Source organism: Enterococcus wangshanyuanii (assembly GCF_002197645.1).
Classification (GTDB): Bacteria; Bacillota; Bacilli; order Lactobacillales; family Enterococcaceae; genus Enterococcus_L; species Enterococcus_L wangshanyuanii.
The window spans coordinates 2,940,464-3,055,806 of record NZ_CP021874.1 but is presented as its reverse complement, the minus strand read 5'-3'; the positions used below and the strand labels follow the sequence as shown (position 1 = coordinate 3,055,806).

At 36.8% G+C, this 115,343-nt stretch carries 131 protein-coding genes, 1 tRNA gene and 3 pseudogenes (1 of these 135 cut by a window edge); 17 read left to right on the top strand and 118 right to left on the bottom strand.

Annotated elements, in window-relative coordinates:
• The 3 genes from CC204_RS15335 to CC204_RS15325 all read right to left on the bottom strand — a co-directional run.
• On the bottom strand, positions 1–91 hold the beginning of the coding sequence (locus CC204_RS15335) for an anti sigma factor C-terminal domain-containing protein (protein ID WP_088270955.1). 836 nt of this gene lie to the left of the window's left edge; 91 of the gene's 927 nt are visible here — the first part of the coding sequence; it begins with the start codon at positions 89–91; its stop codon lies off the left edge, out of view.
• On the bottom strand, positions 82–558 hold the full coding sequence (locus CC204_RS15330; protein ID WP_088270954.1) for an RNA polymerase sigma factor: 477 nt from the start codon (positions 556–558) through the stop codon (positions 82–84). The genes CC204_RS15335 and CC204_RS15330 overlap by 10 nt, the downstream gene beginning before the upstream one ends.
• A 183-nt stretch (positions 559–741) precedes the next feature.
• Positions 742–1,173, bottom strand: coding sequence for a rhodanese-like domain-containing protein (locus CC204_RS15325; protein WP_088270953.1), 432 nt, complete (start codon positions 1,171–1,173; stop codon positions 742–744).
• 107 nt (positions 1,174–1,280) lie between these two features.
• On the opposite strand from CC204_RS15325, the gene CC204_RS15320 reads away from it, so the two are divergent.
• Entirely contained in the window at positions 1,281–2,141 is an 861-nt protein-coding gene (locus CC204_RS15320; protein ID WP_088270952.1) for a LysR family transcriptional regulator, read from the top strand.
• Between the two features lie 326 nt (positions 2,142–2,467).
• Here CC204_RS15320 and CC204_RS15315 read toward each other — a convergent pair whose 3' ends face one another.
• The 4 genes from CC204_RS15315 to CC204_RS15300 are packed head-to-tail and all read right to left on the bottom strand — an operon-like array spanning position 2,468 to position 5,040.
• The gene (locus CC204_RS15315; protein ID WP_088270951.1) at positions 2,468–2,860 is read right to left on the bottom strand and encodes a ribosomal maturation YjgA family protein; all 393 of its coding nucleotides are present in this window, start codon (positions 2,858–2,860) and stop codon (positions 2,468–2,470) included.
• Positions 2,841–4,379, bottom strand: coding sequence for a DUF4153 domain-containing protein (locus CC204_RS15310; RefSeq protein ID WP_088270950.1), 1,539 nt, complete (start codon positions 4,377–4,379; stop codon positions 2,841–2,843). The genes CC204_RS15315 and CC204_RS15310 overlap by 20 nt, the downstream gene beginning before the upstream one ends.
• A 2-nt stretch (positions 4,380–4,381) precedes the next feature.
• Positions 4,382–4,591 carry a helix-turn-helix domain-containing protein gene (locus CC204_RS15305; RefSeq protein ID WP_088270949.1) on the bottom strand — a complete coding sequence of 70 codons (210 nt, stop codon included), beginning with the start codon at positions 4,589–4,591 and terminating at the stop codon, positions 4,382–4,384.
• Positions 4,591–5,040 (bottom strand): DUF2975 domain-containing protein, encoded by a 450-nt coding sequence (locus tag CC204_RS15300; RefSeq protein WP_088270948.1) that lies wholly within the window; start codon positions 5,038–5,040, stop codon positions 4,591–4,593. The genes CC204_RS15305 and CC204_RS15300 overlap by 1 nt, the downstream gene beginning before the upstream one ends.
• An 824-nt stretch (positions 5,041–5,864) precedes the next feature.
• Between CC204_RS15300 and CC204_RS21825 the strand changes: the two are divergent.
• Together CC204_RS21825 and CC204_RS21950 are read left to right on the top strand one after the other, a co-directional pair.
• Positions 5,865–5,988 (top strand): annotated as a pseudogene (locus tag CC204_RS21825) (DUF6287 domain-containing protein); the annotation flags it as partial.
• Between the two features lie 65 nt (positions 5,989–6,053).
• Positions 6,054–6,191: pseudogene (locus CC204_RS21950) on the top strand (DUF6287 domain-containing protein); the annotation flags it as partial.
• Between the two features lie 262 nt (positions 6,192–6,453).
• On the opposite strand, the gene CC204_RS15290 reads toward CC204_RS21950, so the two are convergent.
• From CC204_RS15290 to CC204_RS15265, 6 genes are all read right to left on the bottom strand, one after another.
• Positions 6,454–6,723 (bottom strand): hypothetical protein, encoded by a 270-nt coding sequence (locus CC204_RS15290; RefSeq protein ID WP_157894311.1) that lies wholly within the window; start codon positions 6,721–6,723, stop codon positions 6,454–6,456.
• A gap of 98 nt (positions 6,724–6,821) precedes the next feature.
• Positions 6,822–7,325: a hypothetical protein gene (locus CC204_RS15285; RefSeq protein WP_088270945.1), complete on the bottom strand. Its 504-nt coding sequence runs from the start codon at positions 7,323–7,325 to the stop codon at positions 6,822–6,824.
• Positions 7,326–7,964: 639 nt separating this feature from the next.
• Complete coding sequence (locus CC204_RS15280; RefSeq protein WP_088270944.1) at positions 7,965–8,273, bottom strand: hypothetical protein; 309 nt, start codon at positions 8,271–8,273, stop codon at positions 7,965–7,967.
• A gap of 19 nt (positions 8,274–8,292) precedes the next feature.
• Positions 8,293–9,894: an EndoU domain-containing protein gene (locus CC204_RS15275; protein ID WP_088270943.1), complete on the bottom strand. Its 1,602-nt coding sequence runs from the start codon at positions 9,892–9,894 to the stop codon at positions 8,293–8,295.
• Positions 9,885–10,244, bottom strand: a complete 360-nt coding sequence (locus CC204_RS15270) for a hypothetical protein (protein ID WP_088270942.1) — start codon at positions 10,242–10,244, stop codon at positions 9,885–9,887. Before CC204_RS15270 ends, CC204_RS15275 begins: the two co-directional genes overlap by 10 nt.
• Positions 10,245–10,255: 11 nt before the next feature.
• On the bottom strand, positions 10,256–10,507 hold the full coding sequence (locus CC204_RS15265; RefSeq protein WP_088270941.1) for a hypothetical protein: 252 nt from the start codon (positions 10,505–10,507) through the stop codon (positions 10,256–10,258).
• Positions 10,508–11,333: 826 nt separating this feature from the next.
• On the opposite strand from CC204_RS15265, the gene CC204_RS15260 reads away from it, so the two are divergent.
• Positions 11,334–11,915 carry a hypothetical protein gene (locus CC204_RS15260; RefSeq protein ID WP_088270940.1) on the top strand — a complete coding sequence of 194 codons (582 nt, stop codon included), beginning with the start codon at positions 11,334–11,336 and terminating at the stop codon, positions 11,913–11,915.
• Between the two features lie 42 nt (positions 11,916–11,957).
• On the opposite strand, the gene CC204_RS15255 is transcribed toward CC204_RS15260, so the two are convergent.
• The 51 genes from CC204_RS15255 to CC204_RS15000 form a co-directional block, all read right to left on the bottom strand.
• The gene (locus CC204_RS15255) at positions 11,958–13,094 is read right to left on the bottom strand and encodes an SH3 domain-containing protein (protein WP_088270939.1); all 1,137 of its coding nucleotides are present in this window, start codon (positions 13,092–13,094) and stop codon (positions 11,958–11,960) included.
• Between the two features lie 59 nt (positions 13,095–13,153).
• The gene (locus CC204_RS15250) at positions 13,154–13,534 is read right to left on the bottom strand and encodes a phage holin family protein (RefSeq protein WP_088270938.1); all 381 of its coding nucleotides are present in this window, start codon (positions 13,532–13,534) and stop codon (positions 13,154–13,156) included.
• Between the two features lie 100 nt (positions 13,535–13,634).
• Positions 13,635–14,666, bottom strand: coding sequence for a metallophosphoesterase family protein (locus CC204_RS15245; RefSeq protein ID WP_157894310.1), 1,032 nt, complete (start codon positions 14,664–14,666; stop codon positions 13,635–13,637).
• A gap of 37 nt (positions 14,667–14,703) precedes the next feature.
• Positions 14,704–16,437, bottom strand: a complete 1,734-nt coding sequence (locus tag CC204_RS15240) for a hypothetical protein (RefSeq protein ID WP_227011172.1) — start codon at positions 16,435–16,437, stop codon at positions 14,704–14,706.
• Between the two features lie 12 nt (positions 16,438–16,449).
• The gene (locus CC204_RS21410; RefSeq protein WP_188634535.1) at positions 16,450–16,623 is read right to left on the bottom strand and encodes a hypothetical protein; all 174 of its coding nucleotides are present in this window, start codon (positions 16,621–16,623) and stop codon (positions 16,450–16,452) included.
• A complete protein-coding gene (locus tag CC204_RS15235; RefSeq protein ID WP_088270936.1) occupies positions 16,607–16,822 on the bottom strand; it encodes a hypothetical protein in 216 nt (71 codons plus the stop codon). The genes CC204_RS21410 and CC204_RS15235 overlap by 17 nt, the downstream gene beginning before the upstream one ends.
• Positions 16,823–18,784, bottom strand: coding sequence for a phage tail protein (locus CC204_RS15230; protein WP_088270935.1), 1,962 nt, complete (start codon positions 18,782–18,784; stop codon positions 16,823–16,825).
• 228 nt (positions 18,785–19,012) lie between these two features.
• On the bottom strand, positions 19,013–19,198 hold the full coding sequence (locus CC204_RS15220) for a hypothetical protein (protein ID WP_088270933.1): 186 nt from the start codon (positions 19,196–19,198) through the stop codon (positions 19,013–19,015).
• A gap of 13 nt (positions 19,199–19,211) precedes the next feature.
• Entirely contained in the window at positions 19,212–20,150 is a 939-nt protein-coding gene (locus tag CC204_RS15215; protein WP_088270932.1) for a distal tail protein Dit, read from the bottom strand.
• Positions 20,147–22,417, bottom strand: coding sequence for a phage tail protein (locus CC204_RS15210; protein ID WP_088270931.1), 2,271 nt, complete (start codon positions 22,415–22,417; stop codon positions 20,147–20,149). The genes CC204_RS15215 and CC204_RS15210 overlap by 4 nt, the downstream gene beginning before the upstream one ends.
• The gene (locus CC204_RS15205) at positions 22,418–22,753 is read right to left on the bottom strand and encodes a phenylalanine racemase (RefSeq protein ID WP_227011171.1); all 336 of its coding nucleotides are present in this window, start codon (positions 22,751–22,753) and stop codon (positions 22,418–22,420) included.
• Between the two features lie 98 nt (positions 22,754–22,851).
• Positions 22,852–23,196 carry a segregation and condensation protein B gene (locus tag CC204_RS15200; protein ID WP_088270929.1) on the bottom strand — a complete coding sequence of 115 codons (345 nt, stop codon included), beginning with the start codon at positions 23,194–23,196 and terminating at the stop codon, positions 22,852–22,854.
• A complete protein-coding gene (locus CC204_RS15195) occupies positions 23,196–23,735 on the bottom strand; it encodes a phage major tail protein, TP901-1 family (RefSeq protein WP_088270928.1) in 540 nt (179 codons plus the stop codon). The genes CC204_RS15200 and CC204_RS15195 overlap by 1 nt, the downstream gene beginning before the upstream one ends.
• 12 nt (positions 23,736–23,747) lie before the next feature.
• Entirely contained in the window at positions 23,748–24,161 is a 414-nt protein-coding gene (locus CC204_RS15190; RefSeq protein WP_088270927.1) for a DUF5072 family protein, read from the bottom strand.
• A gap of 4 nt (positions 24,162–24,165) precedes the next feature.
• Positions 24,166–24,507, bottom strand: a complete 342-nt coding sequence (locus CC204_RS15185; RefSeq protein ID WP_088270926.1) for a hypothetical protein — start codon at positions 24,505–24,507, stop codon at positions 24,166–24,168.
• A 4-nt stretch (positions 24,508–24,511) separates the two neighbouring features.
• The gene (locus CC204_RS15180) at positions 24,512–24,823 is read right to left on the bottom strand and encodes a hypothetical protein (protein WP_088270925.1); all 312 of its coding nucleotides are present in this window, start codon (positions 24,821–24,823) and stop codon (positions 24,512–24,514) included.
• Positions 24,820–25,173: a phage head-tail connector protein gene (locus CC204_RS15175; RefSeq protein WP_088270924.1), complete on the bottom strand. Its 354-nt coding sequence runs from the start codon at positions 25,171–25,173 to the stop codon at positions 24,820–24,822. Before CC204_RS15175 ends, CC204_RS15180 begins: the two co-directional genes overlap by 4 nt.
• Before the next feature lie 14 nt (positions 25,174–25,187).
• The gene (locus CC204_RS15170; RefSeq protein ID WP_088270923.1) at positions 25,188–26,141 is read right to left on the bottom strand and encodes a hypothetical protein; all 954 of its coding nucleotides are present in this window, start codon (positions 26,139–26,141) and stop codon (positions 25,188–25,190) included.
• 12 nt (positions 26,142–26,153) lie between these two features.
• Positions 26,154–26,801, bottom strand: a complete 648-nt coding sequence (locus tag CC204_RS15165; RefSeq protein ID WP_088270922.1) for a DUF4355 domain-containing protein — start codon at positions 26,799–26,801, stop codon at positions 26,154–26,156.
• A gap of 94 nt (positions 26,802–26,895) precedes the next feature.
• Complete coding sequence (locus CC204_RS15160; protein WP_088270921.1) at positions 26,896–27,117, bottom strand: hypothetical protein; 222 nt, start codon at positions 27,115–27,117, stop codon at positions 26,896–26,898.
• An 8-nt stretch (positions 27,118–27,125) separates the two neighbouring features.
• A complete protein-coding gene (locus CC204_RS15155; RefSeq protein WP_227011170.1) occupies positions 27,126–28,022 on the bottom strand; it encodes a minor capsid protein in 897 nt (298 codons plus the stop codon).
• Complete coding sequence (locus CC204_RS15150; RefSeq protein ID WP_227011169.1) at positions 28,012–29,382, bottom strand: phage portal protein; 1,371 nt, start codon at positions 29,380–29,382, stop codon at positions 28,012–28,014. Before CC204_RS15150 ends, CC204_RS15155 begins: the two co-directional genes overlap by 11 nt.
• Positions 29,382–30,680, bottom strand: a complete 1,299-nt coding sequence (locus CC204_RS15145) for a DEAD/DEAH box helicase family protein (RefSeq protein WP_227011168.1) — start codon at positions 30,678–30,680, stop codon at positions 29,382–29,384. Before CC204_RS15145 ends, CC204_RS15150 begins: the two co-directional genes overlap by 1 nt.
• Before the next feature lie 100 nt (positions 30,681–30,780).
• Positions 30,781–31,257 (bottom strand): terminase small subunit, encoded by a 477-nt coding sequence (locus tag CC204_RS15140; protein WP_088270919.1) that lies wholly within the window; start codon positions 31,255–31,257, stop codon positions 30,781–30,783.
• A 61-nt stretch (positions 31,258–31,318) separates the two neighbouring features.
• A complete protein-coding gene (locus tag CC204_RS15135) occupies positions 31,319–31,609 on the bottom strand; it encodes a hypothetical protein (RefSeq protein WP_088269964.1) in 291 nt (96 codons plus the stop codon).
• A gap of 126 nt (positions 31,610–31,735) precedes the next feature.
• Positions 31,736–31,804 (bottom strand) — tRNA-Ile (locus tag CC204_RS15130).
• Between the two features lie 822 nt (positions 31,805–32,626).
• Positions 32,627–33,070: a sigma factor-like helix-turn-helix DNA-binding protein gene (locus CC204_RS15125; RefSeq protein ID WP_088269555.1), complete on the bottom strand. Its 444-nt coding sequence runs from the start codon at positions 33,068–33,070 to the stop codon at positions 32,627–32,629.
• 4 nt (positions 33,071–33,074) lie between these two features.
• Positions 33,075–33,293 carry a hypothetical protein gene (locus CC204_RS15120; protein WP_088269556.1) on the bottom strand — a complete coding sequence of 73 codons (219 nt, stop codon included), beginning with the start codon at positions 33,291–33,293 and terminating at the stop codon, positions 33,075–33,077.
• Positions 33,290–33,496 carry a hypothetical protein gene (locus CC204_RS15115; protein WP_088269557.1) on the bottom strand — a complete coding sequence of 69 codons (207 nt, stop codon included), beginning with the start codon at positions 33,494–33,496 and terminating at the stop codon, positions 33,290–33,292. The genes CC204_RS15120 and CC204_RS15115 overlap by 4 nt, the downstream gene beginning before the upstream one ends.
• A 33-nt stretch (positions 33,497–33,529) precedes the next feature.
• Entirely contained in the window at positions 33,530–33,958 is a 429-nt protein-coding gene (locus CC204_RS15110; RefSeq protein ID WP_227011260.1) for a class I SAM-dependent methyltransferase, read from the bottom strand.
• 31 nt (positions 33,959–33,989) lie between these two features.
• Positions 33,990–34,169 carry a hypothetical protein gene (locus tag CC204_RS15105; protein WP_088271677.1) on the bottom strand — a complete coding sequence of 60 codons (180 nt, stop codon included), beginning with the start codon at positions 34,167–34,169 and terminating at the stop codon, positions 33,990–33,992.
• 496 nt (positions 34,170–34,665) lie between these two features.
• Entirely contained in the window at positions 34,666–35,127 is a 462-nt protein-coding gene (locus CC204_RS15095; protein ID WP_088269560.1) for a hypothetical protein, read from the bottom strand.
• Complete coding sequence (locus CC204_RS15090) at positions 35,124–35,318, bottom strand: hypothetical protein (RefSeq protein WP_088269561.1); 195 nt, start codon at positions 35,316–35,318, stop codon at positions 35,124–35,126. Before CC204_RS15090 ends, CC204_RS15095 begins: the two co-directional genes overlap by 4 nt.
• A complete protein-coding gene (locus tag CC204_RS15085; RefSeq protein WP_088269562.1) occupies positions 35,315–35,839 on the bottom strand; it encodes a DUF1642 domain-containing protein in 525 nt (174 codons plus the stop codon). The genes CC204_RS15090 and CC204_RS15085 overlap by 4 nt, the downstream gene beginning before the upstream one ends.
• On the bottom strand, positions 35,826–36,023 hold the full coding sequence (locus CC204_RS15080) for a hypothetical protein (RefSeq protein ID WP_088270639.1): 198 nt from the start codon (positions 36,021–36,023) through the stop codon (positions 35,826–35,828). The genes CC204_RS15085 and CC204_RS15080 overlap by 14 nt, the downstream gene beginning before the upstream one ends.
• Positions 36,024–36,138: 115 nt before the next feature.
• Positions 36,139–36,339 carry a hypothetical protein gene (locus CC204_RS15075; protein WP_088269564.1) on the bottom strand — a complete coding sequence of 67 codons (201 nt, stop codon included), beginning with the start codon at positions 36,337–36,339 and terminating at the stop codon, positions 36,139–36,141.
• The gene (locus CC204_RS15070) at positions 36,340–36,732 is read right to left on the bottom strand and encodes a YopX family protein (RefSeq protein ID WP_088269565.1); all 393 of its coding nucleotides are present in this window, start codon (positions 36,730–36,732) and stop codon (positions 36,340–36,342) included.
• 3 nt (positions 36,733–36,735) lie between these two features.
• The gene (locus CC204_RS15065) at positions 36,736–37,206 is read right to left on the bottom strand and encodes a crossover junction endodeoxyribonuclease RuvC (protein WP_088269566.1); all 471 of its coding nucleotides are present in this window, start codon (positions 37,204–37,206) and stop codon (positions 36,736–36,738) included.
• Entirely contained in the window at positions 37,203–38,663 is a 1,461-nt protein-coding gene (locus CC204_RS15060; RefSeq protein ID WP_088269567.1) for an ATP-dependent DNA helicase, read from the bottom strand. The genes CC204_RS15065 and CC204_RS15060 overlap by 4 nt, the downstream gene beginning before the upstream one ends.
• Positions 38,660–40,372, bottom strand: a complete 1,713-nt coding sequence (locus CC204_RS15055) for a hypothetical protein (protein ID WP_157894253.1) — start codon at positions 40,370–40,372, stop codon at positions 38,660–38,662. Before CC204_RS15055 ends, CC204_RS15060 begins: the two co-directional genes overlap by 4 nt.
• A 502-nt stretch (positions 40,373–40,874) precedes the next feature.
• Positions 40,875–41,396 (bottom strand): hypothetical protein, encoded by a 522-nt coding sequence (locus CC204_RS15050; protein ID WP_088269569.1) that lies wholly within the window; start codon positions 41,394–41,396, stop codon positions 40,875–40,877.
• A 2-nt stretch (positions 41,397–41,398) separates the two neighbouring features.
• Positions 41,399–42,103, bottom strand: coding sequence for an AAA family ATPase (locus CC204_RS15045; RefSeq protein WP_088269570.1), 705 nt, complete (start codon positions 42,101–42,103; stop codon positions 41,399–41,401).
• Between the two features lie 11 nt (positions 42,104–42,114).
• On the bottom strand, positions 42,115–42,900 hold the full coding sequence (locus CC204_RS15040; RefSeq protein WP_088269571.1) for a PD-(D/E)XK nuclease-like domain-containing protein: 786 nt from the start codon (positions 42,898–42,900) through the stop codon (positions 42,115–42,117).
• A 14-nt stretch (positions 42,901–42,914) separates the two neighbouring features.
• Positions 42,915–43,271 (bottom strand): winged helix-turn-helix transcriptional regulator, encoded by a 357-nt coding sequence (locus CC204_RS15035; RefSeq protein ID WP_088269572.1) that lies wholly within the window; start codon positions 43,269–43,271, stop codon positions 42,915–42,917.
• Entirely contained in the window at positions 43,228–43,518 is a 291-nt protein-coding gene (locus CC204_RS15030) for a hypothetical protein (RefSeq protein WP_088269573.1), read from the bottom strand. Before CC204_RS15030 ends, CC204_RS15035 begins: the two co-directional genes overlap by 44 nt.
• Before the next feature lie 214 nt (positions 43,519–43,732).
• Positions 43,733–44,539 carry a helix-turn-helix domain-containing protein gene (locus CC204_RS15025; protein WP_088270918.1) on the bottom strand — a complete coding sequence of 269 codons (807 nt, stop codon included), beginning with the start codon at positions 44,537–44,539 and terminating at the stop codon, positions 43,733–43,735.
• 27 nt (positions 44,540–44,566) lie between these two features.
• Positions 44,567–45,016, bottom strand: a complete 450-nt coding sequence (locus tag CC204_RS15020) for a hypothetical protein (RefSeq protein WP_088270917.1) — start codon at positions 45,014–45,016, stop codon at positions 44,567–44,569.
• Positions 45,017–45,031: 15 nt separating this feature from the next.
• Positions 45,032–45,304 carry a hypothetical protein gene (locus CC204_RS15015; protein ID WP_088270916.1) on the bottom strand — a complete coding sequence of 91 codons (273 nt, stop codon included), beginning with the start codon at positions 45,302–45,304 and terminating at the stop codon, positions 45,032–45,034.
• The gene (locus CC204_RS15010; RefSeq protein ID WP_088270915.1) at positions 45,301–45,660 is read right to left on the bottom strand and encodes a hypothetical protein; all 360 of its coding nucleotides are present in this window, start codon (positions 45,658–45,660) and stop codon (positions 45,301–45,303) included. Before CC204_RS15010 ends, CC204_RS15015 begins: the two co-directional genes overlap by 4 nt.
• A 36-nt stretch (positions 45,661–45,696) precedes the next feature.
• Entirely contained in the window at positions 45,697–45,984 is a 288-nt protein-coding gene (locus tag CC204_RS15005) for a hypothetical protein (RefSeq protein WP_088270914.1), read from the bottom strand.
• A 16-nt stretch (positions 45,985–46,000) separates the two neighbouring features.
• On the bottom strand, positions 46,001–46,240 hold the full coding sequence (locus tag CC204_RS15000) for a helix-turn-helix domain-containing protein (RefSeq protein WP_088270913.1): 240 nt from the start codon (positions 46,238–46,240) through the stop codon (positions 46,001–46,003).
• Between the two features lie 167 nt (positions 46,241–46,407).
• Here CC204_RS15000 and CC204_RS14995 point away from each other — a divergent pair, with 167 nt between their 5' ends.
• Together CC204_RS14995 and CC204_RS14990 are read left to right on the top strand one after the other, a co-directional pair.
• Entirely contained in the window at positions 46,408–47,034 is a 627-nt protein-coding gene (locus CC204_RS14995) for a LexA family protein (RefSeq protein ID WP_088270912.1), read from the top strand.
• 153 nt (positions 47,035–47,187) lie between these two features.
• Positions 47,188–48,333 (top strand): tyrosine-type recombinase/integrase, encoded by a 1,146-nt coding sequence (locus CC204_RS14990; protein WP_088270911.1) that lies wholly within the window; start codon positions 47,188–47,190, stop codon positions 48,331–48,333.
• An 82-nt stretch (positions 48,334–48,415) separates the two neighbouring features.
• Here CC204_RS14990 and rlmH read toward each other — a convergent pair whose 3' ends face one another.
• Positions 48,416–48,895: a 23S rRNA (pseudouridine(1915)-N(3))-methyltransferase RlmH gene (rlmH, locus tag CC204_RS14985; RefSeq protein WP_088271737.1), complete on the bottom strand. Its 480-nt coding sequence runs from the start codon at positions 48,893–48,895 to the stop codon at positions 48,416–48,418.
• A gap of 425 nt (positions 48,896–49,320) precedes the next feature.
• Here rlmH and CC204_RS14980 point away from each other — a divergent pair, with 425 nt between their 5' ends.
• The 3 genes from CC204_RS14980 to CC204_RS14970 all read left to right on the top strand — a co-directional run bounded on the left by CC204_RS14980 (position 49,321) and on the right by CC204_RS14970 (position 53,571).
• Complete coding sequence (locus CC204_RS14980) at positions 49,321–50,613, top strand: S1C family serine protease (RefSeq protein WP_088270910.1); 1,293 nt, start codon at positions 49,321–49,323, stop codon at positions 50,611–50,613.
• 209 nt (positions 50,614–50,822) lie between these two features.
• Positions 50,823–52,160, top strand: coding sequence for a PTS sugar transporter subunit IIC (locus CC204_RS14975; protein ID WP_088270909.1), 1,338 nt, complete (start codon positions 50,823–50,825; stop codon positions 52,158–52,160).
• A complete protein-coding gene (locus tag CC204_RS14970) occupies positions 52,144–53,571 on the top strand; it encodes a 6-phospho-beta-glucosidase (RefSeq protein ID WP_088270908.1) in 1,428 nt (475 codons plus the stop codon). Before CC204_RS14975 ends, CC204_RS14970 begins: the two co-directional genes overlap by 17 nt.
• Before the next feature lie 86 nt (positions 53,572–53,657).
• On the opposite strand, the gene CC204_RS14965 is transcribed toward CC204_RS14970, so the two are convergent.
• The 11 genes from CC204_RS14965 to pepA form a co-directional block, all read right to left on the bottom strand.
• Entirely contained in the window at positions 53,658–54,458 is an 801-nt protein-coding gene (locus tag CC204_RS14965) for a MurR/RpiR family transcriptional regulator (protein ID WP_157894309.1), read from the bottom strand.
• A gap of 297 nt (positions 54,459–54,755) precedes the next feature.
• Positions 54,756–55,367 carry a YtpR family tRNA-binding protein gene (ytpR, locus tag CC204_RS14960; RefSeq protein ID WP_088270906.1) on the bottom strand — a complete coding sequence of 204 codons (612 nt, stop codon included), beginning with the start codon at positions 55,365–55,367 and terminating at the stop codon, positions 54,756–54,758.
• A gap of 91 nt (positions 55,368–55,458) precedes the next feature.
• A complete protein-coding gene (locus tag CC204_RS14955; RefSeq protein ID WP_088270905.1) occupies positions 55,459–56,283 on the bottom strand; it encodes a PTS system mannose/fructose/sorbose family transporter subunit IID in 825 nt (274 codons plus the stop codon).
• On the bottom strand, positions 56,267–57,037 hold the full coding sequence (locus CC204_RS14950) for a PTS mannose/fructose/sorbose/N-acetylgalactosamine transporter subunit IIC (RefSeq protein ID WP_088270904.1): 771 nt from the start codon (positions 57,035–57,037) through the stop codon (positions 56,267–56,269). Before CC204_RS14950 ends, CC204_RS14955 begins: the two co-directional genes overlap by 17 nt.
• A gap of 21 nt (positions 57,038–57,058) precedes the next feature.
• Positions 57,059–57,532 (bottom strand): PTS sugar transporter subunit IIB, encoded by a 474-nt coding sequence (locus tag CC204_RS14945; protein ID WP_088270903.1) that lies wholly within the window; start codon positions 57,530–57,532, stop codon positions 57,059–57,061.
• Entirely contained in the window at positions 57,529–58,278 is a 750-nt protein-coding gene (locus CC204_RS14940) for a BtpA/SgcQ family protein (protein ID WP_088270902.1), read from the bottom strand. The genes CC204_RS14945 and CC204_RS14940 overlap by 4 nt, the downstream gene beginning before the upstream one ends.
• Before the next feature lie 11 nt (positions 58,279–58,289).
• The gene (locus tag CC204_RS14935; RefSeq protein ID WP_088270901.1) at positions 58,290–58,700 is read right to left on the bottom strand and encodes a PTS sugar transporter subunit IIA; all 411 of its coding nucleotides are present in this window, start codon (positions 58,698–58,700) and stop codon (positions 58,290–58,292) included.
• A 19-nt stretch (positions 58,701–58,719) separates the two neighbouring features.
• Positions 58,720–59,451, bottom strand: coding sequence for a GntR family transcriptional regulator (locus CC204_RS14930; RefSeq protein ID WP_088270900.1), 732 nt, complete (start codon positions 59,449–59,451; stop codon positions 58,720–58,722).
• A 144-nt stretch (positions 59,452–59,595) separates the two neighbouring features.
• Positions 59,596–60,057 (bottom strand): universal stress protein, encoded by a 462-nt coding sequence (locus tag CC204_RS14925; RefSeq protein ID WP_088270899.1) that lies wholly within the window; start codon positions 60,055–60,057, stop codon positions 59,596–59,598.
• 64 nt (positions 60,058–60,121) lie between these two features.
• A complete protein-coding gene (locus tag CC204_RS14920; RefSeq protein ID WP_088270898.1) occupies positions 60,122–60,436 on the bottom strand; it encodes a thioredoxin family protein in 315 nt (104 codons plus the stop codon).
• Positions 60,437–60,445: 9 nt separating this feature from the next.
• Complete coding sequence (gene pepA, locus CC204_RS14915; protein ID WP_088270897.1) at positions 60,446–61,522, bottom strand: glutamyl aminopeptidase; 1,077 nt, start codon at positions 61,520–61,522, stop codon at positions 60,446–60,448.
• 245 nt (positions 61,523–61,767) lie between these two features.
• Between pepA and CC204_RS14910 the strand changes: the two genes are divergently transcribed.
• Positions 61,768–62,109, top strand: a complete 342-nt coding sequence (locus CC204_RS14910; protein WP_088270896.1) for a PepSY domain-containing protein — start codon at positions 61,768–61,770, stop codon at positions 62,107–62,109.
• A 26-nt stretch (positions 62,110–62,135) separates the two neighbouring features.
• Here the strand turns inward: CC204_RS14910 and CC204_RS14905 are convergent, their stop codons facing one another.
• The 14 genes from CC204_RS14905 to CC204_RS14840 form a co-directional block, all read right to left on the bottom strand.
• A complete protein-coding gene (locus CC204_RS14905; protein ID WP_088270895.1) occupies positions 62,136–62,774 on the bottom strand; it encodes a TMEM175 family protein in 639 nt (212 codons plus the stop codon).
• A 26-nt stretch (positions 62,775–62,800) separates the two neighbouring features.
• Positions 62,801–64,600 carry an ABC transporter ATP-binding protein gene (locus CC204_RS14900; protein WP_088270894.1) on the bottom strand — a complete coding sequence of 600 codons (1,800 nt, stop codon included), beginning with the start codon at positions 64,598–64,600 and terminating at the stop codon, positions 62,801–62,803.
• A complete protein-coding gene (locus CC204_RS14895; RefSeq protein WP_088270893.1) occupies positions 64,601–66,319 on the bottom strand; it encodes an ABC transporter ATP-binding protein in 1,719 nt (572 codons plus the stop codon).
• Positions 66,320–66,613: 294 nt separating this feature from the next.
• Positions 66,614–67,471 (bottom strand): GRP family sugar transporter, encoded by an 858-nt coding sequence (locus CC204_RS14890; RefSeq protein WP_088270892.1) that lies wholly within the window; start codon positions 67,469–67,471, stop codon positions 66,614–66,616.
• 255 nt (positions 67,472–67,726) lie between these two features.
• Positions 67,727–68,185, bottom strand: coding sequence for a PTS sugar transporter subunit IIA (locus tag CC204_RS14885; protein ID WP_088270891.1), 459 nt, complete (start codon positions 68,183–68,185; stop codon positions 67,727–67,729).
• A gap of 14 nt (positions 68,186–68,199) precedes the next feature.
• Complete coding sequence (locus tag CC204_RS14880) at positions 68,200–69,528, bottom strand: family 4 glycosyl hydrolase (protein WP_088270890.1); 1,329 nt, start codon at positions 69,526–69,528, stop codon at positions 68,200–68,202.
• A gap of 9 nt (positions 69,529–69,537) precedes the next feature.
• Positions 69,538–70,962, bottom strand: a complete 1,425-nt coding sequence (locus CC204_RS14875; RefSeq protein WP_088270889.1) for a PTS transporter subunit EIIC — start codon at positions 70,960–70,962, stop codon at positions 69,538–69,540.
• A gap of 210 nt (positions 70,963–71,172) precedes the next feature.
• Entirely contained in the window at positions 71,173–71,943 is a 771-nt protein-coding gene (gene chbG / locus CC204_RS14870) for a chitin disaccharide deacetylase (protein WP_088270888.1), read from the bottom strand.
• Positions 71,944–72,068: 125 nt separating this feature from the next.
• Complete coding sequence (locus CC204_RS14865; RefSeq protein WP_088271736.1) at positions 72,069–72,890, bottom strand: PRD domain-containing protein; 822 nt, start codon at positions 72,888–72,890, stop codon at positions 72,069–72,071.
• A 263-nt stretch (positions 72,891–73,153) separates the two neighbouring features.
• Positions 73,154–73,789, bottom strand: a complete 636-nt coding sequence (gene trmB, locus CC204_RS14860; RefSeq protein ID WP_088270887.1) for a tRNA (guanosine(46)-N7)-methyltransferase TrmB — start codon at positions 73,787–73,789, stop codon at positions 73,154–73,156.
• 124 nt (positions 73,790–73,913) lie between these two features.
• Positions 73,914–74,693: a phosphotransferase family protein gene (locus CC204_RS14855; protein ID WP_088270886.1), complete on the bottom strand. Its 780-nt coding sequence runs from the start codon at positions 74,691–74,693 to the stop codon at positions 73,914–73,916.
• Positions 74,694–75,233: 540 nt separating this feature from the next.
• On the bottom strand, positions 75,234–76,094 hold the full coding sequence (gene dat / locus CC204_RS14850; RefSeq protein ID WP_088270885.1) for a D-amino-acid transaminase: 861 nt from the start codon (positions 76,092–76,094) through the stop codon (positions 75,234–75,236).
• A gap of 2 nt (positions 76,095–76,096) precedes the next feature.
• A complete protein-coding gene (locus CC204_RS14845) occupies positions 76,097–77,314 on the bottom strand; it encodes an ABC transporter permease (RefSeq protein ID WP_088270884.1) in 1,218 nt (405 codons plus the stop codon).
• 1 nt (position 77,315) lies between these two features.
• The gene (locus tag CC204_RS14840; protein WP_088270883.1) at positions 77,316–78,053 is read right to left on the bottom strand and encodes an ABC transporter ATP-binding protein; all 738 of its coding nucleotides are present in this window, start codon (positions 78,051–78,053) and stop codon (positions 77,316–77,318) included.
• Between the two features lie 135 nt (positions 78,054–78,188).
• On the opposite strand from CC204_RS14840, the gene CC204_RS14835 reads away from it, so the two are divergent.
• The 3 genes from CC204_RS14835 to CC204_RS14825 all read left to right on the top strand — a co-directional run bounded on the left by CC204_RS14835 (position 78,189) and on the right by CC204_RS14825 (position 80,328).
• Positions 78,189–78,617, top strand: coding sequence for an HIT family protein (locus CC204_RS14835; RefSeq protein ID WP_088270882.1), 429 nt, complete (start codon positions 78,189–78,191; stop codon positions 78,615–78,617).
• Positions 78,618–78,953 carry a YtxH domain-containing protein gene (locus tag CC204_RS14830; protein WP_088270881.1) on the top strand — a complete coding sequence of 112 codons (336 nt, stop codon included), beginning with the start codon at positions 78,618–78,620 and terminating at the stop codon, positions 78,951–78,953.
• 337 nt (positions 78,954–79,290) lie between these two features.
• A complete protein-coding gene (locus CC204_RS14825) occupies positions 79,291–80,328 on the top strand; it encodes a peptidylprolyl isomerase (RefSeq protein WP_088270880.1) in 1,038 nt (345 codons plus the stop codon).
• 44 nt (positions 80,329–80,372) lie between these two features.
• Here CC204_RS14825 and CC204_RS14820 read toward each other — a convergent pair whose 3' ends face one another.
• The 14 genes from CC204_RS14820 to CC204_RS14755 all read right to left on the bottom strand — a co-directional run bounded on the left by CC204_RS14820 (position 80,373) and on the right by CC204_RS14755 (position 95,028).
• Positions 80,373–81,227, bottom strand: a complete 855-nt coding sequence (locus CC204_RS14820; protein ID WP_088270879.1) for a PhzF family phenazine biosynthesis protein — start codon at positions 81,225–81,227, stop codon at positions 80,373–80,375.
• 54 nt (positions 81,228–81,281) lie between these two features.
• On the bottom strand, positions 81,282–81,743 hold the full coding sequence (locus tag CC204_RS14815) for an ASCH domain-containing protein (protein WP_088270878.1): 462 nt from the start codon (positions 81,741–81,743) through the stop codon (positions 81,282–81,284).
• Positions 81,744–81,763: 20 nt separating this feature from the next.
• Positions 81,764–82,708, bottom strand: coding sequence for a 3'-5' exoribonuclease YhaM family protein (locus CC204_RS14810; RefSeq protein WP_088270877.1), 945 nt, complete (start codon positions 82,706–82,708; stop codon positions 81,764–81,766).
• A gap of 2 nt (positions 82,709–82,710) precedes the next feature.
• Complete coding sequence (locus CC204_RS14805; RefSeq protein ID WP_088270876.1) at positions 82,711–85,407, bottom strand: ATP-binding protein; 2,697 nt, start codon at positions 85,405–85,407, stop codon at positions 82,711–82,713.
• Positions 85,404–86,636, bottom strand: a complete 1,233-nt coding sequence (locus CC204_RS14800; RefSeq protein ID WP_088270875.1) for a metallophosphoesterase family protein — start codon at positions 86,634–86,636, stop codon at positions 85,404–85,406. The genes CC204_RS14805 and CC204_RS14800 overlap by 4 nt, the downstream gene beginning before the upstream one ends.
• Positions 86,637–87,126: 490 nt before the next feature.
• Positions 87,127–89,793, bottom strand: a complete 2,667-nt coding sequence (locus CC204_RS14795) for a hypothetical protein (protein ID WP_088270874.1) — start codon at positions 89,791–89,793, stop codon at positions 87,127–87,129.
• 6 nt (positions 89,794–89,799) lie between these two features.
• Positions 89,800–90,330, bottom strand: coding sequence for a hypothetical protein (locus CC204_RS14790; protein ID WP_088270873.1), 531 nt, complete (start codon positions 90,328–90,330; stop codon positions 89,800–89,802).
• Positions 90,331–90,348: 18 nt separating this feature from the next.
• On the bottom strand, positions 90,349–90,870 hold the full coding sequence (locus CC204_RS14785; protein ID WP_088270872.1) for a hypothetical protein: 522 nt from the start codon (positions 90,868–90,870) through the stop codon (positions 90,349–90,351).
• A 159-nt stretch (positions 90,871–91,029) separates the two neighbouring features.
• The gene (locus CC204_RS14780) at positions 91,030–91,812 is read right to left on the bottom strand and encodes a WxL domain-containing protein (RefSeq protein ID WP_088270871.1); all 783 of its coding nucleotides are present in this window, start codon (positions 91,810–91,812) and stop codon (positions 91,030–91,032) included.
• 91 nt (positions 91,813–91,903) lie between these two features.
• Positions 91,904–92,128: a hypothetical protein gene (locus CC204_RS14775; RefSeq protein ID WP_088270870.1), complete on the bottom strand. Its 225-nt coding sequence runs from the start codon at positions 92,126–92,128 to the stop codon at positions 91,904–91,906.
• 4 nt (positions 92,129–92,132) lie between these two features.
• Positions 92,133–92,480 (bottom strand): hypothetical protein, encoded by a 348-nt coding sequence (locus CC204_RS14770; RefSeq protein ID WP_088270869.1) that lies wholly within the window; start codon positions 92,478–92,480, stop codon positions 92,133–92,135.
• 6 nt (positions 92,481–92,486) lie between these two features.
• Entirely contained in the window at positions 92,487–93,587 is a 1,101-nt protein-coding gene (locus CC204_RS14765; protein WP_227011166.1) for a DUF3324 domain-containing protein, read from the bottom strand.
• A gap of 19 nt (positions 93,588–93,606) precedes the next feature.
• Positions 93,607–94,251 (bottom strand): hypothetical protein, encoded by a 645-nt coding sequence (locus CC204_RS14760; protein ID WP_088270868.1) that lies wholly within the window; start codon positions 94,249–94,251, stop codon positions 93,607–93,609.
• Positions 94,252–94,320: 69 nt separating this feature from the next.
• The gene (locus CC204_RS14755; protein ID WP_088270867.1) at positions 94,321–95,028 is read right to left on the bottom strand and encodes a DNA-binding response regulator; all 708 of its coding nucleotides are present in this window, start codon (positions 95,026–95,028) and stop codon (positions 94,321–94,323) included.
• A gap of 127 nt (positions 95,029–95,155) precedes the next feature.
• Between CC204_RS14755 and CC204_RS14750 the strand changes: the two genes are divergently transcribed.
• Complete coding sequence (locus CC204_RS14750) at positions 95,156–96,679, top strand: helix-turn-helix domain-containing protein (protein ID WP_088270866.1); 1,524 nt, start codon at positions 95,156–95,158, stop codon at positions 96,677–96,679.
• A 19-nt stretch (positions 96,680–96,698) separates the two neighbouring features.
• Here CC204_RS14750 and CC204_RS14745 read toward each other — a convergent pair whose 3' ends face one another.
• The 3 genes from CC204_RS14745 to CC204_RS14735 form a co-directional block, all read right to left on the bottom strand.
• A complete protein-coding gene (locus CC204_RS14745) occupies positions 96,699–98,204 on the bottom strand; it encodes a helix-turn-helix domain-containing protein (RefSeq protein WP_088270865.1) in 1,506 nt (501 codons plus the stop codon).
• A gap of 275 nt (positions 98,205–98,479) precedes the next feature.
• Positions 98,480–98,821: a YlbF/YmcA family competence regulator gene (locus tag CC204_RS14740; RefSeq protein WP_088270864.1), complete on the bottom strand. Its 342-nt coding sequence runs from the start codon at positions 98,819–98,821 to the stop codon at positions 98,480–98,482.
• Positions 98,822–98,890: 69 nt separating this feature from the next.
• A complete protein-coding gene (locus CC204_RS14735) occupies positions 98,891–101,044 on the bottom strand; it encodes a PBP1A family penicillin-binding protein (protein WP_088270863.1) in 2,154 nt (717 codons plus the stop codon).
• A gap of 516 nt (positions 101,045–101,560) precedes the next feature.
• On the opposite strand from CC204_RS14735, the gene CC204_RS14730 reads away from it, so the two are divergent.
• Together CC204_RS14730 and CC204_RS14725 are read left to right on the top strand one after the other, a co-directional pair.
• Positions 101,561–102,508: an endo-beta-N-acetylglucosaminidase family protein gene (locus tag CC204_RS14730; protein WP_088270862.1), complete on the top strand. Its 948-nt coding sequence runs from the start codon at positions 101,561–101,563 to the stop codon at positions 102,506–102,508.
• Between the two features lie 331 nt (positions 102,509–102,839).
• Positions 102,840–103,709 (top strand): RluA family pseudouridine synthase, encoded by an 870-nt coding sequence (locus CC204_RS14725; RefSeq protein ID WP_088270861.1) that lies wholly within the window; start codon positions 102,840–102,842, stop codon positions 103,707–103,709.
• A gap of 59 nt (positions 103,710–103,768) precedes the next feature.
• Here CC204_RS14725 and CC204_RS14720 read toward each other — a convergent pair whose 3' ends face one another.
• The 7 genes from CC204_RS14720 to pepV form a co-directional block, all read right to left on the bottom strand.
• Positions 103,769–105,289, bottom strand: coding sequence for a phosphohexomutase domain-containing protein (locus CC204_RS14720; protein WP_088270860.1), 1,521 nt, complete (start codon positions 105,287–105,289; stop codon positions 103,769–103,771).
• 37 nt (positions 105,290–105,326) lie between these two features.
• Positions 105,327–105,782 (bottom strand): arginine repressor, encoded by a 456-nt coding sequence (gene argR / locus CC204_RS14715; protein ID WP_088270859.1) that lies wholly within the window; start codon positions 105,780–105,782, stop codon positions 105,327–105,329.
• Between the two features lie 164 nt (positions 105,783–105,946).
• Positions 105,947–106,774: a hypothetical protein gene (locus CC204_RS14710; RefSeq protein ID WP_227011165.1), complete on the bottom strand. Its 828-nt coding sequence runs from the start codon at positions 106,772–106,774 to the stop codon at positions 105,947–105,949.
• Between the two features lie 5 nt (positions 106,775–106,779).
• Positions 106,780–107,349 (bottom strand): matrixin family metalloprotease, encoded by a 570-nt coding sequence (locus CC204_RS14705; RefSeq protein WP_088270858.1) that lies wholly within the window; start codon positions 107,347–107,349, stop codon positions 106,780–106,782.
• Positions 107,350–107,791: 442 nt separating this feature from the next.
• Positions 107,792–109,309, bottom strand: coding sequence for an ABC transporter permease/substrate-binding protein (locus CC204_RS14700; protein ID WP_088270857.1), 1,518 nt, complete (start codon positions 109,307–109,309; stop codon positions 107,792–107,794).
• Position 109,310: 1 nt separating this feature from the next.
• Positions 109,311–110,264 carry an ABC transporter ATP-binding protein gene (locus tag CC204_RS14695; RefSeq protein WP_088270856.1) on the bottom strand — a complete coding sequence of 318 codons (954 nt, stop codon included), beginning with the start codon at positions 110,262–110,264 and terminating at the stop codon, positions 109,311–109,313.
• Between the two features lie 150 nt (positions 110,265–110,414).
• Positions 110,415–111,830, bottom strand: a complete 1,416-nt coding sequence (pepV, locus tag CC204_RS14690; RefSeq protein ID WP_088270855.1) for a dipeptidase PepV — start codon at positions 111,828–111,830, stop codon at positions 110,415–110,417.
• Positions 111,831–111,980: 150 nt separating this feature from the next.
• Here pepV and CC204_RS14685 point away from each other — a divergent pair, with 150 nt between their 5' ends.
• A complete protein-coding gene (locus CC204_RS14685; RefSeq protein ID WP_088270854.1) occupies positions 111,981–112,808 on the top strand; it encodes an NAD(P)H-hydrate dehydratase in 828 nt (275 codons plus the stop codon).
• A 40-nt stretch (positions 112,809–112,848) separates the two neighbouring features.
• On the opposite strand, the pseudogene CC204_RS21765 reads toward CC204_RS14685, so the two are convergent.
• The 4 genes and pseudogenes from CC204_RS21765 to CC204_RS14665 form a co-directional block, all read right to left on the bottom strand.
• Positions 112,849–112,950: pseudogene (locus CC204_RS21765) on the bottom strand (DUF3788 family protein); the annotation flags it as partial.
• A gap of 9 nt (positions 112,951–112,959) precedes the next feature.
• Complete coding sequence (locus CC204_RS14675) at positions 112,960–113,595, bottom strand: TetR/AcrR family transcriptional regulator (RefSeq protein ID WP_088270852.1); 636 nt, start codon at positions 113,593–113,595, stop codon at positions 112,960–112,962.
• On the bottom strand, positions 113,595–114,416 hold the full coding sequence (locus tag CC204_RS14670) for an ABC transporter permease subunit (protein WP_088270851.1): 822 nt from the start codon (positions 114,414–114,416) through the stop codon (positions 113,595–113,597). The genes CC204_RS14675 and CC204_RS14670 overlap by 1 nt, the downstream gene beginning before the upstream one ends.
• Complete coding sequence (locus tag CC204_RS14665; protein WP_088270850.1) at positions 114,413–115,300, bottom strand: ABC transporter ATP-binding protein; 888 nt, start codon at positions 115,298–115,300, stop codon at positions 114,413–114,415. The genes CC204_RS14670 and CC204_RS14665 overlap by 4 nt, the downstream gene beginning before the upstream one ends.
• Positions 115,301–115,343: the final 43 nt, after the last annotated feature.

Genomic DNA, 115,343 nt, shown 5'->3' with positions numbered 1-115,343 from the left:
TCGACATAATCAAAAAAATGATCATTGAGATACAACTAAACATCACTAGCTGCTTTCGTTTTGCTTTTTTGATACTTTTATTTAAATCCATCCTTCTTCCTTCCAATCTACTTTTAATTTTTTTCGAGTTCTATATAAGCGTTTTTTTACTGTTTCTACTTTCATATCCAAGATAACAGCAATCTCCTCATAAGAGAGCTGATAGTAATATTTAAGCCATAATAGTTCTTGTTCTTCATTTTTTAAAGAATCAATAATCAACCAAAAATCTTGTGGTTCATGTATCAGATTCGATCGAAACTCACTATATTGAGCGGTATACTCCATCTCACGTTTCCTTTTTCTAAATAGATCAATATAATTATTGAACGAGACTCTAAAAAACCAGGGCCGCAAATTTTCCTGTTTGAGAGTAATAAACGTAGAAAATAGCGTATCATAGGTTTTAGAAACTGCGTCCTCTGCATCTTCTAATGTACTCCCCTTTTTTATTAGTACTTGGATCACTTCTTGTCCTAATGAAAGTAGCGCTTCTTCAACTGTCACATCCTTCTTCATTTTTAGTTTCTCCTTTCATTTATACAACGTTTGAACTCCTAAAAAAGTGGACAAGAATAATTGTATTATCTAAATTTTTATATTTTTGATTTCAAAGCAAATAGAAGCTAAAGCGAATCATTCTTCACTTTAGCTTCTATTATAAATGATAGATAGATTGTGCATCAGCATAAAAATAAACGTCTAGCCCAATGAAGCATAATCCCAAAAAAGTGCTCTAGAAGTATTTTTTCCCTCTAACGGACAGTTTTCTTTTGCCCAGTATTCGATTCCTCCCAATAATTCTTTCACCTGATACCCTCTCGCCATTAACTTCATAGCGGCTTTAGTTGCACCATTACAGGAAGGACCCCAGCAATAGACAACGATTTTAGCGCCGACTTCCAGCGTATCCTGAGGCAAATTCCCTCCTGGACAGGAAATAGCCCTTGGTATATGACACTCCTGAAAATCTTTTTGGCTGCGAACATCTAAAATCGTGTAATCAACCAACTGGTGGTAAAAATCAAATGCCAAATCGGCAATATCTGTTTCATACATCAATTTTTCAGAGAAACGATTCCCTTCGATCGATTTTACATTATCATTGAATACTTGAGAAATATACTTTTTCATTTTCTTCACCTTCCCTTTCTGTTAAGATTTAGTATAATCGATAAAAAGCTAAAATAGTTACTTAAAAAATAGATACTTTTGATCAAAATTATTGATAGGAGGAGCTTATGAATTTCATCTATCTTCAATCTTTTTACCATGTCGTATCAACGAATTCCTACTCAAAAACAGCCAATCAGCTAGGATATTCTCAAAGTAATATCAGCTATCATATCCATAAACTAGAAGAGCAATATGGACGGGAATTATTATTCAAGAGAAAAGAAAAAATTGTTCTGACGAAGGCTGGCGAATTAGTCTTCACATTTGCTCAATCATTGATGAAAGAACATCATAAACTTCTCAACCAACTAGAACAAGAAAACGAAGTTCTTAGAATCGGAACGATCGAAAGTCTTTCTTCCAGCCTGATGATCACCTATTTGTCAAAACTTCGGAAACTTTATCCTGAAATGAAATTTCGAGTGAGTGTAGAAGACGAGCAAACACTTTTTGACTTGCTAGCAAAAGATGAACTGGACTTGATTTTTATATTTGATGAGATGACAACAAATACGATGAATTACGTTCATTTATATGCTGAAGAAACCTTTGAATTGGTCACCCATAAAAAGAATATGGTCGATCATCCAGCATCTTACGAAATGATTTTGACCGATAACAAATGCAGCTATCGCAAAGCCTTTCTTGAACAATATCGTTCTGCTATGAACATTTCGATTGCGTTGGAACTAGCGAATCCTGAGGATATAAAAAAGTTACTATCCTCAGGAAACGAGACTGCCTTTCTTCCGAAATATGCCACGAAAGATCTGAGTTCACAAGATTTCATCCATTCTCCCTTACCTTTAAATAGACCTTTCTATTTACAATGGCTATTCGCAGATGAAAAGAAGAACAGCCAACTCGATAAACTCATCTCGCTCCTTCTTGAAGATCCTCATTATGAAGTAAAAATAAAAAAATAGATTTTAATGTAGATAAAAAAAGAGTGCGAAGCTAAACATCGGTTTAGTTTCACACTCTAAAAGGTAATAATCGTTGGCCAAAAATCGAACCTAATCAACTTTTGTCTCAAACTCCTTCTTATATAGAGGATAAATCGGAGTTTTTTTACTATCTTTCTGGAGTTGTTACATTTAATGGTTGACTGAACTCAGATAAAGTATTGTTATTAGCCAATGCTTTCACTTTATACGTAACGGTACCGATGATTATATACGGACAAAGCTGAAAATCAGAATTTCTTCTGATTTTCAGCTTTGTCTTTTGCATATCTCAAAGTACAGTTTAGCTATTTTAGGATGGTCAAAATACAGCGATCCACTAATGCGCCCACACCAGCGCCAATCGTATATGCTACAAGATCACTCCATAAAAAACCATAACCTAAAATCAAATGTCCAATCGTGTTTTGCCGAAGCGCCTCGATCCATGGCGCATGATACAGCTGAGAACATTCTATCCCATAACAAAACAACAATGTGAATAAAATTATTGTCTTTGTCTTCTTCTTAGTAAAGAGCATTGCCAAACCAAGAAAAATCATCAATGCCCACAAGCTATCTCCCAAATAAGTGTTCAGCCATTGAGGTAGCAGCTCTACATATTTTCGTGAAAGTAATCCGGCAATCATCACCAATATAACTCCAAAAGCATAGACTGTTCTATTTCTCTTGTACATCATCGTGCTTCTCTTCCATATACGTTTGAATCAACGCTTTAGCTTTCATTCTACTCACACTTATTTGATTATTGGAATGCTCTACGAGCTGTCCTTCCATGTAATCAAAATATTTTTCAAGCTCCAGTTTAAGCGTTTCATCCTCTGTTTCCTGATACATTTTGAGCGCAACAGGTACTACATCTGCTCCTAAACTATAGAAGACGGATAAGTCAAACTCATACAGTGTTTCCTGCTGATACTTCTTGTAATTATACGAAGCTATAAATCTTCCTGCATTTTGATAACTAATTCCTAAAAAGCTGAAAGCGATGATCACAACGACCCAACGAATATAATTGAACTGTTTCCACAACGCAGTGATAAATAAACAGACACAGATAAATAAAACCAACATGAACGCAGATGTATTAAAGCGCATCAAGGTCAATCCAAATTGTGAAATATACAACTGCATTTTAGCAAACCCAAGAAAAATCAGTCCAAGCGTTTCAACGCCGATGATTGATAGTAGAACAATGATTCCTCTGTTTTTTTCATTTCCTACTATTTTAATTAGAGTAAAGATCCCTATATTAATCAATGAGACAAAAACTAATTGGAAAAACCCTGTTCTCGCGTATTCAGAGACTGTGCTTGCAGTGATCGGTTTTTGTAAAAAAGCGGAGAAATTCATGATTGTAGAAACAAAGAAGATCAGATAAACCAAAATGAATACTGTTAAAATAGTAATAAACATCGCATCTGGACCTTTAAATCGCTTTTTTGTTTTTGATGATTTGTTTAAACAAATCATATTTCGGTAAACATATAGAAACAGGTAGTACCCCAATGGAATTGAAAATAGAAAAATCAGTATATTGCTTTTTAGATTTTCAGATAAATATGAGAGGATATTGAACATCCAATCACCAAACAAAGCATCAGCCGAACTTAATAAAGTGATCACCAACAGCAATACTGGCAACGAAAACATCAAACCGATCACAACATAGCGTACATTTTTATTTTTTTTATCGCTGCGAGCAACTGAATAAACTGAAAACGACTCGCTTAAATTCTTGAATGGTCGAACAACTATTCCAAAAAATAAATCATAGATAATATGACTATCCAATGTTTTCGTTGTTCTAGCATCTCCCAATGTCATGATCCAATAACTACAACTCAGCACTAAAAAAAATAGATTCATCCCTAAAAAAATCGTATTTTCAAAAATGGCAAAGGAAAGTCCCAACAATAAATTATAAAGTAAATAAACATAAGAAGCTTTTTTCATCGTTATCTTTTGTATTTTGGCGTATACACAAACACCTACACAGAAACATATGGTCAGAAGTGTTACCCAAATTCCCCCTGCTTCTGAAATAAACATTTTCAATGTGAAAAATGTTATAGCAATACTGAACAAATTGAAAATAAGATCTTTTGTATTAAACTGGGTTGATTTAACTGGTTTTTCGCTACTTTTTATCTCATTTTTACTGTGCAGCTCTTCAAAAAAATCCTCTGATTCATTCATACCTATTCATCCTCTCGATACTCCAATATATCCGCCGGCTGACAATCTAATTCACGACATAATGCCTCCAAGGTACTAAATCGGATCGCTTTTGCCTTGTTGTTCTTCAAAATAGATAGATTAGCCGGAGTTAAATTCATTCGTTCTGCCAATTCTCCTGCGCTGATCTTCCGTTTTGCCATCATGACATCGATATTTACTATAATAGCCATTAAATCGTATAATCGTTTTCTGTTTTTATTAAAAGTGCTTGGCAGAACACATTTTTAATTATTCTAACGATCAATCCAATAAACGCAGTTAATCCGGCTACAAAAAGCCACGGATAATAATACGTAGTTGAAATAAGTAAAATCAAAGACTCTAAAAAACAAAACCAACTAATAATGCGTAAAGTCTTAATATTTCCCTCAGCAAATGTCTCATTATTGTCAATATTACTAATCAGATGATTCAAAAAAAATAAAATCACTAACCCAATACCTAAACATAATTCCAAGGTGATAACAAATAAATAGCGGTTTTCTGGTGAAACGATATCCACAGGGACAATGGCATCAATGACTGTTGAAATAAAAACCATGGTTAAAACTACCATTCCACTGAAAAGATACAAACACCATTTTGATAATTTGATTGATTTCTTATCTGTCCAATTCATTTTATTCTCCTCCTACTTGTGTTATTAGAGTACGAGAATTAGTTTGGGATGTCAACATAAATTTATCGATAATCGATAAATTTATGTTGATATTCGATTTAAAAAGCAAGTGGATACACTTTTTAGACTGTCTATTAAGAATTAGTTAAGTGTTTTTCGCATACACAAAGAGAATAATCGTTTACAAAATGATTTTTCCGCAGTTATAGTATATAATTGTTTACATAATTTAATGATAACAACAGAAAAACTTGGGAGGGCTTAAAATAATGAAAGTGAGAATTTTAATTTTTATTTCAGTCATATCATTTTTGCTAGGAGGTTGTTCGGAAAATAGAGATGGTAATACAAACCCATCTACACAATCAACTACTTCAAAGATAAACAATGAAGCAACAGTCAGTACAACTCAAACTACAGAGGTCATTGAATCTAACGTAAATAGCTCAATAATGGCTTATGGCTTTCAAGCCCCTAACGATATTTATAACCATTTGATTGTTACAGGTAGTATGAAAGTCATAGATACAACAAAAGGAACAGAGACTAGAGGACAAGAGTATCTGTATAATCACGGATATCATTCTGTTTCTGCATCAGATACTACAAATTCTAGTCAATCTTATGTTTTAGAAGATTCAGCAACTCTACCGAATGGACGTAATGCGTATGGTAAATTAATTTATTTTTATTTCTGGTGTAACGATGAAATGAAACAGCGTTTAGAAGATGTTGTCATCGATGATGATGTTATATTTTTCGAAGCAACTGAAGAATATTTAGAATCTATCACTCAGCTTTTAAACTCTCCTGTTCCAGCTCAAACACAAATAGATTTAGATATTGATGCTATCAACAATGGTGATTTCACCACATTGGTCGGAACTTGGGTAAATGGACTCGGTGATCGTCTAATCATAAATACCGATGGTACTACGAATATTGGTTATACTCTTCATAGCGTTAAAGATTCAGACATAACAAGTAAAATCCCTTACGCTAGCCTTTCTGATGGAATGTCTGGTGCAGCCTTAGGCTTGTATACCATTGGGTTTGAAAATCCTGATGGTGATAATTCAGATATTACAAAACCGCGTCTTACAATCGCTCAACAAGGTGGCTCTTATCCCGCAGATAGTTATTACTATCGACAATAGTACTATATGAAAAAGACATTATTTTGCTACTCCTTTATATAGAATTATTTAAATAATAGTAGCTCATCCTAAAAAATATAAATCCCTTTTCATTGTTTTCATTATTCAGGGAATAATACTGATTAATGTTTCTTTATTCATCATAAATCAATATAAAAAATATCGAAGTAAATAATAAAAAAAGAACGAGAAGAACTGAGCGCTATTATGGCTCGGTTCTTCTCGTTTTATTGTATAGTCATTTTTATGCCTTTTATTAAAATTTATCTAGCATTTTTCCTTGATCCTCTAAAACTTGTGTTACTTTCTTTCCAAACTGCCCTTTTACTGTTTCCCCTAGACCGCTTGTTGCAGAAGTGATGGAACTTTTTGCACTTTCTGATTCCGTTTCTCCTGATTTTTTTGTTTTTTTCACAAGACTATCTTTTTTCGACTCATTACCATACTCTGAAAACATTTCATGTATACTTCTTCGCTCTTTTAAATTTTCTTTAATTTGATTAGATATACTAATAATTTTTCTCACATTTAAATATTTATTTATTGATAGTACAAGCTAACTAGCCAAAGCTTCACTATCTGATGCCAATCATATAGTAAAGTGCCTTTTTTTAACATAAATATTTAATGTGATCTCAATTTCTTGATTAAATCATCTAATTCGTGAACATAATTATTCTGTAAAGGATTTAATTTGATTAGGTCCGCCAGATATTCTTCTGATTTTCCTAAAATTTCTGTTTTAAAATCCGAAAACGGGACTTTTTTGTCTTTCCAAAATTTATAATCTGCATCAGGAAGCTTTTCTGTACGTACCAACCCACCTTGTCCAATTTTATCTCCCGAAATTTTACTAATAGATACAATATCTTTATCTTTACATATTTCAATCCATGTATTAAAAGATTCAATATCATTAATTAAAACATAGTTTTCTGTTTCTAAAACCTCTAAGCATTTTAGAAAACTAGTAAACCAATCATACACGGATACTGAAAAAACATCTATTTCTTCTTCAAGAAGAATTCCATAACTTTCATTATCAATATTAAAACTAAAATACCCATATTCTCCAGTAAACTTCTCTAATTCATCATTTTCAAATATCTTAAACTTTATTTCAAACATTTTTTCACCTTATTTCATAAATTTTTTAAATTGGTCTAAAGTATATTGATACTTACCATAAGCTGTTCCAAACTCTCCATCAGGTTGTATATAGACACTAATTTCTTCCCCATTTATCTTGTAAAGGAAAGTATCTCCTTTCTTTCCTTGAGATAGCAAATCATTATAAGCAATTTCAGTATATTTATTTATCTGATCCTTAGTCCAATTAGGGTTAAAAAAACTATTTCCATCTAACTTCTCAGCTAATCGACTTTCAGATAGATACTGTGATTGATTCTTAAGGGAATCTATATTATGTTTGTTTATATGCGATTGATTTAGTTTTGTTCCATCAGGAAATTCATTTTTTAAGACTTCATCAAATTGAGGTCTTCATAATGTCCTTAAATCAGGATTTCCATTAGCATGATATATCTTCTCAGCTCCACTAGCTTTCTCTGGCTGTAATTAAGCTCTAAAATTAGAAAAAGAAACGATAAAGTTGAATCGTTTCTTTTTCGATATTGAATTTTTGTACAATAAATACAGCTACTTTTGTTAGCTATTGGCAAATTGATTAGTGAGTTCACCCTTACTAGTCAAGGCTTTACTATTTGACGCCAATCAGATAGTAAAGTGCCTTTTTATTTTACTAATTTAATTGTTTAATGCTTCCTTCGCATATGAAATATCCATCTCCAAATCTAAATCTGGAAATTTTTTCTGCAGTTTTTCTAACGTATCAATAAAATCTTCACTTTGTAGATTTTCCGATATATCTTCAAATACTTCGCTTATCCATTCTAATTGCCTTTCAGAACAATTATTCAGATATTCAATCGTGGCTTTCTCATCTTCTGAAAATATTTGCGTCAATTCATCCCATATTTCATTAATTCTTGGGTCATCTGGTAATAATTTTTTTCGTTCATTTATTAAATTTTCTATTTTTTCAGAAACAATCATTTTTAGCTCTCTCCTTCTTTTACGGTTGTCTAGAGTTATCAGGTATTATTGTTGTCACTTCTCCATCTTTCTTTATTATCCCCACTCTAACACCATCATAATCTCCAAATGCCCATTGACCATCAGGTAAGTTCTTATTCTGTGGAAGATTATTTATGTGATTACCAGCATCACGAATTTTAGAATCATTCCATTCTTTAGGAAACCATGACTGACCATTTCCTGTTCGTTTCATTTTATTTTTATGACTTGGAATATTTCCCGTTCTAACACCATTTGGATATTCTTTAACAACATTAAAATCTATATTATTTTCTTTCAAATAATCCATATTACTTTGCCCATGACCACCATTAACCAATCGATTATTAGTATTGAAATCTCCTAAATCAGCATGCTTTAATGTTGAATCAGGTACACTATTTTTCACATTAGCTCCACTGGCTTTCTTATACGGCTTATTTCCATTACACTTATTTTTATCTAGCGTATAATTCTTTCCGTTCTTACTTCCTTGAATAACTGGTTTCTTATTAGGTAGGTTATTTTTGGGCGTTGATATGTTCACAACTCCTTTGACCATCACACCCATTGTGATTAACCCATTGGCCACTAACGATGCTTTCCCTAATTTTTCGGCTGTTGTTAATTTTTTCCCTGTCACACTATCGATCCCTGTTGAAAGTTCTTTTATCAACGTCGCATTTTGTTCATAGAATAACTCGTCCATTCCTTTTCCACGATCCCCTTGAACAAATCCTAAACCATGTTTTGCAATCATTCGACTTAACCATTCATTATACGCCAAACTTACAGTGATGTCTTCTGCCGTAGCTGTTGTTTTCCCTTTTTCTACCCATAGCCATATTTTTCCATACCCTAAATCAATCAATTTATATTCTCGATTTCCTACATCAGGTTGCTTATCTCCAGTAACCCCATTTAAATCACTTGCTTTTTTCAATTGATTGAACCAACTTTTATCGACTCCTTCTGGCAAAGAGTACGATCCATCACTATTCACAATCGTATTCTCTAAAATCAAACAATTTTGCATGGCCACTTTCATGTCATTCAAACTATTACTGAACAAGCCATTTGTTTGGGAAGAAAAGGTACGCAGTTTCTCTAACTTCTTTTCGAGTTCTCGAATATCATCTTCAAAATCATTTGACATACGAGCCAAATTGGATTGAACGTTTAATAAAGCGTCCAATACTTTTGCGACAGGATTATTTCGAGATAACGCTCTGGCTAATGCCGCCGAAGCATCAACAGACGCTTTCATCGCTTTTTTCGTGGCTATTTGTTGCATTAATTTGTCTTCGTCCAATGTCCCTTCACCTGAAACCAACGCATCGGCGGAGCTGTAAGTCTGTAATTCACTTTCAATACTATCTATTGCAGAAGTTACTTTACTAATGGTGGGTAAAATTAAATCACTAAATAAGCCTTTACCAGCCGTGTAAGCAGCTCCTGACAATGTTTTACCGTCTACGGCAGCTATCACCTGTTGACTCCCAGATTTTAATTGTTCGGAAGCTTCCTTACCACTTTGAAGGTTTTTCTGTAATGCAGAAATTAATTGTGAAGAATCTGAGCTAGAATAAATCAATCCCAAGGAATTTCACCTCTCTTTTTATACAATTCTTCGGTTTCTTTATCAAGTATTTTTCGTTGTTCAGAATAAAAATTACTCAAATTTTCTTCTGCCTCACGCAATTGATGGGCGAAAAAAACTTCTTGTTCTTCATTTCTTCGTTGCATACGAATTCCTTCAATATTCCCTTCATGAACAACCTCTTCGTTTAACATAGCTAACGTACGATAACCACGATGTAATTCTTCTTGTAAATCTAAGAGGCTCATTTCGATCTTCTTCTGATCTTGTTTCAACTCATCCATACTTGTTTCTTTTTCTGTAATGAAACGGCCATATTTGGCTCGTTCTGCATCATTTTTATTCTCCATGAATTAGCTCCTTAAAATTTAATTTTGCTGTCTTCAATTGCCATAATCTCAGCAATTTTAGGGAACTTTTGACTTTGTTCTTTCACGCAATCGATTAGTTGTGCTAAATCCGACAACAATTGATTATTTATTTCCGTTCCTTGCTTCGTACTAGAAATATTACTTTTTCCGAGTGTCACTTGTGTACCCTTGTTGACAGATACGGATTTAATACCAGATACCGCACCTGTAGCAGCGCCTATATCTGAAGCTATATGACTCATAAAAGAATCAACCCCTTCTTTTTCAATAAGTATAGTTTAACAAGATAAAGATAAACAATATAGGTCATTTAGTAAAAATAAATCATTTCCCCTTGATTATTATGGAAAGTCCGCTGTGTATAGGTGATGCTAAGTGCCTGTTACGCAAAAAAATCAAACGTATTATCTTGTTTTAACTGATAATACGTTTGATTTTTTTATTCAAGTGCTTTGTTTTTACTTACAATAAACAATGGTGTCAGCCAAAATCCCAATTCACTTTATTCATATGTTTAAGCTAAAACGACTAGATGAACTAAATCAGAATCAAGATAGTTGTTTTGTTGCTATTTTGATCTGAAGAATATTCTGAGCTGTCTGTTCTCTACCATCTACACAAAACTTTAAGTTGTAAAAACCAGCTCTCCAGCTCTTATAATGGGTTTTACACAAGTATTGTATTCGGAAATCCGTTGGCATCATTTATAGATAATAGAAATGTTTTACTCGTAGAAAATAGCTCTTTTGCTTTAGCAATGAGTTTATCGTTCATACTAGTATCACCCTTAGATACTTCTTTATTACAATAAAAATTCCCTTATTTATGATAAGGTTCATCAGTTTTGATTGTTTATTTTATTACTGCATAAGACTGAAAACCGCTTAAAATGGGACTTTATGACTTGTTTGCGACAAAACCATTTTCAATAATTCCGTAAGCATACGGTATTTTTGCCCCTTTTCTGCTCCTTTCAAATTGTTGTAACATACTAAAAGTGAGTTATTGGTTTAATGTTTACGTTTTGTTTGATATACTTGTTTAGAAAATTATTTTAGGAGGATCGATATGAAAAAAGTAGTTTATGGAGTTTTGTTAATTACTATATTTGGACTTGCTGCCTGTGGGAATGGTAAAAAAGAGACTTCTTCAAGTAGTAAAGTTGATCAATTGGAATCGAGAGTAAAGAATTTGGAAAGTTCATCTAGTGCAGAAGTGGAAGAAAGCAAACAAGATAGAGAGGAAATGTTAGTAAACTTAAAATCTGAGACAAACAAAAAAATTGCTAGCACTTTTCTTGATAATAATCTTGGAATGTATAATGCTCAAACCGACGGGCCTTCGGAAATGCAACCAGTCCCAGAAGATAATCCAACAAATAGACCTGTATACAGCAGTGGCATGAGTTTTTATGTTGAGGATACTGAAGATAGTTTCATAGTGTACGTTGAAAATTATACATCTGTAGAAGAGGTGGATGCTGCTAATAAATTTTTAACTGAAAACGCGGTAGATCAACCTTTAATGAGTGATAATAATTCAACTTTTTCGATAATGTATGCTTACCCTAGAATTTCTAGCAAATCAACTAAAGAAAAAGACGAAAAAGACTTCAACAAATACAAAGAAGTATTTGAAAATATTCAATAAAAAATATCTTATGTACAAGCCCTCCGTAGAGGGCTATTTTATTTAATTAAAAAATCCTCTTCCCCATGTTGTGTCAATACGTCCATCATCTGGACCCACTGCAACATAACGACGAGTTCCACCGTAATCAATATAGCTGATCCATACATAACCAGCTGATTGTGCATACCCATCATAAACAATAGCTTCGTAAGGAGCATACCAAGCTAACGCTGGACTTGCTACCGTAGTATCTCTAGAAACAGGTAAACTTTGGTTTGTAGTAAAGGTACCATTCATTTTAACAAGATGAGGCTGCTCTGGTTTAGATGGTGTAATGGGTTGACTAGGTGTCAAGACTTCTGCAATGTCTCCATCATTTACATAACCTAATAACTTCCCAGTATTTTTAACCTCATATAAATTTTTACGACCATCAAGCTTGCGAGTGATTGTGCCAACTTGTGTCCACTTTTGATTTGCATTGATATGTTTCTCGTTTGGATCATCGGGACTATTATAAATAGTAGTAAAACGGATGTTTTGACCTACTTTATATTTTGGTGTGTTGGGTTTATTCGGTTTGACGATCGTTTCGCTTCCATCTTCTGGAAGACCGTTCATCAAATCTTGTGCCAACCTAGATTTACTGATACCCCACTGCGCTAAATAACCATACGGATCAGTATGATCGCCCCACCAATTATTCGTGATCCACTCGTGAGTTTTAATTCCGTATGGTGTAGCATCATCCAAGTCAAACGTAAATCCTGCTTGTTTAGCTAGATCACGCGTCAAGTTTACATATGCTGCATAGTCTTTTTTGAAGATGGCAGCGTTATTAGTGCGAGATAGTTCGATTTGTGCAAAAGCCTTGCTGTTCCCAATTGCCCCAGCTCCATATTGATAGTAGCCATTAGGTGCCAGCTGTTTAACACGTCCACCACTTCCAACAAAATATGAAACATAGGCATTTTGCCAATTACGCTTCATATAGGCTGTTTCATTATCCAGTGAGTTTAATCCGACATTATTTGGATTGCCAGCTTCATGTAACACAATAATTTCATTTGAAGCATATCCCGGATGATAACTAAACTGAATAGGATCTTGTTCAACTGTATAAGCAGCTGCCGGTAACGGCAACAGCAATCCTGTAACAACAATCAATGACAATAAAAACTTACTAAATTTCTTCATCTTAAAACCTCTTTCATAATTTTTTATATAAAAAAGAAGCCACCGAAGTGACTTCTGATTTATTTATCTTTTTTGATATTTTTCAAAAAGTCCTCAAAAAGCTCTGTACCGATTCCCATTTTTTTATAGTTTTCTAGAATTGATTTGAGTTCCATCATTAGATAACCTAAATACAATACATAGATTAAACCTACACCCGCACCACCGGGAATTAAAGGCGCTAAAGGAATAAAGAACAGTAACAAGATAATACTCGCCACTTTTCTTAAAATCCCATTGATACCTACTTTGCTAGTAAACTCAATTTCCGTGTTGATCTTAGCAGCTAACGTGCCGCTTAAAAAATCGATAATCATTGCCCCGCAAATTAAAGCTAAAACATAAATTGCCTTGTGATCCGCATCAGCTACAAACTGATCTAAATATTTAAACACTACCATAAATACCACCTTTTCATAATTTTAAAAACAAATAAATCGCAACTAATCAAAAAGGAATGGCTAATAAGCAACCATTCCTATATCCTAAAGTTTTTTTGGACTAATATTGATACTCTCTATTAGTTGATCGTCCACAACCTAAAATCATAATTTTTCGATTTGTAGGATCAATCTGGATCACTTGTAACGCATCCTCACCAGCAGTACCCAGTAAAGATTCCGGTTGCCAATCTTCAAACACTGCTTGTCGACAAATAATGACATTAAATCCTTCAACTTGTATTATTTTTTCAGTGTGGTTATGACCAGCGATGTAAGCAGCAAAGTTACTAGCCTTCCGTTTTGAAAAGTCCACAGTAAAATTCACTGAAAAGTCTTCTCGATACTTACTGGTAGTATCACTAGAAATCGTGGTTAAAACTCGATCGTTGAAGGCCTTAATAATTTTTATTAAGCTATCATGGTTAATCGAATTTGCTTCATTTTGTGAACCATCAATTGGAACATGGCTAAACATGACTACATGGTAATCATCTGGACATTTTTTCAACGCTTCATCAGCTATCCATTTCAATTGACGTTCCCTGAAGCCCATCGTCCCCATACCATAGTATTTTAATTTCCCTTCTGAGTTAACTATTGTTGGATTATCCACTGAATCAACAAAAATAACTCTAATCTTATATTTTGGATAGTCTTTGTATCCATATAAACTATCACCATCTCGAACTTCACCATAATTACTAAAGCTTGTTCTATACATTTTTTTGAATTCTTCTGATGAAATCACATCGCTTAGCAATGGATTTACAGTATTAAATTCACTTGGTTTTTGAGAACCATCATCATGATTCCCTCGTAATGCAAAGCGGTCAGCTTGATTGCCGGCAAAGAAAAACGACAGCCACTGGTTCATTATCGTTGTGTTAAGTTGTTTCCCTATCCGACCGCTTTGGACATTATCTCCTCCAGCAATCAATACATCGACAGAATCCTGCAAATAAGTTAAATTATTAACTTTCGTAATACCATCAGAAGTATGTTTCACATAGTACCATAAATCATAATGACTATCGGTTTGAAATCCGATTGACAGTAAATTCGGATTTATTCTACTCTTTAAGTCATCCAATGCTGATCTATAAAAAACCTCTGGTGTCGCCAGAGGTTTAACTGGGAAAGTCAGCTTCTGTTACATAAACTCCAGAACCCTGAAAATCATAACCTGTCGTTGGAACAGAACCTGAAGTCAAGATTCTATAATTACCGGAACCTGCATACATGGTCGCAGGAAGTTGTTCTCCTCCTGTAGATCCAAGAGCTATACCGAAACTAGCTGGACTTTGTGGAGCAAATCCTGTAGGATATGCCCCTAGATTTACCCACCTTACTGGGCCTTTCAAACTTAAATATGCACCTACAATAACCATGCTTCCAATACGCCACAGTCGAATAAATCCACTCTTAATATTAGCGTTAATTGTTGCATCTAACGTAATTTCCTTAAATGCAACACCCTGATCTATTGCAATTGGAATATTATTTATTTGTGGCACACTAGTAAAATTTTTCACGCCATTAACATCTTGATCACCCTCAATTTTTACTGCCTTCGCATCAATAGCAGAACTTACATTTTTAGGTGTCATCAATTTATTAGGAGATGTTCCTAAAATTGCCTCTGTATCAGTGGCAGCAGAATAATTGGGAACATTTCCTAATCCCACTTGCTCCTTCGTTACATCATGAGGATTGTTCGTATTTTCAGTATGATCCTTCAACTGGTCGTCTTTAACAAAACCACTTTTATTCAGCACATCCAGAGCGCTCAACGATACTGTGATTTGTACACCAATGTAATCAACATCAATAGATGCTGGTGTAACGCCATTAGAACTATCAGAGAATACCAGCACATTGATTTTCCCGTTGGAATCGATAAAGTTACTATCTGTGATCTCGGTTGTAAAGTCAGTATAGTCGGATGCGGCATTCTGCATCTGAACGGAATAACTATCCGTTGATTCCAAGAAAGTGGCAACCTTCAAGTTTTTATTTCCTGGTGAAGAAGCTTTCCCACGAATTGAGATCTTGATTGAGACAAAATGATCTTTAATATACTTCACAGCTTCAGTTATCGTCATTCCTTCAAAGATACTATCCGCAACTGATTCAATAGCTGCTTTTACATCAAACGGATATAATTGTTGAGGAATAACGCCGTTCTGAGATGATCCAGTCGAAACACCAGTATCATCACGAGCGACAACCTTATTATAGTTGTCTTGAGTAAACTCATTCCAATTTGCTGAAGGCTTTTTCAATGTAGCTGCAGTGTAATCAGAAAAAGCCTGATGGGGATTGCTAGCAATGTTCCCTGCTGTTTTACCTTTAAAATCCATCATCTTAGGAGTATTGACAGATCCCGAAAACAGCTGCATTGCATCGGCAGTTGTTAAGCGGCTATTAAAGTCACTTGTTAACCTTGCCTGTAATGTTGCCTGTTTGATCCCCTCTGTATCAGTTCTTGATTGCACAATTTCAGGATTACTATCACCTGATTCAGCGACTAAATCATCAAATTCATTTCTTAAAGCATCAAACTCTTGCTTATTTTGATTCGCAGTACCTACTGCTCGATTAGCTGTATCGACAGCAGTCTTAGAATCAGCAACAGCTTGATCAGCTTTTTGATTAGCAAGTGCTCCAGCTTGTTCCGCAATGTTTTTTGCCTCGTCACCTGCATCTGTAGCAATCTTCTTGGCTTCATCAATCCCCTGGGTTAATTCTGTTTTGTAATTATCAACCTTTTCAGAAGAAGCATTTGACTGATCTAAAACTGCATTGATTTTTACACGCCCTTGATTGAGCGTGTCTGTTTCTAGAATTTTTTCAACTGCCATTTATTCTCACCTCTATTCTCCATCAATATATTCAATGGTTGATTTTTGTAAAATCTTATTCCCAATTTTTATAAACGGTGTACTTTGATCAATCATTTGTTCGTAGTAATCATCTAACGTTTTTCCAGTCTTATCCGTAATCGTAAAAGGCTGCATGTCACTAATTAATTTAATTGTTAAGTTCATCTTTGTTTTCCTCCATTTCAACATCCATTATTTCGATTAGAACAACTTCCTTTACTCGAACGGTTGCAGTATCAATCATTTCGCAAAACTCACTTTTACATTTTAAAATCTTGTCGCGAATAGCCTTCGCTTCTTTTTCGTGCTCAAAATACATATAAACATGAATACCATTTTTTAAAGTAACGACTAATTGCTTCATTTAGAATTGCCCTCCTAATTGTGATTGAATAAATACACGACAAATAACCTGCGCTTCAATCCTCGCAAGTTTATTCGGTTTTATTTGGATTGTGTGATTCCCTCTGGATATTTTACCAGAGCTAGTCTTTTTCAAATATTTGACAAGATCAAGTCTGTCTTGGTTTGTTTCATGTAATGGAATAGTTGTACCATCTACGACAATATCCACGCTAGTTGCACTGTTTGGCGCTTCATAAATTCCCCATTCAAGCGGGTGGGTATGATCAGGTAAAACAACTTGGTGAGTATGTGCTGGAATAGTTATCTTGTGTGAATGATTTGGAATATTGATACTAAAGTTATGAGTATGGTTTGGGATATTTACATTGTGAGAATGAGCTGGTGTTGATACTGTGTGAGAATGAGCGTCGCTAGCTTGGTCTGTTAAAATATCATTACCACTCCCAGAAGTAATTTCGAATACTGCACCCTTAGCCGAATATCTTTGCTTTCCGACTGGAGTCTGATCTGCATTAGATATTTTTCTAAACATTCTATGATCATGAGAACCTCCCGCACTACTCGTCTGTGTACTTTGACCATTCACACTACTGGTTTGACTACTTCCACCTCCACCAGAAGTAGTTGAACCAGTAGAATAACTACCACCATCAGTACTCGTTTGGGTAGAAGAGCCACCCGCTGAGGTTGACTGTACTCTAGCACCTCCACCTTTAACAGCTTTAGTGTATCCTCTGTAACGTTTAGTTTTGAACGTCAGCTCAACCGTGTTTACATGAAATACATCATCATCAAGATAAAATTCAATATTCGCAGGATAGGCGGCTTCACAATTATCCTGATAGCTATAATTCAGAATATTTGTCGCGCCTTGAGAATAGGTTTCATTGATTTCTTGTTTCCTTCCCAAGTCGGACATGGTTGTATTGATATCACCTTTAAGATTACCAATTTCCAAATCAAGCTTCTGTGGTTGACCAAATACATCTGATTTTGATTCTTTCTTTATCCGCAAATTAACGGAACCATAGTCATTTGTATTGATCATTACTACCGAACCTTGGCGAAGTTTATCAATTTCAAGTGGCTCATCTGTCAGCTTAATCAAATCAGCTGCAGTTACTGTCCAACTAACTTTAGGTTCTCCCCATTTTTTCAACATCGCTTGAGCATTGTCTTTAAGCGCCTGAGGAATAGTAAACCGTTGATCTACCCAAACATATTCAACTAGCCCATATTTCTGTATAGAAGCTTTATCCTCCACATAAGACACGTTATTATTGACTGATTTTATATTAATTTGATTTACACCTTCACCAGAACCTAATGGATACACACGATTGACAAGACTGTTAGGATCCACCTTGATTTCAAAGCCTTCCATGTTATACCCTTCTTGGATCCGACAGACTGGCTCTGTTTTTGGTTTGACTAGGGATAATTCAAAGGGATAAACTTGTGTATTCCATTCCCAGATATAATCTTCATCAAAGGCTTTGGGTATACTGAAAAGCGCATCTGCTAAACCATTTTCATTTTCCCAAGCATAGGAGAAATAACGAGTAAATTCACACTTCTTCAATACCCAATGTTTCACTTTTTGTTTTGATAATACATAATTGATTACATCAACAGTCTTTTTATTGACTAATTCATGGTAACCAAAAAGGACACTATCAAGAAGTGTCCCTAAAACATGGTATGCAGTGTAATGGATAGTGAAGTTACTTCGATCTTTCTTTATTTCAGAAGGCATCACTCGATACAGTCCAATGTATTCATTTTCATTGTCTGTAAGTTCTACCCACAATAACGCTTGGATTTGTTCATTTTTTGGATCATCAATCGGCATTGTAAACTCTATACTCCCGATTTCATTTTCTATTTTTTCGTAACTAACTTTTGTTGCATTTTCTAGAATGGCTGTATACTCACGTTTTAAATCCATTGTCATTAACAAGGATTATCACATCTCCTTTCATTCTGATATAATTTTTTTAGAGAGAGAGGTGAATATTATATGTCTGATTTTTCCAACATACCAACGAGAAAAGAATTCGAACTAACCAAAGATATGCTAGACACTCTTAGTAACTTTTTGAAAGAAAATTCAATAAGAAGTAACTCATCAACAGGTCAATTGATGAACAAGCTTGAAATTGAACTTCAAAATGTAGCAATTAAACATTTAAAAAATTCGTCGAGATAATTCAGTAGCAGCACTAAGACGTTGTGCGATATCTTCAAACTTATCACCTCTGACAATGCTTGCAAGTTCCACATTAATGTTCTGCTCTAGACTATCCACAATAGTTTGGAGCAGTTTTGTTTGTTCTTTCTGCTCGGATAAAATTTGTTTGAACAATTCTTCCATTGTTGATCACCTCTTATAAGTATCTGTTTGGATATTCAATCGTCAATTTAAAGTCGCTATCCTTCGCTTGAATGTAAAGTGGCTCATTTGGATAAATGTAGAAATCATTCATTGGTCGGATCATTGGCTTACCATTTTTAGTGATGTTGAATGTTTCAGTATCTACAATAATTGTAGAATTATCAAAATCACCTAAATCAACTGTATCATTTCGTGTTTTGATCCAAACGCCACGACCAGTGCCTTTTATTGTGATTGTAGGTTTGACTTTCATTCCTTCTACCGTTGGGTACACTTCAATTGGTTTTGATTCTTTCCCATCATCACCCATCAAATACGACCTATTTTGAAAAGTGATCATTGTCGATCCCCAATAAGCGCCACCTTCAATGACAATTGGCATATTAACTGCCCCAGATCCGGTATTTCCCATCAAGTAATTAGCTTGAAAAGTAATGACCGTAGATCCCCACATAACAGAAGTAGCATCACTTTTGGTATATTTGTATGGATCGCCGCATCTAAGCGTGAATGTGCTAATGCACCAGTTAATACCTGGGTCTACTGGATCAATCATCGATTTCGTTCCTTGAAAATACATTTCAGGCTCATCGTTGAACCAAAGCTTGACTTCTTTTTCAGAATATAAAGCCACGTTCAGCTTATTGAACTTATCTCTAAAGTCCGAATCATTTTCGGCTTTCAGATAATACTGAATAACAATTTCACGTGCTGGAATACGATTGTAAATATGGCGCTCACCGTCACGGATTCCAAGTTGTGCATATTCATTTGACGTTTCAAAAAGCTCTCTTCCTTGTACATTTAGAGTACGATACCCTGGAATGAGATCTTCTAAAAAGTTACCGCCGAAGTTTAGAGCTTCGGTCGGTAATCCTTCGAGTGGAGATTCGCATTGAAGTTTCAAAAGCGGAGAAATATCATCCATCATATTCTTTTCCGCCCCTTTCTTCCGTCAGCTTTATCTTGTCTTTGTTGTAAAGCCATTGCGATTTTATCAATGTCCGCATCTTCTCGAACAATAAAAGTGGCACCGTCATTCATTCCTCTATAGTCATAAATGACTGATCCATTATCAACGCGATTATTAGTAACAGCGCTATGTTTAGCTGATTCTTTCGCATATTTCATGCTCACATCGTGTGGAATAACTTGAGTTCCCGATGGTAACAGAGCTAGTTCTCCGCGACCACCCTCATTCATTCGAGCAAATCCACCTTGCCATGAGGTTGTTCCTGATTGTAAGTAAGGGATAGTGCCGATATTAACTCCTTGGCCGCCAATACCTGGAACCCAATCTGGAACCTTCAAAGTATTCAGTCCATTGATAAATCCGTTAATTATTCCAATCACTAAGTTTATCGGTGTCTTGATTACTGTAACAAGTCCATCAAAAATCCCACCAGCAATACTTACTAATCCGTCCCAAGCTTGGCTCCAATTTCCTGTAAATACGCCAGTTATGAAATCAATTATTCCTGTAAAGATTGGTTTTAATGAATTGTTCCATAAATCACCTATTGCAGAAAATGCAACATTAACTACTTCCTTTATCGTGTTAAAATGCACTGTAAAAGCTGGAACAAGTACTGTTTCAATAATGAACTTTATTGCTGTGAATATTGGTTTTAACAAACTTTCCCACACTTGTTTTATGGCGCCAACAATTGTGGCAAAAACATCACTAATAATTGGTAATGCGACCTTAACGCCATCAACTAGCCATTGAACCACTGGGAGAATGGCTTGCCAAACTGGTTTTAACACTGATTCCCACAACGTTTTTATCATATCCCAAGTTGTTTGAACTGCTGGGAGAAAAACGTTCTGAAAGGCATCTACAATGAAAGGAATCACTGCATTAACAATTAAATCCAACATCATATCAAACACAGGCTTTAAGACTGTATTCCACATATCAGAAATAACTTGGAATACAGTAGTGATAATTCCTTGAATAGACGGCCAAATTTCTGCTACACTAGCTTTCAACTGATCCCATACTGCAAGTACATTCGTTCGAAACTCTTCATTGGTAGCCATAAGATAAGCAAATCCAGCTACCAACGCAACAATTGCTGCAGTCACGAGACCAACAGGACTGGCTATAAAACCGATAACTTTAATCAATGTACCAAATCCTGTGATCAAAGGGCCTATTACTTTCAACGCTGGACCAATTCCTACGGCTATTGCTCCACCTATCCCAGCACCTTTTAGTATTAAGCTTTGCATGAAAGGTGATAGCCCATCAAACTTGGCCTTCAAATCCTTCACGGTTGTTATCGCTTTTTGGAAAGATTCTCCAAACTTCACGCCTAACTCACCTGCTACAGCCTCTACGGATCCTAATTTTGTGTTAAAATCCGCTAACATCGGTTTAAGTGTAGAGAAGAAACCTCCGCCTTTTCCTCCAGCGTCCAAAAAGTTTGCTCCAATACGTCCAATAGATGCGCCAATGTTTGCAATAGTAGATTTGAAAGAGTTCTGCCCCATGATTTGTGCGGCACCACCGATATTCTTTTCTATGGCATTCATAAACATTTCCGATGATATCTCACCAGCTGAAGCCATTTCTTTAATATCGGAAGCTGCAACTCCTGCAGCATCTCCTAACCATTGATAAATCGGCAACCCTCTGTCTGACAGTTGCTCCAAGTTCTCAGTCATGGCTCGACCACTAGTTGTAACTTTATTTACAATCGATCCCATTTCTGACATGGAAGTACCTGCAATAGCCGCCGCATCAGCTGTTAGAGATAGGTACCTTGTTAATTCTTCCCCTTGTTTCACACCTGCCGCCGTCGCTCCTGCTGCTGTGGTTGCTGCTTCTGCCATACCGAAAGCCGTTCCTTTTACGGAAGCTGATGCAGATTCCATGATTTTATCAACGGATGCCGCATCATGACCTAACCCCATTAATTTAGCTCTGGCATCATCGATTCCGGTTAAACGATCAAAACCTTTGACTAAAGCAATACCAGCTAACGCACTAGTAGCAACCATTGCGGGTTTTGTAATTTTACTGGTTAACGTATCACCGACACCGCTGACACTTTTCCCGATGGACTGCATTTTTGATCCGGCTGCTGAAATTTTACTTTGTAGACTATCAATAGCTCCTTTGGCCTCAGAAATAGCACCTTTAAAACCAGAGGGATCACCAGTGATTTTTGCACTTAACGTATAATCTGCCATCTAGTTCCCTCCCTTCGGTGTTCTAAGTCCATTCGCATGGTAGATTTGATCAACCCAAGATTTTCCGTCTCTTTCTTCAACTTCAAGCACCACATCCATCGCCTGCTCATTAAATGCAACATCTGCTTTAGATTGTTTCTTTTTGAATAATTCTTGAAATTTTGAACCTTTCTTACGCATAGCATTTGAAACGGCATTTAACACAGAATCCCGTAAATAAGTGGCATCATTTATTGTCTTGCGCTCGTATTCTTTTCTGATAAATGATTTCTCGGTTTCAGTAAGTTCTAAATACGCAGACTTGGTGTAGCCAAAGTTAACAACAAAAAAAGCCAAATCAATCTCATCTTGATATGGCCTTGATAATTTTATTTTTCTTGTTTCTTCAGGAGTGTTTGAAGTCTTAGAATCCCAATACTCATAATCAATGAGTTCTATTGGAATAAAAAACCCATATCCTCTTGAAGCTTATCCACAATCAAATTATTTACTGTTAAAGCTCCGTTTTCTTCAATGAATGGTTCAAACATCTTAATAGCCTTTTTTTGTGGAACAGCTTTTAATCCCTTAGCTTCCACTAAACCAAAGCTAAATAAAGTTTCCATCATCTGGAGCGACAACACCCCATCATTTTTAATCGCTTCGGCATTTACGCTTCGGCCAGTCATTTTTTCAATGGTTTTGATTTTTGTGAAATTGAAGCGCAGCTCATAGATCACGCCATCCACTTCAAATTGACCATCCTGTAATTCAGTTTCTTCAATATTTTCTTTTGTCATTAGCTTTTACCTCCAGATTTAGTTTCTACGGGTGGAACAGTTTCACCTGGCATTTGATTCGCATCTTTATCCGCTAAATCTACTAATGCGCCCATACCATCTAATTTAATAGAATAAGTCATGGCATCGTCGAAAGGTGCTTCAAAAGAATAATCAGTGACAATACATAAACCACCGAACATCCCTTTCTTTTCCTGCATATCTAAAACTTTGATACATACTGGATCATCTCCATCGAAATAAGCGCCCAATTCCTTATGAGACTCATCCCCACGAACATATAATCCGTCGTTGTCGATCGACCATTCTTTCATTCCGCCGATTTTAGACTTCCATCCGCCTTTTGTATCTTTTGATGTAATTTCAATGGAATCTTTTGAACGGTTAATTGTTAACCCTTGTTGACCAGCAATAGCCAATAATTTATCACCCGTTGAATTGAAAATCGCTAAAAGAATGTTTTTACCTGCTACCGCTTTTGTAGCTGATGATGAAAAATCACAATACAGTTCATTCTCAAATCCTGTTACTTCTGGCATAGTTATTTCCTCCTATATTTTCATTTTGAAGCCGTATGTCACAGTTAACGCATAACCGATAACAACATGCCTCACATCGTCTTCTTCTTGTAATATTCGCTGAACACCCTCAGGCTTTTGTATAAGCAAGTCATACCCTTCAGGCAATTGAACTGCGTTTGTCATCGCCTCACGGATTTTATCCGCTAAATCAAACACAGGGACAGAGCTTTCAGAGCCATCCGCCCAGCCATGAATATAGATGATATATTTATCCTTCCATAAGGTCTTAGACGGCACTGGCTCTACTCCTACGACCTCCACATTCACAAATGGAATATCTTGATTTTTGGGCACATAATCTAGAATCGGAATGTCTTGGATTGTTGTTCTTAATACTTTAAGCACTCCTGACAATAAATCAGATAAAGCTAATTGCTCAATCATCAGATCACTCCTTTAATTTATTTTTTAAGTCTTGGTAATAGATCTCTTTTTGTGAATCTACATTCGTCTTGAAGAAATATTGCCCTGGTAAAAAAAGGCCGTTTCTCAAACGATGGCCAAATTCAACATGTGGACCATAATCTTTCACGTACCCTACCTCTTCGCCAGAGTATTTCATGGACATACGAAGCTCACTAGTATCTACTGGTGTGCCTCCTGGTTGTTGTCCTCTGGTGTATATATCACGCATCTGCTTTTTTTGAACATCGATCAAGTCTAGTTCAGATTTTTTCTGAAGTTCGCGCTCTAAAGCAGCAGTTCCGTCCATACTTATTCCCCAACCCATTTAATCACTTCCCATAAGAAATAACAGATAAGATACGCCAACGATCCTCATCTTCCCCTTTGATTTCCTCAATTGAAAATGTTTCGCCTTTTAGGCTCAAATGCGAAGCTTGTAGGAGTTGTTCTCTACTTAAAGTTGTAATAATTTTTTGCATTTTTTTTGAAACAATCCGACTATCTAGAGCAATTTCTTGAACAGTCCAAATACTTTTTCTACCTTTTCCTGTTTTAAAGGTAGTCAATTCATAGATTGGGTTTCCTAATTTATCCGTATCTATCTTTTGTTTCTTTTTTAGAGCAACCTCAAATAGCCTCACATAATCACCAACATTCCAGCGTTTCCTTGATCATCTTTTAGCGTATTTTTGTAGTTAGCGAACTCCCGATCATATTCTGCTAATAATCCATTCACAAATGTGACACTCATAACGTCCACATTCTCGCTAGAAATGCCCTCGTGATATTTCCTGCGATACATTGCAAGCACAACATCAACAGCGATAGAGTTCAAAGCCTCAGGAAAAGTACCTAATCCAGCGTATAAAACAATACGGTCAACAGCAGCAATGATGTATTCATCAACTAAAGCAGAATTGTCCGCAAGTTCAGGCTCACGGACAATTACACGATCTTTTATCAACTCTTTATTTTCTTTTTTCTCAGTCATAAGGAATCAGCTCCCTATTTTGTTGATTTCGTTTCAGGTTCAGTTGTTGGTTCAGTGATTGTTGTTTCAACTACTCCATTTAATACTTCAGTGAATAATTGAATCCCTTCAACGGCAACTGTTTCAACAGTTAAATTGTTCAAAGTATTACCATGAGTCACACCGATTAAGCCGGATTCATCACTTGTTAAGCCAAATGTTGTCGCCATTTCAGAGGAAGCAACATCTTTATTCGCTAAAACGATGTTGTTTACTGCTGTAGTGTAAACTTTGCCTTCTGGAATACTATCAAACACTAAAACAGTTTGATTTAAGAAACCAGTCAACAAAGTAAATCCGTAAGCTGTAGAAGGCCCTGATTGAATCGGTGCTTCTCCTAAATATTTAGCTACATCCATTGCGCTGACAAAAGAAACCATCGGAACATTTCCGCGGAAGAATGTTTTCGCTTTCGCCCAACCAAGAGACAATGCTTTTTGGAAGCCTTCGGCATCTTGTTTCGTTGGCGCAGTACCTAAATAAGTGAAGAATTGAGATTTGATTGCATCTTGGATTTCTTCTAAAATTTCACGATCTGTTTCGTTCACTGCCATATCGTAGCCATGACGATCAATCGCTTCAGCCGATACTACTTTACGATACTTATGCAACGGAACAACGAAGTCACGATCTTTCTTGCGTTCAATTTTAGACAATGGGATAGTTTCCCCTTCACCTACTGCGTTATTTGTTGCCATTGTACGCACCCATTTATAAGTCTGCACTTTTTGATCTTTACTTAAAGTCATGCGACGAGTAACACCTAGAACTTGTAACAATTCTTCGATTGAATAGCCAAATAGGTTTACAAAATCAATAGATTTAATCTCACCTAATCCGTCAGTCGTTGTTAAGTTTGCCTCTGCTGCAAAATATTGTAGATCCATGTTCATTAGTTTTTCTTTGTTTGTTTTTGAGATATTTTTCATGTGTAGTTCCTCCTATTTTCTAAATAAATGAATATTTTCTTTGATTGCTTGTTGACGTTTAGTCGGATCAGCAATTTTCATGATCTCGTCTTTTGTCATTTGTTTCCCTGGTGTTAAATTGACCACTGGTGGTTTGCCTGACAAAGCTGCTTTTGTTTTTTCTTCTGCTTTTCTATCGATAAGTGAAATAAATGAGTTCACCGCTTGTTGCGTGTCCTCTGCTGTGTCTTTAACAACAAAGTTGAGTATTTCATCGTCTGCAGTGATAGAAGCTTCAGAAAGCATTTTAGACGCTTCTTTTGACATTGCGGTAAAATTGTCTTTTTTCTCAAGCTCGGCAATACGATCTAACAATTTTTGTTTTTCATGCTCAGCTTTTTCATCTTCATTCATGGATGCGAGACGATCGGCTTCTTTTTGCTTGGCATCTTGCTCTTTCTGCCATTTGGCTTTTCTGCCTTTTATGATAGTGTCGATGTCGTCATCATCTTTAAAGCCGAATTTTTCTTTGATTGCAGTCAGTTGGTCTTCACTCAATTCATCTACATTCAGTTCGACGGTTTCCTCGGTAGTAGTGTTATCCGGATTATCCCCACCACCGTTAGATCCAGTGTCTTCCGCAAAAAACTGTAAGTTCATGCCTAATCTTGTTTTTTTCATGATAATCTTTCCTTTCCCATATCTTTTAACGTGGATAAATGCTTGCACTTCCATAGCTTTTAAAGTCTTCAATGCTTGGACATAATAAAAAGCCCTAAATAAATCTAGGACTAAATACCTGCTTTATAGTATTTATATTCTCAGTTGGAAAAATCATCTGCTCACCATCATCCACCAGTACACTTATGAATTTAGGTGGTATAGCTGCTAACATTTTCTTTATTGTCTCAGAATCAATCAAACACTCTATTTCTTTAAACGATCCTTCTTCATCATTTGCGCCTTTCCAGTAGATTACTCGATAAGACTTATGCATTTACACCATCACTCCTCATTTTCAATTGGAATTATTGTAGACCTACAAAAACTGTGCATTGGCGGCGCATTTAGTCCCGGTCTATAATCTTTAAACTCGAAAAACTGTTTATTGAGCGTTCTACACACTTTACTTGTACGGTCATCAATAATTGACGTGTATTGGTATCTCAGAATGCCCTCGGCCATAAAAGCATGTGCATTAGCTGTATTCATAAAGAAGGCCGATTCCGTCCAAACGAGACGTTTTGCATAGAATTTGCCAGTATCTACACGTTGCATTAACGATTTGATCATTGCATCATAATTCTTACCTGCGATTATGCCATCCTTCAAATCAATGGTCAGCCAATTTCTCAATGTGTCTTTATTGTCCCAAATACGGTCAGAGTAGTTTTTCTCGTTGAACCACTTATCAGATAAAGCTTGCTGAAGCAAAGAATTATTGATACTAAAAAAACTCGAAGGATTCTTCAAGTTTCTCATTGTAGCTTCATATCCGTATTTATAAGACAATTTTAGATATTCCGTCATTAGATCCTGTTCAATTAATCCTAATTCAGCCATCTTCATTCTAACGGACATCTGCAGCCCTTCTAGTCGGTTCAACTTATAAATGTTTTGTCTGATAGGTAATAAGTTAGCATGTTCTGGATGATTCTGAACAAAGCTATCAAAGTCTTTGAATATCTCCTCACGTTCTGAATCACTTAGCTCCGCCATCATCGTTCTATATTCGAGAATGTCATCTGCTCCATACTTTTGATAATAATAGGCAATTTCTTTCTCTAATTCTCTTTGGATGCGATCATATTCTTTCGCTAACTTTAAAGAAAAACGTTCATCTTTCTTATCAAGACCAGACATCAAAGCATCTTGACGTTTCTTCCAATAATCATTCTTCATTTAAATCACTTCTTTGAGTACGATTAAAATTATCGGTAGCAGGTCCGCCTGATTCTTCTTTCATTTGGCGGGCCGTTTCTTTGGGATCCCTGATACTTGAAACAAATGCGATACGATCTTCAAGCGGTAACAAACCAGCTGCTGATTGAGCTGTTTCAACCTCACTTGCTGTATCACGAGGAATGTTTCGGTAAAAAGTGTATTCTAAATTGATCCATTCATCTTTTTGGCTTGCTGGTATATTAGTGGGTAATTGGAATATCATTTTAAAACGCTGATTCATTCCAGAAGTAAACTTCCTTTCAGCTGCTAATGCTAAGTTTTCCATTTCCTGCAGCTTGAATGAAAGACCTACACCCGAAGCATTTCCGAATGTTTCACTGTTTAGATTCGTTACCATAGCCATTTGATAAATCAAACGTTCCAATCGATCTAATAAATGTTCCTGTGATTGATCACCATCAGGTTTCTGCAAAAATTCAACCACAATATTTTTGATCTGTTCCGGATTGTCTGTACCAAAGAAATTGATAATGCGATTGTCTCGAATACTTTTCAGCCCGTTTTTATCTAGCTGCACGCCTAGAATAGAAAGATAGGCATCAGCGAAATAATCAACATCATTCGCCTTTTCAGAAATACCTTTATTGAATGCATTAATCATTGAAATAACATTCTCAAATATTCCTTTTCGTTCTTCATTGAAAATATATTCAACAACCGGTACATCATGATAATAGTGTGGTACCTCATCTACCAATTCGTACCCACGTTCGCCTTGCTTAAAATAAATGATCTTATCACGAGTATAAATTTCACCTTCAAGACGATTGTCATCGTTGAGATAATAACGAACTGCAAAAAGTTTTCTTTGTGCGATTGACTTGTCATAAACCATAAACATATCCAACGGATCATTGTAAGTGATTTTAGTTTGTGCTTCTTCATCCTGCCATAAAAACTCGTAAGCTCTGCCAAAGATGCATACCTTCTTAGACAATTCAGCATTATTGTCATTTTGATCATTAAGCTTTAAGATTGTATTGATTTTTTCTGATACTACAGGAGAATCATGGCTAACGCTTATCGGCTTCCCAATAAAATAACCATTGAATGTCTCTGTAATATACTCAGCAAAGTTTACAACAATGCGGTTATCTGGTTTGTATGTGTCCTTTTTTGGCTGATCAACAATGCTATGTCGTCCTCGATACATTTGTTTTAACATTTCATAGCGCCGAATTTCTTTTTTATGCAGCGTGATATATTTTGCTAATAACTTATTATCGATTTCAACATCAGACTTACACGTCATTATTTCTGGTAAAGGAAAATACCAGTCGTTATTGCTTACAAACATCAAATTCCCCCTTTCATAAATTGCATACCAATTACCGGCGGTTCGTAGAATGTCATGATTACCGCCTCAGCTCTATCGGGCGACGGAAGCCCTCTTTTTTTCATTTCTTTTTTACGTTCAATCAGAACTTTTCCTTTTGAGGTCAATGAATAACGCCTGATTGATAATTGACCCATCAGATCATCATCTTTGGGTAAGATGATGTCATTTAAATAATCATCTTTAAACTTGCCATACATCAAAGAAATGATTCCGTCATACTCTTTATTCCCTTTACTAGCAAAATTGATTGGATGAACAGACAGCCATTCGAGATCCTCCTCGCAGATGATTTCTCTCAGTCTGTCAGTAACACCTCCACCCACACCAGTGTCATCAAGTTTGATGCGGATATTATGAGTTGGATATTGCTCGTGTAATTTATTTGCCTCTTTCATAGTCATTCCTACTGTCTTCATGAGGTTCTGACCTTGAAAACTTTTTAACGGCAAACAAATAGCCCCTAATCGAATAGCAAGGACTGTTTCATCATCACCAAATCTGGCAACATCCAATCCTAAATCAATAGGCGCGTGATCAGGAATGTCATATAGATTTTCTTTTAAATTAATTAGTTCATATTCTTCCGGCAGCTCTCGATTGATTGCCGCTTCTACTGCTGACAACGAAATCCAAGCATTTGGCTCACCAAGAGGAAAATCACCATAAACACGGACTCTTACAACGTCACTATCTGGACCATAACGACGAATTAGTCGTTCAATATTTTTCTTATTAGTTCGGCTGCTGTCGAGAGACGAAACTTTTCTCGTTTTCCAATCTGCGCGATCCTTATGAAAGGCATCGTAAAAAATTCCGCTTGTTTTTGTTGGGTTGGCCATCATGATGATTTTATTGTGTTCACCAGTCAGCGTTCCTAGAATGGCTTCCATGATGTTATCATCAATACCCGAAGCCTCATCAACGACGAATAACATGTAATCTTCGTGAAACCCTTGCATATTTTCAGGCTTTGTTGCTGTCCGTGCCGTTGCAAACCAACGTTCTTCATTGCCGATCATATAGACTTTGGTTTTCGTCCACTTGAGAATATTCTTAATTTTAGAAGCGTTTAACCATTTAGCAACCTCAGCCCAAAGCACATCGTTTAACTGTTGCATCGTCGGGGCTGTACAAATAACTTTGGCATTCGGGAAACAGACAAGATACCACAGAATAATAATTGCCTCGATAGATGTTTTACCAACACCTTGACCAGACCTGATTGCTACCTGTGGATTGTCACGTACATCGTTCAATGCTTCGAGCTGCCATTCGTCAGGAACGAATCCTAACGCCTGCTTGGCGAAGATAACAGGATTTTTACGCCAGATGATAATGAGTTTTTTCATCGCTTTTTTATCCATCTGCAGCACCTAGTTCTTTTTCAGCTTCTGCAACCATTTCAGCCCATTCGATAGCGTCTGCATTCTTATTACTATCTTCTGGCTTCTCAAACACCATATTCGCTTTATAAATATGCTCAAGCGCTTGGTTTCGCTCCTTGATGCCAGCAGAAAAAGCTTTTTTCTCTGCGCTCACAACTTCATTCGTTTCCGGATCGAATTCTTGAAATTCATACTTTTGAGGCTGACCACGTGCTATTGATGCAGAAATAGAAAGAGCTTCTTCAACACTCATTATTCGTTCTTGATTCGCTTGAGCAGTGATTTTTTTAATGTAATCTTGAATGTTAGGTTTTGTAAGGTTTTCTTTCGCTATTACTCTTGCGGTCTTTTTGGAATACCCTGCTTTAATTGCTGCTTGCGTTCCGTTACCGAAATTCAATACATACTCTTCAGCAAAAGCCCTTTGTTTTTCTGTCAACTTCGCCATGACCTCACCCCTTTCTAAACAATATAAAAAGCCACCGCAATGCGATGACCTTTAAATAATATTAAGCACCTAGACTAAAACCATTTTCTTTGGTCAAGCTTTTGTTTAATGAATTTAACACTCCGGGATTTTCTGAAATTTGAGCTACTAATGGTTCTAGTGACTCCATGACTTGTCTAAAAATTCCTTTTATCGTGTCTATAAATGGCTGCAATTCTGATTCTAACCATTTTGCTGTAAATTCCATATCCGCTTTTGCTTGTGCATCATCTTTGATAATCTTAGCAAATTCTTTTTCCGACACACTTTTGTATATTGTCATTAATCTTTCTACTTCTTTTGGGATAAACATTTCTTTCACTCCTAACTTTTATGAAATATGCTACAGTCAATGACTGATCTTGTACTTATGTAAGAAAACAGCACCACTTGAAATGATGCTGTATATCTAGGCTAAACCGCCCTTTTCACAATTTTAAGGCTCAGCCGTCGATTCGAACAACATCTCCAGATTATCAATCTGGCGCACTACCATTGTGCTAGCGCCTCACCTATTTTTTAACAACCTACACGATACTCCGTCAGTATCACCGCTTCCACCTCGTCAGGCTCTAACCCTACCACATCCTCGGTTGCTATTTGTGGGGGCATACGTCCCGCTGTTTAATGGGTCAGATACTAAAAGCCAAGGGCAATTTAGTCCTCCCAATTGCTAAGGTGTGGATTTGCACCACACATGATCAGATTAATTTTTTATCAGGGATTCTTCAGGAATTAGCCTACGTTCTAGTTCCTTATCTGATCTTTCCCGCAATACGTCTACCTATTCCGTCACTTAGCATTTGCCACTGACAAGGAATCAAACCTTGCACTATAAGTTTCACTATCCGAGATAATGCCCTTAGCGTTTCTCATTTCGCCACAGTGACAATACAGGACTAACCAAACTGCCTGTATCTGGAACGTCTCCCTAGTTTTTCTTAACATCCAGTAGATGCCGGATGCTGCCTACAACTCAAAGTTGCAGAGCATTGGTCCTGTGTAAAACACCCACAGGCAAGCTTTGTTCGTTTCAATCAACTAACACATGATGCCGTGTTTACCGTTTTTATTGATATAATGCCAATACCAAAACCAATTCATTTTATTACCTCCTTTTACATAGCTTTTATGTAATACACCCACAGGCAAGAATGCGTAAACCTTTTGAGGAGATGTTACACCATCCTTTTATAATTTTTTTGTTGTTAGCCTGTGAGTGCTTATAAAACTACCTACAGCAATAATCACCGTCTTTTAAAATAGGGAAGATAGCTGTGTAATTGTTTGCTGTAGGTAAATTTTGCAAACTTTTGATAATACTATTATATTACGTTTTTTCAATAGGGTCTGTGGCTTCTTTGTGGCTTTTTGACCTTAAAATCACATATTTTTCTTTAAATTCCACTTTCCCTAGTATTTTACTGTGTTTTCTTCTTATATGATCATAGGTATACCCTAATTCACTGGCGATTTCTTTTAGAGTCAATCCTTCTACATATTTCATTCTAATGATGTGCTGTTCAATACCTCTGAACGAATGAATAACTTTCTTCAAATCATATAGATTATTCATGTTCAAAGCTAAATCATATTCAAGAGATTCGATGATATCTTCTAATTTACTGGCTTTTGACTCTTTAACAAGAGAGTATTTACCAAGATCATTAGAATCTTTCCAACGTTTAAGCTCATTTTTATAGGTACCTAGCTCCCAATCGAGCACAGCTATTTTCTGTTCCCATTCCTGGTATTTACTCAACCATTCGTACAAATCATTACTCCTCTCTTCCTTTTTCTTTCCAGTAAAGCAAACTGCATAAAGTCTTTACCCATTTGACCAGTTCTTCTAAATTTGTTTGCAGACCTATACCCAATAATAAGATTACATATATCAAGGCTCTAAGCTCATAGCCAAATGACATGTGGACTATTGCTGAGATAAACAGTAGAACCATTAAAATTGCTTCCCAATGCTTATATATTTTTCTGATCATTCATTTCCCTCTCTTTCTAACTTCCTGCCACACATCGGGCAATAATTAATTGGTACCGCTACTGCTCCATAGTCATTATGCAGAAATAGTTTAGCTTCTGATGTAACATAAACCTTTACTGTGTCCACGAGTTCCTCGCTATCATCGAACTCAATCAATAAATCATTATCGATAAAACTTGTACCTTGGCAATACTGACACATCCTCACCCCTCCAATCCTCCGCCAACTGTGCTGTTAGTTGGTGGGTTTCATAAATACAATCCAATGAGTTTTAGCTCTTTTGTTACCGTATAAGGGTTCGCAGTCAATCACTTTTAGAATTTCTGATAGTTTAATTTGATCTTCATTCCACTTGAAGACTAGCGTTCCGTTAGGCTTAAGAACTCTCATACATTCATCAAATCCCTGTTTGATATCGCTTGGCCAAGTTGATTCATCAAGCTTTCCGTATTTCTTGGCCAACCAACTATTTTCGCCTGCTTTTACTAAATGCGGTGGATCAAATACCACATGATAAAATCTATTATCCTCAAATGGCATCTGTCTAAAGTCTGCTATCACATCAGGTTCAACCTTTAACGCTCGACCATCACAGAGAGTGTCATCAAGTTGTCGGTTATCCATGTACAGGACATCTTTATTCTGTTTGTCGTACCAAAACATTCGGCTGCCACAACAGGCATCTAGTATTTTCTTAGTCACAGATATCACCATCCATCCTCACTGCAACCGTCCTCTTGCCTTTATCACGTTTCAAATTACTAGGTGTTGCCCAAAACTCAATCGTTGATTGCTTAACGTTTAGTTGATTTGCACATTCCTGTTTAGTGCCTACAGCGACAAGGTCATCGCCTTTATAAACTGCGTATTCCATAATAATCACAAAGGAGTAAAAAGCTTTTTGCGTCCGGACAAATCTCCTACTCCTCCCTTTTAGTTTATATATCCCACGGATCATAGTCGGGATCATTTACTGATGCCCAACAATCTACTGCTTCCCAGTGGTCTATGTGGCAACCACCACACGTTTCACATATTTCTTCTGGATGACATTCGTGACACTGGTGGCAATCGCACTCCAGTATTTCCGTTCCGCATTTTTTGCATTTGTCGGTCATCCCTACTCATCCCTTTCCATAAAGAGCTTTTATTCCATCAACCACTGTGTAATAAATCATTAATACGATAAATATTGTCAGAGCTGGATGTTTTTCTATAAAATCAAATAGATTCATCATTTACCTCCTGCAGTTCTTCGGCTGTTTGGATGAGGGTTATTCCAAAATGTGACGGTGTTGATATGATGTAATAATTTCCTAAATCAGACGTTCCGCTGAAACCGCAATCTCCTCTTAAAGAATCGATTTCAACTATTTCATCTTTTCCATCGAAGACAATTCTATCCCCACTCGAAACTCATCCAACTTACGTCCTTTAGCAGCAAACTGTTCGGCACGCTTAAACGTTTCTATCTGTTCGGCGGTGGCTGGTGTTAAATTAGGAAAAACAGCTGTCATGTCTTTTTCAGGAATGTACCACTTTTTAAAAGTGCCATACTGAGCATCATATACACAATATTCAATTTGATTGGCTACGTTACCTAATATTTTGACTATTTTTTCGCCACCATCAGAACTGTAATACTCCCCGACCGCAAAGGGTGGAGTTGTTTCACAAGCCGATTCTAATCGTCCGATGACTTTATTTAACTTATTGAGAGCAACAAAAGCATCCATCTTGACTTTGTTATCATTAGTGCCAATACCATTTTTGATATTTTGCAGTTGTTCTGCAGTCTCTTTTAATTTTGCGATGTTTGTTTTCTCTGTCATAGCGTTTCCTCCTCAATGGTGATAACACCACACAAATTCGGATTGATAAACGTAAATACTTGTTCCTTATTATCATGGAAAGCAAAAGGTTTATTGTAACAAAGACAATCAATGATATCGGCATAAGTTATTGATTCTGTATCCGGCTGATATTCCGTTACGCCATTTTGATTAGTCACAATTAGTTTCATTCCGCATCCTCCTCCACTGGTACAGCAAGTTTCTTGATATCCGGAAAATATTTATCTAATTCACTTCCCATAAATTTATCTCCTATACCATAAGCGACATCCATGCCACTCTCATTAATCACATAATACGTCTCATCAAGACACGGCACTGGCATATAATACAACGGCTCTTTTTTCACTTTGTAGCCGTCTTTCATGCGGATCAGTGTTTCGATTGGGTTGTTCTCGGTAAAAGAAGCCCATTTTTCAAACTCTGTACGATCGCCAAGATTTTTTTGATACAAATCTACATGTAAGTCAAAAATCTCCTGCTCTAAATCTCGTTTATGGAGTTCATACCATTTCACCACAAACTCCGGCACCTCAACTGGTTTGGGTAGTGATGATTTGAGCTGTTCCATATCCGATAAAGCAGCTCTGATTAATACATCCGAATTCTGTATCTCACCAGCATAATGACGGTTTAAGCAATCATCCCAATCATTGATCTTTTCATCTATCAATTTCTCAATCTTTTCCATGTGCTGTGTCCTCCACTGTATAACTAACTAAAACATAAGTTACTTTTTTATTTATCTGTTCGTTCCATACCACTTGATAACCTATTACTTCTAGATTGTTGTAACGCTCCGCAAAGTCATTCAGTTTTGTTATAGCTGATACTTCCATTTCATGATTATCATAAAATTGCAGATATCGTTTCATTGTCATTTCTCCACCTCATCTAAAATCTATTTGAAATCACGCTATATCTTTGATACACTATTTACGAGCGATCACCGCTCGGACCTAGAGTTGTGGCTCTAGGCTTTTTTGTTGTTTAATCGTATTCGCAGCTTCCTAGCTCAATATCTTTTTGGCAATTTTTGCATTCAACGCTGCCACAATTTCCGTAATATGCATCGGCACCAAATTTGTTATAAACCGAATCATAATCATATGACTGAGTTTCATCACAACTTGGGCAGACAACACTTATTCTAACTGGCTTTGATTCTATGACGTAATGTGCTTTTTCCATTTACTCCACCCCACTTAGTAGTTCTGGGTTTTCGTGGATGTTTCCGATGACTTCCAAATCCGCAGTACAATTACTGGTATCTGCTACATCATCAAAACTGTAAGCATCAAGTGGATCAATACCATCAATATAAAATTGATAACAGTCTTTTTCTACAGCACCGATATAACTATATTCGCCAGCCACTTGCCTAACCACATCCCCCTCATAAATCTCAACACCGTTCTTGTCTTTTAGTCCGGTGTATTGCATGAGGATGATCTCATCCAAAAACCTCATGTAATTTTGATAATCATCATTGTATAATTGGGCTATAGTACACCCTTGAAACAATCCGTGACATTTCATCATTCCTCGTTCCTTATCCCACGCCCGAAACTTCGGTTTATTCATTCTTCAGTCTCCTTTACTAATATCTAATGCTGAAAATGCTTTGGCAAAAAGGATTGCTTCACATTCGTCTTCTGATGGCTCAATTTTGTATATGTCTTTTACCATATCTAGGGCCTCTTGTTTCACAAGGTCTCTTTTTTTATTTTTAATGCCAACACGTTTTCTCCATTCTGTTGCTTTGACCACATTTACAAAATAGCCTTTTTCCTCTAAGCATATTTCTAGGGTACCTTTTAACTTGGCTAAAACTTCATAGACTACTGGATTCCGTTGTACTTGAATACCTTCGATGTAAACAAACGTTACTTCAAACTTTTTACACAAAGTCATGCACTTTTTTATAATTTCTCGTATCCGCTCATTTGTCGGTCCCAAAGGACGGATAACTCCATAAGCTACAATTTTAGAGCTATCCATTTCCATTACGCACCAACCAGTTGCTGTTGTTGATTGATCAAATGCAATAAGATTCATTCAATATGCCTCCATTCCCGATTAGGCTTATAATTTGTTTTTATTGCATCACCGATGATAATCAGTTTTTTTCTAGCCCGAGTGACAGCAACATACGCCAAGTTTTGATAGTCATTTTCACTTGGTTGATAGGCAACCACATCCCATTCGCTCCCCTGGGATTTGTGAATGGTCAAGCCGTAAGCTAAATCAAAATTATTTTCTAAATCTTTTTGATTCTTAAAAGTGATAATTTCTTCACTATCTTTCTTTTTGGCACTATATGCAGAAATGATTTGGAAAATTTGGCCATTGTAAAATCGGTCTTTTTCGTTTGTTTTCGCAACAATCATGTCATTGATACTAAAATTAGGTGATACAGTGACCGAACCATGTTTGACTCGTTGCTGTTCATTGATCACTTTGACATTATGATTCGTAAAGGATAATGCTACTTCTGCCCCTCTTTTGAATGCTTCATCTGAATCACTTACGACCTCTATATTTGGCATTGGCATATTGGAATTTTGTGGAATACCTAATATTTCTCTTCCCAATGCGATGATGTCTGCAGATTCAGACCGCCAGTTTTCTTTTAACTCAGCCGTTTTGAAAATTTCTTGCAGACGTTCAAAAGGACGACCGTACTCAATTGGTTCAAGTTGGTTTTTATCCCCAACAAAAATTAGCTGCTGCTGATCATAGATTCGCATTAATTTAGCAAATAATGGGGTTGATAACATGCCGCTTTCATCGATTACGATTGCATCACAATTTGCGGGATTATAAACAAAACTGTGGATTGTCTGAACTTTTACTTTACTCCCCTTTATTTTTGACTGTAATGCCTCTCTTGCTTTATGAGTAGGCGCCAGCACAGCCACATGCTTTCCATTCAATTCCAACTGCTTGATTATTTCTGCAGTCACAAAGCTCTTTCCAGTTCCGGCTCCACCAACCAAACATGAAAATTGATGTTTTACACAAGTTTCCAAAGCTTCTCGTTGTTCTTTACTTATATTCAAGTGTTGGTCATATACCTGATTAAATGTTAATTTGTTTCGAGGAAGACTCCGGATCGATTTTGCAACATAAAGTGTGTCTTTTGTCGTTAGATAATATGGTTCTTCATATAAGACAACACCAGTTCCTTTCAAATCATCGATGTGAAGGGCTACGATATCACTCCTTGTTTGTTGCATCTTTGTAGTAACATCAACGAAAACTTTAGCTGCTCTTTCTTGTTCTTCAGTATAATTAATTCCATATCGCACGATTGCATTTTTAGCATTTTTGAACGCGTACCTGTCAAGTTCCATAAAAACCATGAACGGATTTTCTACTTCCAAGAGCTGATCAAAGAAATCAACCGGGTTGTATCGATCGGCTCGTCCATTATAATTTTTTGTGTTCTTGACAAAGGCATAAGTATACGTACTTTTAATATTTTCTTGTAATGCTTTTGAATAGTTCTTCATCGATATATCACTTCCACTTCTTTTTCAGGCAATCCGTCTAAGATTGCTTGAGCTTTTGTTTTCTCTATTAATTCAGTCGCTTCGTCATGCCATTTTTCCATTTCAGGGTTGTCTAAGGTGTCCTTTAAATACATATATACTTGTCTGTATGTTTCATTTCGGCTACCTTCTGGGACACCGTGATCCAATACCTCTGCTAACAATCTAGCTTGTGCGTGATTAAACGTTAACAATGACTTAGAACTATTAGAAAAATCGACCACATTACTCATTGTTTTTCGTTTAGCAGGTCTAAACTGTTCCACGTTGACCATTGTGCCAATAATTGTCGAAACGTCTGAAACTGCCAGTGGATAGCCCATAAGTTGAGCTACTTTTTTACTTGCCTCATCTATTTCTAGTTCCAACATTTTCGCTACACCAGTAACAACATTTTTATATTCTTCTTTGTTCATTTCACAATCTGCCATCAAGATGATTCTCCAACGGTTAGATCGATCAAAGTAGTATTTTGCTGTTGGGTAAATTAAACCGAATAATCCTTGACCTTCTAATTTCTCTTCTAATTCTTCTCGTGTATACTCAACATTGTCGATATCTATTGAAATTAAGCGACGGCCTCCCATGTAATTGTTATCTGATCGTTCGTTGTTTTTAAAAGTTCCATCAATAAAATACGCGAGCTGATACTTCTTGATATGTTTATATTCTTGTTCGGTGGTAGCGCCTGATAGTAATTCAATGCCACCAACTTTTTCAGCCTCTATATTGTCGACGTCATCCAGGAATGATTGTAAGGTTTCCGAAGGACTATGTTGCATATCGCTTCCAACAAATCCTTTTTTTATGTTCAAAGGGATTTCTATTGACAAAATACTTTGCAATAATTGTTCTTGTTGAGAGGCCAAAGCCTCTTCTTGTTGTTCTTCTGTTCGCAATTCCTCTTCGAATATATCTGTCTCATCTTTATATTCAAAACCAGTAAATTCAAATGCAACATTCGGGATAACGATCCAGCGAGCATTTTCACGCCCAATTTTTTTATTAGAAGTTAGTTGATAAATCCCTAATTCTTTGATATCTTTCATTGCATTCGCTAAATCATGAGAACCTACAATACTTTTATATTCTGTAGGCTTCATGAACCATTCTTGATCGACTTGGCGAAAAACTGTTGCTTGTAATTTAGTAAGAGCGTTCAATATCTCTTCTTCTGCCACAAGTCCTTTTTGGTAAAGTGCAAACATCATTCTATCTGCCTCTTCCACGTCACCTAACTCGTTAACAATGATTGTTGGATCAGCATTTCTGTTTCTGATTTGAACGAAACCAATTTCACTTTGATAAAGAAAGCGATGTCCATCATATTGTAGATTGAGTGATTGATCATCCAAGACCACTATAGATGGTTTATTCCATACCACTCTTCGTTTATCGATAACAAGGGTGCGTTCAGCATTTTTATAGATCATCATGCTTTCTTCAAAAGCATCGGCAATATTCAAATCAAGATTTTTACTTGAAAATGTGCTTCCCTTGATAACACTAGTCACATAATTTATTTTTTTTACATAAACAACTTTTTTTCTGTGCGTCTCAGTAATAAAGTTTTGCGATAAGTTCAAACTGGAAAATGTTGCAATGTCCTCTTTGTCTAAGCCCATTTTAAGGAGCAATTCAAACGTTCTGCTGTATCCTCCAATGGCCACAAATAAAACCTCGTCCATTCTCGTATGTTTTGTCAAACTAGTAGAATTAATTCTGTTATATATCTTTTTTAGGTTCTTTTTCGATTTGTCGAAAATTATTTCTCCCACTTGTTTTATCACTCCTTTCATGGTAAACTTAGTTAAACATTCGAATAGCAATTTATCAGATATACCCTTAAAACTTTGTGAAAAGTTACAAAAAAGGGTATATCTTTCTATTTATCTATATTATTAGTATTTAAATATACTAGGTGTAACTTTGTAACCAAATCGCTACATCCTTTGGGAGAGTAAGACTTAGAGTGGTTACAGAAAAGTTACAAACATGGTTACAGTTACAAAAGTTTTTAGTATTTTTTGAAATCCGAGGTTATTTATTGCTCTGTGTAACCACTTTGTAACTTTTTTTGTAACCTCGCTCAATCTCATGTGGCTCTAAAGCTCAAATAGGTTTTTGGCACTTTGTGAAAAATACGTTTGTAACCATGTTTGTAACCACTTTTTAGAACGGTAAATCATCATCTGAAATGTCAATAGTCGATCCTGTTCCACCGAATGGATCATTGATTTCATCTTCCATTGGTCCAAAATCGTAATTTCGATAAGGATAATTGGGATTCTTTTTGTTTTCGGTGATTGATAAATTCATCAAGAATTGACTACCAAGTACTTTTTCCAATGCCATTGCCGCCGTATACTCATCTTCCAAATCTTTCTTTGTAAATTCAATTCCTGCCATTGCTGCTAATTTGAGCAATGTACGTCCATTTTTTTCTAATACAAAAACTGGAAGTCCATCATCAAATGAAATATAAATCACTTCTAAGCGATTCTTGTCTTTCCCTGAAACAACCTCCAAAGTAATCGCAAGTTGCGTTTGTTCATGTTTATTTACGTCCGCTTGTGCTGATTTCAATCGAACAGGGTATGTTCCTGAGTCTAGCTTAGAGTTTGTTGCTACCTTATCTTTCTTTGGATCAAATCCTTCTTTTTTGATGTTGCTTAAAGTGTCTAATAGTCCCATGTTTATTTCTCCTTCTCATTTGTATTTTGTAATATTGGAAGCAAATCCATTTGATTAATGGTTTGCAAATTACCGATTAGTTGATCTTTTGCTCGGGTTGTTTGTGTTGGCTGCAGAACGATTACTCGCTCTTCTTTTTGGGTTTCTTGATTGTTGATAATAACTAAACGACCTACCAAAGGGACGATCCCCATAATAGCGTCAAGGTTCCTGACGTCTGGTTGAAACTGCGTGTAGACTCTGCCTGATTCCATCGTCACTTCTACTTTCTTTTCGTGAGCGAAAATCAATATATTTTTACCTAATGATTTTAAACTCGCGATAAAATCAAGCAATACACGATCAATTACACCGTAGTCTTTAATTTCGGGCATTCCGCTTTTTGATTCAGTTGATTTCTCATTCAACCAAAACTTTTGGAAAGTTGATAAATTGTCAATTACTACATTATCGAACTCAGAACTGTGCTTTAATAAGTAACGATAAAAATCGCCTAACTCATCAAATGGCTTCTTATTGTCCATTACATGGATTTCAATATCTTTTAATTTTGCTAAAACGTGATACATTCCATCGACTGAAAACAGAATCGTTCGACCAGTTAATGATTTAACCATGCTCGTTTTGCCTTTACCAGGTTCTGAGTAAACTAAGGTAGTCCAATGATCAAACCGATTGATGTTCTCTGATTTGAGTATTTTAGCCATTAAATCCCCTCCTAACTAATTAATTCTTCTGAAGATACAAACCCAGATAATTCTTTATGCCCCCTGCAATAATCACATTTTCCGCACATTCTAGGTTTTATTTCACCATTCTTTACACCTGAAACTCGTTCTAAATTCCCTTTGATGTTATTCAACGATACAACAAGTAACTCTTCCCTAATTTCGATTGCTTCTAAATCACAAGGGGATTGTTTGCTGACCGCGATAATATATGGTGTGAATTCTTTTTTGTATTTCTGCTCCAAAAGATTCTTATAAATGGCCATTTGTTCGTAGTAGCCATAGGCTTCAACAAAAGGTATCCAAACTCTACGATTTTCAGACCAAATTTTCTTATGAATATCTGCAGTAGTTTTTATATCTACAAAATACCCTTGTTCAATATTTAAGCAGTCGATTTTCCCTTTCCAATGTTCTCCGTGCAATTTTCCAGTGATGATAACTTCTTTCTCACCTTGATATAGATTGTTAAAAAAAGTATCTTTTTTCAGTCGTTGCACCATCTCTTCTGCTACAATAAAAGCTGCTCTTAACTTCCCTTGCTTCGTTAACATTTCGGGTTCGTGATCTTTTTTAAATTGCTCGTGTGCTTCATCACCTTCAAATGCTGAGTGGACATAGTTACCGACTAAAAAGGCTTCTGTGTTCTCTTTAGGTATTTCACCAGTCAATTCTGCTAACGCTTTTGCTTCGCACACTGTGAAGCTTTTATACTGTGATGCGGACATGAACTCCCATTGTTTCTCATAATAATTTTCATCATTCAAAGTTGTCATATTTCCACATCCTCTTATAAATTATCTAAAATTCGCAAAATAGAATTACCTAGTTTTAAATGGATGTCGATATCATCTGTTAAATCAAAGTCATCCATGTAACGATTTAATAATTTTGTATATGCCTCTTTTTTGATCTCAATCTTCTGCGCGGTAGCAGAATTTATATTTTCCGCCTCATATTCGTCGAGCGTTTCGATTTTACGACCATCTGTATCTTGTTTTACCTTGATAAAGTTATCTCGCTTCAACTGGCTGATGTACGCTTTTACAGAATTTTCATTAATGTCCAATTCTTGTGCAATTTCTTGATTGGTCGCAGTCGGATTAGCTTGAATGAATTTCGCTACCCGTTTCTTTCTTGTATTCATTTTTCTTCCATCCCTCCAATAGGTTTATTTGGCTTTGTAATAAGAAAATGTAATCATCTAACTCGAAATTCACACTTTCATCCATTGCTTCGAATTTGTCTCTCACTACTGGGACATCCGAATCCTGATAAACAGAAATGACGTTTCCTGAAAATAGATCCATAATTAGTGAAGAACCTGGACGTCCATTGTTTTCATGCATAATCAAACGATTAGGTATCGTATCATGCCAGTAAAGTTGTGCCATTTACCTCTCACGTCCTTTCGAGATTAAATTATTTCTCATCTGTTTCGCCTTTTCTAGGCTGAATACAATTACATCATCAAAAAATTCGTGATCTACATAAACTACATCAGTTCCTCGCTCCTCTAGTTCCGAAATTATCCAGTCTAAATGTTCAATAGTAGTCTCTATTTCAGATCACGTCCTTTCATGGTATAATTAATAAAATTGATTTATATTATTGGCCTTCTTCGTCTGCAAACGAAGTTGGCTCTTGTTTTACTGCTAATAATTCACCTTCTGATGTAAAGAAACTAGTTGTTTTTTCATCACCAGCGATAGTGGTAGTCATGATAACCTGGATCATTTTTGACTGTGTTTCCACTTTCACACTCGTTTGAACTGAATTATCTTTCACAGGTTGCTCCTCCATTCTTTTGCCAAATCTGGCACAATTGAAACGATCCATCGCTTTTTTAGACCTAATACTGGTCTTGCTTCTATCAGCCTGAACTGTGATTAAATTCTCTTTTCTCAGGCTATAAACCTTATGTTGAATTTGAGTGAGTCGCTTATTGACGATTAACCGAGTTAACTCAGGATAGTTGGAAACAAATCCATTTTCGTCAAATTGGATATTTTCAATAACCAGTTGTATTTCTTTTTCTGACCAATTTTTCTGTGAATTATTCCGCTTAATTTTTCCATTTTTCTTCAGTGTAAAAATTCTACCTGAAATAGATTGTTCGGATCTTCCAAGACTTTCTCCAATATCCTTATAGGTCTCATTTTGCCTATACATTGCTATAATTCGTTTGTCTTCATCAGGAGAAAATCGCCTACCCGCAGCCTCAAATGATTTTGTATAGTCTGTTTTAGGTAATAGACCATCCTTGCGCATTTTGTATATCTTCATTTCAACTGATTTTATTGGGCGTGAAAGCTTCTTGGCCAATTGATCGACATTAAGAACAGCATTCGTTTCAGCTAATAGAGCATGTTTCTTTATATAAGCAATCTCTTTTGTGGTCCAATTCTTTACCATTTCAACACCTCCTAGTATTTAAAAAGACTACTTTTTCTTTTTCCTTTTTGACCAAGGTTTGTCCAGCTCCACATAATAGATAGATCCTTCATCATGCTTTATATCAAACTGATAATTAAATGATTCTAAATTTACTGCATCTGTAGATTCACTCAGATAATTAGCCACACTTGTAAAAGCAAGCGTAACTGCTGAACCTTGTTTTTTATTAATGATCATTTTCACGCAATCTGGTTCCTCATTTTTTAAAAACTGAATCGCCAACATTCCTCTCGAATACATGAACCTTGCGAATTTATAGCCTTTTTCAACTAATTCTTCACCTAGAAAGGCACCCACTCGACATGTTGTTTTGTTCATGCTCAAAATTGGCCTAGAAATCTTTCCTAAATTTGGATTTCCTTGTTTGATTGCAATTGGAACAAACTCACCAAAATTACTTTTCACTCCAACTTCTCCAAAATTAAATTTCCCCATTATACAATCTCCCTTCTAATTTAATCTTTTCCGTCCATATACATACGAGTGAAAATCCAACGTCCGAACAATGACATAAGCGACAATTACAGCTAAGCCTATCCAAATTGACATGTGTGACGTAGCGACAACAAACAGAGCCATAGGAATATCTTTCAGTTTCAATGTGCTGTTAAAAATGCAAAGAATGATGATCATCATTCCAGCAACTACCCATAGGCTCGACATGATCGCTAGAAATAATACAAACGGCGTTTCGTCAAGTGCTTTAAAGAATTTGTGTTTCATTCAACATGCTCCTTCCAACTGATATTTATCCATTCGCTAGTGCAATAAATCGTTAAACCAAAGAACCTTCCTTCTCTAGTCTGCTCCTTGTGTTCAACTTGAAAACCATTACCTAGTTTTTCTTTTAAGCATTTCACAGTTCGAACATCACGTAATCGTCTAACGTAATAGCTCTGTTTAGTGCTAAATTTACTTTCAACATCGCTTTCTTCTTTTATACATATTTGATATTCGACAAAACCCTTTTCAGCAACGTTGATTATCTGTTTTTCTAAATCCAATTTCTTGTACCAACGATCAAACCATTTTTCAAATGATTCATCAGTGATTTTATTAATCTGGTCAATTAGACTCACTTTCTGTCTTCCTCCTTTATTTAATAGGTTTTTGAATTATGATACTTTGTCTTTTCTGGCTTTCAGCCTATTATCAGACCGCCACTGCAAGTATTCTTCAAACTGACCATAGTGGATAAGACAAATTTTGTGTGATGGATTTAAGATTGTATGTTTTATCGGGTAATTATCCCTACAGTCTGCGATATAATCATTCAATGTTCCCAACTTTAGACCATCAATTTTTTTTAATACAACTTCTTTAGTCATATAATCTGTTTTTTCCTTATCTGGATCTTTGCGAATAATTTCAAGAAGCTTTTCGCAATTTGATTTAGTCGGCATGTTTGTAACCTCCTTTTCAAGCCATTTTTCGTTCTTTTTCGGGAACGACACTGGTAAAAAAAATTCCTAGGTTATCGCTTTCATACCCCAAAATACTTGCCATTCTCACCAGTTCGTTAGCTCCTATAGAAACAATACCGTTCTCTCTTTTAGCATACGGCGTTCTAGTATGCCATCCCATCTTCTCAGCCATTTCATCTTGCGTAAATCCTTTTGCTATCCGTTCAGCTTTAAGCCTTTTTAAATCTAATGTCATTGAATCCACCTCCGTTCTTTATTGGGAACAAAATAAATTTAACACCTTTGTTCTCTTTTGTCAACAAAAAAACTTAAAACGGAACAAAAAGACTTTTTAAACAACACGTATTGCACTCTTTCGGGAACGGTGGTATTATGTATATATTACTTAAAAGAGGTGAGAAAATGAGATCAAATGATGAAATAATGGATATCTTAGACCAACTAAAAGAAGAGAAACATCTATCTATTAGCGAAATTGCTCGCCGTGTAAATATGGCGAAATCAGCTGTGTCTAGATATTTTAATAGGACAAGAGAATTTCCTTTAAATAGAGTTGATGACTTCGCTAGAGCATTTAGTGTTAAACCAGAATATCTTTTGGGAATCGATTTCAGTAAGCCATCTAATCTTGTTTTTATAGAGAAGATAGTACAAGTTCCTGTTTTGGGTGAAATAGCTGCTGGAAAACCAATTATTGCAGATCAAAATATTGAACAATATATTCCAATGGTAGCATCCAGTCTCCCTTCTGGTGATATTGTTGCTTTAGATATTCGCGGTGATAGTATGAGCCCTGGAATCCCTAATGGCTCTCAAGTGTTAATAAGATTGCAACCCGAAGTAGAAGATGGAGAAGTAGCTGCTGTTCAGTTGAATGGAGATACAGAAGCAACACTAAAAAGAGTAAAAAGACAAAATGGAATTATGCTTCTGATTGCTGACAACCCTAATTATCAGCCTATCATCGTTACTTCTGATATGCCTGCTAGAATTATAGGAAAAGCCGTACAAGTGATTTACAATTTATAGAATTCTAAAATGGAATAGATAAAATGTCTAGGAATTTTCTGAACAAAAAATACATCCCCCTGCCGGCAAGCTAAGTGGATGTACTAATCAAAATAAAACCTAAATAGGCTTATTTACTATGCCTATTTTAACACAAATAGGAGTGTATGAACAATGTGGATGGAAAAAACATATGACGGTAAATTTAAGTATCGGGAAAGATACACTGACCCTTACACAGAAAAATACCGTACTGTATCAGTTACGCTTTTGAGTAATTCAAGACAAGCTCAGAATAAGGCTCAACGATACTTAAATGAGGAAATACGCAAACGGCTATCTATTAAAATAGAAGGATCGGACACCTTTAAAAATGTCCTTGAAGAATGGCTGGAAAAATACAAACATACCGTCAAAGAAACAACATACTGGCGCAACGAATGGAATGTGAAGCTCATTCGCAGATTCCTGAAAGACGATATAATTGTGAAAAATATTGATACCCCACTGATCCAACAGGGATTAGATAAACTATACTATGAAGATAATTACTCACTTTCCACTGTGAAAAATTGTAAATCGCTTATCAGAATTATTTTGGAGCATGCACGAAAGAAAAACTTGATCGAACACAACCCAGTCAATGACGTAACCATTCACCAGAAAGCAATGAAATATGAAGACTTAGAAAAAATTGAAAACAAATATCTGGAAAAGGATGAACTGAAAAAAATACTCTTTATTCAGCGTAACTTATTTAAAAGCAAACGGTTTGCTGATTTGGCTGAGTTCATGGCACTCACTGGCGTAAGGTTTGGAGAAGCTATTGCCTTAGATTATTCATGTTTAGATGCTAATATATTGAATATTGATGGAACACTGGACTATACAACAAAAGGGACCCCTGAGCTGCACAAAACGTTGCCAAAGACTGCTGCAGCCATCAGAAAAGTAGAATTGAACCAGCGTGCTGTGGATATATTGAATGAATGCAAACTGGAAAACAATCTGAACATTTCCAAGCGCTTCACTGATAAAGGTTTCTTTTTCTCAAGTCTTCTTGGCAACCCTATAGCAATATGTAATTTTAATGATTCATTGAAACGCGCTGCGAAGCATGCTGGCGTTGATAAAAACCTATCTTCCCACATTCTCCGGCACACTCATATCTCAATGCTGGCTGAAAAGAGAATACCTATAAAGGCCATCATGGAACGGGTAGGTCATACCGATGCAGAAATAACAACAAGAATTTATACCCATGTTACTGAAGAAATGAAAAGGGACATTATAGAAGCCCTCGAAGAAATCGAACTATAATTGCCCCTTTTATGCCCCTTTTCACATTATCGAATTGATGAACATAACATAAATCCTTAACAAATAAGGATTCATACATATTTTATTTATGATAAGGTTCCCCCCGCATAATCCGAAATCCGCGATAAATCTGCTCCACCAATACCAACCGCATCAGCTGATGTGGATAAGTCAGCTTGCCAAACGACATCTGCTTTTGGCTTCTCTTCATCACCTCATCACTTAGCCCAAGTGACCCGCCGATCACAAAGGCTAATTGACTTTTTCCATCGATCCCCAACTGTTCAATTTCTTTTGAAAATTCCTCACTGCTATACTGCTTGCCATTGATCGCTAAAACAAATACATGATCCTGATCAGAAATTTTCGCCAAGATCCGTTCGCCTTCTTTGCCTTTGACCTGCAGCATTTCTGCTTCACTTAGATTCTCTGGTGCTTTCTCGTCTGCGACTTCGATGATTTCAACCTTCGCATAGCTTTGCAGTCGTTTTAAGTATTCATTGATTCCTTGAACCAGATATTTCTCTTTTAGCTTACCTACTGTAATGATTTTTATTTTCAACAGATTCACGTCTCTTCCTATGTTTGATTCTTTCAGTTGTTAACAATTTTATCATGAATGATTTTACTCTTCCACATACTTTCCCACAAAGTTATGCACATATGCACAGACTTATCCACAGAACTAAGGTCATTTATCCTTTATTTCATGGTATTTTTAGATACAAACACATATTCCCATTTACTTTTCCACATTATCCACATTTTGTGGATAACTTTTTCACAGGAGTTTTCCTCCCTTTTTCGATAGTTTTTCACATATTCTTGTGTATAAGTAGCGTGTTCAAAACATTTTTTCATTGTTTATATCTGTTTTTCTCCCTAACTTGTTCATAAAAAATTCAAAGCTGTTCGGTAGACTAAAGTTGTCTTGAAAGACTATACTAAATATAATAAATAATGATAGATAATTAGGAGGTTGCTTATATGCAAAGAAAAGATGTTACACCTGATTCAGATAAAAAACAAAATGGCGTATTCAAAAAATTTGGGATTGGTTTAGTCGGAGGGTTACTTGGTGGGGCTTTAGCTTTTGGCGGGGCTTACGCGATTACGGGACAAAATTCTTCTTCTAATAATACAACGACAAATACAACTGTGAAAGAGAACAAAGGTGATACGAAAGTTACAAATGTCAGCCTAGACGTCAACAGTGATGTTACAAAAGCGGTAGAAAAAGTCCAAAACTCTGTGGTTTCCGTGATCAACTTACAAAATACTAGCCAAAATTCTGATTTTGGCAGCTTATTTGGCGGTCAAAATGGCAGCGAATCAAATGGTGAGGAATCGAACGGCAGTGACCTTGAAGCAGCCAGTGAAGGTAGTGGGGTCATTTATAAGAAAGACGGCAAAACAGCGTATGTTGTTACGAATAATCACGTAGTCGATCAGGCAAAAGGTCTTGAAGTTGTACTACATGATGGAACAAAAGTACAAGGCGAGTTAGTCGGCACAGACTCATACACTGACCTTGCGGTGATCAAGATTTCTTCTGATAAAGTTGATTCAATCGCAGAATTCGGCAACTCAGATAAACTAAAAATCGGTGAGCCAGCCTTAGCGATCGGTTCTCCATTGGGTTCTGCTTACGCTAACTCTGTAACACAAGGGATCATCTCTTCTGTTAACAGAAATATCCAAAATGAAAACAATGGACAAGCAATCAACATCAATGCGATCCAAACAGATGCAGCGATCAATCCAGGGAACTCCGGCGGTCCTTTAGTCAACATCGAAGGTCAAGTCATCGGAATCAACTCCGTTAAGATCGTTCAATCTGAAAGTCAAGTCAGCGTTGAAGGAATGGGCTTTGCGATTCCTAGTAACGACGTAGTCAATATCATCAATCAGCTAGAAAAAGATGGGAAAGTGACTCGTCCAGCATTAGGTATTTCAATGGAAGAATTAACGAATGTCTCAACTCAGCAAAGAAAAGAAATTTTGAACTTGCCTGAAGATGTTCAAACTGGGGTCCTTGTCCGTACTGTCCAAACTGCAACTCCAGCAGACAAAGCGGGGCTTGAACGATACGATGTCATCACAAAAATCGATGATGAAGATATCAGCTCAGTGACAGAATTACAAAGTGCACTGTATAAGAAAAAAGTCGGCGATAAAATGAAAGTCACCTTCTACCGTGATGGGAAAGAACAAAGTGTCAATGTTGAATTAACGATCGACCAAACAGCTTTAAAATCAAATGCTCAAACAAATGAATAACATAAAAAAAGCGGGACATCTTCCAAAATGATGTCCCGCTTTTTTTGTTTTCCTACAGTAAATTTTTCACTAAAGACTCTTCAAAACTTACAAACTTTGTAAAAAATACAGATTTTGTAAGTCTTACAAATATTGTCTCCTTTTATTTGAACCTCTTGTGATATGATTTTTTTGTAATCGATTACAAAAAAATCAGGAGAGTAAAACGAATGAATAAAATTGAGGAAATAATTAATAATCGCTTAATGCCCATAGCAATAAAATTCCAAAACAATAAATACATGAGTGCTATTTCAGATGGTTTTTCAATGATTTTACCGATTACAATGTTGGGGGCAATTTTTACATTGCTATCCAGCATGCAATTTGAACTCTATCAGAATTTTTTAAAAGTCACTCATTTAGCTACTATTTTAAGCTATGCTTCCAAAGTAACGACCGATATGATCGCTCTGTATGTCGTTTGTGCCATAGCCTATAATTTAACGATAAAATTAGGATTTCAAAAAGATGCCTTTTTTTCTGCACTTCTTTCATTAGTGCTATTCTTTATGATGTTACCTAACGGAATGGAGCATCAATTGGAATCAGGTGAGAAGATCACGATTCTTAATGCTTTATCAACAGAATATTTGGGTGCAAAAGGCATGTTTATGGGCATTATTTTAGGAATGATCATCCCAATCATCTATTGTGCGATCATTAAACGAGGAATCGTTATTAAAATGCCAGCCAGTGTTCCGCCAACTATCGCAAAATCATTTGCATCAATTGCACCTGCTTTTATCCTAACAAGTATTTTTTCTCTTATTCGATTTGGATTTGAAATGACCTCTTATGGGGATGCCAATAATTTCATTTATACTATTTTGGGTGGTCCCTTACAGAATTTAGGAAATAGTCCGATTTCATTTATCATTTTGATCGTTTTTGCTCAACTTCTATGGTTCTTTGGAATACATGGTTATATGATTATTCGTCCAGTCCTACAAACTGTTTTTATTCCACTCAGCTTGATGAACTTAGCTGCTTTTGAAGCTGGAGAGCAATTACCAAACGCCATTACGTATCAACATTACGGAACATATGCCAATTTAGGTGGTTCTGGGGCTTTGTTGGGATTAGCACTTTTGATGTCATTCACAGCTAAAAGTGATCGTTATAAAAAATTAGGGAGAATGGCTTTACCGGCTACTTTCTTTGGAATCAATGAACCAGTTATTTTTGGCGTTCCAATGGTTTTAAATACCGTATTTTTTATTCCTTTTCTCATTGGTCCTATTTTAATGTTTGTTATCCCTTACTTGCTACAAGTGTTTCATATCATTGAAACGTTAAGAGGCATTCAACTCCCTTTAGGAACGCCAGCTCTAGTCTATGGTTGGTTAGAAGGCGGGACACCTATATTGATCGTTCAAGCGGTCTTGATCGTAATCCAAGTTGTCCTCTGGTTGCCATTTTTCAAAGCAGCAGATCGGCAAGCAATTTTAGAAGAAGCACAGCTGGCTAAGGAAATCAGTAACGAAAAGAATGAAGCAGGTGAATGAGTTGAAAAAATTTAAAGAAGATTTTTTATGGGGTGGAGCCTTGGCTGCGAATCAGTCAGAAGGAGCCTATTTAGAAGACGGGAAAGGTCAGTCGATCATTGATATATTACCTGTAGGAGAAAAACGCAAACACAGTTTAAAAGATCCAAACTATGCCTTTGAACAAACCTTTGATTACTATCCAAGCCATCAATCAATCGATTTTTATCATCAGTATAAAGAAGATATCAAGTTATTAGCTGAGTTAGGAATAAAATGTTTACGAACATCCATTAGCTGGCCCAGAATATTTCCCAAAGGAGATGAAATGGAACCTAATGAAGCAGGTCTTAAATTTTATGATGATCTTTTTGATGAATTACTAAAATACAACATTGAACCGATCGTGACTATCAATCATTTTGATACACCGCTCTATCTTTCACAAACATATAGAGGCTGGGAAAATCAACAGTTGATCCTTTTTTATAAACGATATTGTGAAACGTTGTTTAGACGTTACCATAAAAAAGTAACTTATTGGATCACCTTTAATGAAATCAATATGATCTTAAGAAATCCCTTTTTAGCTGGAGGACTTATCACTAATGAAAAAAGTGCGGTTTTTCAAGCAGCTCATCATCAACTAGTTGCTTCGGCAGAAGTGACAAAGCTAGCTAAGAGTATTGATCCAACGATGCAAATCGGCTGTATGCTAGCAGCGGGAAGCGTTTACCCCTATACCTGTAATCCCAAAGATATCCAAGCAGCCATAGAACGTAGCCGTGACCAATACTTCTTTATAGATGTTCAAGTGAATGGTACCTATCCGTACTTTTCGCAACGCTATTTTGAAGAAAATGGCATACAACTGAATCGCTCACAGGAAGAGTTAGCGCTGCTAGCAGAATATACCGCTGACTTTATTGCCTTTAGTTATTATACAAGTCGGTTAGAAACCGTCGATAACGAGTTACGACGTAACCTTATTGAAGGAAATGCAATGGCCAGTGTTCGAAATCCCTATTTGAAAGATGCAGGCTGGGGCAGACAAATCGATCCCTTAGGGTTTAGGATCACCATCAACGAGATTTATCAGCGCTATCAGCGTCCCCTTTTTATTGTAGAAAATGGGTTAGGTGCAAAAGATGAACGAACTGGTGAGCATATTCATGATGAATACCGCGTTGATTATTTTCGTAGTCATATCGAGCAAATGGCAGAAGCTGTAAAAGACGGAGTAGATCTAATTGGCTATACGACGTGGGGCTGTATTGATCTGATCAGTGCAGGAACTGGTGAAATGAGTAAGCGATATGGCTTTATATACGTAGACTTAGATGATGAAGGGAAAGGAACAAGGAAACGGTATAAAAAGGATAGTTTCAGTTGGTACCAAAAAGTCATTGAAACAAATGGCGAAATCATATAAATTAGAAACACTAGAAAAAGACTACATTTAGCGAGGAACGATCTAATTTAAACCATTCTTTAGTCTCTAATAGTCTTTTTTTATCCTTATGAATATAATTGACAATAGCGAGAATACAAAATATCAATAAAGAGCTGTGCCTGATAAGGAGCAGCTTTTTTGATTGTACTATTTCCTAAAAATAGGACTTCATCAAAAATATTAGCAATTTTCATTTGATCATTTTGAGTAATTAATACTGTATAATTGTCACCAGAGGACATATTGAATAATAGATCACTAAATTTTAAAAAATAGTTCCCCTCAGTGGAAAGAATGATCACTAAGCTATTTTTTTCGATTTGCTGAAACGCCTTTCGCTGACTCATTCGTCCATTAAAATAAGTAATATATTTCCCACATGAAAAAAATAAATATTGCAATTGTTCCAATAATAAGCCTGAGCTATGAGTGCCAAAAAAATACACATTTTCAGTCGTATAAATACGCTCGCATAAATGATCTATTTGCTCTAGATCAAGATTCTTTTCTAATTCTTGAAACGATTGTGTTATTTTTTTGATGTATTCGTTTAAAGAATGGCTACTGTCACGTTGATTAATTGATAATTCAAAATTATTTTTATTGATGAACTTTTTTGTATTAGACTGGTAATCAATGAAGGCTTGCTTCATATCAGAAAATTTTGAATAACCTAACTTTTTAGAAAAACGGCTAATACTGGCTGTAGAGGTAAAACATTCTTCTGCTAAAGATTCAATTGAAATATCAGCAACATCATGCCCGACTTTTTTTAGCAAGCTACGTGCAATCGTTGTATTGATATTTCCTTCTGTCGTGGAAATCACAAGATCCTGAAGCTTGCCCACAATACTCGCCTTCTCCATTCTATCGTCCTCCATAATAAATATGTTTAATGTAAGTATAACAGAAGCAAGATTGGGACAGAAGTGCTTAACTACGAGAACTAGACAAGCGCTGCGCGATATTGTTTATCTATGATTCGTTTTTGATGATAAAGTATTCTCTATTTCAGCTCTTGATGTTTAGCATTTAGAAAGAGGTTATTTTCCATCCTCATTCATAACTCTAAAAATAAATAAAAGTTAAAACGAGTCACAAAAAAATCTTGAGGACTCATTTTAACTTTGAAATGCTAGTTCACTTTTAACTCGAGGTATTTTCTATTTCCCTACAGCAAATTTTTCGCCTACTATTGCATCGAATGGTAATTCTAAAATTCCTTTTTTCGCCGGTGCATCTGGTAAATGAAGTTCACTTGCTGAACAGATCATACCATAGCTTTCCACACCACGTAATACGCCTGGCCAAATCATCAAACCATCCGGCATCATTGCACCAGGTTTTGCTACAACGACTTTTTGACCGGCTTTGATATTTGGCGCTCCACAAACGATTTGAAGGACTTCTCCATTATCTACTTCTGTTTGTGTGATCGATAAATGATCTGAATCTGGATGTTTCTTACATGATTTGACAAAGCCAACAACGATTTTTGGGTCATGATCTACAGCTAACGTTTCTGAAAACCCAGCTGCTGTCAGTTCTTGATTTAACTTATCTAATTGTTCATCAGTCAATTCAACTTGTCCAGTCCCTTCGATCGTCCCTAAAATCGTCGATGCTTCGAAAATATTCCACGCAACGACTTGCCCATCAGCGCTGATGCGGGCAACATTTCCCTTACGTTCAACGTGATTTTCTTGTCCTTTATCATCTGCTGCGATGACGAACAATACGTCACCAACATGTTCTTTATTATATGCAAAAATCATTTTTTTCCTCCTATAAATACTGTTCTAAAATCTCTCCTGTCCTATAGTAACAAAAAAAGAAGAAAGTTGCACATAGAATTTGTTGATCTCTTTACGCGATCCCCCATGCCGCAAATAAAATAGATACAACGATCACTCCTACTAACAAAGTCGTCGTCTTGACTTTTTTCCCTAGTAGCCAATAAATGACTAAGAAAAACAGTGCTGGAAAGAAGCCTAACATGATTTGATCCACATATTCCTGTAATGGCGTCGCAATTTTTCCTGAGCCGACTTTGGCTGTTAATTCGAAGACAACATTGGAAGCGGTCATTCCGCCGATAACCATCAATCCTAGGATAGAAGCTGCCGTCGTGATTTTTTCGATCACACCGCTATCACCGACATCACTGAAAAATTTAGCACCTAACTTGAAGCCTTTGTCTAAGCAAATATAGCGTAAAATAAAATGAGGAACATTGATGATCAGCAAAAAGGCGATCGGTCCGAAAATGTTTCCTTGTTTAGATAATGAAATAGCTACACCTGTCGCAATAACTTTTAATGTGCCCCAGAAAAATGAATCACCAATCCCTGACATAGGGCCCATCAAACTTGTTTTTACCGCGTTGATACTTGCTGAGTTGAACTCATGATTTTTAGCATTTTCCTCTTCCATCGCTCCGGAAATCCCTAATAGCAAAGTAGAAATATGCGGAGTGACAGACATAAACTCTAGATGGCGTTCCAAAGCTTCTTTCTTTTCATCATTATTTTTGTATAACCTACGTAAAATCGGAGCCATCGCGTATGCATAAGCTAAATTCTGCATCCGTTCATAGTTCCAAGACGAGTCTAAGGTTAACGAGCGGAAAAATACAGACCAAAAATCTTTTTTTGTGATAGCTGTTTTCGTTTCTTTAGAATTCGTTGTCATCAACGGCAGCCTCCTTCGTTTGAGTATCACTCATGTTCATATAAAGCAGTACGACGACGATCCCAAATAAAGCGATCCCTACAACAGAAATATTTAGATACGCTGCTAATAAAAAGCCGAAGAGCAAAAATGGAATCATTTTTTTCGTTACCATCATTCGTGCCAACATAGCAAACCCAATTGCGGGAATGATTCCTGCTGCAATATCCAACCCGTGCGTAATAAAATCAGGAACATAGGATAGTACTTTTTCGATAAACGGAACGCCCAAGTAAAAGCCTAGAGCTACGATCAGAGCTAACAGTACTTTATTGCCGATCCCCGCAATGATCTGAATTCGTTCTACTCCTTTGATATTTCCTTTTTTGGCTTCTTTATCAGCTAAATGACTAGCACCGGTAAGTAAGAAGGTCATTTGTAGATTGTCGATCAGTAGAACCAATGTGGCGATTGGAACCGCCAGAACAACTGCACTAGAAATCGACTGACCGCTCATGATCACATAAGCTGTCGCAATGATCGTGCCTGAAACAAAGTCAGGTGGATTGCTGGCACCCACGGGGAACGCACCCATGAACACCAATTCCAGCGTTGCACCAAGTTTGATTCCTGTATCTAAATCGCCCAATGCCAACCCGACCAACGGTGCAACGACAATAGGACGATTCCACATCGTTGAGCCGAACCAGCTATGCATGTAAGCAAAAAAAGCAATCAAAAACATCAATAGTACGTTTATAAATGTCACTTCCATCTGTTTGAACCTCCTATTTGTTTAGGCTAACAACTTACTTACTGCAACTTTTTGATCATCTGGAACTAGCTGAACAGTCAACTCGATCCCTTCATTCGTCAGCTCATTGATTTGAGCAATATCTTCTTCTGATAAATGAACAGCCTTTGAAATTTGCTTACGGTCTTCACCATTTTTCATTCCGCCCAAATTGACTTCTTTAATGGCTGGAACCTGTTTTACTAAGCGATACATGTCTGCAACGGATTCACATAAAATAAATAATTTGTATTTGTCTGTTACGCCTGAATTAAGTGCAGTGACAGAATCATCGATGCTTTTCATAACTAATTTGACGCCCGAAGGTTTGGCCATTTTCATTGCACTCATTTTCAATGGATCAGCAACTAGCGCGTCACTTGCGATCAAAATACAATCTGCTTCTAAAAATTTTGTCCAGGTAAAGCCGACTTGTCCGTGGATCAAACGATGGTCTACTCTTGTCATTTTAATCATGCTTGCTCACCTCTTACCTCTTTCACGATTTTCATAAAACTAGCGACATAGGGAGCGTAGATATCTCCAGTGTCTTTTCGTGTATCTTTGAAATTACTGCCAACGATCGCTGCATCACCAATAGCTAATTGCTCCTTCACGTTGTTGTCATTCAAACCGGCTGCGACAATCAATGGAAACTCTGGCAACTCACGTCTGAACAATTCGATTTTTTCCATAGACGTTTCTTCGCCTGTAGCATTTTCAGTCACCGCAATAGCATCACAGCGCTTTTGGGCAATGTGTAGATCGGCTTCAACTGACTTTTCAGATAATAGTGGCTGATATTTAAAGCGAACGCCGCCGATCAACTTGGCTTTCGTTTTTGCTCGATATAGGTTGAAAAATTCTTGTAAGGAGGCTTCATCTCTCGGTTTTACATGACCAACAACTGAATCGATTTGCAGAAACTGTAAATCATATTTATTCGCTAGATGAAAACCAAGCGGGTCCATATTTAGAACATTGACGCCGATCGGAAGGGATAAATTCAACGAAGTGATATATTGTAACGCTTTTTCCAGCTGGACATAATCACCATAATAGTTTTCCATCAAAATCCCGTCTATGCCTTGCTCCACATAAATTTGAATCTCTTTTTTGGCGCGTTCCTGAATTTCTTCTTCTGTTTCACCTTTTAAATGGATCACGCCAATGATCGGCTTTTCAACTGAAAACATCGCTAAAAAATCAGTTTTTTTACTCATCTATTCTCCTCCTAAAAATCATCATTTTCTAAGTATTCGATACTAACTCGCTGAATCCCCTGTTGGGCATTTTGAATAATCTCCTGAATCTTTTCTTCCGTTAATTTTTCTGGACTAGCTAGTAGGATTTCCAAAGCTAAATTTAAATTCATACCAGATAAAACGATTACATTTTCAAATGTAGATAGTTCGAGCAATTCATTAACTACACTTGCTCCAAATAAATCGCCCATAAGAACAAATTCATCTCCGGGTGCTTGTGCGATTTTCTTTTTTAACGTTTGGGTAAAATCAACAGCACTTTCTCCTGGATATAAGCTGTACGTACTAACTGCAGCCGCAGCATTGCCAGCGATCATTTCTAAGGAATGCTTGATTCCTTTAGAAAAATCGCCATGTGAAGCAATATAGAGCCTTCTCATTTCCCTACCCTCTTTCACTTTATTTATTATATGAGCGAATAGCGACTTTGTATGATTCGCTGCGAATATACTGTTCATTGAAATATAGAATTTGATTGTCATTGTCAACAACAGTTTGGTTGATTTTGACTAAAGCTTCTTCCTCATCAATGCTTAACGCTTCTGCTAATTTTTCATCTGCCAAAGCAATTTCAATGATATTATCAAAATAACCAGCGATCACACCGCTGTGCTGCCGTAAAACATCCAGTAAAGAAGTATCTGTTAGGTCCAAATCCAACATAAAATCATCTTCTTTTCTAAAGTAATCGATTTCAAAAATTGCCGGAATATTATCTAGCGAACGAATACGCTCGATCACGATCACTTCGCTATTTTTTTCGATACCCAACGCTTCTGCTACATGTCCTGTTGCTTCCTTTGAGCTGATCGATACGATTTTCGTCGTTGGTTTGCGATTCATTTTTAGTCCTGATTCAGTAAAACTACCACCAGCTGTCATGCTTTCTACGTAGGATGGCATTGATACAAACGTACCCTTTCCATGTCGCTTGACTAGGATATTTTCATCCACTAATTGTTTGACTGCGTTACGAACAGTGACTCGGCTTATGCCATAAATCGTCATCAACTGTTCTTCTGAAGGAATTTTATCTCCAACCTGATATTCACCACTTCTGACTTTATTTAAAATGGCATCATACAATTGCTTGTATAGTGGTGCTTTTTTATTTGATTCTAATTTATCCATGTTGCTCTCACCTCGTCCTCTTTTTAATACGTCTTAATACGTCTTAATATTAACAAAAAAAAGAAGAATGTCAAGAAAGAATTTTTTCTTTCCGTAGCATTCTTCTTTTCTATTCTTCTTCAATTTTGTTGATCCTAGAGAAATTTACTTCTTCTTTTTATCAGGACGAACAATCAACACGTCACAAGGGGCATTCCGAATAATATAGCTGCTGACACTGCCGATCATAAAACGTTCGACTGCATTCAGTCCAGATTGTCCCACCATGATCAAATCGATCTGGTATTTTTTCGGTAAATCATTACACATCACATCTTTAGCAGACCCATAGGTTACAACGGTTTCTACTTGAGTGAAATCGACACTCTTAGCATACGTTTCACAATCTGCCAGTAATTCTTTTGCAGTTTCTGTTTCTTGATCCAACAGATTATCGTTCAAGGATGAATAGCCCATCATAGTATATACCTGGTTTTCTATGACATGAACAACAATGACACGTCCATTGTTTCTTCGAGCAACTTCAACTGCCTGTTCAAAGGCTAAATTTCCTTGATCACTGCCATCGATACCGACTAAAATATTTTTATATGTTTGTGTTAACATGATACCCATCTCCCAATCAAGTTCATTTGATTCTGACACTGGCTCTTTGACTACTTACTTCTACTTAACGAAGACTGTTCAAAAAAGTGGTGATTTCTTCTTTAGTCTTGCGATCTTTATTGACCAAACGGCCCAGCTCTTTGCCATTATCTGTTACGACAAAGCTTGGGATCCCAAAGATATTCCACTCTGCAGCTAGATCGATAAATTTATCTCGATCGACTTCAATAAATTGAAAGTCTGAGAATTCGGCTTCGATCTCAGGCATGGCTGGCTTGATATATCGACAATCACCACACCAATCAGCAGTAAAGAAAAAGACACTTTTTTCTTTGTCAACATAGCCCGCTAATTCTTCATAAGACGTTGGAATGATCATATTCTGCCTCTACTTTCCGTAAATGATCGTATTTACAGTGGTTTTGTCTAAGCCTTTTAAGACTTGGATCAGCATTTCACGTGCCGCTTCGTAGTCTTTGATGTTAAACATCGTTTGATGCGTATGGATATAGCGTCCACACACGCCGATCACGGTACTTGGAACACCATTATTGGTTGTATGAGCCGCACCTGCATCTGTACCGCCTTTAGAAACAAAGTATTGATATGGAATATTGTGTGTCGCTGCAGTATCCAGTAAGTATTCACGGACACGAGGTAATGTGATCAAACCTGGATCATAGATACGTAATAGCGTTCCTTCACCTAAATGACCATATGTTCCTTTTTTCGTTTGGAGATCATCGGCAGCTGAACAGTCGACTGCAAAGAATAAATCTGGTTTAAACTTATGAACAGATGGTTTAGAACCACGCAAACCAACTTCTTCTTGAACATTGGCGCCAGCGATCAGCGTATGACCTAATTGCTCATTTTGTAATTCTTCCAGCGCTTCTAATACTAATGTACAGCCGTAACGATTATCCCAAGCTTTACTGATGATATTTTTACCATTTGCTGTTTTGATCGTTTCTGTTTGAGGGACGATCGAGTCTCCTGGACGGACACCAAAGCTTTCTGCTTCTTCTTTCGATTCAAATCCGGCATCAAATAACACATCGGTTACTTCAAGCTGTTTTTGACCGCTTGTCCCACGTAATAAGTGTGGTGGCACAGAAGAGGAAATACATGGATAATTTCCTTTGCTTGTTTTTAACGTAAAACGTTGTGCGGAAACAACGTAAGGATTCCAACCGCCTAAAGGTACGACTTGGAATAAGCCGTTGTCTTTGATTTGAGTCAGCATAAAGCCAACTTCATCCATATGTGCTGCAACCATTACACGCGGTGCATCTTGCTCTTTTGCTCTCTTCAATCCAAAAATACCACCTAGACCATCGTACTGGATCTCATCAACTAAAGGCGTCATATGCTTTTTCATATAGCCGCGAATATCGTCTTCAAATCCGCTGGTTCCTTGTAGTTCAGTCAGTTCTTTGATGCGTTGAAATGTTTTTTCTTCCATCGTTGTATTATCTGCCAGCTATCCTTTTTAAACTTCAAGGATGAACCTTTCTTTTCTGTAAAAATAACACTCTCTCAATACAGAAACGGCAGATACTCCTTTCATCTAATATCACCATTTATTATAACGCAAATTTTTTTAATTGCCCACGTTTTTTGTTTTCCGTTATTTCACTAGGTTGTGTTAGAATAGAAGAAAGGTCGAGTTTTTTCGACAAACATTGACTATACTCGGAGGTTATTCCCATGAATGAAGAAAATGAATTAAGCTATTTCAAAGGCGGCTTAGCGATTGGTGTAAGTCTGGGTATCATAAGTGGGATTGCTTCTACATTATGGTATCAAAAAAAACGAACGGTTGATGCTGATTTGGTTTTAGAAAACGTCAAAGAAGCCTTTTTAAAAGAAGGGCCGATCGAAGGCTCATGGATCGAATTCGAGAAAAAGCCCTTACGCAAATTTGCGATTCATTCGAAAACCTATAATGGCGGCATTTCGCGCTTAGAAGATGGCGTGATGGTACAATACGAATTTACTGCAGATGCCTTTACTGGTACTGTAATCGATGTAAAAAGAATCAAGGATTAAAGAGAAAGAGTAGAAAAAACTAGGCGCTAGTTTTTTCTACTCTTTCTTATTTTACGAGACATATGTCGCCTGTTCCTGTTTTTTCTTCCAACAGACTCCTCCACATTACTTTTTAAAAAATAACTGATGATCGGTACACCAATGAATAGCACAAGCGCTACCTGCGGGATAAACCAACCGATAAGCATCACTAAGAAAATCGCTAAATAATAAATCCGATCTCTTATCGCATACAACTGCTTTAACTGTTCTTGATCTTCCTTTCCCTTCATGACTAAAGGTATTCCCTTTTTGAATAAACTGCTGAAAGTTGCATTGATGACCATCAGTAACACGCCATACGCTATTGTCGGCAACGGTTTATCTACAGCAGTCATTGACCAGCTAGTAAAAACTGGGATCAATACTAAAGAAAAAAGGAAACATGTATTTCTGATCACGAACGGCTCATTGATTTTTTTGATCTGCTCAAACAATTTACGATGATCATTCCAATACCCAGCGACAATAAAAAAACTGATTGCAAATGTCAGCAGACTCTCAAAAAAGCCAGAATAGTCTCCAACCTGTGGAATCGGAATTTCCAGCGCTGCAATCGTGATGACAATAGCAATCACTGCATCGCTGAATAATTCGATCCTTAATTTATTTCCTGTAATTTCCACCTACCACTCCTCCTTTATTGCCTCGATCAAGCCACAGCACTTAAGAATTGGCTATTATAAATATCAGAGTAGACGCCATCAGCTTCTAACAGTTCTTGATGATTGCCAGCTTCTACAACGTCTCCCTGATCCATCACGATGATTTTATCTGCATCATAAATCGTAGACAAACGGTGTGCGACTACAAAGCTTGTACGCCCAACTAATAATTGTTTCATCGCTTTTTGAATCAACATTTCTGTTCTGGTATCGACATTTGATGTTGCTTCATCTAAAATCAAGATTTCCGGATCAGCCAAGAATGCTCGTGCGATCGTGATCAGTTGTCGTTGACCTTGAGAAATATTATTTGTTTCTTCATTCAAGACTGTGTCATAGCCCTCAGGCAATTTCCGGACAAATTCATCTACAAATGCCGCTTTAGCTGCAGCATAGACTTGCTCTTTCGTTGCGTTGGGATTGCCATATTTGATGTTGTCATAAATCGTTCCTGAAAAAAGCCAAGTATCTTGTAAGACCATTCCGATTTTTTGATGTAGTTGTTCATGCGTAAGATTTCGACTGTCGATACCGTCAATGGTAATACTGCCGCCGGAAATTTCGTAAAACCGCTGCAATAGGTGAACTAGCGTCGTCTTGCCCGCACCTGTATGGCCAACGATCGCAATTGTCTCTTCTGGTTGAACAGCTAAAGAAAAATCTTTCATCAACAATTCTTCTCCATACCCAAACTGAACATGCTCAAAACGAACTTTGGCCTCATCAGCCAACCGATTAGGAAACGATTGCTCATAACTTTTTCTTTCTTCCTCGTCTAATACTTCAAAGACACGTTCTGCAGATGCCACAATCGATAACAGGCCGCTCCAGATTTGAGAAAACTGACTGATTGGTTGTGAAAACTGTGTTGAATATTGTAAAAATGCCTGCAGATTCCCAATCAAAATCGCCCCTGCTGCTACTTCGACCGCACCGATTGTACAAATGACAACATACACCATATTTTTTAATAAAATCATCGCCGGCATCATTGATCCACCGAAAAATTTTGATTTCCAGCCAGCTTCATACATGTTTTGGTTGAATGTCTGAAATTGTTGTTCTGATTTTTTTTCATAATTAAAGCTTTTGATGACCGTATGACCATTGTAGGCCTCTTCGATTTGTCCGTTTAAACTTCCTTGCACATGTAAATATTTTTTGAAATTTTCTTGTGCTTTAGGTGTTAATAATTTGGTAATCAAAAAACTAAATGGTAAAATCAAGCCCGCCACCAAGGTTAGCTTCCAACTGATCGTCAGCATCAACCAAAGCACACCAATAATTAAAATCGTGCTTGAAAGTAATTGCGTCAAACTTTGTTGAAGCATCGTTGCAATATTATCCATATCATTGATCGCAATCGACATCAAATTGCCATTTGAATGCTTATCAAAATAGTCATTTGGCAACTCATTGATTTTTGCCTTCAACTCATTTCTCAATCTTTTAGTCGTATTTTGGGAAACGATCGTCATCAACCATTGTTGAAGAAAGTCAGTCACGGCTTTATCTATATACATCAATGCAACAATCAACAAAATCATTGCCAGCTTTGTAAAATCAATTCCCGTTTTCTCTTTTACACCTGCAAAAATCAAGGTCGTTGCATTTCCTAGGATTTTCGGGCTCACTACTTGAAGTAATGTTCCTGTGATTGCTATTATAGCAACCATAACGATCAACCAGCGACTATCTTTCATATAACTCAATAATCGTTTGAGGGTCCCTGTTAGATTTTTTGGTTTTGCTTTGACTCCTCTAGCGATGGGTCCACTTTTACTCATTTATGCTGCCTCCTTTTCTTCCTGTGAAAGAATGATTTCCTGATAGACTGGATTTGTTTTCGCCAGCTCTTCATGCGTGCCCAAACCTACTGCCCGACCTTCATTGAGCACGAGAATTTTCGTCGCTTCTTTTACTGTAGTGATCCTTTGTGCAACGACCACTTTGATTGCGTGATTTAAGTCTTTCTTCATATTTTTTTGAATCATTGCATCTGTCTTAAAATCCAATGCGGAAAAGGAATCATCAAAAATATAGAGTGCTGCTTGTTTTATAAACGCTCTGGCTAAACAAAGTCGTTGCTTTTGACCACCAGAAAAGTTGCCGCCATTTTTTTCTACTGCTCCATCCAGACCCCCTTGTATTTGCACGAATTCTGACGCCTGTGCCAAGTCTAAAGCTTTCCATAGTTCAGCGTCTGTTGCCGCTTGATTGCCTACGAGTAAATTTTCACGAATCGTTCCAAAAAATAGCTGATTCACTTGCGGAACTAAGCTAACTTGTTCATGCCAGTCTTCCTGAGAAAGCTGTGTAAGTATTTGCTCATTAAAACGAATCGTCCCTTGACTCGGGTCGTACAATCGATCAAGCAAATTGACCAAAGTTGTTTTACCTGAACCTGTACTGCCGATAATTGCGAGAGTTTCTCCAGATTTAACAGAAAGGTTGATCTTTGCTAAAGCTTCTTGCTCTGCGCCATCATAACTGAAGGATACTTGATCCAAAGTAATTCGATCGATCATAGAGGGATTTTCCGCTAATTCAGTTGTACCATCTTGAATCACATTTTTTGTATCTAGGACTTCATTGATTCGTTTAGCAGAAATTTGTCCACGTGGAATAGAAGAAATCACCATTGTTAAAATAGCTACCCCCATTAAAATTTGCGCTGCATATGAAACAACACCCATCATCGTCCCAATTTCCATCTGTCCTGTATCAATGAAACCTGCGCCTAACCATGTGATTGCGATTGTTGCCAGGCTCATCATCAAGGTCATAAAAGGCATCAAGAAGCTAAATATTGTGTTTGAGCGAATCGCTAATTTGGTATACGATTCATTTTCTTTTTGATAGCGTTGATATTCCACCTCTTCTTTATTAAACGCATGGATAACTTTGATTCCCGTTAATCCTTCTTTAAATATCAAGTTCAATCGATCGATCTTTCGCTGCATTTTATCAAATAAAGGATTGGTGTAATGAAAAATCAGCCAACACACAAGTAGTATGATTGGGGTAACAGAAACAAAGATCAGTGTTAATGACGGACTTAAACGATACGCAAAATAAATTCCTCCAACTAAATAAAATGGAGCTAAAATCAAAAACTTCAAGCCCATCTCAACCAAATTTTGAACTTGTGTCACATCATTGGTATTTCGAGTGATCAATGAAGAAGAACCAAAACGATCCACTTCTTTTTGGGAAAATGAGGTGATCTTTTTGAATAAGGCTTCACGCAGCTCGCCTCCTAAACGGTAGGAAATTTTGGCTGAAATATAAATATTGATCAGCGCTCCGCCAAAACTAATAACCGCAAATCCCAGCATTGACAGTCCTTTTTGCCAAATCACCGCTTGATCGTTTGGAACAACTCCTTGATTGATCAACTCGGCTGTTAATGTAGGTAAATATAAATCACTAAATGTTTGCACTAATAAAAATAAAATCGCCATTGCCGTTGCCATTAGCGGAAGCCGTTTGATTATTTTTTTCATTCATTTCCCTCTTTTCTCTATTTTCCAGTGTTTATGCATAGACAGTCATTTTTCGTCTTACTGTTAATTGATGCTTCTTACAAAAATCATAAAATAAAAATAAACAAGCTAACATCTCATCATCTCCTATGTTTTATTTCTTTTAATCGATTAGTTGAATTTAAAACAGGTACCTTACAAAAACAAATTATAAAGGTACCTGTTTTAAATGTCAATAAAAATATGTAGGTACCTGCTTTATTTTTTGTAAAAAAAAGAAGAGATTAGAACTACTGTCCTAATCTCTTTCAATGATTATTGCTTGATCGATCCAACAAGCATGATTCCTACAGCAATCAAAAGCGCTCCACAAATGATTTGCCCTAGTTCTTTCTTGGTCTTTTCTACCTTTAAAAAGTAAAGTCCGCCGAAGATTGAGACAAGTACCGCTAGCTGAGAGAAAGTAAAGCTTTTCGCAACACCAATCAGCGGAATGACTAAAAACAAGCTGACATTTGCAATACTCCAAGCAATTCCTGTTGCCCAATTTCTCATGATTGCTACAGGTTCAATCTTTGTTTTTTCCAGCCACCCAAATACTAGTGAGGTTGTAAACATTCCCACCGCTTGCGGAAAAATGACCGCTGTTCCTGAAATCGAAAAAAATTGTGGCAACGTAACATATAATACTAAGGCACTTGATGAAAGAAGTAAAAAGTATACCCCTTTTTTAAAATCGCCTAGTGATTTCTGTTGCTTCTGCCCTTTAGTAAAAGAGGTGCAGATAATCCCTAAGATAATCAAACCAATCCCTAAACCGCCGATAATAAACGCCGTCACTCCCTGCCATTCTTGAAAAAAGACCACCGCAACTAAGGTTGTTCCTATCAATTGTGTTCCATTTGAAATCGGCATCGCTTCAGACACAGGCATCATTTGAAAGGAGTGAAATTGTAAATATTGGCCGACTGCCCATAAACAGCCGGATAAAAAAGTGACAATAAATAGCGGTATTGTCAACTCCGGTTGCATAAAGAATAAAACAAATAACCCGCTTACTAAAGCCATCATCGTGGTTCCTATCAATTGATTGATTGGTTTAGCTTTCGTTAAAGAAGCAATCACCGGCATAAAGCCCCAGCCAAGTGCGGGCAAAAAATAAAATAAATACATATAGTTCTCCTTTTAATTACAAAGAGAGGTTGGGACAGAAGTGTTCAACTCCGAGAACCAAGTAGGTACTGTGCAACACTGTTTATCTGCGACGAGTCTTTGACGAGAAAGCATCAACGCATTCTTCGTTGTGTTTTACAGCAATTTCAGCTTATTTCTGAAGGAGTTACTTCTGCTTCCACCGTTTATCCTTTTTAAAGGGATAGATCGTAACTTGTAGAATTATGTTCCAGTCCTCTACTTCAATTCACTCGATCAAAGTTTGAATACATCATCTTCAATAGAAACTTGTTTTCGGTCCTTGATCATATCACCTTTAGCCGCTTCGGGTAAGACGACAATCACAACGGAATCTTTCCTTTCATCCTTCAGCATTGCTAGATTCATTTCCGCCAGCTTTTGTCCGCATTCAACTGTCTCGCCTTCTGCTGCAAGTAGCGAAAAAGGAGCTCCTTTTAAATCGACCGTTTCCAATCCCATATGGATCAGCAATGTATCTCCAGCTTCACTTTCCAGTGTAATTGCATGAAGTGTTGGAAAAATACTTAAAATCTTTCCCGAAACTGGCGAATACACTTGACCTGAATGATTGATGATCGCAAAGCCAATACCCATCATTTTCTGTGAAAAAACAGCATCGTTCACTTCTTCTAAAGGAATTAATTGCCCGTTTGCTACAGCTTTTAGAACCCGTTTCTTTTTAAAAAGTCTCATTTTTCACCTAGCCTTTATGCCAATGTCGGCCAGTACTCTTTATTTGCCTCGATCATTTCATCTAGTACTAACTTCGCTACTCGGGCATTCGGTACTGTTTGATTTAAAGTGAAAGCTTGCAGCGCTTTTTGATAAGAGCCTTCAAAGTAAGCATCCACTAATAATTTTTCCGCTGCGACTTGCGCTTCCATCAAGCCTTTATGGAAATCATTAATCGGTTGTCTTAAAGAAATCGGTTCAACGCCCGTAGCGCCCACATAAGCTGGTACCTCTACTACCGCATCCGCTCTTAAATTAGGGATCGCTCCTTGATTTGGTACGATCAGCATGAAGCGACGACGTTCGTCATTCAGCAATGAGGTTGCCATATCAACGATATATTGACCATGCTCGCCAAAGTTGAAGTTCAAGACATCCTCTGTCAAACCATCACGAATTTTTTGCGCCATTTCACGTGTATTTTTTTCTCGTCCATCCATGACCATATTAGCTCGTGTATAATTCTTATCCGCATGCTCAACGACCATATCTGGATATAAATAATATTCTAAATAGTTGTTTGGAATATGCGTAGGGAAATTTCTAGTGATCACAGACATCATACTGAATGCTTCTTGCCAAGTCTTATCCCCTTCATTGAAATCAGCTACTGCCATTTCCTGTGTTGTCAGTTTCTCGATGATTTCCGGCATCACATCACGGCCTAAAGATTTATCATAAATCGATGTGTACCAACCGAAGTGATTTAAACCATAGTAGCTAGGGATCCAATTTTTCCGATCGTAACCATAGTTGACAGCGATCGTTTCTTCAATTGAAATCGTCATATCGCATGCATTGATCATTTTTGCGGTTGGATAAGTACGACGAACGGCTTCTGAAACGATTGATTCAGGATTCGTATAATTCAAAATCCAAGCATCTGGAGCAAATTCCTGAACGTATCCAACGATTTCAAGTAACCCGCTCATTGAACGCATCCCATAAGCAAAACCGCCTAAGCCACAAGTTTCTTGACCAACTAAGTCATACTTCAAAGCGATTTTTTCATCTTGCTCCCGCATTTTCATTCCGCCGACACGAATTTGAGAGAAAATAAAGTCACAGCCCGTAAATGCTGTTTTTGGGTCTTCTGTTGATGATAGTTTTACTTGATCGTAGCCATCTTTTTTCAGCATGAAATCAATGATCAAATACATGTCATCATTTCTTTTTTTATCGATATCATATAAACGAATTTCGGCAATCGGTAAACGATCGGCATTATTCAAAACGGCCTGAATAATTCCTGGTGTATATGTGCTGCCGCCGCCTGCTATTGTAATGATTTGTTTTTTTGTCATTGTCTTCACCTATCCTTGATTTTCTATTAATTTATCAAATTCAGCCATGATGTACGTTACTTCCAATCCGACGATCACCTGATAATTTTTCTCCGTCGGTTTGATGATCCCACTAACACCAAGCTGTTTGATGCGTTGCTCGTTCACTACAGAACTATCTAAAACCTCTACTCTCAAACGTGTATTGCAGCTATAAGCATCCGCAATATTTCCTGCGCCGCCAAAAGCATCCAATAGTTTTTTCGCCATATATTCATAGTTTTTACTTGCTAACGTCAGTTCTTTTTCCTCTTCTTCTATTGTTTCTGTTCCAAACTCCGTCGCAACTTCTCTACCCAAGGTTGGAATATTGCGTTTTTTGATCAAGTAATAGAACGTAAAATAATATAGTGCGAAGAAAACGAGTCCAATTGGCAGAATCAAAATCGCATTTGTAGCGATCCTAAAATTGATTAGATAATCGACAATACATGCACCGAAAGTAAACCCAATTCGAATATTGAATAAGTAACAGACAAAACCTGCTAATCCAGCAAAGAATGCATGAACGACATAAAGCATTGGCGAAATGAACATGAAGCTGAACTCAACCGGTTCTGTGATATTTGCGATAAATGATGTTGCAGCACCACTACCCATGATCCCTTTGACCATTTCTTTATTTTCTTTGAACGCAGCACGATAAATTGCTAAACAAATTGCTGGTATACCAAACATCATGACCACGAAAAATCCAGATAAGAACAAGCCCGCTTGCGGATCCCCATTGATAAAACGAGTCATTTCCCCGCGGAAAACTTCCCCGCTTGGTGAAGTATAGCTTCCTAGATCGTAGTAAACATAAGTATTCAAAACATGATGTAGCCCAAATGGAATCAGCAATCGATTCAGGAACATAAAAATACCGACTCCAAATGCGCCCATATCTACTAATAACTTTGCGAAACTATCGATTCCCGTTTGGATGATCGGCCAGATAAAACCGAAAACTACTGCAGTGATCGTTTGTAAAATCATGACCATCGTTAATGGAAACTTTTCACCGGCAAAGTAAGAAAACACCATTGGTAACTTTTGATTTTTGAAACGATTATAAGTCCAAGCAGCAACCAGCCCAGAAATGATCCCGCCAAAAATCCCCATGCTTACAGCCGGATTCATGATCTCCAATCCTTTTTTCAACGTTGCAATTGCTAGAAATCCAGTCAAAGCTGGAATCCCTTTATCCTTCGTCTTCGCAAACCCAATGGTCACACCAATAGCAAACAAAATGTCTAAATTCCCAAAAACAGCATTCCCGGCAGCACCGATCACCGGAATATTCAGCATATCATCCGCAGATAAACGCATGATCAAACCCGCCAACGGCATTGCAGCAACAGGAAGTAACATCGCTCTTCCCAACTTTTGAATATTCGCTTTAAAACTCGACATGATAACTCCTCCTTAAATTAAAAGCGGAACAGGCTCGCTCAGCCTTGACAGGAAAATAGGAAAAATCGATTGAGGCGCTTTCTGCCTCACTCTATTTTTATCTTTTTCCCGAAAGGCTAGCCTGTGCAGCTGGATAACGTAAATGATCAACACTTTCTTACGAAAGTCTTGTACTGTTCATCATCAACTCAACTAGTTTTGTTGTGATTCTCAGCAAATCTCCCGATATGTCACTAACTCTATCTCCTTATCCTGTTTCACTATCCTCGCAAATTCTGAATGAATCAAAAATTCTACCTGATTGATTCTCGGAAAGACAAAACCTGATCCTTGATATAATTCCTGATCGATATAAGCTGTGTGACACATGATTTCAGTTGTTTCAATTGACCTCAATTTTGTCAGTAACTCTGTCAGATATTCATCGATCGTTTGAGTTATTTGACGTTCATTCGGCTCATCTACGCCGACATCATCAAAGAATCGTTCAAAGTAATCAACATGACGCACCTGTTCTTTTTCTTGAAAATTTCCGCGAACGGGTAAATCATATTTTTTTGCCAAAGCAACGACGACCTCTTGATTTTGTCCAAATGTATGTGTGTGATGATGACTATCTAAATGTGTGGGTACGATACCTGAACGATATACCTTTTGGATTTGACTATTCCATTCTTGATACAGCTCATCCAAATCGATTGCAAAAGGCTGTTCATAAAAGCCTAATTTCTTAAAATCCCCTTGATCGTCGGTTAATGTATCAACATTTTTTAATAATGGTCTTCCACAAGTCAAGGTCAAATGAACCCCCACACCTAAATCTGGATTTTCTTTTTTCAACTGGACCGCCTGTTCAAATCCTGGCATATTCGCCATTAGTGTCGTTGAAGTCAAGATTCCTTCACGATAGGCATCGATAATCCCATAATTCACACCGCGGCTGTAGCCAAAATCATCTGAGTTGATAATTACTTTTCCCATTTTCTTCCTCTTTCCTTTCCTATCGACAACAAAAAAGACGCAGCCTAATAAAAGAACTCCAGCACAAAACTGAATACTCTCTCATTAGGTTACGCCTACCGAATAGTAACACCCTAATTGTTGTTTTATTTAATTCTCGCTAAATGTACCGCTAAATACACTGTTTCATTTTCCTGAATAACGATTTGATACGTTTCTTCGATCTTACTTGTAATGAATTTTGCTACTTTATACGGCGCGCTTTCTTGAAATGATGGATTAAAAAATGAAAAATCCTCATCAGGCACCTTTTCTTGATAGATCAAACGCTTCACTAAAAATTTCACATGAATCATCAACCGATGATAAGTGAGTGATTCTTTATCTAATACCCCAAAATACTCTTTTTCTAACATTTGCAAAATAGTAGCCGTCATTTCTAAAATCTTCAGGCTATTTAAACTATTTCGCTCCCCTAATTCCGCATTGATGATATGCATCGTGATAAATCCGACTTCATTTGCTCCCAGTTCCGTATTATAGCGCTGATTGATCAACTCGACTACTTCGACCGCAGTTGAATATTCTTCTGGATAAAGCAGCTTCATCTCCGGAAGCATGATCGCTGTTACTTGACTGTCTTCCCTTTGTCGCTGGATCGCAAAATAAATATGATCCGTTAATGCAATATAAATATTTGAGTCTAATGATGCCTGAATCTTTGATTGAATAAAATGAATGATTTCTTCTGAAAACTCAATAAACTCCAATGGAATTTGTGCAGCCATCTCACTGAACATTTTAGTTTTTTCCTTTGAGTCTAACACAAAGATTTTATCGGCTGATGACTCATCAAATACCTCATTTACAACAGCTGAAAAGCCGATCCCTTTTCCCATAGCAATTTTTTCTACCCCGTGATCCTCCACTAAAACAACATTGTGGTTGATCTTTTTCACGATATGCATTTTCATTAACAATCCCTTCTCCAAAAAGGCTAAGTGACTTTTTACTACTGAAATCCGCTAAATTTTCTGATCACTCCTTTTCGTTTATTTCTAACAAACTCGAGTTAAAAACAGACAAAATAACGTAACTTTTTTACGCAAAAACGACCTAAGAAAAATGACTTTTCCTTAGGTCGTGCCTAATTTAATAGTTACACCCTGTGTTTTATGGTTAAAATATACCACAGTGTGAAACCGGTGTCAAACGCTATTTTTGCATTTTTTTATTGATTAGACTGAAATCTCGCTTCTACACGATAAATCGGCTGCCCTTTTGCAGAGAATTTTTCCTCATACTCCGTCATGATATTTCCTTCGTAATCGCTAGCATGTAGATCCAGCCAAACCTGTTCTAAAATCATACCGTATTTAGAGAAACTACATAATGAATATTCAAATAGTCCTCGGTTATCTGTTTTAAAATGGATTTCCCCATTAGGCTTCAAAATGGTTTCATCTGTCTCTAAAAAGGTTTTAAACGTCAAACGGCGCTTTTCATGACGCGTTTTTGGCCACGGATCAGAAAAATTCAAATAGATTTGGTCGATTTCGTTTTCAGCAAAATACTCAGACAATGCTTTTCCATCAACGTGAAGCAGCTGCAGATTAGGCAAATCCTCTTCCAAAGCCTTATCTAAAGCAATTGAAAGAACACTTAATTGCATATCGATCCCAATATAATTGATTTCAGGATGTGCCTTAGCCATTCCTACAACAAATTGTCCTTTGCCGGAACCGATTTCGATATGAATCGGATGTTCATTTCCAAAACGTTCTTGCCATTTTTCCGGTTTATCAACGACTAATTCAGGATGACTGGCTAACAATTCAGCAGCTCCTGCTCTTTTTCTCATACGCATAGTTCTGTTTACCCTTTCTTTATCTCAAATTTTAAGAGGGTAGGACAAAACATGTTGGTTTTGCACTGCCCTCTACTATTTCAAATCAATAGAACGATAAATTGATTCTATCTCATCAATTTCATTAATATCCAAAAGCTTGCTTCAATTTTAAAATCTCTGCATTCATTTCCCGTTTCTCTCCAGATTGATAATGACGCAAAATCTCTTGAAGAAAATTAAATAACGCATACCATTTGATTCTGGTCAAATTTTCTTCGGTCGGATGCATACCGTATGACAAGAGCCACTTATTCCAGCTCGCCCGCGGCACATAATGCCCCAATAACATCCCTAAATCCAAGGCCGGATCTGCGACCATAACGGAATCCCAATCGACCAAATATAAATAATTTTTAGACACGATCCAATTTCGATGATTCACGTCTCCATGAACAACCATGTAGTTATGAATAGAATAATTTGGAATCGTTTGTTGTAAATGATGGTATACTCGCTCAAGATACGTATTTTTTTGCAGTTCAGCCGGCAGCCTCTCACCATAAGCTTGAAGCAGCATCGCAGGAGTTTGCACTTGCCCGCCGATTTTTCCTAACATCTTCTTTAGCATGTGTGAATGATGCAAATGATAAAGCACATCAACGACATCGTTCCTTTGACCGATTTCCTGAGCACGCAAAACCTGACCATCCAGCCATTCCTGTGCGGTCAAAATGTCTCCCGTCACTGTCCGCTTGGTCCAAACCAGCTTCGGCGCGATTCCTTCTTTAGATAAAGCGGCCAAAAGAGGAGACGTATTTCGTTTGATGAATACTCGTTCAGTCGCACGTATGCCCATAAAAGTTTGGCCAGTTGCACCCTTTATCGGCTGCAAACGCCATTCCTTATCCAACTGAAATGCCATGGAAATTATCTCCTATCTTAACACGATTTAAATAAAAGCGGAACAAATCGCTTAATCCTGTAGAAAATTAGGAAATTGACATTGAAACGCTTCTTGTTTCACTGGCAATTTATCTATTTTCCGAAGGATTGATTTGTGCAGCTAGATAATAAAAAATGATCAACACTTTCTTCGAAAGTCTTGTACTGCTCTACATCAGTTCACTTCATTCACTGTGTTTCTCAGCAAAAGCGGAATGAGCCCGTTTAGTCTCGACTGAAAAATAGGAAAAATGAAAGATGGTGCTTTTTGCCATCATTCATTTTTATCTTTTTTCCGAAGAGCTAGCCTGTACAGCTGGATAATATAAATGATCAACTCTTTCTTTCGAAAGTCTTGTACTGTTCTACATCAGTTCACTTCATTCACTGTGTTTCTCAGCAAATGATCAACACTCATATGAAAGCCTTATGTCTATCGTTCATTGTTTACAATACTTATCATTTTAGCTTCCATAGCACCTCACGTCAAGCATCTCTCTTGTTCTTTCGGTTTCTTTCTCTATTCTGATACAGCACATGCTTGATCGACACTTGCAATATAGGCATTTATTAACCGTTTCGTGATTTCCCCTGGTTTGCCAGAACCAACGATATGCTCGTTGATTTTTACGACTGGTACAATTTCTGTCACTGATCCGGAAACGAAACATTCGTCTGCTGTGAATAATTCTTCTTTAAAAATCGCTTCTTCTTTGACAGGAATATTTAATTCTTGTGCCAATTCTAAAATTTTCCGTTTTGTAATTCCCGGTAAAATCAAATTTCCATCTGGATGCGTATAAACTGTTCCATCTTTGACTGCCCAAAAATTCGCTGCTGATGCTTCTGTAACTTTATCATCACGAACAAGCACAGCATCATCGAATCCTTGACGTCTTGCTTCATCTAAAGATAAAATATTTCCCATCAAACTCAATGATTTAATATCACAATGCAACCAACGTGTATCAGGAACAACCGCTACAGTGATCCCATCCTCCATTTTTTTCACTGGACGTTCACAAGCAGTGATGTTGGCAGTTAAGACCCCTTTGACCTTTTTAGGATCAGGCAACGCATGATTTCTTGGGGCATCGATCCCGCGAGTGACTTGAAAATAAAGCTTTCCTTCTGGAATCCCTTCAAGTACCACTAACTTTTGTAAATTTGCTGCCAGCTCTTCTTTCGTAAAGGGTAGAGTCATACGAATTTTTTCTGCGCCTTCCCACAAGCGATTTAAATGCTCTTCCAACATAAACAAATGTCCATTATATACACGAACGACTTCATAAAGTCCATCACCATATTGATAGCCTCGGTCTTCTATATCGATTTTCACTTCATTACGTTCAACGATTTGATCATTCCACAAAATATGCATGTTTAAGCCTCCATTTTCTTCAGACGATAAGGAACATAAAACTTAGCGAATAATACAACTTCCACTACTAACGCTGCAATAATCATCAATCCTTCTTTGATATCCGGCAACGCAATCAAGACAAATACACTAAATAATACAGCTGCAGCAAAAAGTAAAACCGTGACCAAACGGCTGACCGCTTGTTTTTTCTGTTCATTTGGCACTGGATACAACTGCGTCATCACCATATAATCAAATTGCGTATAAATCGGGATCAGCTGAAAGCCGATCAGATAGATAAATAATACTGAGACGCCCATAGAAATCCAAAACTCTTTAAGGAAAAAGAGGATCACACCGCAAACTAAAACCAATCGGACAAATAAGCCGCTATATTCAGAGCCTCGCAAAAAGCTGCGAGCATATAAATACAGGTACGTATTTTGAGTCGTCTTTTTGATTTTTGCCAAAAACGGATCCAAAAATTTCCGACGTTTGACACTGCTGGAAATTTCCGGTACATCTGTGAACAAATGGATGAACTGATAGATCCGGTGCATCCGATTTTTTTCCAGCTGGATCATTTTTTCCCAATCCAATGATACCTGCTGCTCTTTTTTCCCTAAAATATAATAGAAACAAATAAACTGAATGAACGCTGCGATGGGTCCTGCTAAAGGCATTAGATACAAGCTCAGACCAACAGCTACCAAACTGGTCACAAACCATAGAGCAAACCATTGATGACGCTCATTAGTAGAAATTTGATAAAGCTCATACTTTTGCAGGCGTAAGTGACTAGCCTTTAGTATTCCAAGCATCACTAAAAAGTAAGCAAAGGTAGAAAAAGCCCAACCTGTCGACACAACAACTAATGGCATCGACATCCCGCTCATCAATCCTAAGACGACTAACGGCAACCAAAATGAATAACGCATCGCACGATTCAAATAGCTGTTCATTTCAGGTTCTTTCGTTAAGATAAAAACCTTATCTGCTTCTTCAGCCAGCGTTGCGATTCTACCGATCTGCAGTAACATTAGCCAAAAAATCAGCACGATCGGTCTGCCCCAGATGAAATTTGCGGGCAAGGTTTTCAGCACCTGAGAGTAATAAAAGCCTAATCCGCCTAACAAAAAGACACAAACCAAGATAAAGTGATCATTGAACACATAACGCATATACTTCATCATTTTTTTCAAGTGGCGTGTCAAACGAATGCCAAAAAATCCAGACATACTACCCCACCTTTTCTTCTTTTGTTAGTGCGATATAAATATCATCTAAAGATGAATCTGGTAAATCAAATTCTTTACGAAGTTCTTCCATTGAACCGACTGCTCGAACCTCACCATCATGCAAGACAACAAAGCGATCACAGTAACGTTCAGCTGTCGCAAGAATATGAGTAGACATCAAAATCCCCGCTCCCTGCTTACGCATATTATCCATCAACTCTAACAACGCGTGGATAGCCAATGGATCAAGCCCTAAAAATGGTTCATCAATGATATATAGACTTGGCTGAATCAAAAATGCACATAAAACCATGACTTTTTGCTTCATCCCTTTTGAAAAATTCGCCGGAAACCAATCCAACTTATTCTCAAGTCGAAAAGTTTTCAATAATCCATCTGCCCGTTTAAATGCTTCTTCGATTGGGATATCATAAGCCATCGCAGTGATTTCGATATGCTCTCTTAAGGTTAATTCTTCATATAAAGAAGGCGTTTCTGGAATATAACCAATTTTTTTACGATAGCTTTCAGGCTGTTGTTTCAACGTTTCGCCATCGATCGAAATTTTTCCCTTTTGTGGCGTCAATAAGCCGATCACATTTTTGATCGTTGTACTTTTCCCTGCACCATTCAATCCGATCAAGCCGACCATTTCACCAGACTTTACTTCAAAATTAATATCTTTTAAAACAGGAATATGACCGTAGCCGCCTGTTAAGTGTTCAATTACTAAACTCATGTGGTACCTCCAACTAAATTTTATCGTGAATCTATTATACCACGAACTTTTTGAAGGTTTCATGAACTTTTACTCCCAATTGAAATTCAAGTTGTGGTAAAGTAAAAGAAAGAGTTTAAAGAAAGAAGGGACCCCATGACAGATTGTATTTTTTGCAAGATCATCGATCAGGAAATTCCTAGTTATAAAGTGTATGAGGACGACAAAGTCTACGCATTTTTAGACATTACCCAAGTAACTAAAGGACATACCTTACTTGTTCCTAAAGAGCATGTGACAGATATTTTCGACTATGAACCGACACTTGCCGGAGAAGTGTTTGCCCGTGTGCCGATCGTTGCCCGTGCCATCGAAAAAGCGTTTCCTGAGATGCAAGGATTAAACATTATCAATAATAATAAGGAATTAGCTTATCAATCTGTTTTTCATTCCCATATCCACTTGATTCCACGTTATGAAGAAACAGATGATTTTTCGATTCACTTTGGTAATAATCAAGGAAAGTATACAGCTGAAGAAATGCAGGAAATCGCTGATAAAATCAGACAACAGGAGGAAGCATAAATGAGTAAATTTTCTAAAGGGTTATTCTTTGGTGCCATCGTTGGTGCTGCCAGCGGTTTACTTTTTGCGCCACGAAGCGGAAAAGCGACCCGCCAAAAATTTGTCGATGAATTAGATGAATGGTCAGACTTAAGAGAAGACTTCTCTGATAAACTTGATCAATTTAAAGAATCTGCTCAAGCCTTACAGGCGACAGCTGAAATTTATATTGAACCATTCATTGAAGGTATTAACCAAGATATCGAAAATTTTAAATTCCAAACAGATCCTCGGATTGAGCAAATTCAAGAACAAATCGAAAAAATCCAGGACGAATTACCTGAGATTCCTGAATAAGTTGATTAATCAAAAGAGAATGAAAAAGAGCTGGGTACTTTTGTTCTAACCTCGCTGATTTCATTCTCTTTTTCTTTAATTTAATCATCGTTTAATTTTGATTCATTTTCTATTTATATGATTTAGCATTTTTTTGCAATTGCTCTTTTCGTCTGTTTAAACCACTAAAATGTCGAAAATAATCCTATTTATCGAGGAAAATGTGTCTTAAATTCGAAAATTTCTTGAAACTAACAATTCAATATTTCTTTTATGAAACATAGTGTGGTATAGTAATAACCGTGAGAATTAATTTCTACATAATAAAAAATAAAATAAACTTAGGAGTGCTAGAAAAATGAAGAAAAAATTAATTTTAGCCGCAGCGGGCTTGTTCAGTGTTTTTGCACTAGCAGCATGCTCAGGCGGATCAAAAGAAATCGCTACAATGAAAGGTGCTACAATCACTGTCGATGATTTCTACAACCAAGTGAAAACAAGCCAACAAAGTCAACAAGATGTTCGTAACATGATCATCTTCAAAGTCTTTGAAGAAAAATATGGCAAAGACGTTTCTGACAAAGAAGTACAAGCCAAATATGATGAAGCTAAGAAAAATGCTAAAGATCAAGGTGCAAACTTAGAAGATCAATTAAAACAAGCTGGCTACACAGAAAAGAGCTACAAACAATTAATCAAACAAAACTTAGCTTACCAAGCTGGGATCAAAGCACACATCAAGATCACTGATGAAGATTTAAAAGCAGCTTGGGAAACTTTCCACCCAGAAGTAGAAGCACAAGTAATTCAAGTAGCTACTGAAGATGAAGCAAAAGACATCAAAAAACAATTAGATGACGGCGGTGACTTTGCAAAAATCGCTAAAGAAAAATCAACAGATACAGCAACAAAAGAAGATGGTGGAAAAATTAAATTTGATTCACAATCAGCAACTGTTCCAGAACAAGTAAAAGAAGCTGCCTTCAAACTAAAAGATGGTACAGTATCTGAACCGATCCAAACAACAGATGCAACAACTTACCAATCCTCTTTCTACATCGTAAAAATGGTGAAAAACAAAGAAAAAGGCAACGACATGGCTCCTTATAAAAAAGAGTTGAAGAAAATTGCTGAAACAAATAAAGAAAACGATCAAGAATTCGTTCAAAAAGTAACTTCTGATGTTTTAACTGAAGCTAACGTTAAAATCAAAGATGATGCATTCAAAGATATTTTAGCTGGATTGATCCAAACTGAAGATTCTTCTAAATCAAGCGAATCTTCTACAAAAGAATCTGAAGCAAAAGAATCTTCTTCTAAAGAAAAAGATTCTAAATCAAGTGATTCATCTAAAACAGAAGAATCATCAAGCAAAACTGAAGACTCTTCTAAATAATCAAAATAGAAAAGGAGCGGATAAACATCCCGCTCCTTTTTTTATTAGTCATTTTCTACAGTTAAAAGCTTCGTTTCACAGTAATCACCCTTACCGCCAACATATACCTTTTCTATTTCATTCTTACTATTCGTTTTTAGTTTAACTAGTATTTCGGAAGGTGAATGTAAAGAATAGCCTTGCTCAAATACATAAACGTCTTTTTTTAACCCATGCATTGTATACAAATAACAGGCAAGTGCTCCATTTGACGTTCCTGTTGCAGCCTCTTCATTGATATCGTACAATGGCGCAAAATTTCTACATGTTATTCGATCATCATTAAACGCATATAGATGCATCCCAACAACTTGATACGATGCACTAAGTGCTTTGATTTTTTCAAAATTTGGTTGTAGCGCATGCAATTCTGCTTCACTTTTGATAGGAATCAAAATATCTTTTAATCCCGTAGACACAATTTGAATCGGATAAGCATGATCTAACATGTCAATATCAAAACACTCAGTGAGTTCTTCTGATGATAGAGTCTCATAAAATACCGGATTAGTTTGTTCCATAAATATGGTCTCATCCTCTATAGTTATGGCAAGAACGCCACTATTCGTCTCAATTGTATAACGATTTTTAAAAATTTTATTTAAATACTTTAATATCGCAAAAGAGCCAATCGTGGCATGACCACATAGATCAACCTCTTCTTTTGGTGTAAAATACTCAAATTTATAATCGGCTCGTTCAGATTCGGATATAAATGCAGTTTCAGCATACCCTAGCTGTTTGGCTATAGCCATTTTTTGATAAGTAGTCAATGGCTTTTTCATCAGTACGACTCCTGCCTTATTCCCGCCTTTATGATCCTTACTAAATCCGTTTACAACATAAACAGTTATGTCCATGAGATACCTACCTTCCTAATCTCTAGTCCAAGAGAAGCGCTAATCTATTCTTGTTTATCTCTTATACACCACTTCAAAAAGCTCATAAACAATCAACAAGTCTTCTGAAAACGGCAAGTCACGCTCATTTAGTTCCTGCTCAAAAAAGGGTCTGTGAACCTTGCGCCAATAGCTCAGATTCCGCTCGCCTTCTCCTTCCAAATAGCCATGTACCTCGGTTATCTGTGAAAAAGGAAGCACGTCAACAACTTTTGTACAGATAATAGCCTGTGCTTGATCCTTTCCATCAAGAAGCACGCTATAACAGCCAACTTCTGGTATTTGTTCTCCTTCCGGTTCCAACTCATATAATAATTTCAAAGAAGAAGTCCCCGTTTTCTCACCTTGAAGAACAAGCGTCAACAGTTCATCTGCCATCTGGGGAGAATTGCCAAAGGCCCAGACATCATAATGATCATGTGAAATCTTGTGATCTTCTTTAAATTGTGTCCACAAGTCAAGTGCTGATCGATTCATTTTTTTCTCACTCACTTTACTTATATATTTTTAGGTACATAGAAACTACGGTTATCTAAACCAAAAATCCGATCGGTATATTCCCCAGGCTCCGTTTGGCGAATCGAGCCTAACATCATTTGAATCGATGCATCGATATTGTCGATTTGATGCAAAACTTCTGCTTCCATGATGCGCGGTCTGACTGGTGAACCATACTCTAATAAGCCGTGATGTGCTAAAACCATATGACGTAACACGATCACATCTTCATCATTTTCATCGATCTTCAGTGCAATACATGCCTTTGTGATTTCTTCATCAACTAAAACCAAATGTCCGATCAAATTGCCGGCAATCGTGTATTCAGTCGCCATCGCGCCAGATAATTCTTTTACTTTACCAAGATCATGTAAGATGATCCCAGAATAAAGTAAAGCGGCATTCAATTCGTTATACTCCTTACAAATCGCTTTTCCTAATCGCAACATAGAGACTGTGTGATAAGCCAAGCCATTGGCAAATGCATGATGATTTCGTTTGGCAGCTGGAAAATCAAAAAATTCTTTTTGGTATTGCGTCAACAGATAACGAACGATCCGCTGCCAATGAGCATTGGTGATTTCAAAAATCGTTTGATTGATCTCCTCTACCATATCTTCACGTTTTAAGGGGGCTCTTTCCATATATAAAGTCGGTTCATTTGGTTCTTCCGGACGCGCTAAGCGCATATGAATGATTTTTACTTGAGGATTGCCTTGGTAAACTTCTCTTTTACCGTTCAAAAGAACCACATGTCCAGCAGTATAGCGACTGATTTCTTCCTCAGAAGCATCCCAATATTTTCCATCGATCGTACCTGAAGTATCTTGGAAAGTGAACGCAATAAATTTTTTTCCATTCTTAGCCATACGGACATCTGCATTTTTGATCAACAAAAATAATTCAAATGTTTCATCTACAGTTAATTCGCGAATTTTTTTCATACTTACACTCCTTTTAGTTCAATAATCGGTTGTTTTAACTCTTGGTAATAGCTTACCATTTCTTTATCGGAAGAAAAACAGATGACCTGCTGTTGTTCAGAAAAAAGCGCAAAAAGTTCCGCCAACTGTTTTTTCCGTTGACTGTCGTAATGCAGCCAACCGTCATCGATCATTATCGGGCACAAACTTCGATGCTTTTGTAAGTATAAGAAAGCAAAGCGAACCGCCATGATCACCTGATCCTTTGTTCCCGTCGATAATTCATGCAGTAAAAATCGCTGATGATCTTGGCGAATCACGATCAATTGCTCTGCTTCTAATTGAATCGACTGGTAGGCCTGTTCTGTCAAAAGTTGAATATACTCTGCGATTTTATTCAATAAATTGGGTAATTGTTTTTCTGATAATTCTGTTAACAGATCCATCAATAATTGACCTGCTAACTGATAGCCTGACCATTCTAATGCGAGTTCCTCAACTTCTGCTTTCAAAGCTGCTTGTTCTTGATACAATTCATCTAAAGTGCCGTCTGACAGCATTTGTTTTCGTTGATAAAGTAACTTTTGCTCTATTTTTTGCAATTGTAACAGCTGTTCTTCAGCCTCTTTTACTTTTTTAGCTAAATTCTGCCTACTTACTGGAAGTTCTTTTATCACTGTTGTGTCAGTATATAAACCTGCCAACATTGATTGCAACTCTTTTTTTCTTTTTTTATTTGTCGTCGTATTTTGATAGCTTTTCAACTTATCGGGTATTCGATTGATCGAATCAATTTGAAAACGATGCAGCAATGGTGTAAGCTGTTCATCGATTTGCTGCTGTTTTTCTTTGACCTCACGGATCGTCTGTCTTGTGTATGCATCTGCTTGATACTCTTGTTCAAAACGGATTTTTTCCATTTGATCAACAAATCGACTGATGATTTGGATACGTTGTGCTAATGGCGTTCCTGAAATCGGCAATCTTGCTGTAAAACGTTCAGTTTCTTGGGCGATTTCTGCCATACGCTTTTGATCTTCCAATAACTGCTGTTCCAATTCTTCGTTTGTATTGATCAAAATCAAGTACCGCGTGATATCACTCCGATGATTCAGCCAAAATTCTACTTGATCCATTCGACCTAAATGATTTTCTTCTACTTTTTCTGCAATGAAATTTGCTAGTTCACGTTCTTCTTCGTGTATTTTTTTCATATCAGCTTTCAGTTTTAATAGCTGATCATTTAAATAGTCTAGTTGGGAAAGTTTTTCTTGCCACTGCCGTTTTTCATTTTTATAGGCCTCTGTTGGCTGATAAAAAAGCGGTGCCACACCGATAAGTATAGCTACAACGCTGATTCCCACACCTACATATCTAAGCGGTGCTGAAAAAAAGAAACTAAGGATCAAAAGAGCTGCCCCAAGAAGACAAAAGGCTAGATTGACACTTTTGCCTTTGCTTTGCCTTCCTTTTTGAAACATATTCTTATTGACTGTTTCAAAAGTACTTAGGTTTTCTTCCCGCGTAGCAATCTCTTCTTCTAATAAGTGTAAATCGGTCTGAGTATTCTGTAGTTTGACCGTTCGTTCAACGATCGATTCCCGCAATTCGTTGACTTCTTGCTCGTCTAGGGCAAACTGAGGCGGATTTTGTTTGGACCAACCCCACTGTCTTTCTAAAGGCTGCATTTCTTTTTGATTTTGTTCCAAGTTTTGAGTCATCCACTGAATTTCAGAAAGCAACTTGTCGATCGCATAGCGTTGATTCAACAATCGCTTGATATTTTCTTCTTCTTCAAGATAAAACTGGTATTCTTCTTGCTGGTCTCCGTGATCACTTTGAACAGCTAGGTTTTGATTTAAACGAATCAATTCTTCATATAAAAAACGATGCTGCTGATATAGTGATAACAACTTTTCTTGATCTTCCAGATTAATAACGGGCGCTTCACTTAACTCATCGATCGATTGCAATTCTTCATACAAAGGTAAATTCATGACCTGCTTTTCCACTAAGGTCAATTCATCTTTTATTTGCTGAATCAATAAATATTGTTCTGAAATTTGTTGTTCAGTGTTAGCTAATGATGTGACTATTTCTTGAAACGGTCGTTCCTGCTGCTCCTTATCGTTGATTCTTTGCTGTAATTCTTGATACTGCATAAGCTTTTGATTCAACGGAGGCTGACTGCCTTTTCCTTTATAGACCGTTTGAGACATTTTAAAATATTCATCTCTGCGAACTAGGAGTTGTTGACTACCCGACAAACCTAAAGATAACAACGATGTCTGCAACTCTTCTTCCGTAAGTTTATCCAGCTGTCCCAACTGCTCTTGCTGAATAGAAAAGACAGACTGAAATAATTCTTTGCTTAACGGGTGAAGCAACTTTTTTAAGACAGCTTCATCACCCATTCGATCATTGAAATAGACTTTCGCTTGTCCTTTATTTTGACCTTTAAAACGTTCTACCTGTACTTCTCCATGAACTGGATGAGAAAACCAGAGACGTCCGCCATATGCTCCACCATTCTTAGGCTGATAATCCTTTTTACGTTTTCCTTTAGGTGGAAAACCAAACAGCATCGCTTGAATGAATTGATAGATGGTTGACTTTCCTGCTTCATTCGCTCCAAAGAGTAGTTGATTATTAGGTAAAAATTCAATTTTTTGTTGCTGCCATTTGCCAAATCCGACAATTTCTATTGCAATGAGTTTCATGACTGATCCTCCTGAATAACAAAATCTTCTTTGATCCGCTGATCAGCTTGTTCAATGCTGCGTTCACGCCATTCACTATCAGTTGTAACAACAGAAGTGAATAATGGATTTTTGAGTAGTTCCTGTAAAGTATTTGAAAAGATCTCAGTTTGCAAATAGTTTTTTTCCAGCTGCTCTAGTAGTTGTGGATCGGCTGTGATCAATGTTTTTTGCTCATCACTATTCTTTACAAGTTTGATCTGAAATAGAAATGTTTCTTGGGTAGTTTGGCTCATCACTGTGGTTTGCAGGTAAGAGAGTAATTCGCCATTTGCATAAGAACGTTGAAATTCATCTCCGAGATGCTCCGTGTCCGTCAATTGAAGCTCTTTTAATAATAGCTGTCCTTGTTCCTTATTGCCGTTTACAAGATGATCCGTGATGACAGTCAATGCTTCTTGCAGACTCGCTACCTGCTTTAAGGAATAAGATTCTACTTGCCAAACTACTTGTGCGACAGGTTCAAAACGCACCGTTGCATGTCCAGAAGCTATGGAAATAATGGCGACCCCTTGTAAGTTCCGCTCTTTTTTTGTATGTCCTTGTGGTGTTCCTGGGTAGACGATCAAAGGGTCTGCACTGACCACTTGCGGCTGATGAATATGGCCTAACGCCCAATAGTCATAGCCTTTTGCTTTCATTTCACTAAATGAAAATGGTGCATAGCTTTGCTGACCATTGCTCTGTATATCCCCGTGATAAATACCGATATGAAGATCAGCATTGACATCTTTTGTAGGGAATTCAGATAATTTATGTTCATTGATCCATGAATGTTGATAGCTAAAACCAGAAATTGCAACCTTCTCTTGATCTTTTGTCATTAAATAATGGGTCTCGACTTGCTCTTTTTGAAAAAGAAGCAGATTATCAGGAAATTCAAACCAGTAGCGTTCAGAAACATAGTAATCATGATTACCAAATGATAAGACAACAGGTATCTTTGCTTGTTCCAGCCGTTTCATTTCGTCTATAAAAAAGGCTTGTGTACGGATCGATGTCCGACTTTGATGAAATGTATCTCCAGCGAAAATCACTAAATCAACTTGATTTTTGATTGCTATATCAACAATCGACGTCACAGCCTCTTGGTTGGCCTTTTGCAGACTTTCAGCGAGTGATTTGGGTATATTTCTTAATCCTTCAAAAGATCGATCCAGATGCAAATCTGCTGTATGTAAGACTTTCATTTGCTTCTCCTCCTTCTTCTAAAGTCATTTCTTTCATCATATCATTTTATCAAGAATCGGTCAGTAAAAACATACGAAAATTTGTTCGTTTTTCATTTTTCCATTTTGCAAAACAAAGAAACTGAAAGTTAACAGTAAAGCTAACTTTCAGTTTCTTTGTCTTAATTTATTCAATTAGTCATTTCATCACTTTTAATTCTCTCAGGTCATATCTAATCTGTCTAATTCTTTCCTACTATCACAATAAAAAGTACAAGCTTGGGACATGACTCTTCATAACCAAATAAATGACAGGAACAGGTACAGTCTCGTTTTCATGATTTGAGCATCTATGGGTACCATCAATATAACTATATTTCAGATTAGAACAATCAACAAAAATTGGATTAACTTAACTTTGTAATTCCAGAAATATTTATTAAACTTATTTTCTCCCTGTTCACAAATTGTTTTAGCTGTAACAGCTTATTTTCCACAAAAATGTTGCTTATTACTGAACTGTAAACACAAAGTTCATACTCCCTTTGTAAATATCCACTTTTTCAAATTTATCTTGGGGGGCCTTCACACTAAACACATCTAAAAAATCAGTATCACTTAGAATGGTTAATACGCCATCCGCTCCCAAAGCCTTATCCCCTTTTTTATAGACCCTTAACGTTACAGGTTCAGCCGTTTCCTCACTATACAATTCAAAGATAGGGGCTGTCTCAACTTTGATTCTTGTTGATTCTGAGCCAGAATAGTAAACTTCCCCCTCCCCACTAACCACGTTATTTGTCCTTTTCATTTTGATTTCTTTGGTAACACCAACAAACTCTATGGGATTGTATACAACCGTTACATTTACTTTGATTGGCTTACTTTCAACACCTGTTTTATGACTTTTTAGAATAACATTAAAACTTTTAGGTCCTAAGGTCTCAAAGTCCAGGCTAGGATCATCTTCTATCACAGCATCTACTGAATCAAAAGCTAACGGTGTCCCTAGCGCTATATTAGTAACAAAGTCGCTTGCTACTATGTCAGTAACCTCTTTGCCTTTGGAAATAGTCATTCCTACCTTAGCCTTACCTGTCGGCGGATTAACTTGGATCGGACTAACACCGTTGCTACTTTCAGATTTAATTTCTTCTAAACCAACTTTAGACTCTGATCCAGGGGAGGCAATATTATATACCTCTGTAAAGGGTAATTCAAACCGTTTTGTAGTGTGATTGAAATAGTTCATCATTTCTGCTTCACTAGCAGTCGTCATTTTTATATTTCTTTTATTAAAACCAATAACAAAATTGTAATCTTTATCGCCAGAAGCCTTTACGATTTTCTTAATAAATTTATCCGTCAATTTCACTTCATAATTGTTGTTTCCCTTATAAGTAAAGGTCACTTCTGCTCTAGTAGCGCTTACTTCAACACCATCTTCATCCATCAATTTAATATCGTCTCTCTCCAGCGCTCTTTCAAGCCCGTTGACCGTAAAATTAATGGCAACATCCTTGTATAAATTAGATACGGGCTGAACAGGTAGTGTTTGCGTAATCGTACTTAATACGCCAAAACCAGTCCTATCCGTAATTTCATTAACATTTGGTGCTGGAACTCCTCGCTCAATAAAAATTCTTGCATCCCGATTGAAAAAATAAAATTCTACATGGTCTGTTTCATTCCTACCTTTTGAAAATTCTATACTTGATCCTTGATAGATTAGATTAAACTGGGCTTCTTTTTTCCCATCACTGGGTTTCCCACTATAATGTCGCAAATCTACTTGATAGCCATTTGGATCTGTCGGGAAAGTTCGTATATAAAAATCTTTTTTTGTAGGTGTCTGACCGTAATAATCTGTATAATTAAAAGATGTTATCAGTCCCTGGAACATACTATCTGACTGATCCCCCACTTCAAGTTGTAGCGTATCTTGTGTCAAAGGATTAGACCCCGGGGGATACTGAATCCCTAATCTAGGGAATTTTACTGGAAGCAATAATTTTGCATCCGCTGGCAAAGAATCCATCTTCCACTTTTCAGGATTGTTAGGATTGTCTTCTACTGTCTGATTACGTGTAAAAAAGTCGAACCTCATTTTATAATCCGGGCTCCCTTTACCTTGGCTTGATCCCACCTTCAACACTTCACTAGCATTAGTAGCGTATATATACAAATCCGTATCAACAAGCGGCAATTTAGGATAGGTCATTTTTGCAATAACCTCTTTCCCTTCAAACATCCCTACATTTTCAACTATCACAATGGGAGGAGTATCTCCCACTTTTCGCCAAAGATATGCCATTTGAAAAAAGCCCTCTAGCTCTGGCTTTACAAATGTCTTTCCACCGTCGTAGGATACTTTAACATAGTTTATCATAACATTAGCACCTTTACCTGCAGAAGTAGACAGCGTAGCCATTTTGTCTCTAACTGTAGGTAATACAACGTCAGATTCAGGCCAATCAGTATCAATATCTCCATCTTCCGTTACTACTAGTGCTTTGGGAACTGCCGTGTTCGTTCCTGTCCCATAACGATCTGCAAACCAATGCATGTCTCCCAAATCAGCAGCATGCGGCATAGGGCCAATTATTCTTTTCTGCGGTTCCTCTTGCACCTGAGGAATATTAGTTGTTGCTCTACTTTGTTCTTTTGTAAGTGAATTATCGATTTGAACAGAAATGTTCTCTGCCTCACTTACTCGATTTGTCAAGTCATCTGTCAAAGCGAATTTAATCGCTTGTTCCTTTGAATAAACAATTGACTCTAAAAAAATTTTTTCAAGAGTTACTTCTATTGATTCAGGACCAGCTACTTTTTTGCTGATTCCTTTACCTATTGGATACTCTTGGTCTTTTTGGTTCATAATTTTAAGCTTTTCTTCAAAAGACTTAACATCTTTTGGCTCATAACCATTAAATGACAGAGTAAGTTTGACTGGTTCAGAGATTTCGCTTGTCTCTGTTACACCAAGTCTTTGAGTGGCTGTCATTACAAACTGCTTTTTTTCTTCGTCTATTCCAAGATTGACAGATGATTTATTTTCAACAGCTGCTTCAGCTTTCCCTTCACTTACCTGAGGTAAAATCCAGCTAAGTCCAAGAGTAAGAAGTACAGCAATTATCGTTGCTTTTCTTTTCTTTAACTTTTTTCCAATCCTTTTCAAAGTAACCTACTCCTTTTCAACAATCATTAGGGTAAATGATGTCTTAGTCCCAGATAAGCGTGTCGGTGTTTTTGACTTTGTATACCCAAGCATCTCCAAATGAATCTCATGTTTGCCTGCTTTCAGATTTTCTGGTAATGGTACACCTAAAACAGCTTTACCCGATTCAACTAATCCAGTCGTTAGTAATGGAACTTCACGATCGTCCAAGATCACAATAAACTGGATCAACGCCTTATTAAACTCGGGGTTTACCAATGCTATCGGCAACTGATCTGTCCCTTGATGAAGGCTCATTTCTCCATAGGCTGGAAAAGTAATCATATTTGTTCCTAAATCAGCTGGTTTCTCAATAGTTGTCTTATAATCAACCGCTGAACCATCAATCGCATAAGTTTCCTCACTTTTTTGTGATAGAAAGAAAAATAAAAGTACTCCTATACAAAGCAAGAATGCAACAATACTACCGTAAATCTTATATTTATCAACTGACGATTGTCGTTTCGTCCTTTTTCTATTTTTCTTTATTTTTTTCATTTACTATCTCCAATAACTTTATAAGTTTTTGACTGTGTAGGTTAAAACATCTGTATAGGTCCCCATATTTTTCTTAGCTACAGTTGTAGCCCCTAATATTGCTTCTGACTTAACGATAGGATTTGTCTTATCAAAAACCCCTATCTCTGACTGAGTTGTTGTTATTGTACTTCCAACATTTGATGCGTCATACTTAATCAAACTATAAGAAATTTCAGCAAAATTATCTGTGTGCGCCAGTGCATATTTGTTTTTTGATGTAACTGTGACCTTTGCTGTTTTCGTACCTGTATATCGCCCTCCCTTTAAGTTATTCATTGAAACAGTCGCATCAATACGACGTTTTTCTTTTGTAAAATTCAACTCTGAGGGGACAGATATCACATATTCCGGATTCGTTGGCTTGTCTGGATCTGCAATATCTTTCGTATTATAATAGTATACTGTGACACTTTCACTTTTAGCTAAGGCTTGTGCTGTTGGAAAAAAGAACTGCAGAGAAAATACTAATACTGCGATTCCTGAATATTTTCTTTTCAATCGTAACACCTCTATTCTATATAACTTAAAATAACCAACAACCGAAACAACATAACTTCACTCATTTAACGAGTGAACAATCTAAGACAATAACTCTCAATCACTTTATTTTTTTCTATCTACAAAATTATTTTATCTATTCTTTTTTACTCGATGTGTTTATTTATAAGTATCTGCTAATTGCCAAGTTACAGAACCTACAAATGTTTTGCCATCAGCACCAGTTCCATCTTCAATAGTTAGATTCGTTTCAGAAATTCTAGTGGCAACCCCTTCAGTACCAATAGCTGTAGCTGCTTCTTTTCTACCAAATACTGTTGTCGCAGTGTTTGATAGCTCAACTTCTGCTGAGGCATTAGCTGCTAAATCAGCGCCTAAACGGAATTCACCATGCTCAGCACCTGAAAAGTCTGTAATAGCATTAGAAGCAGGGTCATTAGGATCATTAGGTTTAATATCCTGAGTTATAGGATCTTTATCCGTACCAATGGTATATTTTTGTACTGGCTCTAACTTAATTTTAAGCGCTGACTCTAATGTGTTCGATGCATTCCCTTTTTCTGATAACCCCGAATAAGTTGCTGTGACATGCCAAGGTGAACCAGCTACAGCTGATCCAGCTGTTTTTCTATCATCATTGACAATCAAATATTTATTTTTCTTGATATTTGATGCATCAACTTTTTCTGTATATACTTTTTTAAATGGAATTGCTTCTTGTTCTGTACCAAAATCAAATTTAGTTGGTTTAAATACAATAGCCAAGTGGTCTGAAAATGGTCCTTGACCGATCGTTGATCCGCCATCTGTTTTAAAATTAATTCCTACATCTGTTTTTTCTGGAGTTTCAGTTATTTTATTTTGCTCATTTGCATGTACATTTCCTGTAAATCCTAAAACAGCTGAAGATACCAACACTGTTGTTAAAAGTAATTTTTTCATATTCTTTATCATCCTTTTATTTTATTGTAGATAGAAAAAAGATAAAGTTGATGACAGTTACTGTCTTAAATTGTTCACTCAAAATTTCAGTTTATCCTAGTATCCGAATTTGGTCTTTTAGTAACGCAAATAGATAAATAATCAAAATTATGCTTGTCAATGAGATCAGCAGTAACGTAAAATTTAAGCTAAAGTTGATTTTAGCCAATTTCAAACGTTTTACTAAAAAAATATCCCTCGATAATGTTAAAAGAAAAGCTAAAAACGATAGTGCTGCAACCGCACCTAATATATAAACCCATAAATACTCTTTCATTTTTTCACTCCAATATTTCTGTGTAGTAAACTCTTTTCAAATTACTGATGCCAATCAAAATAATTAATATAGACAGGCCTGTTAACATGATGATAAACGAGGTGAGCAATTCCCCCGTATGGGGTAAAATCCCTTTTGGTTTTTGAGGTGGAATTATTGAGTACGGCGGTTCATAGATGGGGGGCTCAGGTACAATTGGTACCTCAGCTTCTTTAAACTTGATTTCAACTTCTGCCTTTGATCCATCTTGCCAAATCCCATTGTCTTTTACCTCAGCGTTTCCCTTTATTCCCGGACAGATTATCGACACTATTCCTAAAAAAAGTAACGCCATCCTTATTTTCTTTTTCATTTACTTTCACCTACTTTTCGTTCTTTGTATCCGTCCGTTATTTCGTTTTCTTTTCTTCTTCATAATTCTGATTTTCTTCCATTCTTTTTCCCATTTTTTCCTTCTTATCACAATGATAAATAGAATAATTACTGTAAGTGCACCTAAAATGCTGGCTAATACTTTGATAATTGTTGGGGTAATGACGCGGAATAAACTTGCTTTGTTCATTTCACTTGCTTGTTTGTTTGTAATTGTAAATTCTTTTTTAAACGACCAATTGTTAAAATCATTCTTCACTTCAAGTTCTAAAATATATACTCCAGAAGGCATTTCAGCAATTCCCCAATCCATCCCATAGTCAAAATTAGTATTAGGTGCCATTGAGTAGCCTTGAACCTTGCTTTCTTTCACAACCTTTCCATCTTTGTCTTTCATAGTTGCGCTAATATTCAAATTTTCTAATACCTTTGGTTCCGGATTCTGTAAATTAGCTAAAACCATCTTTTTTCCATTATGCAAAGCAGCTTTAACATCTATTAAATTCAAACTAGCAGAGTTATTAAATTCTTCTCCAGTTTCAGAAAAAATGACACCAATTTCATAGGCAAAACCTGTACTAACTCCTTTAGAACCTTTCTCTTCTTCAGCCAAACCAATGCCAATTGCTCCAAGCTTAACGCCTGAATAGTGTTCATTAGGAGGAGTCATTTTCAAATGGATTGTTTTTTCCTCAAAATTTTCAACTGTTAACTCCTTCTCTTTTATTTCAATCATTGAACTTACTGGATCTTCTAGCGTTTTGTCGTAATTCATCGATTTATCCGTTGGTTCTTTGTAGCCAATCTCACCATTCATTCCAGTTACTGCATCTTTAACAAACACTTTCAACTTAACAGGTTCTTTTCTAGTACTCTTTACTTTTATCTCCAAATCCTGTTCTTCTCCCGGAACAGTTTGAACATAAAAATATGTTTTTTCCTTATCAAGCTGAGTGTTTGGTAAAACTGCTGATACAACATATCCCAACAACTCTTGGTCATCTTTAGCAAATACAGTTGATGAATTAGCAGTCATGCTCAATACAAGCAGACTGGATAGTATTAATGCATATATTTTTTTTATCAAAGTCAAAATACTCCTCACTTTAATTAGTTTCTCCTGCTGTTACAATTGACTTTACGTAAATCTCGACAGAATATTCACTATCATTGTTTTTGTGCATGTCATAAGCCAATACATAGTTTGTTTTTTCAAAATGCTTCTGCCAATAATCAAAAAAATTATTTGTATTTTCCATTGCTATTTCCTCTGTAGAAAATGGTCCCAGCTCTTTTACTATTTCATTCACCCCATAATCTGCCACTTCATCTTCTTGATGCTTCGTTAAAGCATAAGTAATAAAGACAATAGTCGCTGCCAAAACTACTAATAACAAGAAGATCGGCCACAGCTTCGTCTGCAACAGTATTCCAACACTGATCAAGAAGATGACTAAGAAAATAATCAGTGAATACCTAATTAAATTGAATTCTCTATTTTGTTTGCTTTTTATATGGAAAAATAGCAGTACATATAAATTTGATGTTATTAGAAGAAAACCTATAATAAAATAAGTGAATAAGCTGCTGAAATAATACTCCACTAAAAACAACAGTTGAATAATAAATGCAGCATTAGAATCCACATAAAATATCGCTTCTTTATATAATTGTAAGAATAGCCCCAAATATACTACCCAGCTAATTAAACAAATCCCTTCAAAAATATAATATGTTTTATACTTGCCCAAATTACTTAAACTCCTTTGCATACTCCAAGTTACCACCGTTCTTTATTTTTCATTAACAATTACAGAAAGTTAAATAGCCAGCATATATCCTATAGAACGAACAGTTTTAATGTATTGGTTGCTATCTGTAAACTTTTCAATCTTTTTTCTTAAATGAAATATGATATTAGCCACTCTATAATTCTTAACGCCTCCATCTACATATGTAGAATCATTGTAAAGTTCTTTATAAATTTCTTGATATGAACGTGCTGAGTTCGGTGTTTCAAATAGAAAATCAAGAATTTGATACTCTTTCTTTGTTAAAGAAACTTCATTTACTCCATGAACTAGTACACTAAAATTATTACGTACTAATACCAAAGGTGATTCATTTTCTTGATGTTTCTTTCTATCGAATTGTACTTTTTTTCTTTTTCGTGTTCGGACTAAAGCATTGTCAATAACTAACTGAATTTCTTCATGTCCTTGATTTATATTAAAAACGTAATCAACTCCTAATCTTAGGTAAACGATCTTTCCTAACGTTTGTGTATCCATTGAAATAACAAAAATATGTCCATCATAGTCGTCCTTTATTTTTAGAAACAGTTCACACAATTTAGTTGTTTCTTCTAAATTACTTTCAAACGCAACAATGGCATGTATGCTATTCAAGGTATTTCCATTTATATTCTTTTCTTCTAAATAACACAAATTGTTTTTCTCTTCATTTTTCCGCACATAATTATTTATTATTTCATTTTTTCTTAATTTCAATATTCCAATATTAAACATATGTCTTCTCCTACTTGTCTTTTTTTATTATATATATTTTTCTGCTATTTCATTTTCATCAAAGTCATCGTATAATGACTTTGATGAAAAAACCAAAATTCTTTTCTCATCACAGGGAGTGCAAAATATGCAGACACTACTAATGAAACGGGCAGAACGGCAGCAATTTGAACTATTAAAACAGTTAATACGTAATTCAAATGGACTTACAATTCAAGAAATTGCAAATTATCTACATATCTCTATACATACTGCTTATCGCTGCGAAAAACAGTTAGGTGAAGGATTAAGTATCTTTTTTGATAAAGATAAAGTTTCATTATTCAAAGTAAATAACATTTGCAAGCTTTTTATTGATGAATCACTAAGTATTAGTTATGTTATTGATAAAATGAGTTTATATTACATAAAAACATCACAACAATTTTGCCTTTCAAAAGAATTGTTTTATAAACGCTATTCAAGCGCAGAAGCCCTAGCACAAGAAATAAACTTAAGCCTCTCTCATACCTATAAAATTTTAAAAAGAATAAATAAGTCTTTTGAACCTTTTAATATCTCTATAACTTTCCCCGATACTAATACATATAAAAATATGATTGGTGATGAAAAAGATGTACGCATTACAATGCTTTATATTTATTGGGCGATTTACAAAGGTTTGGAAAATCCATTTTCTCGTACTCCTAAATATTTTTCGGAACTTCCCGTTCCTATTAAGAGCACCTCTCTTTCTCCCTCACAGAAAAGCAGACTAATCTATTTTCAAACGTTTACATACTGGCAAATAATCTATAAAAGATCCTATGTATGCTTGACACCAGAATTTTTAACGTATTTGGAAATATTTGAACACGTATCACCGGTTTGCTTTCCACAAACTATTCTAGATCTGCTACATAAAAATAGAGTCACCAAACAGATTATTCATAATGAAGAGGTATACTTTGGATTCCTTGCACGTTTTTATATCGCCAATATCGATTCCCTTGAAGATAAGCATCTAATTGTACAACGCTTAAGAAACTCCAGTCTTCCACTAACTGATTTTGCAACGCTTTTTCTAGACCAGTTCTTAAACCAGTTCATGCTGAGCCTATCAGAAGAAAATTATGACTTGATCTATTATCAAATTATGTTCAATTTACTTTACATTCAATTTTTCGGTACAAAAGTTCCTTTTACTCAATCGATCGATGAAATTTTTCCGTATAAAGAAGTTAACATGGACCTGTTTGATGAACATAAAGAAAATTTAATAACATACGCATACGAAAATCTTAGTAAACAACTTTTCCCCTCATTGTCTAAAAATTCTAGCTTAGTTGAATACTTTGCAAAAATTCTTTATCTAGCTTTAAAAAGCGCCGTAAATCAACCAAAATTGCATATTCTCATTCAATATTCCAAAACAATTTACGGATATGATCTTATTAAAAATAAACTATCTATAATTTTTGGAACAACTATTCTTGAATTTACTAGTACTATTAAAGACGCTGATATAGTTATCTCTGATTGTTTTGAGCAATTACAGATAACTAGCTCAAAGAAGCCACTATTTTTTTATTTTGAATATCCTTATGATCAAATAGTTTGGCAAAGTTTGATCAAAATAATTAGCCAACAAATTTGTTCAAAGTTATTGTGAATTACACGCAGGTTCAAAATTAGCTTTCCAATCTATGCAAATGCATCTTTCTTTTATTATAGTTTTCTAATAGTTTATTCTGTATTTGTTCAATCAAAAACGTAATATCATCATAATCAGAGAAGGTTGCTACATAAACTTGATTAGATAAGTTACTTTCATTTGGTAATTTGACATCTGTTACGACAATATCAACCTGTGATGTCAGCAGCTCAACACATTCGATTCTATCTCCAAAAAACGGACTTATCTTTTCTTTAATGATTTCTCGAACAAATTTTTTTGTATTTTGAATAAAAACTGTTACCGGCTCATAAGATGTCACCTTAAATTGCGTTTGTAATGAATAGATAGCTAGGTACATATAATCAAGGAGATCTTCCTCTTTAAACTTTTTCAAATCCTTGTTAGCAAAAATGGCTAACTGATGAAAAATTTCTGCAAGTTTCTCTTTCATTTTTTTCTCTATAGAGTCTGCATGATAAAATTTCTTTGAATCATATACATAATAGAAAATTTTATAGTCAATGAAACAAATATCTAAAACTAAATAAAATAGATCCACTTCTCTTTTAACTCGTAAATATAATTCTTTGTTCTTACTTCCATCAAAGAATTCGTCCACAATTCTCTCTGCTAATTTACTACTCAATGAAATGAAGGGAAAAGAATCCAAGGAAAAATATTCTTCGTAACTAGACAGCTCTATCTCTTCAAAAATCATTTGTTCTTTATAAAAAAAGAATAACGTCGCACTCGTCTCTCCTCTTATCTGCTCAATTGTCTTATTTCTGCCTAATTTAAAATAGTTCAATAGATACATACTGCTTTCTAAATTTTCATGTTTCTTTAACGAACTAGATAACACTTCATTTTTTGCAAAGTGTTTTTTTCTTGAACGAGTCACACTTATATAAACAATTAAAATAAATTTTAGTTGTTTCAAACTATCCATATCTTTCCACTGAGTAAGATGGACCGAAAAATATTGCTCAATTTCCAGATATTCTTGGGTAGAAAATTCCCAAACATTAGATGCATTAGAAAAAAAAAGAAAATAGAAGTTTCTAATTTTAAACTCATCTCCAATGATGCTGTTTTCCCGTGACAAATCTAATCCGCATTCCTGCAAAATCTTTTTTAATCGTTTTCTATTCCTAGAAAAAGTAGGTGCACTAATAAATTCAACTTTGCAAAATTTATTTACATCTAATTTGTCATGTAGAAAAATATGCTTGATTACTTTATACATTGTGGATTGCAACAAGTAACTTCTTCCGATACTGTTCAAATCAAGATTATTTGCCGAAACACTTTTGATTGTTTTATTCACGTACTCAACTTTGAATACCCTTTCTGGAACGTCAAGTTCTTGTTCAAACTGCTTAATGATCATTGAGACTGTTCGATTTGCTAATTTTGTAACTCTCGCTATTTCCTTTATACTTTTTATTTCACCACTATTGTTAATAACATTTAGTACTTTTAATCTTCGATCATATATTTCATCCAGGAACAATCTCACTCTTTCACCTCATTTCTTTCCACTTATAATCTAATGATATACTTTTATGTTTCTTTTATATTTCTCGTTTTTCACTCCAAAAAGATATTATTGAAAAACTTCACTCATTATATTATTTTATATTTGCTTAAAATCTTTTTTACCTATCATATTTTTTGCAAAAAAAAAGAAACCCTATATTTTATGGGTTTCTGCCGTATGCTTCGTTTATTTAAAATAAAAAAACTTTAAAGAAAACAAGAATCTGTTTCTTTAAAGTTTAGTATCAACCTCTATTAATCGTTATACAAATCACGAATCGGTGTCATGATGATGCGGTTCAAATCATTCACGATCAAGCTGAATGCTTGTTCTTTTTGCATCAATTCATTGATTACTTCAGCTTTTTGAACTTCTGTTGCTAAAGCTTGTGCTTTTTCTGCATCTTCATCTGTGAATTCTTCTCCACGCATTTGTTTTTCTTGTAAGCCTTGCTGGAAAGTTTGGAATTCTTTGAATAATGTGTAAGCTACTTCATCTGCTTTTACAGCATCATAGGCTCCTTCTAATGCTTTAAATTCTGCTAACTCACGGATTTCGCGTTCTACTTGATTGGCTGTATCATAAATATTGCTCATGTACGTTCCCTCATTTCTACAAAATTCTTCTCTTTGATTGTACCATTGTTTGTTTCGTTTTGAAACCGATTATTCTCCTGTTAAACCGCCAAATAAATCTTTCAAACCAGTCTTCGCTTTCTCCCAGCCTTCTTTGATTTTGCCGCCAACATCCTTGGCGCCTTCTTTGACTTGTCCACCGATTTCTTTGACACTATCCTGCCAGTCCTCTTGATTTACCGCGGGAACTTCTCCGGCTGCCTGCATGACTCCGCCAGTTGCATAGGCATCCGCGATAGTAAACGGTGTTTGCGCCGTGTAAGGTAAAATCCCTTGTGCCTGACTACTGAACACTGTCGAGGCGTGGGTGGCGCTGCTACCTTCTAGATAATGACTTTCACTTGTTTGTTCGAAGCCTAGCCATGTGGCGATCACAACATCAGACGTATAGCCAACGACCCATTGGTCATTCGTTTTATTCGTATCGAAGTTTGTTTCGGTCGTTCCTGTTTTACCAGCCATTACGTAGCCTGCTGGATCGGCATTGATCCCGGTTCCAGAGCTAAATACACCCAAAAGCATACTCGTCATTTGATTCGCGATATCTTTAGTGATGATTTGTTTTGATTTCGTACTTGTGTTGTCCACGATCACCGCACCCGTAGAATCAATGATTTTGGTGATCAAGTGGGCTTCATGCTGAACACCTTCATTGGCAAAGGCACTATATGCATTAGCCATCGTTAATGGTGAAACCCCTGTTTTCAGACCGCCTAATGCAAGGCCATAATACTTATCTTCTTTGGCTAAAGGAATCCCGAATTTTTCTGTTTTTTCATAGCCTTTATCTAACCCGATTTTATGCAGTGTCCATACAGCAGGTAAATTTAAACTTTCGCCAAGCGCCTGATACATAGGTACTTCGCCGCTAAACGTCCGGCTATAATTTTCTGCTGGATAGTAGTCCTGTGGTTTATCCTCTAAAATCGCATTCGGCTTCATTCCGGATTCTAATGCGGGTGTATATACTGAAATAGGTTTTAATGAAGAGCCTGGCGAACGTTTTGTTTGAGTAGCAAAGTTGAAGCCGCGATAGACATGCTCGCCCCGGCCGCCGACAACTCCTTGTACGCCGCCTGTTTTTGGATCTAATGCGACTGATCCGCTTTGAACCATTGCACCATCCTCTGCATTTGGCGGAAATAGCGCATCATTTGCATAGGTTTGCTGCATCGCTTCTTGGTAATTCTGATCTAGAGCTGTGTAGATTTGGTAGCCTCTGTTTAACAAATCTTCTTCTTTTAGCCCATACTTATTGACTGCTTCGTCAATAACTGCATCAAAATAGTACGGATAACGATAATCTGAATTTACATCGGAGTAATTATCGATCAGTACGATTTCCGTATTTTCCTGCGCATCTGCTTCACCTTGGGATAGTTTGCCATTATCAACCATCAATTGTAAAACAGTATTTCGGCGATTGACTGCATTTTCCATATAGTCGATTGGATTGTAGATTCCTGGTCCTTTCAACATCCCAACAAGTGTCGCTGCTTGGCCAACACTCAATTCACTGGCACTGACCCCAAAATATCGGTGAGACGCATCCTCGATTCCCCATACCCCGTTTCCGAAGTACGAATTGTTCAGATACATTTCTAAGATTTGCTGCTTATCATATTTTTTTTCGATCTCGATCGCTAAGAAAAGTTCTCTTGCTTTACGAGTCATCGTTTGTTCTTGGGTCAGGTAAGCATTTTTGGCTAATTGCTGAGTGATGGTACTTCCTCCACCGCCTCCGCCGATTTTACCAAAGCTTAATTTTCCGACGACTGCACGTAAAAGACCTTTAATATCATAGCCATGATGCGTTTCAAAATTGCGATCTTCAGTTGAGATCAACGCATCTTTGACATAAGGAGAAATTTGATCGATCGTGACAAACGTTCCTTTTTGACCGAAAAGCTTACCTGCTTCATTGTTATTCTTATCGTAGATCACTGTGGATTCTTCCAGCCCTTTTTTCAAAGCCCCGACATTCGCTGATTTGGCTAGAGTAAACAAATAGATACTAGTCACTAATACAACGACTAAGCCTAACAGTAAGATAATTTTATTGATCTGGTATTTTTTCCAAATTCGTTTACGCCAATGATGAAAACGACTGAGGTACGGTTTGATCCAGGTCCAAAAACGTTTGAACCCTGCCGCAATTTTTGCCATAATTGTTTTAAAATCCATAGTACTCCCTCTTTATATAAAAGTTTCTAAGCCATTTTAACATAGAAAGATGCATTTATTCATACGGCTTTAGCATGAATAACGGTATACAAATTTCGTTCTGCCTATTTTACCACGCTTTTCTTCTGAAACTATGTAGAAAAGTTTAAGAATCCATCAAGAAATCCTTATTTTGGCCCCAACTATGCACGGTTCTATCATTTATCACTAAAAGTTCTTACTTTTAGAAAATATTGTGCAATAAAAATTCATATTTTACCTTTATTATATAAGTATACCAACAAACAACCCTAACAAACACTTTTTTCATTTTTTAACTCCTTTTCCTGCCTTCCCCAAAGGCAGGTCTTTTTTTATTTTTTTCAAAACAGTTCTATCTTAAATGAAAATACTTGCTAGTTCACTTATTTTAACCCGTTCTACTATGGTATCTTTACTGTTTATGCTACAATTTTTTTGTATTAAAGCGCCTTAAAAAGAAAGCGCTTACCAAAAAAAGAAAGAGGAGATGTCTTTATGTCTAAATCATTCAAGGTTTTATTTGTTGCCACGTTGCTCTTATTAGGAGCTAATTTATTTCCCGATCCAGCTAATGCACAGACACAATCTGATCCTATCATGATGGCTTATTACCGCACATGGCGGGATGTCACCATGCCTCATGATGCCAATTCTAATTTACCCGATGAAAATGTCACTGCAATGACCGATATTCCTGAAGATGTCGATATTGTTTCTGTCTTTCACTATGTTAATCCGGGAACGGATCAACAGAAATTTTGGGATACACTAAAGAACACGTATGTCCCTACACTTCATGCTAGAGGAACTCGTGTTATTCGCACGATCGATATTCGAGAGCTATGGAATGTTCCTCATGTAGGAACTAAGCCAACGACTGCTGAATATGATGCCTATGCGCAGCAATTGATCGCTACTTATCTTACACCTTGGAATTTGGATGGATTGGACGTTGACATGGAATCAACCTTGACTGCCACACAAGAAGAGCTGGCAACAGGTACTTTTAAAGCTTTGTCGAAAAAATTAGGGCCTGCCTCAACTACTGGAAAATTATTGATTTATGATACAAATAAAGACAATCATTCTCTATTTAAAAAAGTAGCTCCTTATTGTGATTACTTATTTCTTCAAGCTTACGGTCGGTCAACAACTTCTTTAGATCGCACTTGGGATACGTATAAAACCTCTATTAGTACGCAACAATTTTTACCTGGTATTTCTTTCCCAGAAGAACAAGACCGAAATCGCTGGAATGATACTATCGATCCTTATGAAACGAGCCGTGCCTATTCTTATGCTGTTTGGAATCCTAAGGACGGTCAAAAAGGTGGAATGTTTGTTTATGCGATCGACCGTGATGGCAAACAATTTGGAGATGATACGATCACCAAAACTGATTTTAGCTGGACAAAACGTTTGATCAATACGATGAAAAACTAATTCTGTTCAACATTTAAAGACTACTTTAGAAAAAGTTTACAGTTTTAAATAATTTAGCACACAAAAAATTCATATTTGCTTTGTATTATATACACATACCAACAAACAACCCTAACAAAACACTTTTTCATTTTTAACTCCTTTCCCGCCTTTCCCCAAAAGGCGGGTCTTTTTTACTCTAAATTCTCCTTATCGATCGATTCTATCTCTATTTTCACTAGATTCTGAACTAGATTAAATCTGATCATTCACTCAAAAATAGAATAACTGCTTGAACTTCTGCCCGCTTTTGTTAAACTAGGATAGACTCTAGTGAAAAGGCGGAAAAAATATGGAATTGTCTATCCTGTTACCTGAAACATTCAAAGAGCAAACCATAAGAGAACTACTTGAACAAGAATGGCTAGTTCCGCGAAAAGTGCGCCATTTTCTACGTATTAGAAAGAATGTATCGATCAATGGTGAGCCTGCATTATTTCATTTTACAGCCAAAGCTGGCGATCAGATCACATTGACCTTTGAAGCAGATGACTATCCTGCCCCTAAACTTTTGCTTGGTGATCCTACTAAAGTAAGTGTCCTTTTTGAAGATGAGCATCTGATTATTTTGAATAAGCCTGTCGGAATGAAAACACATCCCAATCAGCCTGATGAACAGGACACGCTTTTAAATCATTTAGCAGCTTATCTAGCACCCAAAAATCAAGTTCCATATGTTGTTCATCGTTTAGATAAAGAAACTAGCGGGGCGATTCTCTTTGCAAAGAATCCATTTGTGCTGCCTATCTTAGGACGTTTACTAGAAAAAAAAGAAATTTATCGTCGTTATCAAGCTATCGTTTCTGGTGCTCTTAAAGAAACATCCTTCACTATTCGTAAAAAAATCGGCCGAAATCGACACGATCGACGAAAACGAGTGATCGATGAGCACAAAGGAGATATAGCGATCACTCATGTAGAAGCTGTTTCCTACTCAAAAGAAAAAAATCAAACTTTGATTTATTGCGTCTTAGAAACCGGCCGCACCCATCAAATCAGAGTTCATTTACAGAGTATCGGGCATCCTATCATCGGCGATCCACTCTATCATCCAAGGCCGAAAGGTCGCTTGATGCTTCATGCTTATGAGCTTCATCTTGTCCATCCCTTTAGTGGTGAAACGATTATTGCTACAGCTGAACCGGGTATTGATTTAGTATGATCCACTCATGAATAAAAATAGTCCGGAAAAAGAATGCTCTCTCTTTCCAGACTATTTTTTTAATTCTTCATTAGCTGGCTTAACTGGCTAACATCTAATTCAGCATATTTTCCAAAAAACTCTGTTAATATAGCAAAGGTTGTTTGATTCATCCCGCGAACATCATTTTCGACTTGAAGCACTAGTAAAGGTTCATGCAGGCTCATTCGAAGTAAAAACCAGCCGGAACCATAACGGTCAAAGAGATTTACGCGAATTCCCTCTTCATTTTCAGGATCAACGTCCATTCCTGCATGAGTAGCAACAAATTCGTTCAGCTCTTGAATGACTTGATTCCCGTACTTTCTTACATCATCCGCTAAAATTTCAAAGCGTAATTCTTGGGTTTCTAGCGGTTGTTTTAATGATTCGATCAATTCACCCAATGTTTCATTTTGTGCTTGTAATTTCGGTAAAAGCATCAAGATTTTGGCAATAACGTAGGCACCATCATCAAGAAAATAATTTTCCTTGAATGCTGCATGACCGCTCGTCTCTATGGCCAATGGTGTTTCAATTCCTTCATCATTCAGTTCAATCATTTTATTGATCACATTTCGATAACCTGAAATATAACGAACTTGTTTTCCGCCTTTTGCCTCAATGAAATCTTTCAAATGGCTAGAAGTAGGTGAATTAGTGACGATACTACTTCCTGGAGATTCCTCTAATACAATGGTCGCCAAAACAGCAATCAAATTATTTCGGTTGATCACCTCACCAGAGGCATCTACTAACGCTGAGCGATCGACATCTGTATCAAAAATCACCCCTAGATCAGCTTTATTTTGAAGTACCGCTTGCTGAATACTTGCCATTGCTTCTTTATTGTCAGGATTTGGGATGTGATTTGGAAACATACCGTCAGGTTCTAAAAATTGTGAACCTGTCGTATCCGCTCCCAACGCTTGAAGTACTTTTTCCGCAAAGAAACCACCTGCCCCATTTCCAGCATCTACAATGATCTGAAAACCCGCCAATGGTTTCTCAGCTTCTGTTTTCATTCCCTTACGAATCTTCTCAGTTAAATCTGCAGAATAATCATCGATGATATCTGCTTTCATCACGTTTCCTTTTCCGGTCGTCTCTAAGGGTTCAGTGTGTGAGAGGATATAGGCTATGTCCGTTTTTTCAGCTCCACCTGATTTGGTAAATAACTTTAAACCATTGAAATAATAAGGCAAATGGCTCGCTGTAATCATGATAGCAGCATCACAATCATATTGAGGAAATTGTGTCGTCATAAACATTGCTGGTGTCGTCGCTAAACCAAAGTCCAAGACATCAACCTGCTGGTTTAGAAAACTATCGATCAGCGCCTGCTTCAAGCTATCTGCTGAAACTCGACTATCATGGCCGATCCCGATTTTTAAAGCGCCAGCTTGATGCTTTTCCGCTAACCGCTTCTCTTCACACAGCCATCGAACGATTCCAACAGCGATTTTCCCAACCTGTTCAGGCGTCAAATTCGCTTTCTTATTCTCATAATCGACGGCAATCCCTCTAATGTCTGAACCATTTTGTAACGCTTTCAATTCCATGTAACCAAATCTCCCTTCATTTTTTCATTGGTCAATATTAATTCATCATGTTTTCAAAACGTTCAACAACTGCTTTAGCATCTGCTTCTGAACGTGCGATGATAATAATCGTATCTACACCTGCGACTGTTCCTGCAATCTCATCATACTTTACTTCGTCAAGAAAATTAGTGACAACATCCGCCGCGCCCATATCCGTGTGGACGATAACCATAAACTGCACACGTTCCATCCGGATCACAGAGTCTTTGACCGATTCCTTTAGTTTTTCTTCGCTGCTGGATGGTTGGCTTTGAGAAAAAATCGCATATTTCACACGGCCATCTGAGCCATGCGTTTTTACGATACTCATTTCACGAACATCTCTTGAAACGGTTGCCTGAGTTGCTTTAACTCCTGATTGTTCAAGAAGTGCGATCAACTCATCCTGAGTTTCTATTTCTTTTTCAGTGATCAATTGTTTGATCAAGCGTTGACGATCTGCTTTTTTCATGTTTACACTTCCTGTTTTTATTGTTTTCTTTATTATAGCGAAAGTCTGGAAAAATTGCATTTCTTTTTGGTAGAAAGTACTTTATTATGAGAAAAACGTAGGAGAACTATAAAAAACTTCAAGTGCTTTATGATAAAAGAACTTGAAGTTTTAACTCTATTCGTTTAGTTTTCTTGCATTTCGATTCCTAACTCAATTTTTAGATAGTCACCTAAATCTTGTTCCTCACCAGAAGCAGCATTTTTTATTTTCCACGTTTTTCCGATCTGATTTGGAAGCGAACGAGTTCTTGAAATCGGTTGTTCCTCATCTTCTAATAGCAAAGCCCCATATTGATAGCCTTCTAAAATATATGCCTCTCTTTCTTCACTGAATGTTGCAAAAAATAAATATACTTCACCTGTTTGAAGTTCAATATCACCAGCTTCTCTGACTTCAACCCAATCATCACTTTGAGTGATCGGCGGACGTCCAGCTTCAGTTCGTAAGCGGTTATGTTTGTCCACCTCTTCTTTTTCTGCGTTTCTGAAACGATCTTTTTCTTTGATAATACCACCTGATCTGATAAAGGATACTTGATCAGGTGTTGTGCCTTCGATTTGTTTCAATACTTCTAATCTTCCATAAGTGTCAGGTAAAATACTATTACTATCTGTTTCAGGAATATTGGCATCAACATCTGCTTTATCTATAGAGATGACACGCGCTAGAAATATATTATTGGTATTATTCTGAAGACTTTTTGGATTGGTATTATCGTACATCAAAAATGATTCGACTGTTGATGATTGTACATTCGTACGATCAACGTTGTCGAGATAAGAGTAGTAGTCTTCTTTTTTGACCTCTGATACTTGCTCTTTAGTAGTTGATGTTGAATTACTTTTTTCTGTAGGTATTTCTTTGACTTTAGCGTTTTTAGAAAAAGTGTTGCTACAACCGTTTAAGAAAATACTGACGCACAGAATAGTTATTATTGTTAGTTTTTTCATTCTTATCACCATCCGTAAATATCTGTAATTTTATTGCTTGCATCTCTATCCACTTTACGAGGACCACCTTCTACACTTGGATGCATGATACTCGTCTTATCATTTATATGAGCTAAACCTAAGGCATGGCCCATTTCATGTTTTGGAATTCGATCTCTCATATAACTATTATTTTTATAATGCATATTGAAACGAATGATTGCGTAGAAGTAGTTTCTATTTGGTGCATTTCCTCCAGTGGCAATCGCTCTATCAGTATTATCGTAAAACTCTACATACCCTCCAGTTTTGCTACCAGAACTTGTGTAACCGTGGGCGTCAATATTGGATAACCAATTATGATTTTGCTTATACATATAGATTGGATTTGCCCAACCAGTATACATCCAATTATGTTTAGCATTGTCAATATGCCCCGCTACTCCGGATGCACTTGGGGCAATATAATACTTGATGTTCCTAACACCTTGAGATAAAACTCCTTTAAATCTAGGTGGTTTTGCAGCTTCCGACTTCATAGTAAAACTAAGTAACAACAACAATCCAAACAACACATAAAAATTTTTCTTTTTCATTTCGCTCCTCCATATTAAATTATAAAAATGACCAACAAACTCGAATAAAATAACCAAAAAGTGTTAATAAAATAATATCATGTAACATTTATATATTCAACATTCGATTTAACCTTAATGTAAAAAATAATAAGTTTGCTAAATCTATACAGTTTTTGATATAGAAAAGTCGGATAAATTCGTTTAATCCTTAAGCAAATTAGAAAAGTCACACAAAGATGCGCTTCATCTTTGTGTGACTTTAGCTATTTATCGATAGGATTCGTTCGTGATGCTAGACAAAAAAAGACCACTATCTTACCTGCTAAAGTAAAATAGTGGCGATATAATACACCTTTGAGCTTTTTTGTAATTGCACTTACACGTGATTACTTTCTCATTTCTTATCCCTTATAAATTAATTAAAAAAACTGATAATCGTTGTCTTTTTGCTTATTAACCTTTATTCTTCCAACAGCTTATGCTTCACTAAATAATCGTGAGCCACTGTCGCCGGATCTTTTTGTTCCACATTGACCTGATAGTTCATATCACTCATTTCTTCTTCAGTGATTTTTCCGACTAGAGGTTCTAATAAGTCTTTCAGTTCCGGATATTTTTTCAGTGTTTCTGCTTTTAATAATGGTGCGCCCTGATATGGTGGGAATAGTTGTTTATTGTCTTTCAAAATGACGAGATCATACTGCTTAAGTTCACTATCTGTAGAATAAGCATCTACAACATTCACATCACCGTTATTGATTGCCTGGTAGCGTAAAGACGGTTCCATTGATTTGACCTCTACATTGAGTCCATACAATTTTTGTAAACCTTTATAGCCATCATCACGATCGATAAATTCAAGCGTAAATCCAGCTTTTAGCTGACTTTCGACTTTTTTCAAATCTTCGATGGTTTTCAGTCCGTTTTCTTCTGCAAAAGAACGTTTGACTGCTACTGCATAGGTATTTTGATAACGCATTGGCTCTAAATAATCCATATTTTCCTGTTGTTTGATTTGGTCACGTGCATATTCGTAAACTTCCCGCGGATCATTAGATGTATTCTTATTATCTTTTAGGAAGGTTTCAAGAACTGTCCCCGTAAATTCTGGATAAACATCGATCTCACCCGATTTTAAAGCATTAAATAAAAAGCTGGTTTTTCCAAAATTTGTTTTTAAATTTACATGGATGTCACTATTGTTCTCGATCAATTCTTTATACATATTGATGATGATATCTGGTTCTGCGCCTAATTTTCCCGCAATCGTGATTTCTTTTTGTTCTGCTTCTTGGTGTGTATAAACAAATGACCCAATCAATAATGCTAGTAATACCATAAAAGCTGTAACGATTCGTTTGACTGTGGCTTTTTCCAATAGATGAATACCGTAATTAAACAGCACAGCCAGTACAGCAGAGGAAATCGCACCAATCAAAATCAAATAGACATTATTTCGATCGATCCCGAGCAAGATAAATGAACCCAATCCGCCTGCACCGATCAAAGCAGCTAAGGTTGCCGTACCAATGATCATTACCGTTGCAGTGCGAATACCGGAAATGATATACGGCAACGCTAATTGTAACTCAAATTTGACTAATTTTTCCCGTTTCGTCATCCCAAAAGCTTCAGCTGCTTCTTCTAAGGAAGGATCGATTTCCGTCAGCCCAGTATACGTATTTTGCAAGATCGGAAATAACGCGTAAATCACTAACGCTACTACTGCCGGCGGCGTTCCGATTCCGATGATCGGTATCAACAAGCCTAATAAAGCTAAGGACGGAATCGTTTGAAAAATCCCTGTGATTTGTAATACTGCTTCTGCTACTTTTTTATAATTTGTAAGTAAAATCGCCAGTGGAATTGCTAAAAGAATCGCAATCAACAAAGATAACAATGATAATTGGATATGCTCGACCACAGCTTGAATAAACTCTTCTTTCCGTGCTGCTAACGTTTCTATCAGTTTCCCCATATTATTGATCACCTTTTTCCATCTTTGTCTCTAAGAATCTTAGGATTGCCCGATCTGTGATTTCTCCATGAACTTTTTCTTCTTCAACCAGTGTGACACGCTTTCCTTCTATGAGTGCACGAATAATCACTGGTAATGTCGTATCTAGTGCTACGTTCACTTCTCCTGTCATTTGGGCTGGAGCTAACGAATCTATTTTCAGTAAATCTTCTGCACAGTAATTTTCCAAGTTCGAATGATCTTGTTGGAAAAACTGCGCCACAAACTCATTCGCCGGATGGCTGCGGATTTCTTCCGGAGTATCCGTCTGTACGATTTTCCCCTCTTTCATCACACAAATTCGATCGCCTAATAGTAATGCTTCGTTCATATCATGTGTGACGAAAACGACTGTACTCGCCATTTCTTTATGCAAATCTTTGATCAATAATTGCAGCTGACCTCTTGAAATAGGGTCTAATGCACTAAAGGGTTCATCCATCAAAATGATATCTGGTTTTGCTGCGATCGCTCTTAAAATACCGATCCGCTGCTGTTCACCACCTGATAATTCTGCCGGTTTACGGTGTAAATATTCCTCTGGCGGCAAATTGACTTTTCGTAATAGCTCCTCCGTTCTTTCTCTTCGCTGCGTTTTGTTCCAGCGTTTCATTTCTGGAATCAATTCGATATTTTCAGCCACAGTCAGATTAGGAAAAAGAGCAATTTGTTGAAGAACATAACCGATCGTCAATCGAAGTTCTTTTAAGTCATACTCGATCAAACGCTGATCATTAAAATAGATATCCCCATCTGTCGGCTCGATCAATCGATTGATCATTTTCAGTGTTGTCGTTTTTCCACTGCCGCTGGGACCGACCAATACAAAAAACTCACCATCTTCGATCGCTATATCAAAATCTTCTAAAACTGCCTGATTATTATATTTTTTGGAAACCTGTTGAAACCGAATCATGTATTCACCTCATTTTTATTTAAAGCTGGGTAGATATGTTATTAAGTATACTGGAAATTGTCATTTGTTTCTAACGACTTGTTTTCATTATACAAAAATAAACCTGACAACTGTCTGTCAGGTTTATTGAGATGATATTTATTTTTATGTTTATTTCGCCAAACGATAAATCGCATCCGCATAAATAGCTGTTGCACGGAATAAATCATCCAATGCCATAAATTCGTTTGCTTGATGCATTGTATCTGTATAGCCTGGGAACATCGCACCATAAGCCACACCGCGTTTTAATAAACGTCCGTAAGTTCCACCGCCGATGATTTGTTCGTGGCCTTTTTGTCCAGTGTGATCTTCATACACTTGCAGTAATGTTTCTACCAATGGATCATCTGCTGGTACGTAATGCGGTTCTTGATTGCGGCCGCCTTGAACGATTTCTGCACCGATCTTGCCAGCTGTTGCTTTAACACCTGCTTCTAATTGTTCTGCCGATGTCCCTTTAGGATAACGGAAGTTCAAGCTCATAAAGTTGCCTTCTTCTTTATCTTTTTCAAATACGAACAGACCCGCATTCATTGTTAGTTTGCCCATTTTAGTATCTTCAAAAGCTACGCCTAATTTTTCACCGTAGAAATCTTCATGCACTAATGTTGCAGCCACTTCGATAAATTCTTTTGCCGCGCCGCCAAAGCTATAGCTATTTAGGAAAACAGCCAAGAATGTCGCTGCATTGATCCCTGATTGCGGGCTAGCACCGTGAGCGCCTTTTCCGACAACTTTGATCGTAACAGTTGTACCTTCTGCTTCTAAAGTACCAGAAATTGGTTCTTCATCAACAAACACACTGAATGCCCCTTGCACTTTTTCAGCAGCTTCTTCAGAAGGAACAGTGATCACTGCTGTTGCTGTACCAGGAACCATGTTTTCACGTAAACCAGCATTGAAGCTCTCTAAGTCATATTCACCTTCACTTGAGCCGCTAAAGCGTGCATATAGTGAAACGTTTCCCTTCTCCCCGTTGATGATCGGAAACTCAGCATCTGGAGAAAAACCAAAATCAGGTGTTTCTTCATGTTTGAAGTAATACTCCATATCGCCCCAGCCGCTTTCTTCGTCACTACCGACTACAAAACGAACTTTCTTTGATAATGGTACACCTAGATCTTTGATGATTTTCAATGCATAATAAGCGGCCATACTTGGTCCTTTATCATCGCTTGAGCCGCGAGCGAAAATTTTCCTGTCTTTGATCACTGGTTCGTATGGATCAGTGTCCCAGCCATCACCTGCAGGAACCACGTCCATATGGCCGAAGATACCTAACGTTTCATCACCTTCACCATATTCGATATGTCCTGCATAGTTATCCACATTTTTTACGACAAAGCCATCACGTTCGCCGTAAGAAAGCATATGTTTCAAACCAGCCACAGGTCCTGGGCCAAAAGGCGCTTCTGGTGTTGCTTTTGCATCGTCACGCTCACTATTGATGCGTAATAAATTCTGTAAATCTTCTAATAGTGCCTCTTTGCGGGCATCTACTTCTTTTTGCCAATCAATTGTCATTTTTTAGTCACTCCAATTCATTATTCTACCTTCTCATCATACCACTAACTTGGCTAAAAGAAAAAGGCGGGACAAGTTTTTTCTATAATATTTTGCCCTTCGTCCTAAAGAGCTTTATACTAATAGTAAGAGTGAAAGGAGTGCCTTCAAATGAACGAATTGTCCGAAGAACTACTACATAGCGTGATCAAAAAACGCCCTGAGCTTTCCCACAAGGGGACTTTCGGGCGAGTCGTGCTGATTGGCGGCAATGAAAGATACGGCGGTGCGATCATCATGAGTGCTGAAGCTGCTGTCAACTCTGGCGCTGGGCTAATCACTGTCGTTACAGCAGAAAAAAATCACGCTCCGCTGCATGCTCGCTTGCCTGAGGTAATGGTCATCGATTGGCTTCAGATACAAGATATTCAAGCTGTTTTAGCAGAAGCTGATGTTATTTTGATCGGTCCTGGACTTGGTTTAAGCGAACATAGTCATACGTTATTACAATTAGTGATCCAGGAGCAGCAGGCAAAACACTGGCTAGTTATCGACGGTTCTGGCATTACTTTGTTTGCTAAATATCACTATCAGCTAGCTTATCCTCAGCAAGCTGTTTTTACCCCTCATCAAATGGAATGGCAACGTTTAAGTGGACTGACTATTCCAAATCAAACTGTAAAAAATAATCAAACTGCTCAAAAAACATTAGACAGTCATTTAGTGTTGAAAAGTCATCGTACGACGATTTATACTTTTAACGACTATTTTGTCAATCCTCTTGGAAATCCAGGCATGGCAACTGGCGGAATGGGGGACACACTTGCTGGAATGATCACTGGTTTTTTAGCTCAATTTGATGCTAAAAAAGATGCCCTGTGCGCTGCTGTTTACCTCCATAGCTTGATTGGCGATGTTCTCGGACAAGATCATTATGTCGTCTTACCAACAGAAATCAGCAAGCAAATTCCTTATTACATGAAACGTTTTGAACAATGAGGAAGACCATTCGGACTTTACTTCCGAATAAACGGCGAGACAAAAGCAACTCCTTCGGAAATAAGCCGAAACTCACAAAAATTTGAAGAGCAATTTTCGTGAATTCCTTCTTATTTCTCGGAGCTAAACACTTTTGTCTCAGCCTCTCTACTCATTGTTCTAAAAAACCAGCCTGCAGAATGTTCATATAGCTTTGTGAACGTTCAACTAAAAATTGCATTTGATGAATCTCCGTCACCTGTTGGTTTTCTTCTAAAAAAGTCAGACTCTCTAAATAAATCTGATTGAAAACACCTAGTACTAAACGAACCACATCTTCTCTAGAGATGTTTTTTTTGAGCGGAAGCTTGTTGATGATCTTCGTTAGAAGCTGCTGTGCAATAGCCATATTTTCAGCCAGATAGTGATCCAATTTTACTTGTATTTTATCAGGAAGCATTTTTTTCTGTGCATATGAAGCAATCAGCAAATGGATATGGTCAGGAAAAGTCCGTTCTAAATTTAGCTTGTGCTGTGTAGAAGCTACTACCACTTCAACTAGATCCGCATACTCTTTTTCAAACACATCTTTTGACTGTTCATTTAAACAGTCGATCACATCGCTGATCGTGCGTTCATACAGCTTTTGCTTATTTCCAAAATAATGAAAAACCAATCCTTTGGAAACACCCGCCGCTATAGCAATATCTTCTGTGTTTGCGCGTTGATAACCCTGTTTAGCAAATTGCTTTAAAGCAGCTTGTATTATCCGTTCATATTTTTTTGGATCGATGTTGATTTCTGCCACTAAATCTTCAGATCCTTTCGTTGGTAAAGCACATAGGTCCCCGCTAAAAATAATATGATCAAGATTACCAGAAATCCAGCGTGACCAGCCGACAACCCTTTATCTAGCAAGTTGCTCGGAATGCCCATATGAGTCGGCGACATATTTTTTGCCCAACTAAACGAGTCATTTAAATCAGCAAAAATCCCGATCAAGTAGAAAGCAAATACGACACCCAGTGATATACTGGTGCTTTGTTTACTTGATTTTAAAAAGGTCGAGATCAAAAATCCCAGCGCTAGGAAAAACAAAAGGATCAAACTTTCTTGAATAAAAATCTTACTGATTTCCTTTACGATCGTTGCAGTTGAGTCCGTTGATTGACGATAAAGCAATGTCGATCCTAAAGAAACACCGTAAGAGATCAGCCAAAAAACACCCAAAACAAGCATATTACTTACTAATTTACTCGTCACGATTCCTTTGCGGGTCACTGGCTGCGCGTAAAGAAATTCTATCGTTCCATCCGTCTCTTCCTTGATCAGGGTCTGACTGCCTAACATCATCGCATAAATGGAAGAAGCTAAAAACATATATTGAAAATAGTAAGCAAAAAAGCCTGTTGCTACTAAGAAGCTAGCTTGTCCTTCTACACTGATATTGAACGTTTTTAATAGGGACGGCGAAAGTCCTGTCAATTTGGCATCCAGCAAATCTTTCATCGCAGAGCTATGCATTTGCGGATAAACAGCACTGAATCCAAAAATGATGACCGAAAATAAGATGATCCAGATCAGCATCCCTTTGACCAATGAACGCGTTTCGATTTTTGCTGTGATCATTTTGTTTCCCCTCCTTCGTACAGTGCCATAAATTGATCTTCGAGTTCTGGATTGGTGATGGTAAAATCCTGGATCGATGGATCGCTCAATAACGGCAATACTTCTTGTAAATTTCCTTCATAGAATAAACGTGTTTCATTTCCTTGATGTTTTAAGATCGCTGCACCGATTTTTTCAAATAAAGAGAGCGGAATATGATCTCCGATCAAGGTAATGACTTTTCCTAATGATTTTTCTTTAGAAATATCCTGCACCGTAATGATCTCACCTTGACGAATAAATGCCGCTCGATGTGCATGCTGTTGGATTTCATTTAGATCATGGCTAGATAAAAAAATAGTCATGCCATTTTTATTATATTTTTCCAGTTCTTCAAATAATCGATGCTGCATCAATGGGTCTAAGCCATTCGTGGGCTCATCTAAAATCAATAATTCTGGATTAGGCAAAATACCAGCGATGATCGCAATTTTCTTTTTATTTCCCAGTGACAGTTCAGACATTTTTTTCTTCCCGTCAATATCAAATCGCTCAATAAAATACTGGATTTGTTCTTTACTATTTTTAAGTTGGTGAAACTCAGCCACATAATTTAGAATATCTAATGTTGTCATGGCTGGATAAAAACGTACATCACTTGAGACATATCCTGTACGTTTACGAATTTCTTTGGCGTTTTTGACACTGTCCAAGCCAAGAATCGTCGCAGTTCCGTGATCTGGATAAATAAAATTCAGCATCGATTTGATCGTTGTTGATTTTCCAGAACCATTTGGCCCAATAAAGCCATAAATTTCTCCTTTTTCTACAGTTAGATCTACTTGATTGATCGCCGGTTTCTTTTTATACAACTTGGTTAATCCCTTTAATTCAATGGCTTTCATCTCATCACTCCTCCTTGTTGACTCATCAGTCAATTGAAGTATA

Excerpts from the sequence above, each read along its gene's own strand:
- CC204_RS15065 (WP_088269566.1), bottom strand. The coding sequence starts at position 37,206 with ATGAATCTTATTGCATTTGATCAATCAACAACAGCAACTGGTTGGTGC.
- CC204_RS14940 (WP_088270902.1), bottom strand. The coding sequence starts at position 58,278 with ATGAGTAAAAAAACTGATTTTTTAGCGATGTTTTCAGTTGAAAAGCCG.
- CC204_RS14935 (WP_088270901.1), bottom strand. The coding sequence starts at position 58,700 with ATGAGAAGGCTCTATATTGCTTCACATGGCGATTTTTCTAAAGGAATC.
- CC204_RS15285 (WP_088270945.1), bottom strand. The coding sequence starts at position 7,325 with ATGTTTGAAATAAAGTTTAAGATATTTGAAAATGATGAATTAGAGAAG.
- CC204_RS15085 (WP_088269562.1), bottom strand. The coding sequence starts at position 35,839 with ATGGAAAAGATTGAGAAATTGATAGATGAAAAGATCAATGATTGGGAT.
- CC204_RS14775 (WP_088270870.1), bottom strand. The coding sequence starts at position 92,128 with ATGAAAGAGTATTTATGGGTTTATATATTAGGTGCGGTTGCAGCACTA.
- CC204_RS15080 (WP_088270639.1), bottom strand. The coding sequence starts at position 36,023 with ATGAAACGATATCTGCAATTTTATGATAATCATGAAATGGAAGTATCA.
- CC204_RS15165 (WP_088270922.1), bottom strand. The coding sequence starts at position 26,801 with ATGAAAAAAACAAGATTAGGCATGAACTTACAGTTTTTTGCGGAAGAC.
- CC204_RS14880 (WP_088270890.1), bottom strand. The coding sequence starts at position 69,528 with ATGACAAAAAAACAAATCATTACAATAGCAGGCGGCGGCAGCACATAT.
- CC204_RS14725 (WP_088270861.1), top strand. The coding sequence starts at position 102,840 with ATGGAATTGTCTATCCTGTTACCTGAAACATTCAAAGAGCAAACCATA.
- CC204_RS15220 (WP_088270933.1), bottom strand. The coding sequence starts at position 19,198 with ATGGAAGAATTGTTCAAACAAATTTTATCCGAGCAGAAAGAACAAACA.
- CC204_RS14930 (WP_088270900.1), bottom strand. The coding sequence starts at position 59,451 with ATGGATAAATTAGAATCAAATAAAAAAGCACCACTATACAAGCAATTG.
- CC204_RS14910 (WP_088270896.1), top strand. The coding sequence starts at position 61,768 with ATGAATGAAGAAAATGAATTAAGCTATTTCAAAGGCGGCTTAGCGATT.
- trmB (WP_088270887.1), bottom strand. The coding sequence starts at position 73,789 with ATGCGTATGAGAAAAAGAGCAGGAGCTGCTGAATTGTTAGCCAGTCAT.
- ytpR (WP_088270906.1), bottom strand. The coding sequence starts at position 55,367 with ATGATTTTTGCATATAATAAAGAACATGTTGGTGACGTATTGTTCGTC.
- CC204_RS14970 (WP_088270908.1), top strand. The coding sequence starts at position 52,144 with ATGAAGCAGGTGAATGAGTTGAAAAAATTTAAAGAAGATTTTTTATGG.
- CC204_RS14695 (WP_088270856.1), bottom strand. The coding sequence starts at position 110,264 with ATGATTCGGTTTCAACAGGTTTCCAAAAAATATAATAATCAGGCAGTT.
- CC204_RS14830 (WP_088270881.1), top strand. The coding sequence starts at position 78,618 with ATGAGTAAATTTTCTAAAGGGTTATTCTTTGGTGCCATCGTTGGTGCT.
- CC204_RS14965 (WP_157894309.1), bottom strand. The coding sequence starts at position 54,458 with ATGGAGAAGGCGAGTATTGTGGGCAAGCTTCAGGATCTTGTGATTTCC.
- CC204_RS14770 (WP_088270869.1), bottom strand. The coding sequence starts at position 92,480 with ATGAAAAAGAAAATAAGGATGGCGTTACTTTTTTTAGGAATAGTGTCG.
- CC204_RS15135 (WP_088269964.1), bottom strand. The coding sequence starts at position 31,609 with ATGTTTATCCCAAAAGAAGTAGAAAGATTAATGACAATATACAAAAGT.
- pepA (WP_088270897.1), bottom strand. The coding sequence starts at position 61,522 with ATGGAAGAAAAAACATTTCAACGCATCAAAGAACTGACTGAACTACAA.
- CC204_RS15210 (WP_088270931.1), bottom strand. The coding sequence starts at position 22,417 with ATGGCAGATTATACGTTAAGTGCAAAAATCACTGGTGATCCCTCTGGT.
- CC204_RS14835 (WP_088270882.1), top strand. The coding sequence starts at position 78,189 with ATGACAGATTGTATTTTTTGCAAGATCATCGATCAGGAAATTCCTAGT.
- chbG (WP_088270888.1), bottom strand. The coding sequence starts at position 71,943 with ATGGGAAAAGTAATTATCAACTCAGATGATTTTGGCTACAGCCGCGGT.
- CC204_RS14855 (WP_088270886.1), bottom strand. The coding sequence starts at position 74,693 with ATGGCATTTCAGTTGGATAAGGAATGGCGTTTGCAGCCGATAAAGGGT.
- CC204_RS15115 (WP_088269557.1), bottom strand. The coding sequence starts at position 33,496 with ATGTGTCAGTATTGCCAAGGTACAAGTTTTATCGATAATGATTTATTG.
- CC204_RS15020 (WP_088270917.1), bottom strand. The coding sequence starts at position 45,016 with ATGGGGAAATTTAATTTTGGAGAAGTTGGAGTGAAAAGTAATTTTGGT.
- CC204_RS14890 (WP_088270892.1), bottom strand. The coding sequence starts at position 67,471 with ATGTATTTATTTTATTTTTTGCCCGCACTTGGCTGGGGCTTTATGCCG.
- CC204_RS15330 (WP_088270954.1), bottom strand. The coding sequence starts at position 558 with ATGAAGAAGGATGTGACAGTTGAAGAAGCGCTACTTTCATTAGGACAA.
- pepV (WP_088270855.1), bottom strand. The coding sequence starts at position 111,830 with ATGACAATTGATTGGCAAAAAGAAGTAGATGCCCGCAAAGAGGCACTA.
- CC204_RS15060 (WP_088269567.1), bottom strand. The coding sequence starts at position 38,663 with ATGAAGAACTATTCAAAAGCATTACAAGAAAATATTAAAAGTACGTAT.
- CC204_RS15120 (WP_088269556.1), bottom strand. The coding sequence starts at position 33,293 with ATGATCAGAAAAATATATAAGCATTGGGAAGCAATTTTAATGGTTCTA.
- CC204_RS14945 (WP_088270903.1), bottom strand. The coding sequence starts at position 57,532 with ATGATTAAAATGACAAGAGTAGACCATCGTTTGATCCACGGACAAGTC.
- CC204_RS15185 (WP_088270926.1), bottom strand. The coding sequence starts at position 24,507 with ATGGGTTGGGGAATAAGTATGGACGGAACTGCTGCTTTAGAGCGCGAA.
- CC204_RS15090 (WP_088269561.1), bottom strand. The coding sequence starts at position 35,318 with ATGAAACTAATTGTGACTAATCAAAATGGCGTAACGGAATATCAGCCG.
- CC204_RS15155 (WP_227011170.1), bottom strand. The coding sequence starts at position 28,022 with ATGAAGAATGATTATTGGAAGAAACGTCAAGATGCTTTGATGTCTGGT.
- CC204_RS15045 (WP_088269570.1), bottom strand. The coding sequence starts at position 42,103 with ATGGCTAAAATACTCAAATCAGAGAACATCAATCGGTTTGATCATTGG.
- CC204_RS14705 (WP_088270858.1), bottom strand. The coding sequence starts at position 107,349 with ATGAAAAAGAAAAATTTTTATGTGTTGTTTGGATTGTTGTTGTTACTT.
- CC204_RS14955 (WP_088270905.1), bottom strand. The coding sequence starts at position 56,283 with ATGACAACGAATTCTAAAGAAACGAAAACAGCTATCACAAAAAAAGAT.
- CC204_RS14755 (WP_088270867.1), bottom strand. The coding sequence starts at position 95,028 with ATGTTTAATATTGGAATATTGAAATTAAGAAAAAATGAAATAATAAAT.
- CC204_RS21410 (WP_188634535.1), bottom strand. The coding sequence starts at position 16,623 with ATGAACTTAACAATTAAATTAATTAGTGACATGCAGCCTTTTACGATT.
- CC204_RS15255 (WP_088270939.1), bottom strand. The coding sequence starts at position 13,094 with ATGAAGAAATTTAGTAAGTTTTTATTGTCATTGATTGTTGTTACAGGA.
- CC204_RS15015 (WP_088270916.1), bottom strand. The coding sequence starts at position 45,304 with ATGAAACACAAATTCTTTAAAGCACTTGACGAAACGCCGTTTGTATTA.
- CC204_RS15140 (WP_088270919.1), bottom strand. The coding sequence starts at position 31,257 with ATGGCGAAGTTGACAGAAAAACAAAGGGCTTTTGCTGAAGAGTATGTA.
- CC204_RS14810 (WP_088270877.1), bottom strand. The coding sequence starts at position 82,708 with ATGAAAAAAATTCGCGAATTAACTGTAGATGAAACATTTGAATTATTT.
- CC204_RS15025 (WP_088270918.1), bottom strand. The coding sequence starts at position 44,539 with ATGGTAAAGAATTGGACCACAAAAGAGATTGCTTATATAAAGAAACAT.
- argR (WP_088270859.1), bottom strand. The coding sequence starts at position 105,782 with ATGAAAAAAGCAGATCGTCAACGCTTGATCAAACAATTGATCACTGAA.
- CC204_RS15315 (WP_088270951.1), bottom strand. The coding sequence starts at position 2,860 with ATGATGTACAAGAGAAATAGAACAGTCTATGCTTTTGGAGTTATATTG.
- CC204_RS15250 (WP_088270938.1), bottom strand. The coding sequence starts at position 13,534 with ATGGTAGTGTTTAAATATTTAGATCAGTTTGTAGCTGATGCGGATCAC.
- CC204_RS15310 (WP_088270950.1), bottom strand. The coding sequence starts at position 4,379 with ATGAATGAATCAGAGGATTTTTTTGAAGAGCTGCACAGTAAAAATGAG.
- CC204_RS15030 (WP_088269573.1), bottom strand. The coding sequence starts at position 43,518 with ATGGCACAACTTTACTGGCATGATACGATACCTAATCGTTTGATTATG.
- CC204_RS15325 (WP_088270953.1), bottom strand. The coding sequence starts at position 1,173 with ATGAAAAAGTATATTTCTCAAGTATTCAATGATAATGTAAAATCGATC.
- CC204_RS15150 (WP_227011169.1), bottom strand. The coding sequence starts at position 29,382 with ATGTTTGTAAGCAATAACGACTGGTATTTTCCTTTACCAGAAATAATG.
- CC204_RS14950 (WP_088270904.1), bottom strand. The coding sequence starts at position 57,037 with ATGGAAGTGACATTTATAAACGTACTATTGATGTTTTTGATTGCTTTT.
- CC204_RS15235 (WP_088270936.1), bottom strand. The coding sequence starts at position 16,822 with ATGAAGCAATTAGTCGTTACTTTAAAAAATGGTATTCATGTTTATATG.
- CC204_RS15110 (WP_227011260.1), bottom strand. The coding sequence starts at position 33,958 with ATGTTTTGGTACGACAAACAGAATAAAGATGTCCTGTACATGGATAAC.
- CC204_RS14750 (WP_088270866.1), top strand. The coding sequence starts at position 95,156 with ATGCAGACACTACTAATGAAACGGGCAGAACGGCAGCAATTTGAACTA.
- CC204_RS14990 (WP_088270911.1), top strand. The coding sequence starts at position 47,188 with ATGTGGATGGAAAAAACATATGACGGTAAATTTAAGTATCGGGAAAGA.
- CC204_RS15260 (WP_088270940.1), top strand. The coding sequence starts at position 11,334 with ATGAAAAAAGTAGTTTATGGAGTTTTGTTAATTACTATATTTGGACTT.
- CC204_RS15170 (WP_088270923.1), bottom strand. The coding sequence starts at position 26,141 with ATGAAAAATATCTCAAAAACAAACAAAGAAAAACTAATGAACATGGAT.
- CC204_RS14790 (WP_088270873.1), bottom strand. The coding sequence starts at position 90,330 with ATGAAAAAAATAAAGAAAAATAGAAAAAGGACGAAACGACAATCGTCA.
- CC204_RS15175 (WP_088270924.1), bottom strand. The coding sequence starts at position 25,173 with ATGACTGAGAAAAAAGAAAATAAAGAGTTGATAAAAGATCGTGTAATT.
- CC204_RS14665 (WP_088270850.1), bottom strand. The coding sequence starts at position 115,300 with ATGAAAGCCATTGAATTAAAGGGATTAACCAAGTTGTATAAAAAGAAA.
- CC204_RS14670 (WP_088270851.1), bottom strand. The coding sequence starts at position 114,416 with ATGATCACAGCAAAAATCGAAACGCGTTCATTGGTCAAAGGGATGCTG.
- CC204_RS14710 (WP_227011165.1), bottom strand. The coding sequence starts at position 106,774 with ATGAAAAAACTAACAATAATAACTATTCTGTGCGTCAGTATTTTCTTA.
- CC204_RS15270 (WP_088270942.1), bottom strand. The coding sequence starts at position 10,244 with ATGGAGAATAAAAATGATGCAGAACGAGCCAAATATGGCCGTTTCATT.
- CC204_RS15035 (WP_088269572.1), bottom strand. The coding sequence starts at position 43,271 with ATGAATACAAGAAAGAAACGGGTAGCGAAATTCATTCAAGCTAATCCG.
- CC204_RS15195 (WP_088270928.1), bottom strand. The coding sequence starts at position 23,735 with ATGCCAGAAGTAACAGGATTTGAGAATGAACTGTATTGTGATTTTTCA.
- CC204_RS14885 (WP_088270891.1), bottom strand. The coding sequence starts at position 68,185 with ATGAGACTTTTTAAAAAGAAACGGGTTCTAAAAGCTGTAGCAAACGGG.
- CC204_RS15070 (WP_088269565.1), bottom strand. The coding sequence starts at position 36,732 with ATGAATAAACCGAAGTTTCGGGCGTGGGATAAGGAACGAGGAATGATG.
- CC204_RS14825 (WP_088270880.1), top strand. The coding sequence starts at position 79,291 with ATGAAGAAAAAATTAATTTTAGCCGCAGCGGGCTTGTTCAGTGTTTTT.
- CC204_RS15000 (WP_088270913.1), bottom strand. The coding sequence starts at position 46,240 with ATGACATTAGATTTAAAAAGGCTTAAAGCTGAACGGATAGCAAAAGGA.
- CC204_RS15240 (WP_227011172.1), bottom strand. The coding sequence starts at position 16,437 with ATGGCAGTTGAAAAAATTCTAGAAACAGACACGCTCAATCAAGGGCGT.
- CC204_RS14975 (WP_088270909.1), top strand. The coding sequence starts at position 50,823 with ATGAATAAAATTGAGGAAATAATTAATAATCGCTTAATGCCCATAGCA.
- CC204_RS15320 (WP_088270952.1), top strand. The coding sequence starts at position 1,281 with ATGAATTTCATCTATCTTCAATCTTTTTACCATGTCGTATCAACGAAT.
- CC204_RS14820 (WP_088270879.1), bottom strand. The coding sequence starts at position 81,227 with ATGGACATAACTGTTTATGTTGTAAACGGATTTAGTAAGGATCATAAA.
- CC204_RS15215 (WP_088270932.1), bottom strand. The coding sequence starts at position 20,150 with ATGATGGATGATATTTCTCCGCTTTTGAAACTTCAATGCGAATCTCCA.
- CC204_RS14700 (WP_088270857.1), bottom strand. The coding sequence starts at position 109,309 with ATGGGGAAACTGATAGAAACGTTAGCAGCACGGAAAGAAGAGTTTATT.
- CC204_RS15160 (WP_088270921.1), bottom strand. The coding sequence starts at position 27,117 with ATGCATAAGTCTTATCGAGTAATCTACTGGAAAGGCGCAAATGATGAA.
- CC204_RS14780 (WP_088270871.1), bottom strand. The coding sequence starts at position 91,812 with ATGAAAAAATTACTTTTAACAACAGTGTTGGTATCTTCAGCTGTTTTA.
- CC204_RS15190 (WP_088270927.1), bottom strand. The coding sequence starts at position 24,161 with ATGATTGAGCAATTAGCTTTATCTGATTTATTGTCAGGAGTGCTTAAA.
- CC204_RS14685 (WP_088270854.1), top strand. The coding sequence starts at position 111,981 with ATGAACGAATTGTCCGAAGAACTACTACATAGCGTGATCAAAAAACGC.
- CC204_RS15300 (WP_088270948.1), bottom strand. The coding sequence starts at position 5,040 with ATGAATTGGACAGATAAGAAATCAATCAAATTATCAAAATGGTGTTTG.
- CC204_RS15200 (WP_088270929.1), bottom strand. The coding sequence starts at position 23,196 with ATGACAAAAGAAAATATTGAAGAAACTGAATTACAGGATGGTCAATTT.
- CC204_RS14800 (WP_088270875.1), bottom strand. The coding sequence starts at position 86,636 with ATGAAAGTCTTACATACAGCAGATTTGCATCTGGATCGATCTTTTGAA.
- CC204_RS14845 (WP_088270884.1), bottom strand. The coding sequence starts at position 77,314 with ATGTCTGGATTTTTTGGCATTCGTTTGACACGCCACTTGAAAAAAATG.
- CC204_RS14920 (WP_088270898.1), bottom strand. The coding sequence starts at position 60,436 with ATGATCATTCCAACGTCTTATGAAGAATTAGCGGGCTATGTTGACAAA.
- CC204_RS14980 (WP_088270910.1), top strand. The coding sequence starts at position 49,321 with ATGCAAAGAAAAGATGTTACACCTGATTCAGATAAAAAACAAAATGGC.
- CC204_RS14740 (WP_088270864.1), bottom strand. The coding sequence starts at position 98,821 with ATGAGCAATATTTATGATACAGCCAATCAAGTAGAACGCGAAATCCGT.
- CC204_RS15050 (WP_088269569.1), bottom strand. The coding sequence starts at position 41,396 with ATGGGACTATTAGACACTTTAAGCAACATCAAAAAAGAAGGATTTGAT.
- CC204_RS14815 (WP_088270878.1), bottom strand. The coding sequence starts at position 81,743 with ATGAATCGATCAGCACTTGACTTGTGGACACAATTTAAAGAAGATCAC.
- CC204_RS15075 (WP_088269564.1), bottom strand. The coding sequence starts at position 36,339 with ATGGAAAAAGCACATTACGTCATAGAATCAAAGCCAGTTAGAATAAGT.
- dat (WP_088270885.1), bottom strand. The coding sequence starts at position 76,094 with ATGCATATTTTGTGGAATGATCAAATCGTTGAACGTAATGAAGTGAAA.
- CC204_RS14900 (WP_088270894.1), bottom strand. The coding sequence starts at position 64,600 with ATGAGTAAAAGTGGACCCATCGCTAGAGGAGTCAAAGCAAAACCAAAA.
- CC204_RS15105 (WP_088271677.1), bottom strand. The coding sequence starts at position 34,169 with ATGGAATACGCAGTTTATAAAGGCGATGACCTTGTCGCTGTAGGCACT.
- CC204_RS14730 (WP_088270862.1), top strand. The coding sequence starts at position 101,561 with ATGTCTAAATCATTCAAGGTTTTATTTGTTGCCACGTTGCTCTTATTA.
- CC204_RS14865 (WP_088271736.1), bottom strand. The coding sequence starts at position 72,890 with ATGCATATCGTGAAAAAGATCAACCACAATGTTGTTTTAGTGGAGGAT.
- CC204_RS15095 (WP_088269560.1), bottom strand. The coding sequence starts at position 35,127 with ATGACAGAGAAAACAAACATCGCAAAATTAAAAGAGACTGCAGAACAA.
- CC204_RS15280 (WP_088270944.1), bottom strand. The coding sequence starts at position 8,273 with ATGATTGTTTCTGAAAAAATAGAAAATTTAATAAATGAACGAAAAAAA.
- CC204_RS14805 (WP_088270876.1), bottom strand. The coding sequence starts at position 85,407 with ATGAAACTCATTGCAATAGAAATTGTCGGATTTGGCAAATGGCAGCAA.
- CC204_RS14895 (WP_088270893.1), bottom strand. The coding sequence starts at position 66,319 with ATGAAAAAAATAATCAAACGGCTTCCGCTAATGGCAACGGCAATGGCG.
- CC204_RS15005 (WP_088270914.1), bottom strand. The coding sequence starts at position 45,984 with ATGCCGACTAAATCAAATTGCGAAAAGCTTCTTGAAATTATTCGCAAA.
- CC204_RS14720 (WP_088270860.1), bottom strand. The coding sequence starts at position 105,289 with ATGGAATTGAAAGCGTTACAAAATGGTTCAGACATTAGAGGGATTGCC.
- CC204_RS15040 (WP_088269571.1), bottom strand. The coding sequence starts at position 42,900 with ATGACAACTTTGAATGATGAAAATTATTATGAGAAACAATGGGAGTTC.
- CC204_RS14925 (WP_088270899.1), bottom strand. The coding sequence starts at position 60,057 with ATGTTAACACAAACATATAAAAATATTTTAGTCGGTATCGATGGCAGT.
- CC204_RS14735 (WP_088270863.1), bottom strand. The coding sequence starts at position 101,044 with ATGGATTTTAAAACAATTATGGCAAAAATTGCGGCAGGGTTCAAACGT.
- CC204_RS14840 (WP_088270883.1), bottom strand. The coding sequence starts at position 78,053 with ATGAGTTTAGTAATTGAACACTTAACAGGCGGCTACGGTCATATTCCT.
- CC204_RS14995 (WP_088270912.1), top strand. The coding sequence starts at position 46,408 with ATGAGATCAAATGATGAAATAATGGATATCTTAGACCAACTAAAAGAA.
- CC204_RS15305 (WP_088270949.1), bottom strand. The coding sequence starts at position 4,591 with ATGGCTATTATAGTAAATATCGATGTCATGATGGCAAAACGGAAGATC.
- CC204_RS15265 (WP_088270941.1), bottom strand. The coding sequence starts at position 10,507 with ATGAGTCATATAGCTTCAGATATAGGCGCTGCTACAGGTGCGGTATCT.
- CC204_RS14875 (WP_088270889.1), bottom strand. The coding sequence starts at position 70,962 with ATGTCGAGTTTTAAAGCGAATATTCAAAAGTTGGGAAGAGCGATGTTA.